Source organism: Pseudomonas sp. N2-3-1-14, assembly GCF_041228395.1.
Lineage (GTDB): Bacteria > Pseudomonadota > Gammaproteobacteria > Pseudomonadales > Pseudomonadaceae > Aquipseudomonas.
Map to the genome: position 1 here is coordinate 2,792,448 of NZ_CP166199.1, position 115,343 is coordinate 2,907,790.

89 protein-coding genes and 4 pseudogenes (2 of these 93 cut by a window edge) are annotated in these 115,343 nt (G+C 61.3%); 44 read left to right on the forward strand and 49 right to left on the reverse strand.

The features are described from left to right. On the forward strand, positions 1–750 hold the 3' portion of the coding sequence (locus AB5I78_RS12970) for a serine/threonine-protein kinase (RefSeq protein ID WP_369302340.1). 93 nt of this gene lie to the left of the window's left edge; only the last 750 of its 843 coding nucleotides appear in the window; its start codon lies beyond the left edge, outside the window; its stop codon occupies positions 748–750. Between the two features lie 8 nt (positions 751–758). On the opposite strand, the gene AB5I78_RS12975 is transcribed toward AB5I78_RS12970, so the two are convergent. The 3 genes and pseudogenes from AB5I78_RS12975 to AB5I78_RS12985 form a co-directional block, all read right to left on the reverse strand. Beyond that, positions 759–1,088 carry a DUF6388 family protein gene (locus AB5I78_RS12975; RefSeq protein WP_106577839.1) on the reverse strand — a complete coding sequence of 110 codons (330 nt, stop codon included), beginning with the start codon at positions 1,086–1,088 and terminating at the stop codon, positions 759–761. Between the two features lie 51 nt (positions 1,089–1,139). Continuing rightward, positions 1,140–1,379, reverse strand: a complete 240-nt coding sequence (locus tag AB5I78_RS12980; protein WP_369302339.1) for a hypothetical protein — start codon at positions 1,377–1,379, stop codon at positions 1,140–1,142. Between the two features lie 121 nt (positions 1,380–1,500). After that, positions 1,501–1,956: pseudogene (locus AB5I78_RS12985) on the reverse strand (6-aminohexanoate hydrolase); the annotation flags it as partial. A gap of 458 nt (positions 1,957–2,414) precedes the next feature. Between AB5I78_RS12985 and AB5I78_RS12990 the strand changes: the two are divergent. Further along, positions 2,415–4,487: a PTS sugar transporter subunit IIC/EAL domain-containing protein gene (locus AB5I78_RS12990; RefSeq protein WP_369302337.1), complete on the forward strand. Its 2,073-nt coding sequence runs from the start codon at positions 2,415–2,417 to the stop codon at positions 4,485–4,487. Here AB5I78_RS12990 and AB5I78_RS12995 read toward each other — a convergent pair. Genes AB5I78_RS12995 through AB5I78_RS13005 form a run of 3 tightly spaced genes read right to left on the reverse strand, consistent with a single transcriptional unit; the run spans position 4,484 to position 7,770 of the window. Continuing rightward, entirely contained in the window at positions 4,484–5,332 is an 849-nt protein-coding gene (locus tag AB5I78_RS12995; protein ID WP_242197269.1) for a metal-dependent hydrolase, read from the reverse strand. The genes AB5I78_RS12990 and AB5I78_RS12995 overlap by 4 nt on opposite strands. Positions 5,333–5,347: 15 nt before the next feature. Further along, positions 5,348–6,238: an SDR family oxidoreductase gene (locus AB5I78_RS13000; protein ID WP_145164432.1), complete on the reverse strand. Its 891-nt coding sequence runs from the start codon at positions 6,236–6,238 to the stop codon at positions 5,348–5,350. Then, a complete protein-coding gene (locus tag AB5I78_RS13005) occupies positions 6,235–7,770 on the reverse strand; it encodes a flavin-containing monooxygenase (RefSeq protein WP_369302336.1) in 1,536 nt (511 codons plus the stop codon). The genes AB5I78_RS13000 and AB5I78_RS13005 overlap by 4 nt, the downstream gene beginning before the upstream one ends. Positions 7,771–8,045: 275 nt before the next feature. On the opposite strand from AB5I78_RS13005, the gene AB5I78_RS13010 reads away from it, so the two are divergent. The 11 genes and pseudogenes from AB5I78_RS13010 (at position 8,046) to AB5I78_RS13060 (ending at position 22,240) form a co-directional block, all read left to right on the forward strand. Further along, positions 8,046–9,044: an alpha/beta fold hydrolase gene (locus AB5I78_RS13010; RefSeq protein WP_369302335.1), complete on the forward strand. Its 999-nt coding sequence runs from the start codon at positions 8,046–8,048 to the stop codon at positions 9,042–9,044. Between the two features lie 723 nt (positions 9,045–9,767). Continuing rightward, a pseudogene (locus AB5I78_RS13015) lies at positions 9,768–10,582 on the forward strand (alkane 1-monooxygenase). Positions 10,583–10,716: 134 nt separating this feature from the next. Continuing rightward, positions 10,717–11,210, forward strand: a pseudogene (praA, locus tag AB5I78_RS13020) (alkane oxidation protein activator PraA). A gap of 134 nt (positions 11,211–11,344) precedes the next feature. Continuing rightward, the gene (gene praB / locus AB5I78_RS13025) at positions 11,345–11,830 is read left to right on the forward strand and encodes an alkane oxidation protein activator PraB (RefSeq protein ID WP_145164422.1); all 486 of its coding nucleotides are present in this window, start codon (positions 11,345–11,347) and stop codon (positions 11,828–11,830) included. Between the two features lie 271 nt (positions 11,831–12,101). Continuing rightward, positions 12,102–12,449 (forward strand): hypothetical protein, encoded by a 348-nt coding sequence (locus tag AB5I78_RS13030; RefSeq protein WP_370004616.1) that lies wholly within the window; start codon positions 12,102–12,104, stop codon positions 12,447–12,449. Positions 12,450–12,565: 116 nt separating this feature from the next. Beyond that, positions 12,566–14,018: pseudogene (locus AB5I78_RS13035) on the forward strand (outer membrane protein transport protein). A 280-nt stretch (positions 14,019–14,298) separates the two neighbouring features. Beyond that, on the forward strand, positions 14,299–16,824 hold the full coding sequence (locus AB5I78_RS13040; RefSeq protein WP_369302332.1) for an acyl-CoA dehydrogenase: 2,526 nt from the start codon (positions 14,299–14,301) through the stop codon (positions 16,822–16,824). Positions 16,825–16,973: 149 nt separating this feature from the next. Beyond that, positions 16,974–18,317: a 3-oxoacyl-ACP reductase gene (locus tag AB5I78_RS13045; protein ID WP_369302331.1), complete on the forward strand. Its 1,344-nt coding sequence runs from the start codon at positions 16,974–16,976 to the stop codon at positions 18,315–18,317. A 3-nt stretch (positions 18,318–18,320) separates the two neighbouring features. Then, positions 18,321–19,211, forward strand: coding sequence for a MaoC family dehydratase (locus AB5I78_RS13050; protein WP_369302330.1), 891 nt, complete (start codon positions 18,321–18,323; stop codon positions 19,209–19,211). Continuing rightward, positions 19,208–20,506, forward strand: coding sequence for an acetyl-CoA C-acetyltransferase (locus AB5I78_RS13055; RefSeq protein WP_369302329.1), 1,299 nt, complete (start codon positions 19,208–19,210; stop codon positions 20,504–20,506). The genes AB5I78_RS13050 and AB5I78_RS13055 overlap by 4 nt, the downstream gene beginning before the upstream one ends. Before the next feature lie 30 nt (positions 20,507–20,536). Beyond that, the gene (locus tag AB5I78_RS13060) at positions 20,537–22,240 is read left to right on the forward strand and encodes an AMP-binding protein (RefSeq protein WP_369302328.1); all 1,704 of its coding nucleotides are present in this window, start codon (positions 20,537–20,539) and stop codon (positions 22,238–22,240) included. 1,339 nt (positions 22,241–23,579) lie between these two features. On the opposite strand, the gene AB5I78_RS13065 is transcribed toward AB5I78_RS13060, so the two are convergent. The 5 genes from AB5I78_RS13065 to AB5I78_RS13085 all read right to left on the reverse strand — a co-directional run bounded on the left by AB5I78_RS13065 (position 23,580) and on the right by AB5I78_RS13085 (position 28,759). After that, entirely contained in the window at positions 23,580–24,557 is a 978-nt protein-coding gene (locus AB5I78_RS13065; RefSeq protein ID WP_369302327.1) for an NAD(P)-dependent oxidoreductase, read from the reverse strand. Then, entirely contained in the window at positions 24,554–25,852 is a 1,299-nt protein-coding gene (locus AB5I78_RS13070; protein WP_106577856.1) for an MFS transporter, read from the reverse strand. The genes AB5I78_RS13065 and AB5I78_RS13070 overlap by 4 nt, the downstream gene beginning before the upstream one ends. 45 nt (positions 25,853–25,897) lie before the next feature. Next, complete coding sequence (locus AB5I78_RS13075) at positions 25,898–26,839, reverse strand: sugar kinase (RefSeq protein WP_262206573.1); 942 nt, start codon at positions 26,837–26,839, stop codon at positions 25,898–25,900. After that, entirely contained in the window at positions 26,832–27,614 is a 783-nt protein-coding gene (locus AB5I78_RS13080; protein WP_369302326.1) for a sugar phosphate isomerase/epimerase family protein, read from the reverse strand. Before AB5I78_RS13080 ends, AB5I78_RS13075 begins: the two co-directional genes overlap by 8 nt. 86 nt (positions 27,615–27,700) lie before the next feature. Continuing rightward, positions 27,701–28,759, reverse strand: coding sequence for a LacI family DNA-binding transcriptional regulator (locus AB5I78_RS13085; RefSeq protein WP_347341001.1), 1,059 nt, complete (start codon positions 28,757–28,759; stop codon positions 27,701–27,703). Positions 28,760–29,031: 272 nt separating this feature from the next. On the opposite strand from AB5I78_RS13085, the gene AB5I78_RS13090 reads away from it, so the two are divergent. From AB5I78_RS13090 to AB5I78_RS13100, 3 genes are all read left to right on the forward strand, one after another. Beyond that, a complete protein-coding gene (locus AB5I78_RS13090) occupies positions 29,032–30,993 on the forward strand; it encodes a hypothetical protein (protein WP_369302325.1) in 1,962 nt (653 codons plus the stop codon). 132 nt (positions 30,994–31,125) lie between these two features. Further along, the gene (locus AB5I78_RS13095) at positions 31,126–33,201 is read left to right on the forward strand and encodes a hypothetical protein (protein ID WP_369302324.1); all 2,076 of its coding nucleotides are present in this window, start codon (positions 31,126–31,128) and stop codon (positions 33,199–33,201) included. Positions 33,202–33,453: 252 nt separating this feature from the next. Continuing rightward, positions 33,454–35,736 carry an autotransporter outer membrane beta-barrel domain-containing protein gene (locus AB5I78_RS13100; RefSeq protein WP_369302323.1) on the forward strand — a complete coding sequence of 761 codons (2,283 nt, stop codon included), beginning with the start codon at positions 33,454–33,456 and terminating at the stop codon, positions 35,734–35,736. 72 nt (positions 35,737–35,808) lie between these two features. Here the strand turns inward: AB5I78_RS13100 and AB5I78_RS13105 are convergent, their stop codons facing one another. The 3 genes from AB5I78_RS13105 to AB5I78_RS13115 are packed head-to-tail and all read right to left on the reverse strand — an operon-like array spanning position 35,809 to position 40,768. Beyond that, positions 35,809–36,450, reverse strand: coding sequence for a DUF1345 domain-containing protein (locus tag AB5I78_RS13105; protein ID WP_106577860.1), 642 nt, complete (start codon positions 36,448–36,450; stop codon positions 35,809–35,811). Positions 36,451–36,502: 52 nt separating this feature from the next. Next, positions 36,503–39,592, reverse strand: coding sequence for a multidrug efflux RND transporter permease subunit (locus AB5I78_RS13110; RefSeq protein WP_369302322.1), 3,090 nt, complete (start codon positions 39,590–39,592; stop codon positions 36,503–36,505). Between the two features lie 18 nt (positions 39,593–39,610). Then, positions 39,611–40,768 (reverse strand): efflux RND transporter periplasmic adaptor subunit, encoded by a 1,158-nt coding sequence (locus AB5I78_RS13115; protein WP_369302321.1) that lies wholly within the window; start codon positions 40,766–40,768, stop codon positions 39,611–39,613. A gap of 288 nt (positions 40,769–41,056) precedes the next feature. Here AB5I78_RS13115 and AB5I78_RS13120 point away from each other — a divergent pair, with 288 nt between their 5' ends. Both AB5I78_RS13120 and AB5I78_RS13125 read left to right on the forward strand, forming a co-directional pair. Beyond that, a complete protein-coding gene (locus AB5I78_RS13120) occupies positions 41,057–41,758 on the forward strand; it encodes a response regulator transcription factor (protein ID WP_145165677.1) in 702 nt (233 codons plus the stop codon). A 3-nt stretch (positions 41,759–41,761) separates the two neighbouring features. Continuing rightward, complete coding sequence (locus AB5I78_RS13125) at positions 41,762–43,063, forward strand: ATP-binding protein (protein ID WP_369302320.1); 1,302 nt, start codon at positions 41,762–41,764, stop codon at positions 43,061–43,063. Here the strand turns inward: AB5I78_RS13125 and AB5I78_RS13130 are convergent, their stop codons facing one another. The 3 genes from AB5I78_RS13130 to AB5I78_RS13140 all read right to left on the reverse strand — a co-directional run bounded on the left by AB5I78_RS13130 (position 43,064) and on the right by AB5I78_RS13140 (position 44,964). Beyond that, a complete protein-coding gene (locus AB5I78_RS13130; protein ID WP_242197205.1) occupies positions 43,064–43,750 on the reverse strand; it encodes an anti-sigma factor domain-containing protein in 687 nt (228 codons plus the stop codon). Further along, positions 43,747–44,274: a sigma-70 family RNA polymerase sigma factor gene (locus AB5I78_RS13135; protein WP_369302377.1), complete on the reverse strand. Its 528-nt coding sequence runs from the start codon at positions 44,272–44,274 to the stop codon at positions 43,747–43,749. Before AB5I78_RS13135 ends, AB5I78_RS13130 begins: the two co-directional genes overlap by 4 nt. 168 nt (positions 44,275–44,442) lie before the next feature. Further along, positions 44,443–44,964, reverse strand: coding sequence for a DUF3455 domain-containing protein (locus AB5I78_RS13140; RefSeq protein WP_369302318.1), 522 nt, complete (start codon positions 44,962–44,964; stop codon positions 44,443–44,445). 137 nt (positions 44,965–45,101) lie between these two features. On the opposite strand from AB5I78_RS13140, the gene AB5I78_RS13145 reads away from it, so the two are divergent. Beyond that, positions 45,102–45,881: a methyltransferase domain-containing protein gene (locus AB5I78_RS13145; protein ID WP_369302317.1), complete on the forward strand. Its 780-nt coding sequence runs from the start codon at positions 45,102–45,104 to the stop codon at positions 45,879–45,881. Positions 45,882–45,962: 81 nt separating this feature from the next. Next, a complete protein-coding gene (locus AB5I78_RS13150; protein ID WP_145165672.1) occupies positions 45,963–46,748 on the forward strand; it encodes a sulfite exporter TauE/SafE family protein in 786 nt (261 codons plus the stop codon). Positions 46,749–47,507: 759 nt separating this feature from the next. On the opposite strand, the gene AB5I78_RS13155 is transcribed toward AB5I78_RS13150, so the two are convergent. Then, the gene (locus AB5I78_RS13155) at positions 47,508–48,746 is read right to left on the reverse strand and encodes an acyl-CoA dehydrogenase family protein (RefSeq protein ID WP_145165671.1); all 1,239 of its coding nucleotides are present in this window, start codon (positions 48,744–48,746) and stop codon (positions 47,508–47,510) included. A 265-nt stretch (positions 48,747–49,011) separates the two neighbouring features. On the opposite strand from AB5I78_RS13155, the gene sfnG reads away from it, so the two are divergent. Further along, positions 49,012–50,097, forward strand: a complete 1,086-nt coding sequence (gene sfnG / locus AB5I78_RS13160) for a dimethylsulfone monooxygenase SfnG (protein ID WP_242197192.1) — start codon at positions 49,012–49,014, stop codon at positions 50,095–50,097. Here the strand turns inward: sfnG and AB5I78_RS13165 are convergent. Further along, entirely contained in the window at positions 50,081–51,181 is a 1,101-nt protein-coding gene (locus AB5I78_RS13165) for a peptidase C39 family protein (RefSeq protein WP_369302316.1), read from the reverse strand. The genes sfnG and AB5I78_RS13165 overlap by 17 nt on opposite strands. Before the next feature lie 94 nt (positions 51,182–51,275). Here AB5I78_RS13165 and AB5I78_RS13170 point away from each other — a divergent pair, with 94 nt between their 5' ends. Both AB5I78_RS13170 and AB5I78_RS13175 read left to right on the forward strand, forming a co-directional pair. Continuing rightward, on the forward strand, positions 51,276–52,862 hold the full coding sequence (locus AB5I78_RS13170; protein ID WP_145165668.1) for a RimK family protein: 1,587 nt from the start codon (positions 51,276–51,278) through the stop codon (positions 52,860–52,862). A gap of 6 nt (positions 52,863–52,868) precedes the next feature. Then, positions 52,869–53,807, forward strand: a complete 939-nt coding sequence (locus AB5I78_RS13175) for a magnesium transporter CorA family protein (protein WP_369302315.1) — start codon at positions 52,869–52,871, stop codon at positions 53,805–53,807. 496 nt (positions 53,808–54,303) lie between these two features. Here the strand turns inward: AB5I78_RS13175 and map are convergent, their stop codons facing one another. Continuing rightward, positions 54,304–55,059, reverse strand: coding sequence for a type I methionyl aminopeptidase (gene map, locus AB5I78_RS13180; RefSeq protein ID WP_369302314.1), 756 nt, complete (start codon positions 55,057–55,059; stop codon positions 54,304–54,306). Then, positions 55,059–55,259, reverse strand: coding sequence for a ParD-like family protein (locus AB5I78_RS13185; RefSeq protein ID WP_003190946.1), 201 nt, complete (start codon positions 55,257–55,259; stop codon positions 55,059–55,061). Before AB5I78_RS13185 ends, map begins: the two co-directional genes overlap by 1 nt. 271 nt (positions 55,260–55,530) lie before the next feature. Here AB5I78_RS13185 and ilvA point away from each other — a divergent pair, with 271 nt between their 5' ends. Next, a complete protein-coding gene (gene ilvA, locus AB5I78_RS13190; RefSeq protein ID WP_369302313.1) occupies positions 55,531–56,553 on the forward strand; it encodes a threonine ammonia-lyase, biosynthetic in 1,023 nt (340 codons plus the stop codon). 220 nt (positions 56,554–56,773) lie between these two features. Further along, entirely contained in the window at positions 56,774–57,037 is a 264-nt protein-coding gene (locus AB5I78_RS13195) for a DUF1652 domain-containing protein (protein WP_145165664.1), read from the forward strand. Between the two features lie 90 nt (positions 57,038–57,127). Here AB5I78_RS13195 and AB5I78_RS13200 read toward each other — a convergent pair whose 3' ends face one another. The 10 genes from AB5I78_RS13200 to AB5I78_RS13245 all read right to left on the reverse strand — a co-directional run bounded on the left by AB5I78_RS13200 (position 57,128) and on the right by AB5I78_RS13245 (position 68,542). Then, positions 57,128–57,397 carry a DUF2790 domain-containing protein gene (locus tag AB5I78_RS13200; RefSeq protein ID WP_145165663.1) on the reverse strand — a complete coding sequence of 90 codons (270 nt, stop codon included), beginning with the start codon at positions 57,395–57,397 and terminating at the stop codon, positions 57,128–57,130. A gap of 221 nt (positions 57,398–57,618) precedes the next feature. Beyond that, positions 57,619–58,557 (reverse strand): carbohydrate kinase, encoded by a 939-nt coding sequence (locus AB5I78_RS13205; RefSeq protein WP_369302312.1) that lies wholly within the window; start codon positions 58,555–58,557, stop codon positions 57,619–57,621. Between the two features lie 12 nt (positions 58,558–58,569). Next, positions 58,570–60,051, reverse strand: a complete 1,482-nt coding sequence (gene xylB, locus AB5I78_RS13210) for a xylulokinase (RefSeq protein ID WP_369302311.1) — start codon at positions 60,049–60,051, stop codon at positions 58,570–58,572. A gap of 138 nt (positions 60,052–60,189) precedes the next feature. Then, positions 60,190–61,671: a mannitol dehydrogenase family protein gene (locus AB5I78_RS13215; protein WP_145165660.1), complete on the reverse strand. Its 1,482-nt coding sequence runs from the start codon at positions 61,669–61,671 to the stop codon at positions 60,190–60,192. A 16-nt stretch (positions 61,672–61,687) separates the two neighbouring features. Continuing rightward, on the reverse strand, positions 61,688–62,791 hold the full coding sequence (locus tag AB5I78_RS13220) for an ABC transporter ATP-binding protein (protein ID WP_145165659.1): 1,104 nt from the start codon (positions 62,789–62,791) through the stop codon (positions 61,688–61,690). Positions 62,792–62,830: 39 nt separating this feature from the next. Then, entirely contained in the window at positions 62,831–63,661 is an 831-nt protein-coding gene (locus AB5I78_RS13225) for a carbohydrate ABC transporter permease (protein ID WP_016968929.1), read from the reverse strand. 10 nt (positions 63,662–63,671) lie between these two features. Further along, positions 63,672–64,598, reverse strand: coding sequence for a carbohydrate ABC transporter permease (locus AB5I78_RS13230; protein ID WP_106577881.1), 927 nt, complete (start codon positions 64,596–64,598; stop codon positions 63,672–63,674). Between the two features lie 175 nt (positions 64,599–64,773). Continuing rightward, on the reverse strand, positions 64,774–66,057 hold the full coding sequence (locus AB5I78_RS13235) for a sugar ABC transporter substrate-binding protein (protein WP_370004756.1): 1,284 nt from the start codon (positions 66,055–66,057) through the stop codon (positions 64,774–64,776). A gap of 217 nt (positions 66,058–66,274) precedes the next feature. Continuing rightward, positions 66,275–67,180 (reverse strand): AraC family transcriptional regulator, encoded by a 906-nt coding sequence (locus tag AB5I78_RS13240; protein ID WP_106577883.1) that lies wholly within the window; start codon positions 67,178–67,180, stop codon positions 66,275–66,277. Positions 67,181–67,252: 72 nt separating this feature from the next. Next, a complete protein-coding gene (locus AB5I78_RS13245; protein WP_369302309.1) occupies positions 67,253–68,542 on the reverse strand; it encodes a glycosyltransferase in 1,290 nt (429 codons plus the stop codon). A 171-nt stretch (positions 68,543–68,713) separates the two neighbouring features. On the opposite strand from AB5I78_RS13245, the gene tpx reads away from it, so the two are divergent. The 7 genes from tpx to AB5I78_RS13280 all read left to right on the forward strand — a co-directional run bounded on the left by tpx (position 68,714) and on the right by AB5I78_RS13280 (position 81,553). Then, positions 68,714–69,214, forward strand: coding sequence for a thiol peroxidase (tpx, locus tag AB5I78_RS13250; RefSeq protein ID WP_369302308.1), 501 nt, complete (start codon positions 68,714–68,716; stop codon positions 69,212–69,214). Positions 69,215–69,443: 229 nt separating this feature from the next. Further along, the gene (locus AB5I78_RS13255) at positions 69,444–70,748 is read left to right on the forward strand and encodes an MdtA/MuxA family multidrug efflux RND transporter periplasmic adaptor subunit (protein ID WP_145165656.1); all 1,305 of its coding nucleotides are present in this window, start codon (positions 69,444–69,446) and stop codon (positions 70,746–70,748) included. Beyond that, positions 70,745–73,846, forward strand: coding sequence for an MdtB/MuxB family multidrug efflux RND transporter permease subunit (locus AB5I78_RS13260; protein WP_145165655.1), 3,102 nt, complete (start codon positions 70,745–70,747; stop codon positions 73,844–73,846). Before AB5I78_RS13255 ends, AB5I78_RS13260 begins: the two co-directional genes overlap by 4 nt. Continuing rightward, the gene (locus tag AB5I78_RS13265; RefSeq protein ID WP_145165654.1) at positions 73,843–76,950 is read left to right on the forward strand and encodes an efflux RND transporter permease subunit; all 3,108 of its coding nucleotides are present in this window, start codon (positions 73,843–73,845) and stop codon (positions 76,948–76,950) included. The genes AB5I78_RS13260 and AB5I78_RS13265 overlap by 4 nt, the downstream gene beginning before the upstream one ends. Next, positions 76,947–78,416, forward strand: coding sequence for an efflux transporter outer membrane subunit (locus AB5I78_RS13270; protein ID WP_369302307.1), 1,470 nt, complete (start codon positions 76,947–76,949; stop codon positions 78,414–78,416). The genes AB5I78_RS13265 and AB5I78_RS13270 overlap by 4 nt, the downstream gene beginning before the upstream one ends. Positions 78,417–78,655: 239 nt before the next feature. Beyond that, a complete protein-coding gene (locus tag AB5I78_RS13275; protein WP_369302306.1) occupies positions 78,656–80,752 on the forward strand; it encodes a putative bifunctional diguanylate cyclase/phosphodiesterase in 2,097 nt (698 codons plus the stop codon). A 54-nt stretch (positions 80,753–80,806) separates the two neighbouring features. Then, positions 80,807–81,553 carry an SDR family oxidoreductase gene (locus AB5I78_RS13280; protein WP_106577891.1) on the forward strand — a complete coding sequence of 249 codons (747 nt, stop codon included), beginning with the start codon at positions 80,807–80,809 and terminating at the stop codon, positions 81,551–81,553. A 57-nt stretch (positions 81,554–81,610) separates the two neighbouring features. Here the strand turns inward: AB5I78_RS13280 and AB5I78_RS13285 are convergent, their stop codons facing one another. From AB5I78_RS13285 to AB5I78_RS13305, 5 genes are all read right to left on the reverse strand, one after another. Further along, the gene (locus tag AB5I78_RS13285) at positions 81,611–82,306 is read right to left on the reverse strand and encodes a tetratricopeptide repeat protein (RefSeq protein ID WP_262206423.1); all 696 of its coding nucleotides are present in this window, start codon (positions 82,304–82,306) and stop codon (positions 81,611–81,613) included. A 6-nt stretch (positions 82,307–82,312) separates the two neighbouring features. Continuing rightward, positions 82,313–82,969, reverse strand: a complete 657-nt coding sequence (locus AB5I78_RS13290) for a hypothetical protein (protein WP_369302305.1) — start codon at positions 82,967–82,969, stop codon at positions 82,313–82,315. A 103-nt stretch (positions 82,970–83,072) separates the two neighbouring features. Continuing rightward, positions 83,073–84,482, reverse strand: a complete 1,410-nt coding sequence (mapR, locus tag AB5I78_RS13295) for a GntR family transcriptional regulator MpaR (protein ID WP_369302304.1) — start codon at positions 84,480–84,482, stop codon at positions 83,073–83,075. 72 nt (positions 84,483–84,554) lie between these two features. Beyond that, positions 84,555–85,964: a cytochrome c oxidase accessory protein CcoG gene (ccoG, locus tag AB5I78_RS13300; protein WP_369302303.1), complete on the reverse strand. Its 1,410-nt coding sequence runs from the start codon at positions 85,962–85,964 to the stop codon at positions 84,555–84,557. Between the two features lie 184 nt (positions 85,965–86,148). Next, on the reverse strand, positions 86,149–86,388 hold the full coding sequence (locus tag AB5I78_RS13305; protein WP_242197143.1) for a DUF3203 family protein: 240 nt from the start codon (positions 86,386–86,388) through the stop codon (positions 86,149–86,151). Positions 86,389–86,511: 123 nt separating this feature from the next. On the opposite strand from AB5I78_RS13305, the gene AB5I78_RS13310 reads away from it, so the two are divergent. After that, the gene (locus tag AB5I78_RS13310) at positions 86,512–87,027 is read left to right on the forward strand and encodes an MgtC/SapB family protein (protein ID WP_262206426.1); all 516 of its coding nucleotides are present in this window, start codon (positions 86,512–86,514) and stop codon (positions 87,025–87,027) included. Here the strand turns inward: AB5I78_RS13310 and AB5I78_RS13315 are convergent. Both AB5I78_RS13315 and AB5I78_RS13320 read right to left on the reverse strand, forming a co-directional pair. Continuing rightward, on the reverse strand, positions 87,016–88,032 hold the full coding sequence (locus AB5I78_RS13315; RefSeq protein WP_369302302.1) for a M10 family metallopeptidase C-terminal domain-containing protein: 1,017 nt from the start codon (positions 88,030–88,032) through the stop codon (positions 87,016–87,018). The genes AB5I78_RS13310 and AB5I78_RS13315 overlap by 12 nt on opposite strands. Before the next feature lie 233 nt (positions 88,033–88,265). Continuing rightward, positions 88,266–88,424: a hypothetical protein gene (locus AB5I78_RS13320; RefSeq protein ID WP_178119749.1), complete on the reverse strand. Its 159-nt coding sequence runs from the start codon at positions 88,422–88,424 to the stop codon at positions 88,266–88,268. Positions 88,425–88,628: 204 nt separating this feature from the next. Between AB5I78_RS13320 and AB5I78_RS13325 the strand changes: the two genes are divergently transcribed. The 4 genes from AB5I78_RS13325 to AB5I78_RS13340 all read left to right on the forward strand — a co-directional run bounded on the left by AB5I78_RS13325 (position 88,629) and on the right by AB5I78_RS13340 (position 97,507). Next, entirely contained in the window at positions 88,629–90,617 is a 1,989-nt protein-coding gene (locus AB5I78_RS13325; RefSeq protein ID WP_369302301.1) for an alpha-1,4-glucan--maltose-1-phosphate maltosyltransferase, read from the forward strand. A 90-nt stretch (positions 90,618–90,707) separates the two neighbouring features. After that, positions 90,708–94,055, forward strand: coding sequence for a maltose alpha-D-glucosyltransferase (gene treS, locus AB5I78_RS13330; protein WP_369302300.1), 3,348 nt, complete (start codon positions 90,708–90,710; stop codon positions 94,053–94,055). Continuing rightward, positions 94,052–96,289: a 1,4-alpha-glucan branching protein GlgB gene (gene glgB, locus AB5I78_RS13335; protein WP_369302299.1), complete on the forward strand. Its 2,238-nt coding sequence runs from the start codon at positions 94,052–94,054 to the stop codon at positions 96,287–96,289. The genes treS and glgB overlap by 4 nt, the downstream gene beginning before the upstream one ends. Positions 96,290–96,379: 90 nt before the next feature. After that, complete coding sequence (locus AB5I78_RS13340; RefSeq protein ID WP_369302298.1) at positions 96,380–97,507, forward strand: diguanylate cyclase; 1,128 nt, start codon at positions 96,380–96,382, stop codon at positions 97,505–97,507. A 3-nt stretch (positions 97,508–97,510) separates the two neighbouring features. On the opposite strand, the gene AB5I78_RS13345 is transcribed toward AB5I78_RS13340, so the two are convergent. Both AB5I78_RS13345 and AB5I78_RS13350 read right to left on the reverse strand, forming a co-directional pair. Beyond that, on the reverse strand, positions 97,511–99,697 hold the full coding sequence (locus tag AB5I78_RS13345; RefSeq protein ID WP_369302297.1) for a response regulator: 2,187 nt from the start codon (positions 99,695–99,697) through the stop codon (positions 97,511–97,513). 172 nt (positions 99,698–99,869) lie between these two features. After that, the gene (locus AB5I78_RS13350; protein ID WP_145165639.1) at positions 99,870–100,721 is read right to left on the reverse strand and encodes a CAP domain-containing protein; all 852 of its coding nucleotides are present in this window, start codon (positions 100,719–100,721) and stop codon (positions 99,870–99,872) included. Positions 100,722–100,999: 278 nt separating this feature from the next. On the opposite strand from AB5I78_RS13350, the gene AB5I78_RS13355 reads away from it, so the two are divergent. Both AB5I78_RS13355 and AB5I78_RS13360 read left to right on the forward strand, forming a co-directional pair. Beyond that, positions 101,000–101,164: a hypothetical protein gene (locus AB5I78_RS13355; RefSeq protein ID WP_370004634.1), complete on the forward strand. Its 165-nt coding sequence runs from the start codon at positions 101,000–101,002 to the stop codon at positions 101,162–101,164. 56 nt (positions 101,165–101,220) lie between these two features. Beyond that, positions 101,221–101,892: a GNAT family N-acetyltransferase gene (locus tag AB5I78_RS13360; protein WP_369302296.1), complete on the forward strand. Its 672-nt coding sequence runs from the start codon at positions 101,221–101,223 to the stop codon at positions 101,890–101,892. 63 nt (positions 101,893–101,955) lie between these two features. Here AB5I78_RS13360 and AB5I78_RS13365 read toward each other — a convergent pair whose 3' ends face one another. Then, positions 101,956–102,333, reverse strand: a complete 378-nt coding sequence (locus tag AB5I78_RS13365; RefSeq protein ID WP_369302295.1) for a hypothetical protein — start codon at positions 102,331–102,333, stop codon at positions 101,956–101,958. Positions 102,334–102,445: 112 nt separating this feature from the next. After that, the gene (locus tag AB5I78_RS13370; RefSeq protein ID WP_369302294.1) at positions 102,446–103,048 is read right to left on the reverse strand and encodes a TetR/AcrR family transcriptional regulator; all 603 of its coding nucleotides are present in this window, start codon (positions 103,046–103,048) and stop codon (positions 102,446–102,448) included. Between the two features lie 81 nt (positions 103,049–103,129). On the opposite strand from AB5I78_RS13370, the gene AB5I78_RS13375 reads away from it, so the two are divergent. Beyond that, on the forward strand, positions 103,130–103,729 hold the full coding sequence (locus AB5I78_RS13375) for an NAD(P)H-dependent oxidoreductase (RefSeq protein WP_369302293.1): 600 nt from the start codon (positions 103,130–103,132) through the stop codon (positions 103,727–103,729). Position 103,730: 1 nt separating this feature from the next. Here the strand turns inward: AB5I78_RS13375 and AB5I78_RS13380 are convergent, their stop codons facing one another. Together AB5I78_RS13380 and aroA are read right to left on the reverse strand one after the other, a co-directional pair. Beyond that, complete coding sequence (locus AB5I78_RS13380; protein ID WP_145165634.1) at positions 103,731–104,120, reverse strand: hypothetical protein; 390 nt, start codon at positions 104,118–104,120, stop codon at positions 103,731–103,733. Positions 104,121–104,152: 32 nt separating this feature from the next. After that, entirely contained in the window at positions 104,153–105,409 is a 1,257-nt protein-coding gene (gene aroA / locus AB5I78_RS13385; RefSeq protein ID WP_369302292.1) for a 3-phosphoshikimate 1-carboxyvinyltransferase, read from the reverse strand. A gap of 329 nt (positions 105,410–105,738) precedes the next feature. Here aroA and AB5I78_RS13390 point away from each other — a divergent pair, with 329 nt between their 5' ends. Continuing rightward, on the forward strand, positions 105,739–106,368 hold the full coding sequence (locus AB5I78_RS13390) for a lytic polysaccharide monooxygenase auxiliary activity family 9 protein (protein ID WP_369302291.1): 630 nt from the start codon (positions 105,739–105,741) through the stop codon (positions 106,366–106,368). A gap of 7 nt (positions 106,369–106,375) precedes the next feature. On the opposite strand, the gene AB5I78_RS13395 is transcribed toward AB5I78_RS13390, so the two are convergent. Next, complete coding sequence (locus tag AB5I78_RS13395; RefSeq protein ID WP_369302290.1) at positions 106,376–106,930, reverse strand: UPF0149 family protein; 555 nt, start codon at positions 106,928–106,930, stop codon at positions 106,376–106,378. Positions 106,931–106,990: 60 nt separating this feature from the next. Beyond that, on the reverse strand, positions 106,991–108,259 hold the full coding sequence (locus AB5I78_RS13400; protein ID WP_369302289.1) for a chloride channel protein: 1,269 nt from the start codon (positions 108,257–108,259) through the stop codon (positions 106,991–106,993). A 192-nt stretch (positions 108,260–108,451) separates the two neighbouring features. Between AB5I78_RS13400 and AB5I78_RS13405 the strand changes: the two genes are divergently transcribed. Together AB5I78_RS13405 and nudC are read left to right on the forward strand one after the other, a co-directional pair. Further along, complete coding sequence (locus AB5I78_RS13405) at positions 108,452–109,264, forward strand: crotonase/enoyl-CoA hydratase family protein (RefSeq protein ID WP_369302288.1); 813 nt, start codon at positions 108,452–108,454, stop codon at positions 109,262–109,264. Positions 109,265–109,269: 5 nt separating this feature from the next. Beyond that, complete coding sequence (gene nudC / locus AB5I78_RS13410; protein WP_145165628.1) at positions 109,270–110,103, forward strand: NAD(+) diphosphatase; 834 nt, start codon at positions 109,270–109,272, stop codon at positions 110,101–110,103. Here the strand turns inward: nudC and AB5I78_RS13415 are convergent. The 3 genes from AB5I78_RS13415 to AB5I78_RS13425 form a co-directional block, all read right to left on the reverse strand. Further along, positions 110,071–110,850, reverse strand: coding sequence for a TSUP family transporter (locus tag AB5I78_RS13415; RefSeq protein WP_119741946.1), 780 nt, complete (start codon positions 110,848–110,850; stop codon positions 110,071–110,073). The genes nudC and AB5I78_RS13415 overlap by 33 nt on opposite strands. Before the next feature lie 194 nt (positions 110,851–111,044). After that, a complete protein-coding gene (pcsA, locus tag AB5I78_RS13420; protein ID WP_145165627.1) occupies positions 111,045–111,761 on the reverse strand; it encodes a phosphatidylcholine synthase in 717 nt (238 codons plus the stop codon). 149 nt (positions 111,762–111,910) lie between these two features. Next, entirely contained in the window at positions 111,911–112,825 is a 915-nt protein-coding gene (locus tag AB5I78_RS13425; RefSeq protein ID WP_369302287.1) for a class I SAM-dependent methyltransferase, read from the reverse strand. A 191-nt stretch (positions 112,826–113,016) separates the two neighbouring features. Here AB5I78_RS13425 and mdeB point away from each other — a divergent pair, with 191 nt between their 5' ends. After that, positions 113,017–115,343, forward strand: the 5' portion of a protein-coding gene (gene mdeB / locus AB5I78_RS13430; RefSeq protein WP_369302286.1) for an alpha-ketoglutarate dehydrogenase. Its footprint extends 352 nt past the window's final position; 2,327 of the gene's 2,679 nt are visible here — the first part of the coding sequence; its start codon is at positions 113,017–113,019; its stop codon lies off the right edge, out of view.

Genomic DNA, 115,343 nt, shown 5'->3' on the forward strand with positions numbered 1-115,343 from the left:
GCTCGTGACTTGTTGCACGAGCAATTTGGTGCGTCCTGCTCCAGCGTGGCAATCAAGCTTTTGGGCGAGACTTTGTCTCAGTGCCCGGACGCGCATGTGCTGCTCTACAGCGAGTTTGCCCTGACCCGCAGCCTGCGCCACAACGGTGTGGTGCGGGCATTTTCCTTCGAGGTTGATACAACCAGCCAGGCCGCGTTTTTCACGATGGAGTTGATGCACGGCATCACGCTTGACCGGCTGCTGCCCGAGTGCCCCGCTGGGTTGCCCTGGCGAGAACTGCAACCGATGGTCCTACAGCTTTTGGATGCACTGGTTTACATCCATCAGCAAAACGTCCTGCACGGCGATATCAAACCCGCCAATGTCATGGTCAGCGAAGAAGGTGTGCGGTTGTTCGATTTCGGCCTGGGCCATCAGCAAGTGCCGGAGGCGGTGGGCTTGCCGAGTTTGAATCGCGACCGTTTCAACGCGTGGACACCCGCGTATGTCGCCCCGGAATTACTCGCCGGCGGGGCGCTGAGCACCGCCGCCGACCTGTATGGCGTGGCTTGCGTCGTGTACGAGCTGGCCCATGGGCAACGCCTGGGTGGACGTCAGCCCATGCACGCGTTGGTTCGGCCTCGGCAACTGCCCAAGCGCTGCTGGCCCGCCTTGCGCTCGGCCCTGGCGGTTGACCCTGAACGCCGAGTGCTGAGCGTCGCCGAGTTACGCGAGGCGATAGCCAGCCACCCTCGACGCGGGTGGCTGTAACCCAAGGCTCAATGGGCCAGGCCATGCAGTTGGCAATAGTCGGCCCAACTCAACCCGGCCATTTGTGCGACTTCCTTGTGCACTTCAAGACGCTGGGCTTCGAAGGCCTCGGGTGAATCGGCCGTCAACTTGAGTGTCAGCTCCCAGGCAAACAGGTTCTGTCGTTCAGCTTCGGCTTCGAAGGCTTCATGCAGGCGTTCGGCGCGATACTGCTCCAGGGTTTCGCGCTTGGCCTGAGCGGCCAGCGGGTTCAGGGTGTCCAGTTGCGTGGCCACCTCCGGATGTTCGGTCAAGAATCTGTCCAGGGCGCGCTGGTGGTTATCGCCGGGTTGGGACAAGGTAAAACTCCTGAGGGCTCGGGCGCCGGTAGCGGGCCTGTGGTGAGGTGTTCAGCGTTGCAGGTATTTGCGTAAGCGGCGGCTTATGCGATTTCGTATCGGCTCAAGCAAGAAAAATAACAGGTAGGCACCCAGCATCACTGCCAGGTCCAAGTCCAGCCAGGTTTCTTCGACGGGCCCGGTGAGGTGTTCGATGGCATTTCTGGCCATGAACAGCAAGGTGACGCCCACGACCCACAGCAGGGCGTTGAACATCAGTGGACGCAGGTTGTGGGACAGCTTGTATTGCATCTTGAACAGTTCTCCTTGATGTCGGGCTCTTTTTCCTACGGGAGCCAAAACACGCCGATAGTACATTTTGAGGGGGGCTCATGACTTGGCGCAGATCATGTTGCCCGATGATGGATGGTGCTCAGGTGCCCGGCTTTTCGAGCAGGTAGCGTGCCAGGGCCGCATAGGCCGGCAAGGTGACACCATCGTTCGCGGCATTGGCCGCAACCGGATGGGAGGCAAAGCGCACAATCACCATCTCGGCCGCGGGGTGGATGTAGATACTCTGGCCGTGGACGCCGCGGGCCATATAGGCGCCATCGGGGTTGTGAGTGACCCACCACATGGCACGATAACTCCATCCCTTGAGTTGACTATAGCCTGCCTTGGCAAAAGCCTCTTTATCGCCGCCCTGGCGAATATCCTTGACCACGCTTTCAGGCACGATCTGCTGGCCATTGAAGCGGCCGCCATTGCGCAGCATTTCACCGAAACGGGCCATGTCCTGCAGCCCGGCGTTCAAGCCGCTACCGGCAAACGGTGTGCCGATGGAGTCCACGGTGAAATAGGCGTCCTGTTCACTGCCCAGCCGGCTCCAGTTCGCCACGCTCCAGCGCATGGCGGGGAAGCGAAAATAGCTGCCATCGTTAAAACGCACGGTGCGGTCCGGCGGCGGTAGGGCGCCGACCATCCATTTGAGGCGAGCAGGACCGCTGGCCTGGGCGTCAGGAAAATCTGTAACGCTGGCGTAGACGGCGGCGCTTGAAAAACCCAGTAATACAAAGGTCAGCGGCAGGATTGGTAGCATCGGCAGGCACCTTGATGGCGTATAAAGCACGGGGAGCAAGGCCTGGGCTCGAGTCCGTTCGAGAATTAAGCTGCAAAGGATGGGCTAACTCACCCTGACCAACAAGGATCAGGGGGGTTAAATTAATTCTGAATAATTGCGCGTGTCACGGCAAAAGCCTTTCGCTCCCGGTCTCTGGCCGTGTAGCGTTGCAGGGGATTTCGAGGCTGCCGACCACAGGCAGAGGGCGATGGGCAGGGGGACGGGTCATGGCGCAAACGCTGTTCAAACTTTTCCTCACCCAGCGCCTTGCGGCCTTGGCCAGCACGGAATCGTTACGGGCCATCCGTGAAGGCCTGTTATGGATTTTGCCGTGTTTGCTGGTGTCGGCCGGTTTCCTGATTCTTTCCGAGTGCGCCAAGGCGCTGGGGTTTGATCCGCAGGTGGTGGCCTTTTTGTCTGGGCTGCATAACCAGATCAGCTCGGTGATCCCGCTGTTGGTGGCAGCCTCCATTGGTTACATGCTGGCGATCCAGTATCGCCTGCCGCAATTGCCGGTAGCGTTCCTGTGCCTGGCGCATGTGGTGGTCGCCACGTTCGTCTTGCGCGATTACCCGCGGGCGTCGGCGACGTTTGTACTGTTTATCGCCATCGCCTCGCCGTTGCTGAATGTACCGGCGGTGGCCTGGCTGCATCGCTTTCGCTGGACGCGTCTGGTCAACGAAGACCTGGTGGGCCATAACCTGCGGGGCACCATCAACATGGTGGTGCCGGGGACTATCACTGCGCTGTCGCTGGTGGCGATGTTGTCGTTGCTGTTGCAGATACCTTCCGTGGCGCAGCTGCAAGGGCCGCAGGTGCTCGATGCGCTGCAATCGCCCTACGGCAGCGGCTTGTTTGTGACCCTGATGAATTCTCTGCTGTGGTTTTTTGGCATTCACGGCGCGTATGCCCTGCAGCCGTTGTTCGATGTGCTGGACCAGGCGGTGCTGCTCAATGGCGCCGCGCTGGCGGCGGGTGAGCCGATCAAATACGCGCTCAATAGCGGCCTGCTGGGGTGTTTCGCGTTTATCGGTGGGTCGGGCGGTGCACTGTGCCTGTTGCTGGCGATCCTGCTGTTTTCCAGGAGCCAGTCCATGCGTCTGCTGGCGATGGCCAGTCTGCCGTTGTCGTTATTCAATGTCAGCGAGGTGCTGCTGTTCGGCTTGCCGATCATTCTCAATCCGCGCTTGTTCATTCCTTTTTTACTGGTGCCGGCGTTCAACGCCATGCTGGCGCTGACGGCGGTACACCTGGGCTGGGTGTCACCGGCGGTGGCCAGCGTGCCGTTTACTGCACCGGTGCTGCTCAACGCCTACCTCAGTACCCACGGCGACCTGGCGGCCGTGGTGCTGCAAGTGGCGCTACTGGGCATCGGCACGCTGGTGTATGCGCCTTATGTGCGCGCCATTCATCGCCAGTCCAGTGGCGGCAGCACCGTGTACCTCAAGTCGCTGGACATGACCTTTCGCGGCCTGGAGGAGAAGGGCCGGCTGCTGGAACTGGACCCGGTGCTGGCATCCCACAAGGTGCTGGCGCGCCAGGCCGTCGAGCTGAGCCGTATCCAGCAGATCAGCGACTATGAGTTCTACCTCGAATTCCAGCCTCAGGTCTCGACGCGCACTGGGTTGTGCACTGGCTGCGAAGCACTGATGCGCGCCCGCGACAGCCAGGGCACAGTGCACTCACCATGGGAGTTTCTGCAGTGGCTGGCGCAGGCGCGGTTGATGCCGGACGTGGATGTCTGGGTGGCCTCCCAGGCCGTGCGCCAGTACCAGCAGTGGAAGAAAATCGGCTTTGCCCTGCCGATGACCATCAATATCTCCAGTACCACCCTGACGAATGCGGCCTATGGCGAGCGCCTGGTGGGCATTCTCGCCCAGGCCCATGGGCAAGTGTCGGTGGAGATCACCGAAGATGCGTTGGTGCGCGATGTCCCGGCCACACGCCAGACGATCCAGAAATTGCAGGCGATCGGCGCCAAGGTCTACATCGACGACTTCGGCACCGGGTTTTCCGCGTTGAGCTATCTGCACCAGTTTCCGGTGGACTTCATCAAAATCGACCGCAGCTTTGTGGTGGCCCAGCACGACCCCCAAGGCGCCCGTGTGCTGACCGGCATGCTGCGTTTTTGCGAGGCGCTGAACCTGGGGGTGGTGGTCGAAGGCGTAGAGACCGCCGAGCAATTGGCCTTCCTCAATACCGGCACCGAGCTGTTCGTTCAGGGCTGGTATTTCAGCAAGGCGCTGCCCGGCGATCAGCTGGAGCGCTTTGTGCGCGAGCGTGCGGCCACTCGGGATTAAGCTGGCGTGGCGGCGAATTCACGCTGCGTCTGCTCGATTTCTTCGACCAGCTTGTCGATTTGCGCCAGCCGCGCGCGGTTGTCGTGGTCCCAGGGGTGAAAACTCGGTTTGAAGTAGTGCAGCCATGGCCGCAGCATGCGCGGGAACACGCCCTTGGGCCCGTAGAGAAACTTGAGCATGCGCCAGAAGCCCTTCACGTGCCCACCCGCTTTGCGGTCGGCAATCAGCAGGCGCAGGTGGAAATCCATCACCACCAGCCAGAACAACACCGTGGTGGTCAGCATGGTGCCGGTGCGCAGCAGGTAGCGCCCGGGCCCGGGCTTGATCACGGTGTTCCACACATCGAACGCCACGGCTTTGTGTTCGGTTTCTTCGAGGGCGTGCCAGTACCACATTTGCTGGTAGCCCTTGAGTGACTCGCCAAAGCGCGTGGGGTCGCTCAGCAGGATTTCCGCGAGCATTGCCGTGTAGTGCTCGAGGGCGATGGTCACCGCCAGGTTGAACGACGGTGGCAGGTGTTTCTTTTGCAGGTCGAGGATGAATTTGAGGCGCCGGTCCAGGGTGTGCGCCGGTAGGCCGGCAGCTTGCATCAGGTCGTTATAGGCCACGTGCTCGCGGCTGTGCATGGCTTCCTGGCCGATGAACCCCTGGATTTCCTTTTTCAACTCCGGATCGTCGATGCGCTGGCGGTAGTGGCGCACGCTGTCCATGAAAAACAGTTCGCCCTGGGGAAACAACAGCGACAGTGCGTTGAAGAAGTGCGTGATGAACGGGCCTTGTTCATGCCAGTTCTTGATGCGCTCGGCAGGCAACGCAAAACGGATATCGCGACGGATGGGCAGCATCGTGGGTACTCCTGTTCAGAGACGAGGTTCGTCGTTGGTTTCAAACACCTGCGTGCGCTGTTTGGGCGCCATGCGCTTGCTGGCAAACACCACCAGAGCTTGATAAGCGGCAGGCAGGCAACGGGCGAGCAGGTCGAGGAAATACGCGTCGCGGCCGATCAGCACGCGGCGTTTGTTGTGGCGCACGCCCTGCAGGATGACCTTGGCGGCCTGGTCGGCGTCGGTGATGAAGAGCTTTTCGAAGTCGGCGCGGGCCTGTTGCTCGTTGTGGATCAGAAAACCGGTCATGTTCGCGTCGATGCGGCTGCTGCGGCAGATATCCGTACGGATTCCCCCGGGGTGTACACAGGTGGCGGACACCCCGCAGCGTTGCAGATCGAGTTCCTGGCGCAGCGATTCGGTAAAGCCGCGCACCGCAAACTTGCTCGCGTTGTAGCCGCTCATGCCGGGCTGGGCAAACAGGCCGAACACGCTGGAGGTGTTGACCACGTGTCCGTCGCCGCTGGCCTTGAGGTGCGGCAAAAATGCCTTGGTGCCGTGCACCACGCCCCAGAAGTTGATGCCGATGATCCACTCCAGGTCTGCGTAGTCGACGCCTTCGACGGTGCTCGACAGCGCCACGCCGGCATTGTTGAAAATCAGGTTGACCTGGCCGTGGTCGGCCACGCAGCGGGCGGCCCAGTCGTGCATGGCCTGGCGATCGGACACATCCAGCACGTGGGTGGTAATCGTCACCGGGGACAGCGTCGAGGTCTTGATCAGCGCCAAGGTCTGTTCCAAGCCCTGGCTGTTCTTGTCCGCGAGCGCCAGGTGGCAGCCTTCGCGTGCCAGCGCCAGGGCCAATGCGCGACCCATGCCGGACGCCGCGCCAGTGATTGCCGCCACGCGGCCGTTGAATGACTTCATGACAGGCTGCCTTCTGCGGTGGAGTGGGGCGCCGAAACCGGGCGGGGTGTCGAGGCGGGCAACGGCTCGGCGACGTAGTCCTTGAGCGCGAAGTGCCGCGTGTCACGTTTGAACCGCCAGGTTGAACCGGGCCACAACGTGGTGTTTTTGCCGGTGCGCGGGTCGAGGTACCAGCTCTGGCAGCCGCCGGTGTTCCAGATGGTGCGCTTGAGCCGGGCTTGCAGCTGCTGGTTATAGGCCAGCTCCACGGTGGGTTTGACCTCGACCGTGGCGATGCGCTGGCGCTGCATTTGCGTAATGGCATCCAGGATGTAGGTGACCTGGGCCTCGATCATCAGAATCATCGAGTTATGCCCAAGGCCGGTGTTCGGCCCAACAATCAAAAACAGGTTTGGATAACCCGGCACGGTGGTGCCCTTGTACGCGTGGGCGCCGTCGCGCCAGGCGTCCATCAGGTCGATGCCGTCGCGACCGATGATGCAATCGCGGGGCAGCGGGTCGGTGGCCTGGAAACCGGTGCCGAAGATCAGGCAATCGGCCGGGTGCTTGATGCCATCGGCCGTGATCACGCCGTCCGCTTCGATGCGCAGCACCGTGTCGCTGACCACCTCGACGTTGCTGCGCGACAGCGCCGGGTAGTAGTCATTGGAGATCAGCACGCGCTTACAGCCGATGGTGTAGTCCGGGGTGAGGGTCTTGCGCAGGGAAGGGCGCGCCACTTGTTTGCGCAGGTGGCGCAGGGCGATTTTCTGCACCATTTTCATCAACCGCGGGTGCAGGGCAAACCCCACCACGCGGCCTTCCAGCGCCCAGTAGAAGGCGCCGCGTACCAGGCGTTGGGTGAAGGGCAGGTGCTTGAAGGCCCAGCGCTCGACGCGCGAAATTTCGCGGTCGGGCTTGGGCATGATCCAGGGCGGCGTGCGCTGGAACAGGTCCAGATGCGCCACCTGCGGCGCGATCTGCGGGACGAACTGGATGGCACTGGCGCCGGTGCCGATCACCGCCACGCGCTTGCCCTTCAATGAATATTCGTGGTCCCACTGCTGGGAGTGGAAGCGCTTGCCCTTGAAGCTGTCCAGCCCCGCAATATCCGGCAGCGCCGGGCGCGACAACCCGCCCATGCCAGACACCAGCACCCGCGCGCTGACCTTGCGGCCATCGCTGAAGCTCAGTTGCCAGCGTTGTTGCTGTTCATCGAACACCGCGCGTTCAAGGCCCATGTTGAAGCGCAGGTAGGGCGTCAGCTTGAAACGCTGCGCGCAGTGTTCAAGGTAGGCGCGGATCTCCGCCTGCGGTGCGAACTGCCGCGTCCAGTTGGGGTTGGGCGCAAACGAAAACGAATACACATGCGACTGCACATCGCAGGCGCAGCCTGGGTAATGGTTATCGCGCCAGGTGCCGCCGAGCGTCTCGGCCTGTTCGGCGATAAAGAAGTCGGTGATCCCGGCTTCCTTGAGTTTGATCGCCATGCACAGGCCGGCAAAACCGGAACCGATGATGGCGATGTCGATTGAATCGCTGTGGGCATTCATGGCTTGTCCCTCGTGGGCATCGATGTGCTCCTGTTTTTGTTGTGTCTTTTAGATAGAACACCATTGCAAAGAAAAATTGAATTAATTATTTTAAAAAAGATTTTAAATAATCTACCTGAAAATTTCGCCTACGCTAGGACCTTGTTCCGCATGTGCGACTTGTCCGACGGACGAGCACGGTATGCATGAAGTTTAGGTCCAGGGTGTGGACGATGGCTGAGGCCTTGATCAATACCGGTCAGGTCGCCAGCGGCAGGGAAGCAGAGGACCGAGCTATGGCTGTTGAATGGGTTGTCGCTGCGGGCGTGTTAGGGGTGGCGAGTGCGCTGTTGTGGGGCTTCAGTGCCTGGATGACGCGGCGTATAGAAGCCACTGTTCCGATCAACGGGCGCTTCGTCGAGGTCGACGGCGAGCGCTTTCATTATGTCGAGGAGGGCGCAGGCCCACCGCTGGTGATGATTCACGGGCTGATGGGCAGCAGTCGCAACCTGACCTATGCCTTGTCCGCCCAACTGCGTGAGCGTTTTCGCGTGATCACGCTGGACCGTCCGGGTTCGGGCTATTCCACCCGGCAAACGGGTACTGCGGCAGACCTGCCGGCCCAGGCTCGGCAAATCGCGGCCTTTATCAAAACCCTGGACCTGGATAAACCGCTGGTGCTGGGGCATTCCCTGGGCGGGGCGATTTCGCTGGCGCTGGCGCTTGACCATCCACACGCGGTGTCCGGGCTGATCCTGGTGGCGCCGCTGACGCATCCCCAGCGTATGTTGCCGCCGGTGTTCCTGTCCCTGGCGGTGCGCCCGGCCTGGTTGCGACGGTGGATGTCACACACACTGACCGTGCCCGTCGGCCTGCTGACCAGAGGCACGGTGGTGAAGGGCGTGTTCGCCCCAGATGCCGCGCCGTCAGACTTCGCCACGCGTGGCGGCGGGCTGCTGGGTATGCGTCCGGACAACTTCTACGCCGCCTCCACCGAGATCAATACGGTTAACGACCATTTGCCCGACATGGTCAAGCGCTACCCGCAACTGACCCTGCCAATCGGCCTGATCTATGGCGCGCGCGACAACGTGCTGGACTTTCACAAGCACGGCCAGGCCCTGGCAAGCAAAGTGCCCGGGCTGAAGATGCAGGTGGTGGAGGGGCGTGGCCATATGCTGCCAATTACCGCCACAGAGCGCGTGGCTGCGCTGGTGGAGCAGGTGGCCAGGCGCGTTCGCCCACCGCAAAGCGCTGCTGTGCTGCACCCGCCATTTGCCTTGGCGAGCAAATAATGGTGTTACCCGACTCGCGGCACAACGGCGTCGATGCCTGCTTTAGACACCTGACCAAACGGCTGAAAAAGAGACTGGCCAGTCACGTCAAAAAGCCTTCGAGAAACTAGTTGACGACCTAACGATTCCGCGCTATTTATTTAAAAAAATTATTTCAATGTCTAATTTGAAACAATTTTTGAAGTGCCTAAGAGCGAATAAAATAATGAAAAAAACGCCTTTTATCGCATCTCCAAGCTGTCTCGTCCGGAGGCTGCCATGAACCAGACTCTGGTCACTTCCACCGCCTGGACCGACGGCAAACGTCATTTGTGGTGGCTGGGCATCATGCCCCTGGCGACCCCATTGCTCTCCGGCGCCCTGGCCATCACCACAGGCGTACAGCAATTGTGGTGGGTCGGCGTGCTGGTGATCTTCGGCTTGATCCCACTGATCGACGGCCTGCTCGGCGAAGACGTCAGCAACCCGCCAGAATCCGCCGTCAGCAACCTTGAATCGCAAAGCTACTACCGCTGGATCGTCTACACCGGCGTGCTGTTCGTGATCACCTCAGTGGTAGTGACCGGCTGGCTGGCCGCCGGTGGCATCGACTGGATCATTAACGGCGGCCTGCTCAATGCCACTGCAAGCCTTGATCCGTCGAGCTGGCTGGCGAAGACCGCAGCGTTTATTACCGCGCGCACCGAGTTGCACGGTGAGATCACCTGGTTCACCTACCTGGGCATGGCGCTGTCCACTGGCGCCGCCACCGGCATTGCAATCAACACCGCGCATGAGCTGGGGCACAAGCCCAAGCCGCTGGAAGTGTTCCTGGCCAAGGTCACCCTGGCGCCGACCTTCTACGGGCACTTCTACACCGAACACAACCGTGGCCATCACGTACGCGTGGCCACACCGGAAGACCCGGCCAGCTCACGTCTGGGGAGAGTTTCTGGGCGTTCCTGCCGCGCTCGGTGTGGTTCAGCGCGGTGTCGGCCTGGAACCTGGAACGCGAACGCCTGCGCAAACTCGGCCTGCCGGCACTGCACTGGAAGAACGCCGTTCTCGGCGCGTGGATGTACAGCGTGGTGTTGTGGGGCGTGATGATTGCCTGGCTCGGCGCGGCCGTGATTCCCTTCCTGATCATTCAGGGCATCTACGGGTTCTCGTTGCTGGAAGTGGTGAACTACGTCGAGCACTACGGGCTTAAACGCCAGAAGTTGCCCAACGGTCGCTATGAACGTTGCTCGCCGCGGCACTCGTGGAACAGTAACCGTATTGTCACCAATATCTTTTTGTTTCAACTGCAACGGCATTCCGATCACCATGCCAACCCCACCCGTAGTTATCAGTCATTGCGCCACTTTGATGAGTCGCCGCAACTTCCTTATGGTTACGCGAGCATGATTGTCTGGGCCTATGTGCCGTACTTGTGGCGACGTCGCATGGACCATCGCGTGTTGAATCATTACGGCGGCGATATCACCTTGACCAATCTTCAACCGTCACAACGTTTGAAGTACCTGGAGAAGTACAGCAACAGCGCCAAGCCGTTTTGAGGTGAAGTAACACAGCAGTGGGTGAACTCGGGATCTGTGTATCGCGCAGGTTTTTATCGCCCAAGGTTTATCAGTTTGATGGCAAGAAAATTGTTTGACCCTACAACAATAACTTCAAGGGAAGGACGTACATAATGCACAGCCCTGCCACGTTCACCGCGCATATCATACTGGCCGCACTGGGCCTGATTGTTTACCACCAGGCCCAGGCCGCACGCATCGAGCCGGCCGGCAGCGCCTTTACTGCCCAGGCCCGATCAGCTTTTCCAAGGGTGCGCTGATCAGCGCCGATTGCACCATCAAGGTGGCCGGCAAGGTCGCGGCCGATGGTTCATCGGTGAATGTCGATAAAGTTGAATTCGACGGCGGCCTTAAATGCAGCCGCGTCGAGGCAATCAACTTGCCCTGGGTGTTAGTTGCCAAAGACACCAAAAGCGGCTCCATGTCAAAGATTAGCGTCGATGTTCACGCCTTCGGCCTGGGCGGCAAGTGCGGGCCTTCTACGGCCGATGGCACGTGGGACAACGCCACCCGAAAGTTGGAAGCCACCAATGTTCCGATTGGCGAAGACTGCAAGATAAAAACGGTGTCGATCACGATGCCGCCGACCTTCAAAGTGGTCGAATAAACCGATTAATAAGATGCAGCGGTAATTGAATTGAGATTTGGCTGGAAAGGGAAGTTCTGCAGTTTCACCGTGACCTCTCGATCATGGCCATTACCCCTGGCGAAATGACTCGCCATAACATGTGAGGAAAAACAATGAAAAGCTTGAAAACCCTCGTTTGTGCAACTTCTTTTGCTCTGTGCTTTGGCGCCGCTTCGATGGCCAGTGCGGCGTCCATCACCCCGGATGGTCCGTTCACGACCAACCCCGGCACCATCGTTGTGAAGTCGCCCTCGTCGTTCGGTGCGGCCGTAACCTGCGGCATCACCTTTACCGGCAACGTCAGCGGTGGCGTGGCGTCCATCAACGGTGCTTCGCTGACCGGCGGCGGTCTCTGCGCCTTGCCGACGCTGACCAACCTGCCTTGGGTGCTGACCGCTGCAACCGGCACCACCGGTACCGTGACCAACGTCGGCTACAAGATCACCTCGCTGCCTTCCACCAACTGCGGTCCTACCCCTATCGCTGTGGCGTGGACTGCGGCCAGCAAAACCCTGTCGGCCAGCAATCAATCGCTGAGTGGCAACTGCACCGTGGTGTCCCTGAGTGTTGTGGCGCCAACGCTGACGGTTAACCCGTAAGCGCGCAACTGCGTAAAGGGCTGATCACCCGTTGAAAGGCCGGTGCCTCGCGTGAGGCGCCGGCTGCGGGAAAACCACCGGCGGAGCCGGTTGGGTACGGTACTTATTGTCTGGGGAACATGACAATGCAAAGCCTTAAGAAAACGGCCCTCCTGGGTTCGATGTTATTCACCCTGGGCGCTGTCTCGTCCACTGCAGGCGCAGCCACCTTTGCCCAGGCGGCGCTGCATTTACCGCCTCGGGCTCAATCGCCACCGCGGTAAAGCTGCTGGTGTTTACCCCGGTTCCATGCACGATGACACTCAGTGGCCAAGTCGCGGCGGACGGCTCAAGCGCATCGATCACCGGTGCCACGTTCACCGGTAATGCGCTGTGTGGTATTTCCGGCCCGTTGAATTTGCCTTGGACACTGGTGCCGACCAATGCCACCACCGCAACGCTTTCTGGCTTTACCGAAAAGTTTCCGTATGACAGCTGCCTGACGCCAAGTGTGCTGATCACACAATGGAGTGCCGCCGACGGCACGTTCAGCATTGCCGGCCCACACACGGTGAACGCCACCTGCAGGGTCACGGCCTTCAACTTCAAACCTTCACCTGCCCTCACGATTAATCCTTGAAAACATCAACGCTTTAGCGCGTGGGCGCGCACAACGTGAAACACGATCCCTGATCGAACGAACAGAAAGACGAGACGGCTGGGCCGGCTCAGAGTGATAACAATAAGGAGTGCCTCATGAATAATAAAAAACAACAGGTGCAGGCTTTACTGGGGTTGGCGTTGATGGGCGGGCTGATGGTAGCCGTGCCTGTGCAAGCCGGCGGTTTTTCCACGCCGACGTATGGCGCACCGGGCTGGGGGCGAGCGTTCGGCGGGGGTTCCTTGTTCAAGAATGACCCGAGTTCGGCGTTCAACAACCCGGCGGCAATGGCTTTTGTTGACCATAACGTTGCGCAAATGACCGTCGATTACGCGCGGATCAAGATCAAGTACAAAGGCCAGGCCAATGACTACCAGGGCAACCCGGTATCCAATACACCGTTTAACCCCGATGGTACTTTCGACCCCGCGCAGGCCGTGCTGAATAACAATGACGGCGGCCAGGGCGGGTTCACTGCATGGCTCCCCACCGGGTTCATGGTGATGCCGCTGGGTGATCGGTTTTCATTCGGTCTGGCCCAAGTCGTACCGCAGGGCATGCGCACCACCTGGGATGAAGGCTCAAAGTTTCGTGACTTTGCAGTGGACACCAAGATCGAGACCGTAGGGTTGACCGGGTCCTTGTCGTTCAAGGTGCGCGATGACCTTTCCATCGGTGCCGGGATGATCGTTCAGCACAGTAAAGGCTTCGTCAGCCAGAATATCGATTTGCTCGCCGCCGCTGCCAACTCCAAGTCTGAATTGGGCGGCATTCCGTTCCCGGCTGGCCTGGGTACGTCGCTGATTCGGGTCAAAGTCGATAATACGTCGGTGGGTTGGTTCACGGGGGTGGTCTGGAAACCCACCGAGCAAGACAGCCTCGGCCTCAATTACCACGCCAAAATCAAGAACAAGATGGAGGGCAAGTACAATATTCGCGCCGACGCCTTCTCCTATCAGCTGATGACGGCCCCGAGCCCGTTCGGCGGTACCGGGACTATCCGGAAGTGGCCTATCCGGGCTGAAATTGATGCCCGACGGCGCCAATGCCAGTACTCAACTGGACATCCCGGCAACGGCGGGCCTGGACTGGGTGCACCAGTTCAATGACCGCCTGACCATGGGTGTGAGTGCGGTGTGGACCCAATGGTCATCCTTCAAGGACCTGACCCTCAAGTCCGACGGCAACACGATCGTGTCCATCCCCTACAACTACCGCGACTCCTGGATGTACTCCATTGGTGGCGATTTCAAAGCGACCGATGAGCTGACATTGCGTGCCGGTGTGGCGTCCGACCAGACGCCGACCCGCAACTCTACACGCGACCCGCGGATTCCGGACGGTGACCGGTACTTCCTGTCGCTGGGCGCAGGTTACGACGTCAAGGCGATTCCAGGCTTGACGCTGGATCTGGCGTATTCCCATCAGTTCGTGCAGGAGGTCAATCTCAAGACCAAGAACGTGGACCGATTGGGCGCCGCGAGCCTGGACGGTAAGGCCGAATCGTCCGGTGACGTAGTGGCTGTTTCGGCAACCTATGCCTTTTAAGTCCGTCACGCAGCGCTGAGGATAAGGGCGGCGAGCGCATCTTGGCGCCCTTGTTCAAAGGCTCTAGAGCGGGGGTTCGCCCTCGCAACGTGTGCAGCACCGCATTTTCTGATTCAACAGGCTGACGTGCTCAGCCTGGTTTTTTTTGCCAAGGCATTAAATAAAAATTTCAAAACAAAATTTGAATTTGTCTTTTCAAGTTTGTAGTGTGGCTTTACGCCGCCGCTCATTTCGAGCGGCCTGCGCATTGCCCATGCCCTGATTAGGTAGAGGTATCCCCATGGTTATCTGGTTATTAGTGGGTGTCGCAGCAGCGATTGCCCTGGCGTATCGACAAGCCGCCGCTGTGCTGTGGCTGGGCGTTGGCTTGATCTGGCTGGCGCTTGGTTACCTGTTCAACGTGGTCGCTGGTGTGGGCACCAGCGTTGCGGCGCTGCTGGTGGTAGTGCCCGCGCTGCTGCTGACGATCAAACCCTTGCGTCGCACGCTGTTGACCAGCAAGGCATTGAGTTTGTTTCGTACGATCATGCCGGCCATGTCTGACACCGAACGCGCCGCCATCGAATCCGGCACCGTGTGGTGGGACGCCGAGCTGTTCAGCGGCAAACCCAATTGGGATCGCCTGCTCAACGCTGCGCCGGCCAGCCTCAGCGCCGAAGAACAAGCCTTCCTCGACAACGAGGTCGAAACCCTCTGCGACATCGCCAACGACTGGGAAACCACCCAGATCTGGCAGGACATGTCCCCCGAAGGCTGGCAGTACACCAAGGACGCCGGGTTCCTGGGCATGATCATTCCCAAGCAATACGGCGGCAAAGGCTTCTCCCACTACGCGCATTCCCAGGTGGTGATGAAGCTGTCGACACGCTGCTCGGCGGCGGCGATTTCGGTGATGGTCCCCAATTCCCTGGGCCCGGCTGAATTGCTACTGCATTACGGCACCGATGCCCAACGCAATTACTACTTGCCGCGCCTGGCGCGGGGCGAAGACATCCCGTGCTTTGCCCTGACCAGCCCGTATGCGGGCTCTGATGCCGGCGCAATTCCAGACCTGGGCATCGTCTGCAAAGGCCTGCACGAGGGCGAGCAAGTGCTGGGTTTCAAAGTGACCTGGGATAAGCGCTACATCACCCTCGGCCCCATCGCGACGGTGCTGGGCCTGGCGTTTCGCGCCGAAGACCCGGAGGGTTTGCTGGGCAAGGCGGGCTCGCTGGGCATCACCTGCGCGTTGATCCCAACGTCTCACCCAGGCGTCAACAGCGGTCGTCGTCACTGGCCTCTGAACGCGGTATTCCAGAACGGTCCCACCACCGGCAAGGATGTGTTCATTCCCCTGGAATGGGTGATCGGCGGCCGCGAACAGGTCGGTAACGGCTGGCGCATGCTGATGGAATGCCTGGCAGCCGGGCGGGCGATTTCTCTGCCCTCGGCCAACGTCGGCCTGGGCAAAGTCGCGGTACGCGGCACCAGCGCCTACGCGGCGATGCGCAAGCAGTTCGGCCTGCCCATCGGCAAGTTCGAAGGCGTGCAGGCGCCGCTGGCGCGCATGGCCGGGCATTTGTATGCCTGCGATGCGGTGCGCAAGGTCTCGGTGGCGTCGCTGGATGCCGGCGAAAAACCTTCGGTGATCTCGGCCATTGCCAAGTACCACGTCACCGAGCGCGCGCGGATCATCGTCAACGACGGCATGGACATCGTCGCCGGCAAAGGCATCTGCATGGGCCCCAACAATTTCCTGGCCCGTGCTTACCAGCAAAGCCCGATTGCGATCACCGTGGAGGGTGCGAACATCATGACCCGCTGCCTGATCATCTTTGGCCAGGGGCTGATTCGCTGCCATCCGTACGTATTCCGCGAAATGGAAGCCGCGCGTAACCCGGACCGGCGCCAGGCACTGGAAGCCTTCGACCGCGCGATGTTCGGCCATGTGAGCTTTGTCGTCGCCAATGCCGTACGCGCCGGGGTGCATGCGCTGACGGGTGGGCGGCTGCTTTCTGCACCGGCCAAGACCGAGCCTGCGCTGGCGTCCTACTACCGCCAGGCCAATCGGCTGTCGGTGGTGCTGGCGTTGATCTCGGATGTGTCCATGGGTGTGCTCGGGGGTGCACTCAAGCGCAAGGAAAGTATCACCGGGCGTCTGGGCGATATTCTGTCGCAGTTGTACATCCTGTCCTGCGTGCTCAAGCGCTTTGAGGACGACGGCCGGCCCCAGGCCGACCTGCCGCTGGTGCACTGGGCCGCCCAGGATGCGCTGTTACGTGCGCATGAAGCGCTGGCCGAAGTGCTCGATAACTACCCCTCGAATGCCGCTGCGGCAGTGGTGCGTGGCTTGAGTTTTCCGTTCGGTATTCCCCTGCGCAAACCGTCGGATCGCTTGCTGGCCCAAGTCGCCGAGGTGGTGCAGACGCCAGGCGAAACCCGCGACCGCCTGTTGGCCAATTCCTACATCCCGCGCCCGGAAATCGACAAGCTGGCCTACGGCGAATTGGGCTTGCGCCTGTTGCCGCAGGTGGAGCTGATCGACGCTCGCCTCAAGTCGGCCGTCAAGCAAGGCCTGATCGAACCGATGCCGATTTCCGCCACCGCGTTCAGCGGCTGGCGCGTCAAGGCGCGGGCGCTGGACCTGATCAGCGACGAGGAAGACACCTTGCTCGGCCGCTATGTGGAATACGCCGACCACGGCATCCAGGTCGATGATTTCCCGCAGGACTTTGGTTTGCTCGAGGCGTTGCAGCAGCGCAAACAAGCGTTGGAGCCGAGCGCCAAACGTCGCACACCCCAAAGCGAAAACGCCTCGGTCAACTAGGAGAAACACGATCAAGGTGGGAGCGGGCTTGCCTGCGATGGCAGCGCCTCGGTGCCTGTGAACGACCGAGTCGTCTGCAGCCCAGGCAAGCCCGCTCCCACCGGCATCGGGTTTATAAAGCCAGTGTGTGTTGTGAGTGAATGCTTACTATGAGTGACAGCTACCTTTCCTTCGTCAACTCCGCCTGGGGCCGGCGCCTCGCCCGGGCCATCGGCCTGCCGCAGCCGTTGCCGTTGCAGCGCCATCGCAGCGGCCAGCAGGGCTTGGTCAACCCGGTCATCGTCGCCGGGGCAGGGCGGTTATCCACGCAGGTACAACAGATTTTTGCCGCCACCGACACCGTCGCGGCTACGCCGGCGACGCTCCGGGCGCCGTCCACGGTCAAGGTGCAAGGCGCGGTGTTCGATGCCACGGCGGTGCTCGATTTGCAGCAGCTCGACGAGCTCTATGTCTTCTTTCACGCCAATGCCAAGCGCCTCAGTCAGCATGGCCGCGTGGTGGTGCTCGGCACTGCGCCCGAACATTGTCGGGATTTGCCCCAGGCCATCGCCCAACGCGCCCTCGAAGGCCTGGTGCGCTCACTGGCCAAGGAGCTGCGTCGGGCGATCACCGTGCAATTGATCTATGTCGCGCCGGGCGCCGAAGACGCCCTGGACAGCAGCCTGCGGTTTTTTCTGTCGCGCCCTTCGGCCTATGTGTCCGGGCAGGTCGTGCGCCTGCAAAAACCGGTGGATGGCGAGGTTGCCGTCAACTGGGATAAGCCCTTTGTTGGGCGCCGCGCATTGGTCACTGGCGCCTCGCGTGGGATTGGTCTGGCCATCGCCCAAGTGCTGGCCCGCGACGGCGCCCACGTGGTGTGTGTGGACGTGCCCCAAGCCCATGCAGCGCTGCAGCAGGCCGCCGCCAGTGTCAACGGTTCGGCCTTGCCGCTGGACATCACCGCAGCCGACGCGGCCGCGCTGTTGCAGGCACATGTCGAACAGTACGGCGCTTTCGATGTGGTGGTGCACAACGCCGGCATCACCCGTGACAAGACCATTGCCAAAATGACCGAGGCGGCCTGGCGCAGTGTGCTGGCGGTCAACCTGGAAGCACCGTTGCAGTTGAGCAATGCGTTGCTGCACCACCAGGGGTTGAACCCGGGCGGGCGAATTGTGTGCGTGTCGTCGATCTCTGGCATTGCCGGCAACCTGGGGCAGAGCAATTACGCCACCTCCAAGGCCGGTGTGATTGGCTTGGTGCACGGCCTGGCACCGTTGGCGGCAGCGCAGCAGGTCACGGTCAACGCCGTTGCGCCCGGTTTTATCGAGACACAGATGACCGCCAGGATTCCACTGATGATCCGCGAGGCGGGGCGGCGCATGAACTCGATGTCCCAAGGCGGTCAACCAATTGATGTGGCCGAGACCATTGCCTGGCTGGCGCACCCGGCGTCCGGCGGGGTCAACGGCCAAGTCGTACGCGTGTGCGGCCAAAGCCTGCTGGGAGCCTGAGCCATGGACTACGTGACGCAAATCATCGACCCGCCACCGTCGCGCACCCAACTGTTGCTCGATGGCGTGCGCGCGCTGCGCAAACCCAAGCTTGAGGGTGCGCCGTTGCTGCCCAGGGAATGCCTGGTGCGTTCGGCGGTGGCCCTGTCGGCCAGCGCTATCGCCGCGTATGGCCACGCCTGTGGTTTCCGGCGCGAGCAGGGCGTGCCGCTGTCCTATCCGCACGTGCTGGCGTTCCCTTTGCACCTGATGCTGCTGACACGGCCGAGCTTTCCGTATCCGGCCAGCGGCATGGTGCACCTGGCCAATCGGATTCATCAGCACCAGCGTTTGCACGAAGGCCAGGCGTTACGCCTGGAAGTAGGTTGCGAGCGCTGGGTGGCGCACCCCAAAGGCCAGGCGCTGATTATCGCCACGCGGGCCTACGGCGCCGACGCGCTGGTGTGGCAGAGCGACAGCCTGTACCTGCGCCGTGACGTGAAAGACCCGGTCGGCGAACCGTGGGAAGACGTGCTGACGTTGCAGGAAGACGGGCTGTTGCGCAGCCAGCGCTGGGCAGTGCCGGCCGACCTGGGCCGACGTTTTGCCAAGGTATCGGGGGACTTCAACCCGATTCACACCTCGGTGATCGGCGCCAAAATCTTTGGCTTTCGCCGCGCCATCGCCCACGGCATGTGGACCCTGGGCCGCGCGCTCGCCGCTCAGCAACCGCCGGGCGGCCTGGAACACGCCCAGGCGCATTGCGACTTCAAACTGCCGATCTTCCTGCCCGGCCAGGTCACCCTGTGGAATCGCCCCGTGACCGGCCCGCGCCGTGAGTTCGAAGTGCGCAATGCGGCGGGCGATAAACCGCATATGCGTGGGCTTTTTGTCTGGAATGAGAACCGTCAATGAGTGACTACAGTTTTAACCCGGCCCCGACTCGCCGCGTGGCGATTATCGGCGGCAACCGTATCCCGTTTGCCCGCTCCAACAGCGTGTATGCCCACGACAGCAATCAGGACTTGCTGGTTGCCGCCCTGCAAGGACTGGTTGACCGCTACAACCTGCACGGCCAGCGCCTGGGCGAGTTTGCCGCGGGGGCGGTGATCAAGCATTCGCGCGATTTCAACCTGGCGCGCGAGTCGCTGCTGTCGACCACATTGTCGCCCCAGACCCCTGCGTACGACGTGCAACAAGCCTGCGGCACGGGCCTTGAAGCGGCGTTGCTGGTGGCGAATAAAATCGCCCTGGGCCAGATCGACGTCGGCATTGCCGGCGGTAGCGACACCACCTCGGACGCGCCCATCGGCATCAACGAATCCCTGCGCCACACCTTGCTCGCGGCCAACCGCGCCAAGGGCATGGGCGATAAGCTCAAGGCGTTGCTGAAGGTGCGCCCATCGATGTTGTTCAAGCCGTTGCTGCCGCGCAATGGCGAGCCACGCACCGGCCTGTCGATGGGTGAGCACTGTGAAGAAATGGCCAAGCGCTGGCAGATCAAGCGGCTGGCCCAGGATGAGTTGACCCTGACCAGCCACCAGCGCCTGGACGCCGCTTACGCCCGTGGTTTTTTCGACGATCTGATCAGCCCTTATCGCGGCCTTGCGCGCGACAACAACCTGCGGGCTGACACCAGCCTTGCGAAACTCGCCGGGCTATCCCCAGCCTACGACCGTCAGAACGGTACGCTCACGGCGGGCAATTCCACGCCGCTGACCGATGGCGCTTCGGTGGTGCTGTTGGCCAGTGAGGCCTGGGCTGCCGAACACGGCTTGCCGGTGCTGGCCTACCTGCGTACCGGCGAAACAGCGGCGGTGAATTTTGTCGACGGCACCGAAGGCCTGTTGATGGCCCCGGCCTATGCCGTTCCACGCATGCTCAAGCGTGAAGGCCTGAGCTTTGCCGACTTTGACTTCTTCGAGATCCACGAAGCGTTTGCCGCCCAGGTGCTGTGCACGCTCAAGGCCTGGGAAGACGCCGATTACTGCCGTGAGCGCCTGGGCCTGGACGCACCGCTGGGCGCCATCGACCGCAGCAAAATGAACGTCAACGGTGGTTCGCTTGGCTGTGGCCACCCGTTCGCCGCGACCGGTGGCCGGCAGTTGGCGGCACTGGCCAAAACCATCCATGACAATGGTGGCGGGCGCGGCTTGATTTCGATCTGCGCGGCGGGCGGGCTGGGTGTTACGGCCATCGTCGAAAAGTAGCGCGATAAAAACAACAACAAGGAGACTGCCATGAACGCTGTAAGCCTGGAACGTACCGAACGGATCTGGTTGAACGCTTACCTGCCCGGCGTGCCGGCGGACATCGAGGCCGGTATCGAGGAGTACCCGTCGCTGCGCGAGGTGTTCCTTGAACACCTGGAGAAGTTTCGCGAGCGCGTCGCCTACGTCAGCATCGGCACCGAAATGACCTATGCCGACTGGCGGGTGCAAGGCATCGCGTTTGCCGCGTGGCTGCAGGGTCAGGGCGTGAAGAAGGGCGACCGCGTGGCCTTGATGATGCCCAACTGCTTGCAGTACCCGATCTGCCTGTTGGGCACCATCCTGGCCGGTGCGGTGGTGGTCAACGTCAACCCGCTGTACACCTCCCATGAGCTCAAGCATCTGCTCAAGGACAGCGGCGCCGAAACCGTGGTGATTTTCGAAAACTTCGCCCACACCCTGGAAAAGGTCGTGGCCGGCAGCAGCGTCAAGCGCGTGGTGGTGGCGGCCATTGGCGACTTGCTGGGCACCTTCAAGGGCGCGGCGATGAATTTCATCCTGCGCCGTGTGCAAAAGCAGGTGCCCGGTTTTAACCTGCCCGGCGCGGTGCGCTTCAATCGGGTGCTGAAACAGGGGCGGGCGCTGAATCACTTCCCGGTGGCCATGAACCTCGACGACCTGGCCTTTTTGCAATACACCGGCGGCACCACCGGGGACGCCAAGGGTGTGATGCTCAGCCACCGCAATATCATCGCCAACCTGTTGCAGGCCAAGGCCTGGGTCGGCGACCAACTGGACCAGGACCAGCAGGAAACCAACGTCACCTTGCTGCCGCTGTACCACATCTTTTCGCTGACGGTGAACTGCCTGATGTTCATGTGCCTGGGCGGGCGCAACATCCTGATCGCCAACCCGCGTGATGTGAAACGCGTGCAGATGATCCTGCGCAAGGAGCGCTTCAACGGCATTGCCGGGGTCAACACGCTGTTTAATGGCTTGCTCGAAAACAAAGCGTTCTGCGCCCGCGACTTTTCCGCCTTGCGCCTGGTGATCGCCGGCGGCATGGCCACGCACACGGCGGTGGCCAAGCGCTGGAAAGAAGTCACCGGGCTGCCGATCATCGAGGGCTATGGCCTTACCGAGTGCTCGCCGGTGGTGAGCATCAGCCCGATCAATATCGCCCGCATGCGCGAGATGGAGTTCACCGGCAGCATTGGCGTGCCGCTGCCCTCGACTTGGGTGCGTTTTATCCGCGAGGACGGTGAACTGGCCGACACCGGTGAGCAAGGCGAACTGCAAGTGCGCGGGCCGCAGGTGATGCAGGGTTACTGGAAGCGCCCCAAGGAAACCGCCGAGATGCTGGATGCCGAGGGCTGGCTGTCGACCGGTGATATCGGCGTGATGGACGAGCGCGGCTACATCCGCCTGGTGGACCGCAAGAAAGACATGATTCTGGTCTCGGGCTTCAATGTGTACCCGAATGAAATCGAAGACGTGGTGGCCATGCACCCGGGCGTGGGTGAGGTGGCGGCGGTTGGTGTGGAAGATGGCGTCACTGGCGAAAGGGTGAAGATCATCGTAGTGCGCAAGGACCCCAACCTCACGCAGGAGCAGATCCTCGCCCATTGCCGCGAATACCTGACGGGGTACAAAGTGCCGCGGTATGTGGAGTTCCGCACCGCCGAGCTGCCCAAGACCACCGTCGGCAAAGTGCTGCGCCGGGCCTTGCGCTGATTCGAAGGTAACGACGGCCCCAATGTGGGAGCGGGCTTGCCCGCGAATGCAGTGTGTCAGTTTGCACATTTGGCACTGACCCACCGCTTTCGCGAGCAAGCCCGCTCCCACAGCGATTGGGTTTACACCGCAAGCTACGTTGGATGAACACGGTCAATGTGGGAGCGGGCTTGCCCGCGAATGCAGTGTGTCGGATTGCACATGCGGCACTGACCCAACGCTTTCGCGAGCAAGCCCGCTCCCACAGAGATTGGGTTTACACAGCAAGCTACGTTGGATGAACACAGTCAATGTGGGAGCGGGCTTGCCCGCGAATGCAGTGTGCCGGATTGCACATGTGGCACTGACCCACCGCCATCGCGGGCAAGCCCGGCTCCCACAGAGATTGGGTTTACACAGCAAGCTACGTTGGATGAACACGGTCAATGTGGGAGCGGGCTTGCCCGCGAATGCAGTGTGCCGGATTGCACATGCGGCACTGACCCACCGCCATCGCGGGCAAGCCCGGCTCCCACAGAGATTGGGTTTACACAGCAAGCTACGTTGGATGAACACGGTCAATGTGGGAGCGGGCTTGCCCGCGAATGCAGTGTGTCAGATTGCACATACGGCACTGACCCAATGCCATCGCGAGCAAGCCCGCTCCCACAGAGATTGGGTTTACACAGCAAGCTATGTTGGATGAACACAGTCAATGTGGGAGCGGGCTTGCCCGCGAATGCAGTGTGTCGGATTGCACATGCGGCACTGACCCACCGCCATCGCGGGCAAGCCCGCTCCCACAGAGATTGGGTTTACACAGCAAGCTACGTTGGATGAACACGGTCAATGTGGGAGCGGGCTTGCCCGCGAATGCAGTGTGTTGATTGCACATGCGGCACTGACCCAACGCCATCGCGAGCAAGCCCGCTCCCACAGCGATTGGGTTTACACCGCAAGCTAGGTTGGATGAACACGGTCAATGTGGGAGCGGGCTTGCCCGCGAATGCAGTGTGTCAGATTGCACATGTGGCACTGACCCACCGCCATCGCGAGCAAGCCCGCTCCCACAGCGATTGGGTTTACACAGCAAGCTAGGTTGGATGAACACGGTCAATGTGGGAGCGGGCTTGCCCGCGAATGCAGTGTGTCGGATTGCACATGCGGCACTGACCCAACGCCATCGCGGGCATGCCCGCTCCCACCTTTTAAAGTGCAGTGCACCAGGTAGCGGGTGTACTCGGTCACATGTGGGAGCTGGCTTGCCTGCGAAGGCATCCACTGGGTACGCCTGATGTACCGAGGGGTCTGCATCGCAGGCAAGCCAGCTCCCACTTTGGGTCTGTGCAAGGCTCAGGAATCAGTGTTTCCAGGCGGCCGGGTTCACCAGGTTTTTCGGGCGGTCGCCGGCCAGCGCCGCCAGCAGGTTGTCCACCGCACATTTAGCCATCGCTTCGCGTGTTTCATGGGTCGCCGAGCCGATGTGCGGCGTGGCCACCACATTGTTCAAGCGCAACAGGGGCGAATCGTGGTTCAACGGCTCACGCTCAAACACATCCAAACCCGCTGCTCGAATCGTGCGTTGCTGCAGCGCCTGAACCAGCGCCGCCTCGTCCACCACTTTGCCGCGCGAGATGTTGATAAAGATCGTCTCCGGGCCCATCAGTGCAAACTCTTCAGCGCCGATCAGCTTCTCGGTTTCGGCAGTCAGCGGCAAGGTCAGGCAGACAAAGTCAGCTTCCTTGAGCAAATCCACCAGGCCGCGGTACTGCGCGCCAAAGCGTTCTTCCACCAGCGGCTTGGGCGAGTGGCTGTGGTAGATCACCGGCATGCCAAAACCAAAGTGCCCGCGTTGGGCCAAGGCTTCGCCGATGCGGCCCATGCCGATGATGCCGAGGGTTTTGCCATGCACGTCGGTGCCGAAATGGGACGGGCCGATGTTCTTGCTCCATTGGCCGGCCCGCACCATGTCGGCCAGCTCCACCACCCGGCGCGCGGTGGCCAGGATCAGCGCAAAACCGGTATCGGCAGTGGTTTCGGTGAGCACGTCCGGCGTGTTGCTGAGCAGGATGCCGCGTTGGGTCAGGTAGTCGATGTCGTAGTTGTCGACACCCACCGAGACACTGGCCACCGCTTCAAGGTGTGGCGCCAGGTCGAGCAGCTTGGCGTCCAGGCGCAGGCTGGCACCCAGCAGGCCCTGGGCGCGGGGCAAGGCCTCGCGCAGCTTGGCCAGGCCGGGTTCGTCGAGGGCTTCGATCAGCGTGACGTCGGCCTGCTCATGCAGGCGGGCCATCAAGGGCGCAGAGAGTTTCTTGTATAAAACGACAGACTTTTTCATCGGGTTTTCACCTTCAATCCAAGGGTCGGCATCGGCGCGCGTTCACGGTCGCTGGCGCCGGGCTTGAGGAAAATAGTCAACACCACCGACAGCATCAGCGCACCGCTCATCAGCAGGTACGAAGCGCCAGGCGAACCGGTGGTGCTGTTGAGGTAACCCACCAGGTACGAACCGCCGAACGAGCCCAGCGCGCCCATGCTGTTGATCAGCGCCATGGCGCCGCCAGCGACGTTGGCCGGCAGGATCTCCGGCACGATGGCAAAGAACGGCCCGTAGGGCGCATACATGCAGGCGCCGGCGATGACCAGCAGGCTGTAGGACCACCAGAAGTGTTCAGCGCCCAACGCGTAGGAGGCGTAGAACGCAATGGAGGCAATCAGCAGCGGTGGCCACACAAAGCGTTTACGTTTTTGCAGTTTGTCCGAGCCCCAGGACACCGCGAGCATGCCGATCACCGCCGCCAGGTAAGGCAACGCCGACAGCCAGCCGGCTTCGACCATGTCCATTTGCAGGCCGGCCTTGAGGATCGACGGCAGCCACAGCACAAAGCCGTAAACGCCGATGCTCCAGCAGAAAAACTGCAGCGCCAGGATGATCACTTTGGGCGAGCGGAAGGCCTCGGCGTAGTTCTTCACCGCCTTGATCCCGACTTGCTCGGCGGCCAGCGCGCTTTCCAGGTCTTTTTTGTGCTGCTCACTCAGCCACTTGGCGTCGGCGGGTTTTTCATCCGCCAGCTTCCACCAGATAAACGCCCAGATCACCGCCGGTATGCCTTCGATGATAAACATCCAGCGCCAGCTGAAGTGCTGCACCAGATAGCCCGACACCACTGACATCCACAGCATGGTCACCGGGTTGCCGAGGATCAGGAAGGTATTGGCGCGCGAGCGTTCGGCCCGCGTGAACCAGTGGCACAGGTACACCAGCATCGCCGGCATCACGGCGGCTTCGACCACCCCGAGCATGAAGCGAATGGCGATCAGCATGTAGGCGTTGGACACCACGCCGGTCAGGGTGGCAAGGCCGCCCCAGAGGATCAGGCTGACAAAAATCAGCTTTTTAACGCTGCGCTTTTGCGCGTAGATCGCCCCCGGCACCTGGAAGAAAAAGTAGCCGAGGAAGAACAGCGCGCCCAGCAGCGAGGACATGCCGGGGGTGATCATCAGGTCTTCGGCCATCCCGGAGGCGGCGGCGAAGCCGTAGTTGGCGCGGTCCAGGTACGCCAGGCTGTAGGTGATAAACACGATAGGCATGATGTACCACCAGCGGCGGGTGGCGAGTTTCAAGGTATCCATGGAGTTGCTCCTGAGCTTGTTGTAGTTGTGGCAACAGGGTGTAAGTCATGCAACGGATCGAGTGGGTAACTCCGCACGGGTGGGCAAACCTTCCATGTCGCCGCGGCTCTGCACGGCGCGGCTGCCGATCCAGTTGCCGCGCTGTACCGCTTCGGGGAAGCTGAGGTTTTCCAACAGGGCGCTGATCATGCCGACGGCAAAACCATCGCCGGCGCCGACGGTGTCGACGACTTTTTCCACCGGCACGGCGGCAACGAAGCCCTGGTCCATCTGGGTGCGGTAATAGGCGCCGTCCGGCCCAAGCTTGATGGCCACGGCCTCGGCGCCCTGGTCGAGGTAGAACGCGGCGATGTCGGCCGGGTCTTCAAAGCCTGTGAGCAAGCGACCTTCGCTCAAACCCGGCAAGACCCAATCCGCCATGGCGGCAAGGGCGTTGATTTCGGCGATCATCTGCGCCTGGCTGGCCCATAACGATGGGCGCAGGTTGGGGTCGAACGACACGCTGTGCCCGGCTTTGCGCATCTGTGTCATCAGCTCGCGGGACAGCTCACGGGTGGCCTCGGACAACGCCGGCGGAATGCCGGTGGCGTGCAGGTGACGCGCCTGCAGCAGCGTGGGGCTGATGGCGGCGATGGACAGGTGGCTGGCCGCCGAGCCTTTGCGGAAGTATTCCACTTGAGGGTCTGCGCCGGCCTCTTCGCGGGACTTGAACTGAAAGCCGGTGGGGTGCAAGGGATCGACCGCCACATGCCGACAATCCAGGCCTTCCTTTTTCAGGGTGTCGACCACAAAACGCCCGAGGGAATCATTCCCCACCCGGCTCAGCCAGGCCACATTGAACCCCAGGCGCGACAGGCCAATGGCGACGTTGCTGTCGGCCCCGGCAATGCGTTTGTGGAACTGAGCCACCTGGGCCAGATCGCCGGTCTGCTCGGCGACAAACATCGCCATGGTTTCACCAAACGACAGGATATCGATCTCAGACATGGGCATTCTCCGCACGCGGTTGGCCAAGGACGGTGAGGGCGGCGACCTGTTGCGCGGTGACCTCGATCAGGTCATCACCCTGCAACGGGAATTCCACGGCCCGGGTAATACCTTGGGTCATATGCTTGAGCAGTTGTTCCCACAGATGCAGGTCGGTGGCGCCGGGCGGCAGGGCCACCAGCTTGCCGTCCTGGCGCCGGGCCACGGCCTTGCAGTGCAGGTAATCCACGTGACGACCGAGCAAACGTGCCGCGGTGAGGGCGGACTGGTCTTGCCATTGCCAGTTGCCGATGTCGAACGTCATCTTGACGGGCAGGCCCAGGCGCTCGACCTCGGTGAAGAACCGCTGCATTGGCTCGATCCGTCCGCCGTGCAGGGTCTGGTCGTTTTCCACCAGCAGTTGCACCGGGTGCCGGTTGAGCAGGGCGTGCAGACTTTGCAGGTCGTTGGTGTCGGTGAAGTAGCCGAGGGAGACTTTCAGCCAGCGCGCGCCGAATGCCTGGGCGCGTTCCAGGGTGTCATTCAGCTCGGGGTTGGGCTGGGCGCGGCCGGCGACCCACAGTTCCAGCGGTGAGGAGTACACCGATTCCAGGCCATGCGCGGCCGCAGCCTGGGCCAGTGTGGTCGGGTGTTCGGTGGTCAGCAGTTCTTCACGCCATTCGATGCGTTGGGCGCCGGCAGCGCTCAGCACGTCGACAAAACTCAGTTGGCCCTGTTGGCGAACGAGCTCGGCGCCGTAGCTGGAAAGGCTGATGGAGACGGGGTATTTGTGCATTGTTGTTTACCTCTGAAACCGGTTTCATTTTTATACGCAAAACAGTGTGGGAGCGGGCTTGCCGGCGATGGCGGTGTGTCAGGCGACTACGGCTTCGCCTGGTAAACCGTCATCGCAGGCAAGCCAGCTCCCACAAGGGATTGTGTGGAACCACGGATGATTAATTCCGGCAAAAAATCCAGGGTGCGCGTCGGCGCGTCATCGCCGCGCAGGCGTTTGAGCAGGCAGTCGAAGGCACTGGCGCCGATCGCTTCAGTAGGCTGGGCGAGGGCGGTAATGCCATTGCCCACCAGCGGGTACCAGTCCAGATCATCCAGGGCGATCAGGCCGACATCTTCAAACAGCCGGCAGCCTGAAGCCTTGAGCGCACGGGTACAGGCCAGCGCGGCAATACCGTTGGCGCAGAACAGCGCTTTCGGGCCGGGCGTGGCAAGGAAGGCTTGCAAGCGGCTTTGCAGCGCGTCGTCCAGTTCCAGTACCGCGCCGGTCAGCCCTGGGCGGCTGGCGATCTCGGCCTTGAAACTGGCCTGGCGCTCCAGGCGTGAGCTGGTGCCATCGGCGGCTTCGCTGACCAGCAACACGTCACGATAACCCTGCTGTTGCAAATGTTCGACGGCGATGCGCACCGCTGCGGCGTTGTCCAGCCCCACCAGGTCGCTGTGCAATGGCTCGACCTTGCGGTCCACCAGCACCAGCGGCATTTCCTGCTGCAGTTGCAGCAGTTGGTCAAGGTGATGGCCGAGGGTGTTCACGATCAGCCCTTCGATGTTGTACGAGCGCAGGGCTGCCAAATGCTGGCGCTCCTGCTCGTCATCGCGGTCGGTGTTGCACACCACCAGGCTGTAGCCGTGCTTGCGGCAGGCGGTTTCGACGCCATGCATCACGGCAATGGAATAGGGGTTGCGGATATCGGCCACCAGCATGCCGATCAAGCGTGTGCGCCCACGTTTCAAACCACGGGCCATCTGGTTGGGGCGGTAGCCAAGTTCGCTGATGGCCTGTTCGATACGCTGCGCGATGGCGTCGGAGAGCAGGGCGCGGTCATCACCGATAAAGCGCGACACGCTGGCTTTGGACACACCGGCGCGCTCGGCAACGTCAAGCATGGTCACGCGGCTGCGCTGGGCGGCGGAAAATGGAGTCACGATTACGGGCCTTTCTTATTGGAGTTAGCCGTTTCACCGCCTGAGACAGGCTCTGAAACCGGTTTCATAAAATGCCAGGCGGCGCCTTTCGTCAAGGAATATTTAGAAATAGACGCGTGCACAACGCTGAAAAAAAACGACGAGTGGATGGGCCTACCTGTTAGTTCTGACAGTATCCGTGCGCAGGCTTTAGGCGTTTAATTTTTCCATGGCAGGCGCGAAGACCTTGCTCTCGTGACTCGCCGTGCTGAAACTTTTCCTGAGGCCGGAACATGTCAACTATCCGAAAGCCCTACACGCGTTCCCGGCCTTTAACCAAACTGGCTGTCATTGGCGACGGCTTGGATCCCGTTACGGTCCCAGGTGTTGTGACCGCCGACGGCAGAGGGGTTGTGCCGCTGCAACTGCTGCTCAGCCCGTTGAAGGTGCAGATCCCCGCCTGGGAGCCGATGCCAACGCCTGCTGTCCCGGGTGACCCGGCAGATCCGGTGCATACGTGTGAACTTTGGTGGGAGAGCGATGATGGCATCAGGCTTCTCGACCGGTTCCTGATCGGGCCGCCACCACCGGATATTCCGGCGTTTTTTGAGCGTGAAATCAGCATGCTCAACCTGCGCAGCCGCACTCGAATTGCACGCCTTTACTACACCGTCCGCAACGTCGGCGGGCAGAGCACCAGTTTGCCAGTGACGATCACGATCGACCTGGAACCGCCAAAATTGATCGCCCCGACGGACATGGCACGCTTTGTCGTGCCGCCAGAGCCGGCGATCAACGCCCAGTATTTGACCGACAATCAGCCCACGGCTTTTTACATTCCGGTCTACAACATCGGGGCGCCCAATGACCGTATTGAATTCTTTTTATCCAATTCGCCCGCGCCGCCGTTGAAGCTGGCGGACGGCGGCTCGCTGGTAAATTTCAGCACCACGCCCCCCACGGCAACCTTGAACTCAGATGCGTTTCGCGACCTGAACAATGGCCCTGGGTACCTGTTCTATCGAATTTATGACGAGGCCGGCAATTTCAGCACGTTGAGCAGCGGGCTGCCTTTTGTGCTGTCCCTGGGGCTGCCCGCGCCGAGCATTCGTCCTCCGATCTACAACGATGAGTTGATCAAGCGCAATGACGCTCGCGTGGATGAAGGCGGCGGGGTGTTCGTGCGCATAGACAGCTACCCGGGCTGGTCCGCCGCTGCCAGGCATGAAGTGATTGTGTATTGGGATGACCGGCCAACCACGCGCCGCCTGGTGACGCAATTGCCGTTCGACGTGGACATCCCCTGGACGGTACTCAGGGGGCCGAGTCCGGTTCTGGCGGCACAGACCGTAGCGGTGCGCTACGAAATCTACGGGCTCAACCCTTTGCCGACGTCGTCCAAGTCGCTTTCCGTCAATGTGAACCTGACGATCGCCGGCCAAGATCACGCCAATGCACCGGCATTGCTGAACCCGACGTTGGCGCCGGTAGAAATTGTGGGCCGCACAGGCACCAACACACTGGTTGATGCGGACCGAGGTTACCCCGTGCGCGTGCGAGTGCGGCTGTTTGATACGCCCCGTGTGGGGGACTCGATGAGCCTGTACTGGAATGGGGTGGGCCCGGTGGCCACCTATGCTGTGAGCGCCGCTGATAGTGCCGGTAGCTGGGTGTTTTTCAGCGACGTGCCGTGGTCCGTGATCAGTGGCGGCACTGGCGCGGTGTACGCGGTGCATTACACCACCACGAACGGCTTTAACGAACAACGCTCCCCCGTTACCAATGTGAATACCCAGCTTGTCCCACTGCCTGCACCGCTTATACAGCACACGCTGACCAATGGTTACTTGACCTGCAGTGCGCAAACCAACCCGGTTAACGGCGTGCCCTGGTCAATGTTGAAAGATGGCGTGCGATGGTTAATAACGCCCAACCCCGCGTTACGGGTGGGCGACATGATCAAGTTTGTGTGGCAAGGCTTCAATGAGAATAACTGGAGCACATTAAATACAAGCGTTGTCGTCACTCGGTCACTGTTATGGGAGCCCGCACATACAGTCGCCGGTGCAGTTATTGTTCTGGATTCGTTTGATATGACGCTGCTGCCGGTGCGCAAGTACGGATCGGCGACCGGCAGTTATGAAGTATGGCGTGAGGGTGTGAAAGTTGGCGAGTCACTCCCGGGGCGAGTCAGGGTTGATTTGACCTACGGTACAGGGCGGTATTGTTCTGCGAATGGAATCGTGTCGGGTTGAATCATCGGTGTGTGTCATGTGTGCATTAGGTATTTGGCTTTTTACGGTAAGGCTTCGTGGTGGATAAACAAAGTTTATTCACTTGGCGAAGCGCATTTTGGTCTTAGCGGTTTAACTGTCCGGAGCAAGATAATGGAACTTACAAACAGACAAATCATAGATGCTTTTGTACCTAGGGCGCCCTCCGATTACACGCCCGAAAGATTTCAACTTGGCGTGTTTGCTGACCAAGTGATTGGATACACGGGGTTGCTGACGCGTGCGGCTTCAAAAGGACAGTCCACCAATTTGAATATTCCCCTGTGGGACGGCGCAAGTACCGACCCTGCGGCGATGGATGTATTAACTGTCGAGATTGCTCCGTACCTGGATCTGAGTGGTTTGGATGTAGAGGCCGAAGATGCCTATTTCGGCTCCAGCAGCACCCGGTTTCAACGCCGATTGACAAGTCAACCCGATCCAGTGCCGGTGGCAATACCGCAAGCCTATCGTCCCCCTGGTGTGTATTTGGTCAGGTACCGGGTGCTCATCGCCGACTCGGGCGTCGATAACTTTTCAGTCCCGCAGCTGCTGGTCGTCGACGAGACGTCTCCCTACGACCGCCCCCGCGTCAATCCGCCGGAACCCTCGCTGCCGGTGGGCTTGGTCGGGCCTCTGGACCTTGCCTATATTCAGAGTCAGCCAAACCAGACGGCGCTGTTTCCGATTCCCTATGATGCGCAAAACGGGTTATCCGATGGCGATTACGTCGAAATGTTTTTCGGCTCTTCGGATAAGCCTTACGCGTTTGCGCCGCCTAACCCGGAAACAAAATTCCGGATTGATCCGGCTGTGCCCCTGACGCTTCCGTTGCCGGCGAGTGTTGTCGCGGCTGAACGCAGGGGCAACTTCAGTATGCGCTACCGCCTGTTTGACGTGGCCGGCAACCCCTCCGAGCTCTCGTACAGCCTGGATCTGGCAGACCTGGCACAGGCGCCATTGCCCACCGAATTTTCTGCGCCAACGGTTGAACTGGCAGTGCCCGGCGATGGCCTGATTGACCGTGCTGATGTGGTGTCGGGAGGCGGCGTGCGAGTGCTGGTTCCCAGCTACACGAATGCGCTGCGCCCTACAGATGAAATCGTCGTTACGCTGAGCTCAGCGTTCGCCTCAATTCCGGTCACGGTGGCGCTGGGCACTACTGCATTCCCGGTGCCGGCTCTGTTCACGGCGGCCAATGTGGATACGCTGTACGGGCCTCAAACACCCGGCAAGAACCGGGTGCCTGTAACGGCTTCGTACGTCGTGCGTCGCGGCGCAACCACCTATCCGACGCCGCCTTTGGAAACACCGTTCGATCTTGACCTGTCTATCGTTGGGCCTGTGGGGCCGGTGATCGTGGGGCCTGGGAACTTGAATCCCAACCTGTCGCCAGTGGTGGTCCAGGCGATGCGCGCCGGGGGCACATTCGGGCCTGATAACCATCTGGAGGCTGATGACGTAAATCTGGCAGCAAGGGCTCGAATTCCATTGTGGACGACGCCCGCATTGCCCGCCGACTCACTGCCGTTCACGGTGACCTTGAATTATGGTGGCCGTCTGCAAGCGCAGAATGTCGTGACCCTGCCTGCCAGTGGGTTCGTGGATTTCACCATTCCCTTCAGTGATATCAGAGCGTTGGGCGGCCCTACGCAGTTGGCGTCTTACACCATCACGTCGGCGGCCAGTGCAAACCCGAGTGTGTCGGTCAATACAACGGTGATCGTCGACTCTGTCATTTTGCGAATGGAAGCGCCGAGAGTCCTTAATAATACCGGTACGCTGAACTGCGACACGCTGAGGCCGATTAACAGCGGCAGATTGGTCATTCATATTCCAGGCTCGGATTATTTGAGCGCGGGGCAACTTATAAACGTGACGTTCGTCGGGTTCCAGAATAATACCCAGACACCACCGTCCGTGGTCACCGAGTCTCGAACTTTTACAGTGCCCGACGCCTCGGCTGCCAGTATTGGATGGGACCTTACATTTGACGTAAGTTCTACGGTCTTGTTTAACCCGATCAACGCCAACCGCTCGTTGTTGACCCAAGGTTCGGCAACAGTAACCTTTGATACTCAATATCTGGGGCAAACAGTGCCTTCGCTTCCCGCCAATTATCGTGTGCGGGGTTTCCGTCCAGGCACGGGAAGTTCCAACTATTGTGCCGGCGGCGTGGTGCCTGCTTAGTATTTAAATACAGGGGTAGTTACCAAAGAGGGGCGGCATCCTCTTTGGTACTCCCAACTTTGTATTGATTCCTTTAAAGGCGCAGAGGGCGCCATAGCCCCACAGCAGCTGTTGATTTTTATCAGATTGATTGGGAGAAATCCTACAGATTTTAAGCGAGTGCTCGTCAATCATGGCGCCGCTTAATGGGCTGGGTCCCACCAGATTTGGAACCCGCCCTATTGTTTCGTGCAGGAACTAGAGGTTCATTATATGTCGGCAGTATTTAACTTCAAACCAACACCCTTGAGCCTTGCGTTGTCAGCCCCGGCCGTCACGTTAATGTTCCTGGTGGCTCCCACTGCGCACGCGCAAACCCAAGTCATTTTGCCCAATACGTCGATATCGGCCGCTACGCCGCTTGATAACTATGTGCTGTCTGGCGGATCAAGCTTGATTGCGCACGGTGCGACGACCCGGCAGATTCAAATGGTTAACGCCGGTTTGACGCTGGAGCCGGGCAGCAAAACGTTAGATATCGAAGCCCGACTGCAATCGAAAGTGGTCGTTGATAACTCCCAGGTGACGGCGCGCCCCACGATCACCCAGGCCATTTCGGTCGCGGGTAACAGCAGTGCATTAATCACCAATAACAGTACGGTCACCAATGCCACGGGTTGGGGGGTGAGTGTCACCCGAACGACAGGCGGCACGGATGGTTCATCCCTCACGGTAAAAGACAGCAGTGTTATCGGTGCAACTCGCGGTATTTCCGCCGCCGGCTACGGCACGGTGAACCTGGACAATGCCCGCGTCGACGCTACGGCTGCGACAGGTATAGGTTTGGTACTGCTTAATGCCGACGCTGTGGCGCGCAATAACAGCCTTATTACTGGCGGGGTGAACGGCGTCAATATGCGCATGGAGGGGGATCTGACGCGGACCAACTCCTTGATCCTGGATAATTCCGTGGTCCAGGGCAAAAGCGGCTCAGCCATCCTGGTCAATCCGCCGCTCACCAACAGCACCAAGGCTGATATCCAGGTTCTCAACGGTTCGAACCTGCTCAGCGGTAATGGTGTGCTGCTTCAAGTGGACAATAACTCCAGCGCCAACCTGTTCGTCGACAACAGCCAGTTGACCGGCGACGTGGTCATTGGCGCGGGCAGCACGGGCATGGTGCAACTCAACAACAATGCCTCGCTCACTGGCCAGTTGCGCAATGTCGAGCAACTCGACGTCAACAGCAATGCCCAGTGGGTGCTGGTGGGTGACAGCCAGGTCAATACCCTGAAAATGGGCGGCGGCAACGTAGTCTTTGGCGCCCCGGGCCAATTCTTCCAACTGAACACCAATAACCTGACCGGTAACGGCACGTTCAAAATGCACACCAACTTCAACACCGGCGAGACCGACCTGTTGAATGTCAATGGCAACGCCGAAGGCAATCACCAACTGTTGATTGGCGCCAGTGGCTCGGAGTTGGCCACCGGTGAGGCCATCAAAGTGGTACACACCGAAAGCGGCGGCGCCAGGTTCGGGCTGGTGGGCGATACCGTCGATGTCGGCGCTTTCGAATATGGGCTCAAGCAGGAAGGCACCGACTGGTACCTGGACACCGAGAAAAAGGGCACCAGTACCAGCGCCAAAGCCGTGCTGGCATTGGCCAACGCTGCACCTGCGGTACTGGTGGGTGAGTCGAGCATATTGCGCACCCGCATGGGCGAAGTCCGCTTTGGCCAGGGCAAGAGCCAGGGCCTGTGGATGCGCGGCTACGGCAACAAGATTGACGTGGCGGCCAACAGCAACGGCGTGGGCTACTCACAGAACCAGACCGGCCTGACCATTGGTGCCGATACGGCGCTGGATGCGGGTGATGGCCAGTGGACGCTGGGGGTCATGGGCGGTTACAGCAACTCAACCCTGGGCCTGAGCCGTGGCAGCAGCGGTATGGTCAACAGCTACTACCTGGGTACCTATGCAACCTGGCTGGATGAAGAAAGCGGCGTGTACGTCGACCTGGTGGGCAAGGTCAACAAACTCAAAGGCCAAAGCCAGGTCAACATGAGCGACGGCCAACGTGCCAAAGGCAAATACACGCAAGACGCGGTGAGCGCATCTGCCGAGGTGGGCAGAAACATCAAGCTCGATGATGAGGGCCTGTATGTTGAACCGTTTGCCCAGTTGTCCATCGCCGCCATTGGCGGCGCCAACTACACCATGGACAACGGCCTGAAGGCAAAGAGCGATCGTGCCACGTCAGCCATCGGCAAAGTAGGTGTCACCCTGGGCAAAAATGTCCAGCTGGACAGCGGCAGCATTCTGCAGCCGTACCTGCGCACGGCGGCGGCGCGTGATTTCAGTCCGGACAACCGGGTGTACATCAACGATCAGAGGTTTAATAACAACCTTTCGGGCGCGAGCGTCGAGGTCGCGGGCGGCATGGCTGTTTCGTTGTCGAAAAACCTTAGCCTGCATGCCGAAGTCAGTCACAGCAAAGGCAAGGCGTACGACATGCCTTGGGGCGCAACTGCAGGGTTGCAGTACGCCTTCTAAAGTACGTGTGCACGTGGATAGGGGAAGCCTTGGCTTCCCCTTTTTTTCGCCCGTCTGATCAGCGCGCTGGGCCTAACTGAACAAGCCTGCGGCAATGTTGATCGAAAAACCCAGAATCGCTGTATTGAACAAAAAACCGATCAACGACTGGCCCAGCACAACTTTGCGCAGACCGCGCGTGGCCACGCCCACATCGGCTGTTTGCACCGCCACGCCGATGGTGAACGAGAAGTACAGGAAGTCCCAATAGTTGGGGTTGCGCAAGCCTTCGGCAAAACGCAATGCCGGCTCCTCGCCCTCCCAAGTGTAGAAAAGGCGCGCGTAGTGCACGCTGAAAATCACCCCGGTCAACAACCATGAGCCGACCACGGTCATGCCGGTAAAGCCGTAATGCAGCAGGCGCGCTGTGCTGTCGAGGTCTTTGCTGCCCACCAGGTTCACCGTGATGGTCGCAAGGCTGGCAATTGCCGCGATGCACACCATGAACAACACCAGCCCGGCGTTTTCGTCTTCAATCTCGGCGATGCGTTTTACGTCGTCGGCGCGAGCACGGGTCGCCAGCCATAGCATCAGCAGCAGGTAGGTCCAGACGCCGGCGTTCCAGCCGATGAGGATTTTGCTGATCAGCGTATCGGCAGGCGCCAGAATGCCCACGGCAAGGCCGAGTACGGCGGCGGATGAAAGGCGAGGGTGGGTGCGGGCGAGGAAGGCCATAGGTGCTCACAACAAGAGAGGTTGTGAGCACCATAGCGCATTTTCGGACGGGTTATGGACGCTTGCGCACCCACTTCATGACGACCACAAAGAACACCGGCACAAACACCACCGCCAGTGTTGCGGTGATCATCCCGCCGATCACCCCGGTGCCAATGGCTTGCTGGCTGGCGGAGCTGGCGCCGGTGGCAATCGCCAGGGGCACCACGCCGAGGATAAACGCCAGCGACGTCATGATGATCGGCCGCAAACGCAGGCGCGCCGCTTTCAAGGTGGCGTCGATCAGGTCCTCGCCTTGCTCATACAAATCCTTGGCGAATTCGATGATCAGGATCGCGTTCTTCGCCGACAAGCCGATGATGGTGATCAAGCCGACCTTGAAAAACACATCGTTAGGCATGCCGCGCAAACTCACCGCCAATACCGCGCCGAGCACGCCCAGCGGCACCACCAGCAACACCGAGGTCGGGATCGACCAACTTTCATACAGCGCCGCCAGGCACAGGAACACGATCAGCAGCGACAGGCCCAACAGCAACGGCGCCTGGGAGCCGGACAAACGCTCCTGCAGCGACAAACCGGTCCATTCCTGGCCCAGCCCTGCGGGCAGTTGGCTGACCAGGCGCTGGATTTCTTCCATGGCTTCACCCGTGCTGTGCCCTGGCGCCGCTTCGCCGCTGATGGCGATGGCGGGGTAGCCGTTGTAGCGGGTCAGCTGCGCCGGGCCCTGGGTCCATTTGGCTTCGACAAATGCCGATAACGGCACCATCTTGCCGGCGTTGTTGCGCACATTGATCTTCAACAAATCCGCCACCTGGCTGCGCTGATCGCCTTCGGCCTGCACCACCACCCGTTGCATACGGCCCTGGTTGGGGAAGTCGTTGATGTAGGCCGAGCCGATGGCTGAAGACAACACATTACCGACGTCAGCAAAGGAAACCCCCAGTGCATTGGCCTGCTTGCGGTCCACTTCCAACTGCACTTGCGGCGCCTCGGCCAGGGCGCTTTCACGCACGTTGGCCAGGATCGGGTTTTTCTCGGCGGCCGCCAGCAGCTCAGTACGCGCCGCCATCAGGGCGGCATGGCCGACACCGCCACGGTCCTGCAACCGGAACTCGAAACCACTGGAGGTGCCCAGGCCATCTACCGGCGGCGGCAGGATCGCATAGGCAATCGCATCCTTGAGCTCGCTGAACGCGGCGTTGGCGCGGTCGGCAATTGCCGCCGCCGAATCGTCGCTGCTGCGTTTGGACCAGTCCTTGAGCGTGGTGAACGCCAGCGCCGCGTTCTGCCCGGAGCCAGAGAAACTGAAGCCCATGATCATGGTGGTATCGCCCACCCCAGGCTCCTGGGCGTTATGCGCCTCGATCTGCTCGGCCACCTGCACCGTGCGGTTCTTGCTCGCACCCGGTGGCAGCTGGATGTCGGTGATGGTGTAACCCTGGTCTTCCACCGGCAGGAACGAGGAGGGCAGGCGGCTGAACATCCAGCCCAGGCCCACCAGCAGCACCAGATAGATCAGCAGGTAACGGCCGCTGCGTTTGAGGGCGTAGGCCACCCAGCCTTCATAGCGGTCGGTCAGGCGTTCAAAACGCGTATTGAACCAACCGAAAAAACCGCGCTTGGCGTGGTGTTCGCCCTTGGCAATCGGCTTGAGCAACGTGGCGCACAGGGCCGGGGTCAGGGTCAAAGCCAGGAACGCCGAGAACAGAATCGAGGTGGCCATCGACAGCGAGAACTGCTGGTAAATCACGCCCACCGAGCCCGGCATAAAGGCCATCGGCAGGAACACCGCGACCAGCACCAAGGTGATGCCGACGATGGCTCCGGTGATCTGGCCCATGGCTTTGCGCGTGGCCTCCTTGGGCGACAGACCCTCGGTGGCCATGATGCGCTCGACGTTTTCGACCACCACAATCGCATCGTCCACCAGAATGCCGATGGCCAACACCATGCCGAACATGGTCAGCACGTTGATCGAAAACCCCAGCAACAGCATGGTGGCGAACGTGCCCATCAGCGCAATCGGCACCACCAGCGTCGGGATCAGCGTGTAGCGCACGTTCTGCAGGAACAGGAACATCACCGCAAACACCAGCGCCATGGCTTCCAGCAAGGTGTAAACCACCTTGGTGATCGAGACTTTGACGAAGGGCGAGGTGTCGTACGGGATCTTGTACTCCACATTGGCCGGGAAGTAGCGCGACAGCTCGTCCATCTTCGCCCGCACCAGCGTTGCGGTGCTCAGCGCGTTGGCACCTGGCGACAGCTGCACACTGACGGCGGTGGACGGCTTGCCGTTCAGGCGCGTGGAAAACTGATATTCCTGGCTGCCGATTTCCACCCGCGCCACATCGCCGATGCGCACGGTGGAGCCGTCCGGGTTGGCCTTGAGCACGATGTCGGCGAACTCCGCCGGCGTCGACAGCTGGCCTTTGACCAGAATGGCGGCGGTGATTTCCTGGGTGCTGGTGCCCGGCAAATCACCGATGCTGCCCGCCGAGACCTGCGCATTCTGTGCGCTGATCGCGGCGTTGACGTCGGCGGGCGTAAGGTTGAAGCCAATCAGTTTCTGCGGGTCGATCCAGATACGCATCGCACGCTCGGCGCCATACAGCTGCGCCTTGCCCACGCCCTCGATGCGCTTGAGCTCGTTCATCACGTTGCGCGCCAGGTAATCGCTGAGCGCCACGTCATCGAGCTTGCCGTCGCTGGACGTCAGGGTCACCAGCAGCAGGAACCCGGCAGAGACTTTCTCCACCTGCAACCCTTGCTGGGTAACGGCTTGCGGCAAGCGCGGCTCTACCGCCTTCAGACGGTTTTGCACATCGACCTGGGCCATTTCCGGGTCGGTGCCCGGCTGGAACGTCGCGGTGATGGTCGCCGAGCCCAGGCTGCTTTGGGACTCGAAATACAGCAGGTGATCGGCGCCATTGAGCTCCTGCTCGATCAGGCTGACCACACTTTCGTCCAGGGTCTGGGCCGAGGCGCCCGGGTACACCGCGTAGATTTCCACCTTCGGCGGCGCGACGTTGGGGTACTGGGCCACCGGCAGCTGCGGGATCGCAAGCGCGCCGGCCAGCAAGATAAACAGGGCGACCACCCAGGCGAAGATCGGGCGGTCAATAAAGAACTGCGGCATTGTCAGGTATTCCTTTGCTTAGCGGACCGAGGCCTGGGCATTCGGCGCAGGGCTGTCGTCCACTTCGACTTTTTCACCGGGGCGTGCGTGTTGCAGGCCTTCGACGATGATGCGGTCACCGGGCTTGAGTCCGTTGCTGACGATCCAGCGATCCTCGATCACCGCGCCAAGCTCCACCGGTTGCTGGCTGACGACCTGTTCGGCGTCCAGCAAGAGCACCATCGGGATGCCGGCGCTGTCGCGGGTAATGGCGCGTTGCGGCACGCTGATGCCTTGTTTGTCCACCGCCTGTTCCAGGCGCACGCGTACAAAGCTGCCGGGCAACAGGTCGAGGTCCGGGTTGGGGAATTCGCTGCGCAGGATGATCTGCCCGGTGCCGGGGTCGACGCTGATTTCGGCAAACAGCAATTTGCCTGGCAGCGGGTACAGGCTGCCGTCGTCCTCGATCAGCGTGGCCTTGGCCTGGTCCTGGCCGACCTGCTTCAAGCTGCCGGCACGGAAGGCGCGGCGCAGGTCGTTCAACTCGCGGGTGGACTGGGTCAGGTCGGCGTGGATCGGGTCCAGTTGCTGGATGATCGCCAGCGGCGTGGCTTCGTTTTGCCCGACCAGCGCGCCCTCGGTGACCAACGCGCGGCCGATGCGCCCGGAGATCGGCGCGGTCACGGTGGCGTAGCCCAGGTTGAGTTTGGCGCGCTCGACGGCGGCTTTGTTGGCGGCGACTTCGGCATTGGTCTGGCGCACGGCGGCGCGGGCATTGTCGTAATCCTGGCCGCTGATGGCGTTGCCTTCGACCAACTGGCTGTAGCGCTGCTCCTGCAGACGCGCCTGGAACGCGTTGGCCTGCGCCTTGCTCAGGTTGGCCTGGGCGCTGTCCAGGTCGGCTTTGAACGGGGCCGGGTCGATGCGAAACAGCACGTCGCCCTGTTTCACGTCGTGACCTTCCTTGAACACGCGCTGCATGACCACACCGGCCACCCGCGCGCGCACTTCGGCAATACGCGGCGCGGCGATCCGCCCGCTCAGTTCACTGGTGATCGACAAGGGCTTGGCCTGCAGGGTCTCGATGCGCACTTTGGCCAGGGGCATTTGCGGCGCCTCGTCCGCCGACTGGCCACATGCGCTCAGGGCGAGCGCCAGGGCCAGCAGGCAAAACGGCGCAAACAGATTCTTCGACATGCTCATATCCCAATATTGACTGGCGCATCCTAAAGACACCTGCGCCGTGGTGCTGTGAAGCTGTGTAGCTCGTCTGTGAAGAAATGTAAGGTGCGACCCATAGTCGCCTGAGGGCGTATATCCTTGCACAATCCTGCAAACAGCAAAGATCACATGTGGGAGGGGGCTTGCCCCTAATGGCGGTGGATCAGCCAATAAATCTATCCACTGAACCACCGCTTTCGCGAGCAAGCCCGCTCCCACATTGGGTTTCTGTACACCTGATGAACTGCATTATTTGGAAACACCATGCCCAACATCCTCCTGGTGGAAGACGACGCCGCACTCTCCGAGCTGATTGCCAGCTACCTGGAGCGCAATGGCTACCATGTCAGCGTGCTCAGCCGTGGCGACCACGTACGCGAACGCGCGCGCCTCAACCCGCCGGACCTGGTGATCCTCGACCTGATGTTGCCTGGCCTCGATGGCCTGCAGGTGTGCCGCTTGCTGCGCGCAGACTCGGCAGGCTTGCCGATCCTGATGCTCACTGCGCGCGACGACAGTCACGACCAGGTGCTGGGCCTGGAAATGGGCGCCGACGACTATGTCACCAAACCCTGCGAGCCGCGCGTGCTGCTCGCCCGTGTACGCACCTTGCTGCGCCGCAGCAGCCTGTCCGAACCCCAGGCGGCCAACGACCAGATCGTCATGGGCAACCTGTGCATCGACCTGTCGGAGCGCACCGTGAGCTGGCGCGAGCAGGCCGTGGAGCTCTCCAGCGGTGAATACAACCTGCTGGTGGTGCTGGCCCGGCACGCCGGTGAAGTGCTCAGCCGCGACCAGATCCTGCAGCGCCTGCGTGGTATCGAGTTCAACGGCACCGACCGCTCGGTGGACGTGGCCATCTCCAAGCTGCGCCGCAAGTTCGACGATCACGCGGGCGAGGCGCGCAAGATCAAGACCGTGTGGGGCAAGGGGTACCTGTTCAGCCGTTCCGAGTGGGAATGCTGATCCATGTTTCGTGTCCTGCTGCGCCTCTACCTGATCACCATCATCACCTTCAGTGCGGCAATCTTCCTGATTCCGCGGTTGGTGATCCAGCTGTTCGAACACCGTTACATGGACTACAACGTCGAGCAGACCCGTGGCATGCAGACGCTCATCGTCAAACAATACCTGCGCGTGCCGGTTGAGCGCTGGTCCCAGGTGACCGAGCAGTTGGGCCGCGACTTTGCGCCGCTGAAAGTCAAACTGCTGTTGCGCCAGGACGCCAGCTACACGCCCGCCGAAGAAAAGCTGCTGGAGCAGGGCAAGCCGGTGATCCGCCTTGGCGAATGGGGCTGGATGGAAGAAATCAGTTCGCCGGTCAACCAGCAGTTTGCGGTCAAGCTGACGATTCCCCCCGACCCGATGGACATGAACCTGCTGTACTGGTCGATGAACGTGCTGATCGGCGCCGCGCTGCTGGCATGCCTGCTGTTCTGGCTGCGTCCGCACTGGCGTGACCTGGAGCGCCTGAAAAGCACCGCCGCACAACTGGGCAAGGGCAACCTGGGCGAGCGCACGCAGATTCCGCCCAGTTCCAACATTGGCAGCCTGGCGTCGGTGTTCGACACCATGGCCGACGATATCGAGCGCCTGCTCAATCAACAGCGCGATCTGCTCAATGCGGTCTCCCATGAACTGCGCACGCCGCTGACCCGCCTGGATTTCGGCCTGGCGCTGGCGTTGTCCGAAGACTTGCCCCAAGCCAGCCGCGAGCGCCTGCAAAGCCTGGTGGCGCACATTCGTGAGCTGGACGAGCTGGTGCTGGAATTGCTGTCCTACAGCCGTCTGCAAAACCCGGCGCAACTGCCGGAGCGAGTGGACGTGGTGCTCGACGAGTTTGTCGACAGCGTGCTGGGCAGCGTCGATGACGAACTGGAAAACCCCGAGATTGTCATCGACGTGGCGCTCGATTGCGCGGTGGAGCGCTTCCGCCTCGACCCGCGCCTCACCGCCCGCGCGCTGCAAAACTTGTTGCGCAATGCCACGCGCTACTGCGACAAGCGCATTCAGGTGGGCGTCAAAGTGTGTGCCAAGGGTTGTGAGATCTGGGTGGATGACGATGGCATCGGCATTCCGCTAGACCAGCGTGAGCGGATCTTCGAACCTTTCTATCGCCTGGACCGCAGCCGCGACCGTGCCACCGGAGGCTTCGGCCTCGGCCTGGCCATCAGCCGGCGTGCGATGGAGGCCCAGGGCGGCACGTTGACGGCCCAGGCGTCACCCTTGGGCGGGGCACGGTTCCGGCTGTGGTTGCCCAGCGTCGGCTGATCAGAGCACCTTGACGGCGCGGCCGATCGCCTGGATCGGCCCGGTGGGTTTGCCGGTCGGCGAGCCATTCGGATCTTCCAGGGTCAGCTCGAACAATTGGTTGGGCGCCAGTGGCGGCAGTTTGTCCAGCGGCACCGACAGCGTCTGCCCTGGCTTGACCAACCCCAGCGACACCGGGCCTTGCCAGCCATCCGCCTTGGTCCAGAACTGCAGCGCCTTGTCGGCAGGCACTTGCATCACACCCAATGGAATCAACTGGATCTGCTGAGTATTGCTGGCCTGGATCACCCAACCCGGAGCCTGGCTTTGCGGCGCCACCAATACCACCACAAAAGTGGGTTCAGCAGCGGGCGGGCGGGTCAGCAGCAGCGTCGCCAGTACCCACGTCGCCATCAGCCCCGCACCGGCCAAACCGCGCCATAGTGCCAGCAGGTTCCACCACGATGTGTGCAGGTCGGCGCGGGTGTCGGCAGGCGTGACGGTGCGCTCGATGCGCCGCCACAGCTGGGCAGAAGGGGGCACCGGTTCGGCCAATGCGGTCAGCGGCAAAAGGCGCTGCTCCCATGCGTCCACCGCCGCGCGCAACTCGGCATCCTCGGACAAGCGCTGCTCAACCTCGGCGCGTTGCGCGGCGGGCAGGGTGCCCAGCACGTATTCGCCAGCCAGTTCGTCCAGAGGGTTGCTCATGCCATGCACTCCCGCAGCGCAGCGAGGCTGCGTTTGATCCAGGCTTTGACGGTCCCCAGCGGGGTGTCCAGTTTCTGTGCGATTTGGCTGTGGGAATAGCCGTCGACGTAGGCATGCAGGATGCACGCGCGACGGGCCGGGTCGAGCTGCTCCAGGCAGGCGTGGACCTGCCCCGAGCGCGAAGCGAATTCAAAGGTGTCGGTTGTGGCGATGTGCTCGTGCGCGTCGCCCAGGGGGGCTTCGCGGTAGTGATTGCGCACGGCGTTGAGCGCCAGGTGCCGGGTCACGCTGAACACCCAGCCGCGCGCCGAGCCGCGGTTGGGGTCGAAACTGCCGGCGCCCCGCCAGATCCTGATAAACGCGTCATGCACGATGTCTTCGGCCAGGGATTTGTCCCTGGCAATGCGAAAAGCCACGCCGAGCAAACGGCTGCTGTCCTGCTCATAGAGCTGGCGCAAGGCGCGTTGATCCCCACGGGCGCAGGCCAGCAGACAGGTTTCGTAATCAAAATCGGCGTCAGGCAAGGCCACGTGTTTCCACCATTGTCATAACAATCGCCACCGCACTGCAGGGCGCCGGCATGCCGGCGAAAAAGGGCACGGGCGCAGCGTAAACCCAGGTGCCCTGCGTCATCGTTGACGACCCTCGCCGGCAAGCCGGCCCTTACAAGGGCAGCGTAGCCGAGTTTGTTCTCAGTTGGCCGCCCAGAAGATGTAGTCGGCCTGGTACTTCACCACTGCCTGCGTGCCTTTGTTGGCAGCGCTGCACTCGGTGCTCGGCGCCACGCCACCCTTGAGCGCCACGCGCTGGATATAACTCACACCGCTCATTGCGCCTTTGCCTTCGGCCGGGTTGGCCTTGACCAATTGGTACGGCAGGTTGCCCGCACTGGACGGCGCCACGGCCAACTGCGTGCCGGTGATTTTCGAACCGTCCTGGGCTTGCCATGTAGCCGGTGGGCCGAAATAGGTGCCCACTGGCTTGCCGCTGCGGTCGTTCAACACCGCCTTGGGGCCGACAAACGTCCACTCGGTCTGGCCGGGAGCGTTAGCTTTGTCGCGGCATTCGTAGGTGATTTCGCCGACGCCTGTGGTCTCCAGCGCCACCTTGTGCCCATCCGGCACCTTGATGCTGTCGGGCAGGCCGGTCTGGGCGAAAGCTGTTGGCGCGGCGGCCAGCAGGGCGGTCAGGCAGAACAGTGCTTTAGCGTTCATCGGTGTTTCTCCATTGAGTAAAACAGCGGGGTCACTGTAAGCACTACCCAGGCCGCGCTCGATTGGATGCAGTGATTAGAAAATAAATACGCAAGGGCGCACACTGTGCCCCCGCTTTACCCGAGGAGAGATTGGCAATGACTGGTGTTCACACGTCTGCTCAACAGGGTTTCTCTGCCCAGGCCGTCACTTACGCCCAAGGCCGGCCCGACTATCCACGACAACTCACCGGCTGGCTCACTGATGCGCTGCACATCGATGCGCAATCGACGGTAATCGACCTGGGCGCCGGTACCGGCAAGTTCACCCGTTTGCTCAGCACCCTGGCGCCAACGCTGGTGGCGGTCGAACCGGTCGAAGCGATGGGCGCGCAGCTCAATAAACTGTTACCCGATGTGCGCCTGGTCAATGGCACCGCCGAATCCATTCCCCTGGAAACCGCCGTCGCCGATGCGGTGGTCTGTGCGCAGGCGTTCCATTGGTTTTCTACCGAAGCCGCGCTGGCAGAAATCCACCGCGTGCTCAAACCCGATGGGCGCCTGGGGCTGGTGTGGAATGTGCGCGATGAATCGGTGGATTGGGTCGCCGCCATCACCGACATCGTCACCCCCTATGAGGGCGACACGCCGCGCTTTCATACAGGCCGCTGGCGCGAAGCCTTCACCGGCGAGTATTTTTCCGCACCCGAAATGACCTGTTTTGCCTATCAGCATGTCGGCAGCCCTCAGGAGGTGATCATGGATCGCTTCCTGTCGGTGAGCTTTATCGCGGCGCTGCCCGCCGCCCAGAAAGCCCGCGTGACCGCGCAATTGCAGGCACTGATCGACACGCACCCTGCCTTGCGGGGGCGTGACACTGTGGCGTTTCCGTATCAGACGCAGGCCTACGTCTGTCAACGGCTGACACAAAAGGCATAAAGTCAGATCATATTGATATAAGTCGTTATAAGAAAAATCGCTATCCTGCGGCCAGAAATTTATAAGGCCGCGGGTAGCTGTATGGATGTGGGTAACTTTGGTTTTGTCATCGCCGGCCTGGTGGTTGGTTTTATCGTCGGCATGACCGGTGTCGGTGGTGGGTCTTTGATGACCCCGATCCTGTTGTGGTTCGGCATCAACCCGGCGACCGCCGTGGGCACTGACTTGTTGTACGCGGCCATCACCAAATCAGGTGGCGTGCTGGTGCACAGCAAGAACAAGAATATCGACTGGACCATCACGGGTTGGCTGACCTTGGGCAGTGTGCCTGCGGTGCTGCTGACCCTGTGGTTCCTTGCCAGTCTGCATACCGACCCCAGCGCCATGAACGCGGTGATCAAGCAGGCGCTTGGTGTGGTGTTGCTGCTGACGGCGCTGGCGATTCTGTTCAAGAAAAGCCTGCTGGCTTTTGCACAGCGGCATGCGGGTGATGACTATCACATGAGCTCGCGCAACTTGAACCTGTTGACGGTGGTGACCGGTGCGATCCTTGGCACCATGGTTGCCCTGACGTCCATCGGCGCGGGTGCGCTTGGGACCGTGGCGCTGTTTATTCTGTACCCGTTTCTGGCGACGCGTCGGCTGGTGGGTACCGAGATTGCCCATGCTGTGCCGCTGACGTTGGTCGCGGGCCTGGGGCACGCGAGCATGGGGAATATGGATTGGCATTTGCTGGGCTTTTTGCTGATGGGGTCGTTGCCGGGGATTTACCTGGGGAGTCACATGACCGGTAAGGTTCCTGATGGTGTGTTGCGGCCTTGTCTGGCGGTTATGTTGATGACTATTGGCTATAAGTTGGCGTTCTGATGTTTTCAGGTTTCTGAGTGGGGTGAGTACATATCCGTTGCTGCGGTAACGGCGGCTGGCGGTTCCGCTCTTACAGCGGGTCACTTTTGGCAAAATCACAGCAACACACCTCTATCTGATGCACAGACACCCAAATGTGGGAGCGGGCTTGCCCGCGAATGCGGTGGTTCAGTCAGCCCATGTGTCACTGGCACACCGCCTTCGCGAGCAAGCCAGCTCCCACCTTCGACCGAGTACAACCGACACCCACCTACCTGACGCACAGAGATCCAAATGTGGGAGCGGGCTTGCCCGCGAATGCGGTGGTTCAGTCAGCTCATGTGTCACTGGCAGGCCGCCTTCGCGAGCAAGCCCGCTCCCACAAGTTGACCGATTGAAGATGCCAGCACCTCACTGCTTGGCTTTTCTGTGGGAGCTGGCTTGCCTGCGATGCAGACAACTCGGTCCATCAGGCCCACCGGGTTGATGCCATCGCAGGCAAGCCAGCTCCCACATTTGATTGAGTTCAGCTTCAAGGATCAGGTTGGCTGTCAGGCCGCCTCGGCGGTGCTTTTGATCTAAACACAGGTCGGCTACCAGGCCGCCGTGCTCTGCTTTTGATCTCAGGCACACCGAAGCGTGAGCGAGGTGCCGAGTGGTGGGGCAAGAGCCCTTTGGTTACTTTGGGGCTTTTCCAGAGTGACCCGCCGTAAGGGCGGAACCTATCTCAGCCATCATCCAACCAACGGATATACCCCCAACCCTGAGCGATCAAAAAGCCTACCCCTTGGCCGGTCCATTCCCGATTTGCCACACAAACGGCGGCTCAGTGCCGTTAATCACCCAGTCCCCCACAATCCGCGCCTTGTAGATCACCGGATTATGCGACGACACCGTCCGCGCATTGCGCCAGTGGCGATCAAGCGCTTTACCCTGGCGCACATCCGACGCCCCCAGCGCATTGAACAACTCCGTGGTGGCCCGCTGCACCAGCGCCGACACCACCACCTGCGCCGTCGCCGATTCAATCTCGGCCGCCACATTCGCCTCCCGCTCGGCCACCTCATCCCCGGCAAACCGCGCCAGGTACGCCTGTTGCGCCGGCACTGCCGCCTTTAACGCACTGGCCTCGGCGGCATACACCAGCGCCGCCACTTCACCTACCACTTGTTGAACCTGCGCATCCTGGCTGACATGCGCGGCATTGCCATGGCTGTAAATGCGTTTGCGACTGCGCACCTGATGAGCCACGTCGCTAAGTGCCGCACGACCAATCCCGGCCAGGCTCGCCAGCAACACCAGCTGATAAAACGCGGTCTGGTACTTGAACCGGGTGGCAAAGTCGATAACGTTTTCCGCGTCCACCACAGCATCGGTAAAACGGCTGGTGCCACTGCCCGTGGTGCGCTGGCCAAAGCCGTCCCAGTCATCGCTTTGCACCACGCCAGGCTGACGCGTGCGGGTGGCGGCGATCACATCGGCGCCGGTATCGCTGCGCTGGGCGTACACGTCGATCCAGTCGGAGAAAAGGCTGCCGGTGCTGTAGAACTTTTCACCGTTGAGTTTCCATTTATCGCCGTCGGGGCTCACCTGAGTGACCACCTCGCCGATGGCCACGTTGCCGATTTCGGTCCAGGCGCAGCCGACGATGTCGCCCTCGACAAAGCGCTTGAACCACAGGTCGCGGCCAGCGCTGGGTGGCGCATTCAGACGGTCCTCGGCGAAGGCGAAATGCCCGCGCAACGCCTGGGGCACATTCGAATCGGCAGCGGCCAGCTCGATCAGCAACTCGAACAACTGCGGCAGCGACGCGCCACCGCCGCCGTATTCCACCGGAACTCGCACGGCGCCAAAGCCGGCCTGCTTGAGCCATTGGATCGGTTCATAGGGCAGGGCGCGGGTCTGTTCGCGCGCTACCGCACCTGCGGCAATGCGCTGGAAGATCGGCCGAAAACGCGCGGCCAACGTGGGGTAATCGACACCTGTGGACAGCGGGTTGATGACGTGTTGTTCGCTCATGGGGGGCAGCTCCTTGGCAGTATCAGTCCTTGGGTGATTGCACAGTTCGTGCCGATGGCTGCAGCCCGTGTTTGCAGGGGATGAAAGCCATCCACTGTTGCTCCGGCAACAGCAGATCGACAAATCGGTGTAATCCATGACATTGGCGGCTCAGCCCTGCGAGATGGGGATTTTTACCGCGACGCCCATGGCCAGGGCGTTTGCACCGGCCTGGCACGCTTGCTGCTCTAGCCCTGGAACATCCCTTCGTGCGAGGTACTGCCAGATGAGTCAGCAAGCCGTGAAATTTGCCTATTGGGTGCCCAACGTCAGCGGTGGGTTGGTGGTCAGCAAGATCGAGCAACGCACCCATTGGGGCATCGACTACAACCGCAAACTGGCGCAGTTGGCCGAAGCGGCCGGTTTTGAATACGGCCTCACGCAAATTCGCTTCACCGCCGGCTACGGCGCGGAAAACCAGCATGAATCCGTAGCCTTCAGCCATGCGCTGCTGGCGGCGACCACCACGCTCAAGGTGATCGCGGCCATCTTGCCCGGCCCGTGGCAGCCGGCCTTAGCGGCCAAGCAACTGGCGACGATCGACCAACTGACCAATGGCCGCATCGCGGTGAACATCGTCAGTGGCTGGTTCAAGGGCGAGTTCCAGGCCATCGGCGAACCCTGGCTGGAGCACGATGAGCGTTACCGCCGTTCCGAGGAGTTTATCCGCGCGTTGAAAGGCATCTGGACCCAGGACGACTTCACCTTCAAGGGCGACTTCTACCGCTTCAACAATTACACCCTCAAGCCCAAGCCCCTGGGCCAACCGGAAGTGTTCCAGGGCGGCAGCTCGCGCGCGGCGCGGGACATGGCGGCGCGCGTGTCGGACTGGTATTTCACCAACGGCAACACCCCGCAAGGCATCAAGGCTCAGGTCGATGACATTCGCGCCAAGGCGGCGGCGAATAACCATTCGGTCAAAGTCGGTGTAAACGCCTTTGTGATCGCCCGCGACACCGAAGAAGAAGCCCGCGCCGTTCTTGCCGAGATCATCGACAAAGCCGACCCGGAGGCGGTGAATGCCTTTGGTGACGCGGCCAAGCAGGCCGGCAAAGCTTCACCGGAAGGCGAGGGCAACTGGGCCAAATCCAGTTTCGAAGACCTGGTGCAGTACAACGACGGCTTCAAGACCAACCTGATCGGCACGCCGCAGCAGATTGCCGAGCGCATCGTTGCGCTCAAGGCCGTGGGTGTGGACCTGGTGCTGGCGGGCTTCCTGCACTTCCAGGAGGAAGTCGAGTACTTCGGCAAACGCGTGTTGCCGCTGGTACGTGAGCTGGAAGCCAAGGCCGGTATCAAGCAAGTGGCTTGAACAGCACCACCGCCGCGCGCAACTTGTTGTTGCCAAAGCGGCACATGCGTTCGAACTCCCCATGACTGACCGGCAAGTGCTGGCAGTCCAGGGGCTGGCGGTGCTGGCTGTGGTCTACATCCGGGTCGTGCAGGTAGACGAAGTCGTCGTCGCAATCGGTGACCATCACCCAGTGTGGCGACTTGGAGCGGGTGAGGCGGTAGCTGCTGATCAACACCAGCGGCTGCCCGCCATCGCGCAGTACCTGCGGCAAATCCAACGCGCCGCCGAACACCTGCTCGACGTCGCTGCCGGCCAGTTCTTCTTCGAACGCCTCGTGCACCAGGCGCATGACGTCCTTTTTATGCTGGTCGCGCACGCCGTCCAGAAACAGCGGGCCGCGCACATTCACCTGCATGCGTACGCGAAAGCCCCGACGCCACGCCGCCAGGGCCAAGCCTTGCGGGCTGCAGCCGCCGTGACCGGCGGTCATGAACACGGTGGTGGCTTCACGCCAGATTTGCAGCTCTTCGCGCCGGCCGGCCACGCGCGTCGGCACCAGTGCGCCCATGGCCATCAGCAGGCACGCGGCGCCACAGGTGAAGTCGGTGGTTTGCTGGTAATACGGCCCGTTTTGCGGGCGCGCGTCCTGGTGCTGGACGATGCGTTTTTCCAGGCGCAGGGCCGGTGCATGGTCTTTGTAATAGTCATTGATCAGCGCGAAGCGCCGGTAGCCATTGCGCTCGTACAGGGCGAGGGCGCCGGGGTTGTCGGTGCGCACTTCTAGGCGCAGGTAGGCGCAATCATGCGCCACGGCGCAGGCTTCGATGCGCGAAAGCAGCTGCTTGCCCAGGCCCATGCCGCGTGCGTGTTCGGCGATGGCGATGGAGTACAGGCGCGCCAGTGAGGTGCCGCGATGGAACAGCACCAAGGCGTAACCGAGCAAAACGCCATCATTTTCGGCGACGAGCAACTGGCCATGAGCGCGGCTGATCATCCACTGGAAACTGCGCGGCGAGAGCCGGTCGGTGGTGAAACAGTGCTGTTCCAGTGCCACCAATTCGGGCACGTCAGCGGGGGTTGCAACGCGAAAGGAAAGAGCCATATGACCGCCGTAAAAGTTGCGTAACGAAACGGGACTTCTCTAAAAGATCGTGCTTAATAGAAAAGGTCGAGTTCTCTAAAGCGGATCAAATATTATGTCGGCGGTACAAAGTCATTGGCGTGAAGTATCCGAGCAAACTGTCGCGGCGACAATAACTTCCACGGGTTATTTTTCTCCTCCCCTTAAAGGCTCCAGTCAAGTCGTGATTATTGTCGAACGCAAGGAAGATTGGGCCTCCTACTTTCCCAGCGAAGACATCGTCACCGCGCAGGAATACCTTGAGCAAACCCGCGAGAGCGAGACGGGCAAGCGCGTGCAGGTGATCAACCTGTGCCGCAGCTATAAATACCTGGGGCATGGTTATTACTGCTCGCTGTTGGCCGAGGCGCGCGGGCACAAGGTGATTCCGTCGGTGCGCACCATCAGTGAACTGACGAAAAAGTCGCTGTATGGCCTGTCGCTGGATGACCTGGATAAAACCCTCGATAAAGCCTTGAGTCATCACCTCTACAGCAATACCGAAGGCTTTACCCTGACACTTTACTTTGGTCGGACCAATATAGAGCCGTTGCAGGAGTTGGCCCGTCAGTTGTTTGAAACCTTCCCGTGCCCGATTCTGTTAGTTGAGTTTCGCAAGAATAACGGCTGGCACATCGAAGGGGTCAAATCCGGCGTGTTGCACAAGTTGCGTGATGACCAGGAAGACCAGTTTGCCCACGCCCTGGACAACTTCAGCCGCAAGATCTGGCGCCAACCGCGTTCACGCAGGCTGGCCCGCTACGACCTGGCCATCCTGCACGACCCGCAGGAGCAATTGCCGCCCTCCAATGCCCGCGCCCTGGAAAACTTCGTGCGGGTCGGCAAGGGCCTGGGCATCGATGTGGAACTGATCGAGCGCAAGGATTACTCGCGCCTCGCCGAGTACGACGCCTTGCTGATCCGCGAGACCACCAGCGTCGATAATCACACCTACCGCTTCGCCAAAAAGGCCGAGAGCGAAGGCTTGGTGGTGATGGATGACCCGGCGTCGATCCTGCGCTGCACCAACAAGGTGTACCTCACCGACCTGCTCAACAGCCACCAACTGGGCATGCCGGCCACCGAGATTCTGTACAAGGAGCGACCGGAAGATTTCGAGCGGGTGGGCGAGCGCCTGGGCTTCCCGCTGGTGTTGAAGATCCCCGACGGCTGTTTCTCGCGCGGTGTGATCAAGGTGGAAAGCCAGGAGGCCTTGCTCAAGGCCACCGCTGAATTGTTCGAGCATTCGGTGCTGTTGCTGGCCCAGGAATTTTTCTACACCGAGTACGACTGGCGCATCGGTGTACTCAACCGCAAGCCGATCTTTGCCTGCCAGTACTTCATGTCCAAGGGCCATTGGCAGATCTACAACCACAAGGCTATCGGCCAGGACATCAACGGCGAATGCCGCACCCTGGCGGTCCACGAAGCGCCCAAGGCGGTGGTGGAGCTGGCGGTGAAGACCGCCAACCTGATCGGCGACGGCCTTTACGGTGTTGACCTCAAGCAGTCCGGCGACAAGGTGGTGGTGATCGAGGTCAACGACAACCCCAACATGGACGCCGGTATCGAAGACGCCTACCTGCAAGACGACCTGTACGCGCTGGTGCTGGAGGAGTTCGTGCGGCGCCTGGAGTTGAAGCGCCAGGGCCAGGTGTGGTGACGCGCGATGATCCAGCGCTTTGAATTGACCGGTGGAAAGTTGTGCGGCGCGGGAAGTGATGATGCGCCGATCATGTTGTTCAACAACCCGGACCTGGCCGAACGTGAATGGCTGCGCGACCACCACAAGCTGGATGAACATGCGCTGGCCTCGGCCCTTGACCCGGATGAAGTGTCACGCATCGAATTTCACCCCGACAACCTGTTCCTGATCTGGAAACGCCCGGAAAACTACTCCGGCGGCGGCAACCTGGTGTTTGAGGTGTCGTCGTGCGGCTTGTTGTTTTCGCAGGATCGCCTGCTGGTGATTGCCACCGATGAAACCCCGCTGTCGGGGCTCGGCGCGCGCCGGCCGCTGCACACGTCGTTGGATGTGCTGCTTGATTTGTTGCTCAACAACATCCACCACTACCTGGGCCACCTCAAGGTGATCAAGCTGGTTGCGCGCGAATTGCAGCAACAGTTCAACGCGTCGATGAGCAACCATCACCTGATGCAGATGTTCAGCCTCAGCGAAAGCCTGATCTATTACATCAATGCGCTGCACAGCAACGGCGCGGTGCTGTCGCGGCTGCGTAATCACGCTGAAAAAGAGCATTTCAGTGCCGAGATCCTGGGGTTGATCGACGACCTGATCATCGAAAACCATCAGTGCTACAAGCAGGCGGAGATCTATTCCAATGTGTTTTCCGGATTGATCGACGCGCGTGGCAACCTGATGAACAACAGCATGAACAACCTACTGCGCAAGTTGACCCTGATTAACGTGGTGTTCCTGCCGCTTAACCTGATTGCCAGTGTGGGTGGCATGTCGGAATTCAGCATGATGACGGCGGGTACGCCGTGGTGGGTGTCGTACCCGCTGCTGATGGCCGCGATGGCGTTGGGGGCCGGCTTGATGGTGCTTGGGCTCAAGCGAATCGCGGGCGGGGCAAGTGTGGTGTGAGTACCTAGCCGTTGCTGCGGTAAGGCCCGCTTGGTAATGCGCTGGGGGCCTGCGTTCCACAGCGCATCACCCTGATGTCATCCGATCCAAAAATGTGGGAGCGGGCTTGCTCGCGAAGGCAGTGTGTCAGCACACATGAGTTGACTGACCCACCGCATTCGCGGGCAAGCCCGCTCCCACAATTTGACCGAGTTCACCTACCAGCACCGCGGTGCTTGGCTTTTCTGTGGGAGCTGGCCGAGTACACACGACACCCATCTACCTGATGCACAGAGACCCAACTGTGGGAGCGGGCTTGCCCGCGAAGGCGGTGGTTCAGTCAGCCCATGTGTCACTGGCACACCGCTTTCGCGGGCAATCCAGCTCCCACATTAGAGTGGGTTCAGCTTCCAAAATCAGGCCGCCTCGGCTTTGCTTGTGATCTAACCACTCAACTGCCGTCACCCCAAAAATGGGCATGCCCCAGCACCAGCCGCCACACCCACATCTACACGCCTCAGTCCGTTACCTGCAAGGTAAGCACCTCAAACCCGTTGGCCGTCACCGCCACGGTATGCTCCCACTGCGCCGACAGGCTGTTGTCCTTGGTCACCACCGTCCAGCCATCTTTCAAGTCGCGCACCTTGGCGCTGCCCTGGTTCAGCATCGGCTCGATGGTAAACACCATGCCTTCACGCAGTTCCAGGCCGGTGCCGGGGCGGCCGAAGTGGAGGATTTGCGGTTCTTCATGCATCTGGCGGCCGATGCCGTGGCCGCAGTATTCGCGCACCACGCTGTAGCCGTTGGCCTGCGCATGGCTCTGGATCGCATGGCCGATATCACCCAGGCGCGCGCCCGGTCTGACTTGGCGAATGCCGGCCCACATGGCTTCAAAGGTCTGTTCCACCAGGCGCCGCGCCTTGGGCGCCACGGTGCCGATCATGTACATCTTGCTGGCGTCAGCGATAAAGCCGCCTTTTTCCAGGGTGATGTCGATGTTGATGATGTCGCCGTCCTTGAGAATATCCTTGGCGCTGGGCATGCCATGGCACACCACCTCGTTGATCGAGGTGTTGATGCAGAAGGGATAGTCATATTGCCCCAGGCTTGCCGGGCGGGCTTTGAGGTCGTTACGAATGAACGCCTCGACGGCGCTGTCCAGCTCCAGGGTGGAGCGGCCGGCGGCGACAAATCCGTCAAGCATGTCGAAAACCTGGGCCAGCAGGCGTCCGGATTCACGCATCACTGCCAGTTGGGCGGCGGTCTTGATCATCAGCTGCGCCCCCGGATCAGGTCGGGCTTGTCCAGCAACAGCTTGTTGATCAGCTCGTTGTAGGGCAGGTGTGGGTTGAGTTCGGCGAGCAGGCCGATCTTGATCCAGAACTCGGCTTGGGCGTTGATGGAGCGGTCCATAGCAGCGCTGGCCAGGCGAAGTTGTTCGTGCAATTGGTCGGTGATTTTGACGATGCCCATGACATTCACTGTTTGGAATTGATATACAAAGCGTATGCGTTTCGTATGCTGGCCGTAAACCCCTGCCGGAGAATGGGTGGTTGGGCATTGACGTGGCCGGTGAGTGGCGGTTAATTTCGTGACATGACATTTCAAGCCTTCCGCAGCCAGCCAAGCATTATTACCGCCATTCCTCATTTGGCGGGATAGCACACGGCTGCACCCAAACCCGCCCTGGAGGCGGGTTTTGTTTTTCCGTCTCAGGGCCCTGTAAAAACGCCAGGAGACACCCATGAGCATGTGCCCCGTCCCCCACACCGCTGATACGGCATTGCTTGAACACTATGTGAAAAAGATTCTGGCCGCCCCGGTATATGACCTGGCAGTGCGCACGCCCCTGCAAGCGGCACCCGCGCTCTCGGCATTGCTGGGCAATCAGGTGTTGCTCAAGCGCGAAGACCTGCAGCCGACTTTTTCTTTCAAAATTCGCGGGGCGTACAACAAATTGGTGCAGCTCACGCAGGCGCAAAAGGCGCGGGGCGTGGTGACGGCGTCGGCGGGCAACCACGCCCAAGGTGTAGCGCTGGCGGCGCGCGAATTGGGGATCAAGGCAAGCATTGTGATGCCGTGCACTACGCCTGAGCTGAAGGTGCTCGGCGTTCGCTCCCGAGGCGCCGAGGCGGTGCTGCACGGTGAGAGCTTCCCGTTTGCCCTGGCGCATGCCCTGCAATTGGCCGAGACCTCGGGTTGCACCTTTGTCTCGCCGTTCGATGACCCGGACGTGATCGCCGGCCAGGGCACCGTGGCGATGGAAATTCTGCGCCAGCAACAGGGCGCGCTGGACGCGATCTTCGTGCCGGTGGGCGGCGGCGGTCTGATCGCGGGGATCGCGGCGTACGTCAAATACCTGCGGCCCCAAGTGCGCATCGTCGGTGTCGAGCCTGAGGGGTCCAGCTGCCTGTTGGCGGCGCTGCGCGCGGGCGAGCGCGTGGTGTTGCCCAGCGTGGACGGGTTTGCCGACGGCACGGCTGTGGCGCAGATCGGCGCTTATGGTTTTGAAATCTGCCGCGACTGGGTGGACGAAGTCATTACTGTCAGCAACGACCAGTTGTGCAGCGCGATCAAGTTGATCTATGACGATACGCGTTCCATCACCGAGCCGTCCGGGGCACTGGCGGTAGCAGGCATCCGCAAGTACGTGACGCAAAACGCGCTGCGTGGGCAAACCTTGGTGGCAGTGAACTCCGGGGCAAATATCAACTTTGATAGTTTGCGACATGTTGCAGAAAGAGTCGCAGCGCAGGGTTCAAATTAGTGCATAACCGTTTAATCAACGCTGTTCGCCGAGAATTTGCACGCAGTTCCAAGACTTATATAACCGCGCGTGCCGCTTATGAGGAAAAGTTACAACGAGAATGGATTTTGCCGAGTACGCTGATGATTGTAAGCGTCTTCCAGGGTCGGTAAGACGTGGCAGACACGCATCTGCCGGACATAACAATCTGTTGGCAGTCTCATGAAAGGAGAGGTTGGCCATGCTTTCGGAATTAGAACTTCGCAGTATTATTGAAGGAAGTTTCCTGCCTAAACGGTGCGAATGCACCAAAGCCGAAGATGCTTCGTTGACGATCAAAGTCTATGACGACCGTGACCGCGACCGAGTGGATTTGGAAGTAAAAGGTATAAACGCTGACAAACTCGACAGCAGTCGAGCCATTTGCAACCTGATCAGCGGGTTGCGTGAAGACCTCAAGCATACCCATTCGCCCGCTCTGCAAAGAGTGGGAGGGCGCGGCTAGTAATCAGGCGTTGTGCGAGGTTGAGTCACTGGGGAACTGCGGGCCTGGTAGAGGCCAGGCCCAATACGGTTCTGTCGCCAGTGTAAGGAATCAATTCTGGAAATCGCAGGCTTCGGACATTTTCCGGTAGCCGACGTCTTCGACTTTGCCCGCGGTGTCGACAAACTTGATATCGGCGTTGATGACTTTGCAAACGTTGGTGTCGGTTTCATGCATCGCAATCACCGTTTTAACGTTCATGGGCATGCCGTACTGGTAGGGCACCGGTTTGGTCGCTGTGGCTTGGGTGTCTGCCTGGGCCAGGCCCGAGACGGTTGCCAGCGCCAATGCGCCGCCAAGCATCAAAGTGCGCAGTTTCATGGTAGTTCTCCGCAAGTGGGTACACCTTCACTCTCGGCTCGCGGGATTAACCATCGATTAATTTTGCCTTGGCTGACAAAACCTTCATCTTTTTTACCAACGCACAGTGTTGGCCGACATACAGCCCAACGCGTTGGATGTACCCGTCGCGGTCAGCAGGCTCTACTCGCCCTGACGCTGATTGCAAGCCACGAAAATACGTGGCCTGCAGTCATGGGCAATCAGCCCAGCTGAGCGCGGTACGGCAAGTCCGGCCCGGTCTTGCTGCACGTCAGGGCGGCGGCGCGAATGGCGAAGTCGAGCATGCTGTCGATCTGCTCGCGCGACAGCTGTTGCAAGCCCTCTACCGAATCAAGCTGCTGCTCGGTCAGCCAGGCAATCAACGCCGCCTGGAAGGTGTCACCGGCACCCACGGTGTCGGCGATCACCACCTTGACCGCTGGTGCAGACCAACTGCCGTGCTGGCGACTGAACACCGTTGCGCCGTCGCCGCCTCGGGTCAGAAACACCAGTTGGCAACGGTGCTGCAACCAGCCTTGCAGCACGCTTTCCGGTGACTGGTCGGGGTAGAGCAGGTGCAAGTCTTCGTCGCTGACTTTGATCAGGTCGGCATGCTTGACCAACTCGCCCACGCGATCACGCCACAGTTGGATATCCGGCTGCGGGTTGAGCCGCACGTTGGGGTCCAGGCTGATCAGGCGTTTGCCGCTTTCGCGCTTGACCAGGTTCAGCAGCGTGTCGCCGATGGGTTGCACCACCAGCGAAAACGAACCGATGTGCAGCCCACGAATTTCATGGCCCAGGGTGGGCAAATGCACCACCCGCAGCTGGCGGTCGGCGCAGCCTTCGCCGCGAAAGCTGTATTGCGGTGAGCCATTGGCGCCCACAGCCACCATCGCCAGCGTGGTCGGCGCGGGAAATTCCACCAGAAATTGCTCACTCACGCCCTCGTCCTTGAGCACTTGCAGCAAGCGCTGGCCGAGAAAATCATTGGACAACCCGCCGAACAACGCGGAGTCGATGCCCAGACGGCGCAAGCCCACGGCCACGTTGAACGGCGAGCCGCCGGCAATCGCCTTGTAATTGACCTTGGACGCCTGACCGCTGGCATCCTCCTCGCTGAAAAAATCAAACAGCGCTTCGCCACACACCAGATACATAGTCGTTCGCTCTTAAAGGGTTGCCACGAGTTGTTGATAGCGCTCGTAAGCGTGTTGGTAGGCAGTGACACTGGCCGCCACCGGCAGCGTGCGGCTGGCCGGGTCGACGCTGACGCATTTGTCGCACAAGCTGGCCAGGGACTCGCCGGACTGGCTCCACGCCGCCTGGATCGCCGCGCCCAGGGCGGCGGCTTCGCTTTGTTCGGTGCAGACGACTTCGGTGTTCATGATATCGGCGACCATCTGACGCCACACCGGGCTTTTTGAACCGCCGCCGATCAGGCGGATGCGCAGGCTTTGCAGGCCGGTCTGGCGCAGCAGGTCCAGGCCATAACGCAGCCCAAAGGTGGTGCCCTCGACCACCGCACGGCACAGGTTGGCGCGCGTCAGGTTGGTCATGGTCAAGCCGTGCACGCTGCCGGTGGCGTGGGGCAGGGCGGGCACACGTTCGCCGTTGAGAAAGGGCAGCATGCTGACGCCGTCGGCGCCAATCGGTGCCTGGGCGACCAAGGCGTTGAAGGCGGCCAGGTCGAGGTCGAACAATTCGCGTATCACGCCGGTGGCGTTGGTCAGGTTCATCGTGCAAATCAACGGCAGCCAACCGCCGCTGGAGGAGCAGAAGGTCGCCACCGACGCTTGTGGGCTCACAGTCGGCTGATCGGCAAATGCATACACGGTGCCCGACGAACCCAGGCTCATGGTGATCACGCCGGGCGCGATGTTGCCGGTGCCGATGGCGCCCATCATGTTGTCGCCGCCGCCGCTGGAGACGCGGGCGTTGGGGTTGATGCCCAGGCGTTCGGCGATGGCGGGCAGGATCGTGCCCACGCTTTGATTCGCCTCGATCAGTTCAGGCAGGGCAGCGTGCAGGCGGCCGCTGGGGTCGATGTGCTGAAGCAGCGCCACGTCCCATTCGCGCGTGCGCACGTTGAAATAGCCGGTGCCCGACGCATCGCCGAATTCCGCGACGGCGCGGCCGGTGAGCCAGAAGTTGAGGTAATCGTGAGGCAGCAAGATATGCGCGATGCGTGCGAACACGTCCGGGTGCTGCTCGCGGGTCCACAGCAGTTTGGACACGGTGTAACCCGGTGCAATCGCCACGCCGAGGCGTTCCAGGGAGCCGCTTTCGCCACCCAGGTGTTGCAGCAGGCGGTCGTTTTCCGGTGCGGTTTCGGTGTCGCACCAGAGTTTGGCCGGGCGCAGCACCTGGCCCTGGTCATCCAGCAGCACCAGGCCGTGCTGCTGGCCGGAAACGCCGATGCCGAGGATGTCCTGGCCGTCTACGCCGGCCTGCTGCAAGGCGCGGTGCGTGGCTTCGGTAAAGGCGTCCAGCCATTCCTGGGTATGTTGTTCGCGCCGGCCATTGGCGCCGCTGATCAGCGTGTGGCTGGCGGCGCCCAGGCCCAGTACCTTGCCGCTTGTGGCGTCGAGGACGATAGCTTTGGTGCCTTGGGTGCCGCAGTCGATGCCAAGGTAAAGGTTTTGCTGGGTCATGGTGGAGTGCTCAGCAGTGTTGTTGTTTTGGATTGAAAACCCGATCAACGGTGGGAGGGGTTTGCCCCCGAAAGCAGTGGGTCAGTGAAGGGCATTTGACTGATATACCGCCATCGGGGCAAGCCCCCTCCCGCAGGGTTAAGCCGGTTTCTTCAGGAGGTGCTGCAGGGTTGCGGTAACGCCGTTATCGCGAAGGCTTGCATAGCACCGCTCAAACGCTGCCACAAACTCGGGAGAGTTGGGAATAGCCTTGCCAAAAATCTCCTCCACACCCAGCAACCGCTGGCTGATCAACGCATCATCGCTCACCAGTCCCTGACAGAACGCCGCGCGCGGATCAGGGATTTTGTAGCTCACGCCATTCTCATCGACGCCCTTCAAGTACAGCGCCCAGGCCGCGACCACCAGCGCCGCGCGCTCGGTCTCACGCCCATCGGCAATCAAGCGATTGATGGTCGGCACGGTGAACTTGGGAAACTTCGACGACCCGTCCGAACACACCCGCTCCAACTGGTCGGCAATCGCCTGATTGGAGAAGCGATCCACCAGAGTCTGCTTGTACTCGGTCAGGTCGATGCCCGGCACCGGCGCGAGGTTGGGTGTGACGTCCAGGTCCATATAGGCGCGCATATAAGCCACAAACACCGGGTCGTTCATGGTCTCGTGCACAAACCGGTAACCCTTGAGAAAACCCAGGTAAGTCAGGGCCAGGTGGCTACCGTTGAGCAGGCCGATCTTCATCTCTTCGTAGGGCGTGACGTCATCGGTGAACTGCACGCCGACCTTTTCCCAGGCCGGGCGTCCATTGACGAACTTGTCTTCCAGCACCCATTGCACAAACGGCTCGCACACCACCGGCCAGGCATCGTCGATGCCATGGTCGTCATGCAGCTGCAAACGGTGGGCGGTGCTGGTCATCGGCGTGATGCGGTCGACCATCGCGTTCGGGAAGCTCACGTTGGCCTTGATCCACGCGTGCAGCTCGGCGTTGTGCAGGGCGGCGAAGGCCAGCAGCGCTTTGCGTGTGACGGCGCCGTTGTGCGGCAGGTTATCGCAGGACATCACCGTAAACGCCGGCACACCGGCCGCGCGACGTTGAGTAAGCGCCGCGCAGATAAAGCCGAACACGGTTTTCGGCGATTCGGGGTGCGCCAGGTCATGCTGGATCTGCGGCAGGTGGGCCATGAACTCGCCGTTGCTGTCGTCGATGCAGTAGCCGCCTTCGGTGATGGTCAACGAAACGATGCGAATCTGCGGGTCGGCCAGCTTGTCGATCAACGCCTGGGCGCCGTCTTCGGCCAGCAGCATGTCGCTGATCGAGCCGATCACGCGCACTTCGGTGTCGTCGGTATCGCCCAGTTCATACAGGGTGAACAGGTAATCCTGGCCAGCCAGGTCGTCGCGAGCCTTGCGGTCTTCGGCGCGCAGGCCGACCCCGCAGATGCTCCAGTCGAGGCCCTCGCCTGTGTTCATCAATGCGTCGGTGTAATACGCCTGGTGCGCGCGGTGGAAGCCGCCGACGCCGATATGCGCGATGCCCTGCGTGGTGCTGGCAATCGCATAGGCCGGGATTTTCACGTGCGGCGCCAGTTGGGTCAGGTTCTGTTTATTCAGTTTCATCACAAATCTCGCGAAATCAGGCGGCAGCGCGCAGTGGGCGGGCCACGGCCACGCCGTCGGTGTCGAACAGATGGCAGTGCGCCGGGTCCAGGTGCAGGTGCAGGGTCTCGCCGTACTGGCTGGCCATGTCACCACGAATGCGCATGGTCAGCGGCTCGCCGTTGGCGGTGATCACGTGGCAGAAGGTGTCGCTGCCCAGGCGTTCGCCAACGTCGGCGGTGACGGTCAGCGTGGTTTGGCCGGGCGAGGCGATTTCCAGGTGCTCCGGACGAATGCCCAAGGTCACCGCGCTGCCGACGCTCAGGGTGGCGCCGCTCAATGGCAGGCTGATGGTGGTGCCGGCGTCCAGTTGCACGTCGCAGCCCTGGCCTTCGACGCGGGTGACTTTGCCCTTGAGAAAGCCCATTTTCGGCGTGCCCAGAAAGCCTGCCACAAACAGGTTGGCCGGCTGGTGGTACAGCTCCAGTGGTGAGCCGACTTGTTCAATGCGGCCGCTGTTGAGCACCACCACTTTGTCGGCCAGGGTCATGGCTTCGACCTGGTCGTGCGTCACGTAAATCATGGTCGCCTGCAGCTCTTTATGCAGGCGCGCGAGTTCCAGGCGCATCTGCACGCGCAGGGCGGCGTCGAGGTTGGACAGCGGTTCATCGAACAGGAAGATCTTCGGGTTACGCACAATCGCGCGGCCGATGGCCACACGCTGGCGCTGGCCGCCGGACAACTGTTTGGGCTTGCGCTCCAGCAGCGGGCCGAGCTCAAGGATGCGCGCCGCTTCGCTGACCTTGCTTTCCACCAGCTTCTTGTCGACGCCGGCCAGGTCCAGGGCAAACGACATGTTCTTGCGCACGCTCATGTGCGGGTACAGCGCGTAGGTCTGAAACACCATTGCCAGGTCGCGCTTGGCCGGGGTGACTTCGGTGATGTCGCGGCCATCGAGCTCGATGGTGCCTTCGGTGACTTCTTCAAGGCCCGCGATCAGGCGCAGCAGGGTGGATTTACCGCAGCCCGAGGGGCCGACAAAGACCACGAATTCCTTGTCGTTCACTTCCAGGTCGATGCCCTTGATGATGGAAAAGCCTTCGAAGCCTTTTTGCAGATTCTTGATTTTCAGGTTGGCCATGGGATGGGCCTCCGCTTTGAATTTTTTATTGAAAGACCGTTATTTCACGGCGCCGAAGGACAAACCGCGCACCAGCTGTTTCTGGCTGATCCAGCCGAAAATCAGGATCGGCGCGCAGGCCAGGGTCGACACGGCCGACAATTTGGCCCAGAACAAGCCTTCGGGGCTGGAGTAAGAGGCGATCAGCGCGGTCAGCGGCGCAGCATTCGAGGAGGTCAGGTTCAACGACCAGAACGCCTCGTTCCAGCACAGGATCAGCGACAGCAACACCGTGGAAGCCAGGCCACCCTTGGCAATCGGCAGCAGCACGCGGACCATTTCCTGCCACAGCGTGGCGCCATCCAGGCGGGCGGCTTCGAGGATGTCCTTGGGGATGTCTTTGAAGTAGGTGTAAACCATCCATACCACAATCGGCAGGTTGATCAGGGTGTAGATGATGATCAGCGCAATGCGCGTATCCAGCAGGCCAAAGCTCTTGGCCAGCAGGTAGATCGGCATCAGCACGCCCACCGGCGGCAGCATCTTGGTGGACAGCATCCACAGCAGCGTGCCCTTGGTGCGCTGGGTTTCGTAGAACGCCATGGAGTAGGCGGCCGGTACCGAAATCAGCAGGCACAAGGCCGTGGCGCTGAACGAAATCACCACGGAGTTCCAGGCGTAGGCGAAGTAGTTGCTGCGCTCGTTGATGTGCAGGTAGTTCTCCAGCGTCGGCGTGAAGATGAACTGCGGCGGGGTGGCGAACGCGTCGATTTCGGTCTTGAAGCTGGTCAGCACCATCCAGAAGATCGGGAAGAAAATCAGGATCGCGATGGCCCAGGCCAGGGTGCCGAGCAACAGGCTTTGCAGGCGGCGGGATTGTTGAAGCGTCATGGCGCGGCCCTCAAGGCTTGTCAGTCAGGTTTTTGCCGATCATCCGCACCAGGATGATCGCCGCAATATTGGCGATGACCACGGCAATCAAGCCGCCGGCCGAGGCCATGCCCACGTCGAACTGCACCAGCGCCTGGTTGTAGATCAGGTAGGCGAGGTTGGTCGAGGCGTACCCCGGACCACCGTTGGTGGTGGTGAAGATTTCGGCAAACACCGAGAGCAAAAAGATCGTTTCGATCATCACCACCACGGCAATCGGGCGCGCCAGGTGGGGCAGGGTCAGGTGCCAGAAGATCGCGATGGCGCCGGCACCGTCCAGGCGTGCGGCTTCCTTTTGTTCCTGGTCCAGGGACTGCATGGCGGTCATCAGCAGCAGGATGGCGAAGGGCAGCCATTGCCACGACACAATGATGATGATCGACAGCAACGGGTAGTGCGCCAGCCAGTCCACGGGCTCGGCGCCGAACAGCTTCCACACCGCGGCGAGAATCCCCGACACCGGGTGAAAAATCAGGTTCTTCCAGATCAGCGCACCGACGGTGGGCATGATGAAAAACGGCGAAATCAACATCACCCGCACCACGCCGCGGCCGAAAAACTCACTGGCCTCAAGCAGGGCGCTGATCAACACGCCGAACACCACGCTGATCAACAGCACGCTGCCCACCAGCAGCAAGGTATTGGTGGCGCCGGGCAGAAAGCCCGAGTCGGTGATGAAGTACGTGAAGTTTTCCAGGCCCACGAATTGGTTTTCGCCGGGGTAGAGCAGGTTGTAGCGGATCAGCGAAAAGTACAGGGTCATGCCCAGCGGCACGATCATCCACAGCAGCAGCAAGGCCACCGAGGGGCTGACGAGGAACCAGCCGGGGTTGGCCAGTCGGCTTTTGCGCGGCTTTTCAGGCGCGGCGGTTTGCACTTTGGCAGTGGTGGTATTCATAGGGTCAGAACCAGTCAAGTACGTGCAGAGCGAGAGTCGAAGCGCGGTCAGTGTGGGAGCTGGCTTGCCTGCGATGGCATCAACTCGGTTTAAACAGAAAGACCGAGGTGTCTGTATCGCAGGCAAGCCAGCTCTCACATAAAGCAGTTCCCACATTTACAGGGGGATGCCTGCTTTACTTGGGATAACCCGCCCGCTTCATTTCACGCTCGGTGGTGGTCTGCGCGGCGGCCAAGGCTTGATCCACCGTTTGCTGACCGGTCAGCGCGCCCGAGAAGAACTTGCCGACCTGGGTACCAATGGCCTGGAACTCAGGAATGGTCACCAACTGGATACCGATATACGGCACCGGCTTGAGGGTCGGTTTGGTCGGGTCGGCGACTTTCAGCGATTCCAGCGTTACCTTGGCGAACGGTGCGGCCTTCATGTATTCGTCGCTGTAGGTCGACTTGCGCGTGCCTGGCGGTACGTTGGCAATGCCGTCGGTCTTGGCCACGAGCTGGCTGTATTCCTTGGACGTTGCCCAACTGGTGAAGACCTTGGCAGCGTCCTTGGCTTTGGAGCTGGTGGGGATCGCCAGGCTCCAGGAGTACAGCCACGACGTGCCCTTGTCGGTCGTCTCGTGCGGGGCGAAGGTGAAGCCCACGTGGTCGGAGACCTTGCTCTGAGTCTTGTCGGTGACAAACGAGCCGGCCACGCTGGCATCGACCCAGATCGCGCATTTGCCGCTGTTGAACAGCGCCAGGTTTTCGTTGAAACCGTTGCTGGAAGCGCCCGGCGGGCCGGATTTCTTCATGTTGTCGACGTAGAAGTTCAGCGCGTCCTTCCACTCGGGGCCGTTGAATTCGGGTTGCCACTTCTCATCGAACCAGCGCGCGCCGTAGCCGTTGGCCAGGGTCGTGATCAGCGCCATGTTCTCACCCCAACCGGCTTTGCCGCGCAGGCACAGGCCGTACTGCTCTTTGGTCTTGTCGGTGAGTTTGGCCGCGAATTCGCCGATCTGGGTCCAGGTCGGGTGCTCAGGCATGCTCAGCCCGGCGTCCTTGAACAGGTCGGTGCGGTAGTAGGTGATCGAGCTTTCGGCGTAGAACGGCAGGGCGTAAAGCGAGCCCTTGACGGACAAACCGTCGCGCACCGAAGGGAAAACATCATCGAGGTCGTAGGATGCCGGCAGATCTTTCATCGGCTCCAGCCAGCCCTTGGCGCCCCAGAGTGCGGCTTCGTACATGCCGATGGTCAGCACGTCGAACTGTCCGCCCTGGGTGGCGATGTCGGTGGTCAGGCGTTGGCGCAGCACGTTTTCTTCGAGCACCACCCAGTTCAACTTGATGTCCGGATGCTCGGTCTCGAAGGTCTTCGAGAGTTTTTGCATGCGGATCATGTCGCTGTTGTTGACGGTGGCAATGGTCAGGGTTTGCGCGCCAAAACTGACGGCGCTGAGGGTCATGCATACAGTCATGCAAGAACAGGCAAGCAGCGTTTTTGCTGTGAACTTCATCGCGCACTCCATTTCTGCGCCCAGGGGCTACAGAAGGACAGTTATTGTTGTTGTGTCTTCCCACGAACAGTCAGGAAGAGTGTGCGTTGATTACAGCCTTCAAATGGGGTTATGACAAATCCTTGGGCGCACTTGGACTGATACTTTTTTGCACTCATCACTTCGCTTGCTGAACCAGTTAAGCCAGGTTCTGTTCCGTCAGCCGCTGCACCGCCAGGCGCCGGTAGTGGGAGGGCGTCATGCCTTTGAGCTGCTGAAAGCGCCGGTTGAAGTTGGAGATGTTGTTGAAACCCGACTCGAAGCACACGTCGGTCACGGCTTTATCGCCGTCTGCCAGCAATTCGCAGGACTTGCTGATGCGCAGCCGGTTGACGAACTCGATAAAGGTGCGTCCCGTGGCCTGTTTGAATACGCGGGAAAAATACGTAGGCTTCATGCCCAGGTATTCCGCGACTTCCTCCAGCGATAATTCGCGGGCGTAGTGGGCGAAAATGTAGTCCACCGCGCGGTTGGTGCGGTCGATGCTGTGCTCGTCCGCCAGTTGCGGGGTGGTCACGCCAGACAACAATTGGTAGTGCTCACACGCGCTCAGCACTTCCAGCAGGATAAAGAAATGCCCCAGGCGCGCCATGCCCTGGGCGTCTTCGATGCGCTGCATCAACGTCATGGCCTGGGCGATGGTTTTTTTGCAGCGGAACTCGATGCCGTACTGCGCACGTTCCAGCAACGGCGCCAGGCTCTTGAGCTCGGTAAAGATCTGACTGCCGCCCTCAAACAGCTCGTCGGTGAAGTTGACCAGCATGTCGCGCTTGGGCACGACCTCGTCTTCCTCCACCTGGCTGATCCAGTTGTGGGGCAGGTTGGGGCCGGTGAGGAACAGGCTTTCCGGATAAAAATTGCCGATGTAGTCGCCGATAAACACCTTACCGGAGCTGGCGACAATCAAGTGCAGCTCGTATTCCTTGTGGAAATGCCAGCGCACCAGCGGGCACGGGAAGCCGTGTTGGCGATAGATGATGGACAGACCGTTGTGATCGTCCATCAGCTCGTAGGAAGGGTCGGTGATTCGCGTTGCTCGGGTCATGCTGCCGTCGCTTTATTGTGGTTGCTGCCAAGGATAATGCCCCCTTGCGCGCGACCTCGCCAGCCTCGGTGTTTACACGCTGCGGTTTTTGGCCTCGATCCACTGGGACATGTACTGCGTACTTTTATGCGCATGGTGGCGCAGCATGCTGCCGGTGAAGTTGTCCCGGCGATGGGCCGCGAGCTGGAGGCGGCACTGCTCCAGGCATTGCACCAGCGCCGGGCCGTGCAGGGCCTGGTCGTAGCGGCGGGCAAGCAGGCGGCGGCCATCCTCCTGGGCCTGGGTCCACCGTTCGCGGTCCTGGTACAGCGCCACGGCGGCCGCTGCCAGGGCTGGCGCGCTTTGTTCGATCGCACCCGGCCACGGTTGCTCATCACCCATGCCTTCGGCGCCGATGGGCGTGGTGACATTCGGCGTGCCGCAGAGCATTGCGTCCATCAGCTTGCCCTTGATCCCGGCGCCGAAGCGCAGCGGTGCCAGGCAGATACGCGCGGCGCCCATGACTTGCAGGGCGTCTTCGGCCCAGTTCATCACATGAAAGCCCTGCGCCGGGTTGTGCAATGCCGTGGCCTTGGGCGGGGTGTAGGAACCGTAGATATGTAACTGCGCGCCTGGCAATTGCTGACGGATCAGCGGCCACAGGCTGCTCTTCATCCACAACACCGCATCCCAGTTGGGCGCATGGCGAAAGTTGCCAATGCTCAGGAAGTGCGCGCGGTCCTCGAACGGTGCGAAGGGTTCGGTCGGCGGTTCCAGCATCAACGGGCACCCGTGGAGCAGGGCGGCGGGCACCTTGAACTGCTCGGTGAGCAGGCGGATTTCCACGTCGGAGATCACCAGGCTGATATCACAGCGGTAAATCGCTGCGATCTCGCGCTTGGCCAAATCGGTGTCGGCCATCCGCCGGAATTCTTCCTTTAACGCTGGATTGAACAGCGCGCTGAAGTCATCGCTCTCGGGTTGGGCATTGAGGTGGTCCTTGAAACGCTGGTGGCGGGCGTCACGCAAGCTTTGCAAGTCGGACGTTTCCAGCACGCGCAGGGCGTCGGGGCAGCATTTCTCCACGCGCCAGCCGAATTGCTCTTCCATCATGAAACGGTCGAACACCACAATATCCGGGGCCAATTCGCGAATAAAATCATCGAAACTGCTGTTATTGAGTTCGATGGCGCATTCGGTGATACCCAGCGCCGGCAAGTCGGCCTTGTGTTCGCCCACGGTTGCCGGGCTGCTGAACGTGATGTCCCAGCCCTGGTCCAGGAAGCTCTGCAATATCTGCATCATGTGCCCGCCGGCGGCCGAGGAGCGTGGTTCCGGCCAGACATAACCAATGACCAGGACTTTGGTGGCGGGCTGATTCATCAACAACGAATTCCTTGAAGGGCGGGCGAAAAGCGCGCAATTAAACCATAGCCGTTGTTAATCGGGCGCCCGCGTGACAATTTACGCCCGGCCATAGGTAGCTTCGCCCGTTTGTGGTTAACTTCTGCGTCTCGAATTCGTTTCAATAAACCCAGCATAAGGATTCTCTTCATGGCTCAAGTCACCCATCGTGGTAACCCAATCAAGGTTGAAGGCGAGCTGCCGCAAACCGGTACCCAGGCCCCCGATTTCATCCTGACTGCCGGCGACCTGTCGGACGCAACCCTGGCCACCTTCGCCGGCAAGCGCAAAGTACTGAACATCTTCCCAAGTGTTGACACCCCAACCTGCGCCACTTCGGTACGCAAGTTCAACGCCCAGGCCAACGACCTGAACAACGCCGTGGTGCTGTGCATTTCCAGCGACCTGCCGTTTGCCCAGGCCCGTTTCTGCGGCACTGAAGGCCTGGAAAACGTGAAGAACCTGTCGGATTTCCGCGACCCGGGCTTCGCCGTTGACTACGGTGTGTCGATTGTCGAAGGCGCGCTGCGCGGCCTGACCGCCCGTTCCGTTGTGGTACTGGACGAAAACAACAACGTGCTGCACAGCGAGTTGGTCAGCGAAATCGGCCAAGAGCCGAACTACGAAGCCGCCCTGGCTGTTTTGAAGTAACTGTTTCAGCGCATTACTGTCTTTTCGCAGTAACACGCTTGATAGATGATTGCGGCCTGGCCTAGTCCAGGCCGTTTTCATTTAGAGTCAGCGGCTTAGCTAAATAGCCCATAAACTAAGGCCAGAAGTTAAAAGTTGTAATCCAAGGTAAATAGCCGGTAAAGGCGCTTTTCTTAATGCGCCTCAGTGCTTATCTTTCAGCCTCCCAAAGTAGAAGCTCTCGCGCCCAATGGTTGATCACTCCATGCAATCCTCCCCCCGCAACTCCCGCCGCTGGCTGTTCGGCCTGCTCGTGCTGCTGGTTATCGCCGTCCTGTGCTGGAAATTCTGGCCCGGCAGCCATAAGGATGCCGGCGAGAAAAAACCGGCCGGGCATGCCGGCAAGTCGGGGATGATGCGCCCGGGCTTCGGCGGTTCCACCGGCCCGATTCCCGTGCGCGTGGCGCCGGCGGTGCTGGGTGAGTTCCCGGTGTACTACAAGGCCTTGGGCACGGTCACCGCGCTCAATACCATTAACGTACGCAGCCGGGTGGGCGGTGAGCTGGTGAAGATTGCCTTTGAAGAAGGGCAGATGGTCAAGGCCGGCGACCTGCTGGCGGAAATCGACCCGCGCAGCTACCAGAATGCCTTGCTGCAGGCCCAGGGCACGCTGTTGCAGAACCAGGCGCAGTTGAAAAACGCCCAGGTTGACGTCCAGCGTTACCGCGACCTGTATGCCCAGGACAGTATCGCCAAGCAGACCCTGGACACCGCCGAAGCGCTGGTCCTGCAATATCAGGGCACAGTCAAGACCAACCAGGGCGCGGTGGACGACGCCAAGCTCAACCTCGAATTCACCAAGATCCGCGCGCCTATCGGTGGCCGTGTGGGCTTGCGTCAGGTCGACGTGGGCAACCTGGTGGCAGCCAACGACACGACCTTCCTGGCGGTGATCACCCAGACGCAGCCGATCAGCGTGGTCTTCACTCTGCCGGAAAACACCCTGGACACCGTCCTCGCCCGTTACCACGCCGGCAACAAGCTGCCGGTGGAAGCCTGGGACCGTGGCGACGCCAAAAAACAGGCCGTGGGTGTGCTGCAAAGCCTGGACAACCAGATCGACGTGACCACCGGTACCCTGAAATTCAAGGGCCGTTTCGATAACAAGGACCAGGCACTGTTCCCCAACCAGTTCGTCAACGTGCATCTGCTCGCCGACACCTTGCACAACGTGGTGCTGGCGCCGTCTGCCGCGATTCAGTTTGGCAACAACGGCACCTTCGTCTACAAGCTCGACGGCGACAAGAAGGTCAAGGTCCAGCCACTGGTGGTCGGCGATACCGATGGCGACAACACCGTGATCAAGGAAGGCCTGGCGGCCGGCGACCGTGTGGTGATGGAAGGCACCGACCGCTTGAAGGATGGCAGCGAAATCGAAGTGGTCAACGACAGCAGCGAGGTGCCGACCACCCCGACCGAGCACCTGCAAGGCAAGCCTGCGGCAAAAGGGGAGACCGGCGCTAACGCCGGCAAGGCGCAAAAGGTCGGTTCATGAACCTGTCGCGGCTGTTTATCCTTCGCCCGGTTGCCACCACGCTGAGCATGCTGGCCATTGTCCTGGCCGGCATTATTTCCTATCGCTTGCTGCCGGTATCGGCCTTGCCCCAGGTGGATTACCCGACCATCCGGGTGATGACCCTGTACCCCGGCGCCAGCCCCGATGTGATGACCAGCGCGGTCACCGCGCCGCTTGAGCGCCAGTTCGGGCAAATGCCCGGCCTGACCCAAATGGCGTCCACCAGCTCGGGCGGTGCGTCGGTGCTGACCTTGCGTTTCAACCTCGACATCAATATGGATGTCGCCGAGCAACAGGTGCAGGCCGCGATCAACGCCGCGACCAACCTGCTGCCCAAGGATTTGCCGGCACCGCCGGTGTACAACAAGGTCAACCCTGCGGACACCCCGGTGCTGACCCTGGCGATTACTTCCAAGACCATGCTGCTGCCCAAGCTCAACGACTTGGTGGATACGCGCATGGCGCAAAAAATTGCCCAGATCAGTGGCGTCGGCATGGTCAGCATCGCCGGCGGCCAACGCCAGGCCGTGCGCATCAAGGTCAACCCCGAGGCCCTGGCCGCCAATGGCTTGAATCTGTCGGACGTGCGCACGCTGATCGCCGCGTCCAACGTCAACCAGCCCAAAGGCAACTTCGACGGCCCGACGCGGGTGTCGATGCTGGACGCCAACGACCAGTTGGTTTCGCCCCAGCAATACGCCGAATTGATCCTGGCCTACAACAATGGCGCGCCGCTGCGCCTCAAGGATGTGGCACAGATCGTCGACGGCGCCGAAAACGAGCGCCTTGCCGCCTGGGCCAACGAAAACCAGGCCGTGCTGCTGAATATCCAGCGCCAGCCGGGCGCCAACGTGATTGAGGTCGTCGACCGTATCAAGGCGTTGCTGCCGAGCATCACCGACAACCTGCCGGCAGGCCTGGACGTGACGGTGCTCACCGACCGTACCCAGACCATCCGCGCCTCGGTCACCGATGTGCAACACGAATTGCTGATCGCCATTGCGCTAGTAGTGATGGTGACGTTTCTGTTTTTGCGTCGTGTCAGCGCCACGATCATTCCGTCCATCGCCGTTCCGCTGTCGCTGATCGGCACCTTTGGCGTGATGTACCTGGCGGGCTTCTCCGTCAACAACCTCACGCTGATGGCCCTGACCATCGCCACTGGCTTTGTGGTCGACGATGCCATCGTGATGCTGGAAAACATCTCGCGCTATATCGAGGAGGGCGAGACGCCGCTCAATGCTGCGCTCAAGGGCGCCAAGCAGATCGGCTTCACCCTGATTTCCCTGACCCTGTCGCTGATCGCGGTGTTGATCCCGCTGTTGTTCATGGCTGACGTGGTGGGGCGGCTGTTCCGCGAGTTCGCGATCACCCTGGCGGTGGCGATCCTGATTTCCCTGGTGGTCTCGCTGACCCTGACGCCGATGATGTGCGCGCGGCTGCTCAAGCGCGAACCCAAGGAAGAAGAACAGGGCCGTTTCTACAAGGCCAGCGGCGCCTGGATCGACTGGCTGATCGAAGCCTACGGGCGCAAGTTGCAGTGGGTGCTCAGGCACCAGCCGCTGACCTTGCTGGTGGCCATCGCCACCCTGGGCCTGACGGTGGTGCTGTACCTGGTGGTGCCCAAGGGCTTCTTCCCGGTGCAGGACACCGGGGTTATCCAGGGTATTTCCGAAGCGCCACAGTCGATTTCGTTTGCCGCGATGAGCCAGCGCCAGCAGGAGCTGGCCAAGGTGATCCTGGCTGATCCAGCGGTGGAAAGCCTGTCGTCCTATATCGGTGTGGATGGCGATAACGCCACCCTCAATAGCGGGCGCCTGCTGATCAACCTCAAGGCGCACGGCCAGCGCGACTTGAGTGCGGCCCAGGTGATCACACGGCTGCAGCCGGAAATCGACAAGCTGGTGGGCATTCGCCTGTTCATGCAGCCGGTGCAGGACCTGACGATCGAAGACCGCGTCAGCCGCACCCAGTACCAGTTCAGCATGTCGTCACCCGATGCCGACCTGCTCGCGCTGTGGAGCGACAAGCTGGTACACGCCCTCAGCCAGTTGCCGGAACTCACGGATGTGGCCAGCGACCTGCAGGACAAAGGCCTGCAGGTGTTCCTGGTGATCGACCGCGACGCCGCCTCGCGCCTGGGCGTCAGTGTATCGACCATCACCGACGCACTGTACGACGCCTTCGGCCAGCGGCAGATTTCCACCATCTACACCCAGGCCAGCCAGTACCGGGTGGTGTTGCAGGCCCAATCCGGTGAAACCCTCGGCCCGGCGGCGCTCAACCAGATCCATGTGAAAACCACCGACGGCGGCCAGGTGCGCCTGTCGAGCCTGGCCCACGTGGAGCAGCGTCAGGCGCAGTTGGCGATCGCGCATATCGGCCAGTTCCCGGCGGTGATGATGTCGTTCAACCTGGCCCCCGGCGTCGCGCTGGGCAAAGGCGTGGAGCTGATCAACCAGACCCAGAAAGACATTGGCATGCCAGTGGGTGTGCAGACCCAGTTCCAGGGCGCGGCGCAGGCGTTTGAGGCGTCGCTGTCGAGCACCTTGCTGCTGATCCTGGCGGCGGTGGTCACCATGTACATCGTGCTGGGCGTGCTCTATGAGAGCTACATCCACCCGATCACCATCCTCTCGACCTTGCCGTCGGCAGCGGTGGGGGCCTTGCTGGCGTTGCTGCTCAGTGGCAATGACCTGGGCATGATCGCGATCATCGGCATCATCCTGCTGATCGGTATCGTGAAAAAGAACGCAATCATGATGATCGACTTCGCGCTCGACGCCGAACGCAACCAGGGCCTGGACCCGCAGACCGCGATCTACCAGGCGGCGCTGCTGCGTTTCCGGCCGATCCTGATGACCACCCTGGCCGCCCTGTTTGGTGCAGTGCCGTTGATGCTGGCCACCGGCTCTGGCGCCGAGTTGCGCCAGCCCCTGGGCCTGGTGATGGTCGGCGGCTTGCTGGTGAGCCAGGTATTGACCCTGTTCACCACGCCGGTGATCTACCTGTACTTCGACCGCCTTGGCCGCCGCTGGCGCAAAGAGCCGCAAAGCCTGGAGCCGGTTGAGTCATGAACCTGTCCGGACCGTTCATTCGCCGGCCGGTAGCGACCATGCTGCTGAGCCTGGCGATCATGTTGCTCGGCGGCGTCAGCTTCAACTTGCTGCCGGTGTCGCCGCTGCCGCAGATCGACTTCCCGGTGATCGTGGTCTCGGCCAGTTTGCCCGGGGCCAGCCCCGAGGTGATGGCGTCCACCGTGGCCACGCCGCTGGAGCGCTCGTTCGGCGCGATTGCCGGCATCACCACCATGAGCAGTTCGTCGAGCCAGGGCTCGACGCGGGTAATCCTCGCCTTTGACTCCGACCGTGATATCAACGGCGCGGCGCGTGAAGTGCAGGCGGCCATCAACGCCTCGCGCAACCTGCTGCCCAGCGGCATGCGCAGCATGCCGACCTACAAGAAGATCAACCCGTCCCAGGCGCCGATCATGGTGCTGTCGCTGACCTCCGACGTGCTGCAAAAGGGCGAGTTGTACGACCTGGCCTCGACCATTCTTTCGCAAAGCCTGTCGCAGGTGCCGGGCGTGGGTGAAGTGCAGATCGGTGGCAGCTCGCTGCCGGCGGTGCGCATCGAGCTGGAACCCAAGGCCCTCGACCAGTACGGCGTGGCCCTGGACGACGTGCGCAACACCATCGCCAATGCCAACCAGCGCCGGCCCAAGGGCTCGCTGGAAGACAGTGAGCGCAACTGGCAGATCCAGGCCAACGACCAGCTGGAAAAGGCCAAGGATTATGAGCCGCTGCTGATTCGCTACCAGAACGGCGCGGCCCTGCGCCTGGGCGACGTGGCAAAAATCAGCGACGGCGTGGAAGACCGCTACAACAGCGGCTTTTTCAACAATGACTCGGCGGTGCTGCTGGTGATCAACCGCCAGTCCGGCGCCAACATCATCGAGACGGTCCGGCAGATCAAGGCCCAGCTGCCGGCGTTGCAGGCGGTGTTGCCGTCCAGCGTCAAGCTCAACCTGGCCATGGACCGTTCCCCGGTGATCACCGCGACCCTGCATGAAGCCGAGATGACCTTGCTGATTGCCGTGGCCCTGGTGGTGCTGGTGGTGTACCTGTTCCTGGGTAATTTCCGTGCGTCGTTGATCCCGACCCTGGCGGTGCCGGTGTCGTTGGTGGGCACCTTTGCGGTGATGTACCTGTTCGGCTTCTCGCTGAACAACTTCTCGCTGATGGCGCTGATTCTGGCCACGGGCCTGGTGGTGGACGATGCCATCGTGGTGCTGGAGAACATTTCCCGGCACATCGACGATGGTGTGCCGCCGATGAAGGCGGCGTATCTGGGCGCGCAGGAAGTCGGCTTTACCTTGCTGTCGATGAACGTGTCGCTGGTGGCGGTGTTCCTGTCCATCCTGTTTATGGGCGGTATCGTCACCAACCTGTTTCGTGAGTTCTCCATCACCTTGTCGGCGGCGATCATCGTCTCGCTGATCGTGTCGCTGACCTTGACCCCGATGCTCTGCGCGCGTTGGCTCAAACCGCACATCAAAGGGCATATGAGCGGCTTGCAGCGCTGGAGCCACAGGATCAACGAGCGCATGGTGGCGGTGTATGCCACCAGCCTGGACTGGGTACTGCGCCACCGACGCCTGACCCTGCTGAGCCTGTTGCTCACCGTGGGCGTGAACATCGCGCTGTACGTGGTGGTGCCGAAAACCTTCATGCCGCAACAGGACACCGGTCAGTTGATCGGCTTTGTGCGCGGCGACGACGGGCTGTCGTTCAATGTGATGCAGCCGAAGATGGAGACCTTCCGTAAGGCGGTGCTCAAGGACCCGGCAGTGCTCAGCGTGGCCGGCTTTATCGGCGGCAACAACGGCACCAACAACGCGGTGATGCTGGTGCGCCTCAAGCCTATCGCCGAGCGCAAGATCTCGGCCCAGGCGGTGATCGAGCGTATTCGCAAGGAAGTACCGCTGGTGCCGGGCGGGCGCTTGTTCCTGATGGCCGACCAGGACCTGCAGTTTGGCGGCAGTCGCGACCAGACCAGCGCGCAGTATTCCTACATCCTGCAAAGCGGTGACCTGGCCGCGTTGCGCCTGTGGTACCCGAAAGTGGTCGCCGCGTTGCGCGAGCTGCCGGAGCTGACCGCCATCGACGCCCGTGAAGGCCGTGGCGCGGCGCAGGTGACGCTGGTGGTCGACCGCGACCAGGCCAAGCGCCTGGGCATCGACATGAGCATGGTCACGGCGGTGTTGAACAACGCCTACAGCCAACGGCAGATTTCCACCATCTATGACAGCCTCAACCAGTACCAGGTGGTGATGGAGGTCAACCCGAAATACGCCCAGGACCCGATCACCCTGAACCAGATGCAGGTGATCACCTCCACCGGCGCGCGGGTGCCGCTATCGACCATTGCCCACTACGAAAACAGCCTGGCCGACGACCGGGTCAGCCATGAAGGCCAGTTCGCCTCGGAAAACATCGCGTTTGATATGTCGCCCGGGGTCACGGTGGAGCAGGGCACGGCCGCCATCGAGCGCGCGATTGCCAAGGTGGGCTTGCCCGAAGACGTGATCGCCAAGATGGCCGGCACCGCCGACGCGTTTGCCGCGACCCAGAAGGGCCAGCCGTTCATGATCCTCGGCGCGCTGGTGGCGGTTTACCTGGTGCTGGGCATTCTGTATGAAAGCTACATTCACCCGCTGACCATCCTCTCGACCTTGCCGTCGGCCGGTGTCGGCGCGTTGCTCTCGATCTACCTGCTGGGCGGCGAGTTCAGCCTGATCTCACTGCTGGGCTTGTTCCTGTTGATCGGGGTGGTGAAGAAGAACGCGATCCTGATGATCGACCTGGCCCTGCAACTGGAGCGCCATGACGGCATGAGCCCGGTGGAATCGATCCGCAGCGCGTGCCTGTTGCGCCTGCGCCCGATCCTGATGACCACGCTGGCCGCCATTCTCGGCGCCTTGCCGTTGCTGCTCGGCTCCGGCGACGGCGCGGAAATGCGCCAGCCGCTGGGCCTGACGATTATTGGCGGCCTGGTGTTCAGCCAGATCCTGACCCTTTACACCACCCCGGTGGTTTACCTCTATCTTGACCGCGCGCGCCACCGCTTCAACGCCTGGCGCGGCGTGCGTACCGATGCTGCCTTGGACACTGCGCTATGACCGATTCAACCTTGACCCAATTGGCCATGAGCATGCCCCGTGGTTTGCGCGTTGCCAGCCTGCTGCTGTGCGGCGCGTTGCTCAGCGCCTGCGCCATCGGGCCTGACTACAAACGTCCGGATGTCATCGAGCCGGTGCAATTCAAAGAAGCCCAGGGCTGGAGCCAGGCCACGCCCAGCGACTCGCTGGCGCGGGGCGCCTGGTGGGAGCTGTACGGCGACCGCCAGTTGAACGACCTGGTGACGCGCCTGAACAACGCCAACCAGACCGTGGCCCAGGCCGAAGCGCGTTTCCGTCAGGCCCAGGCCCAGGTGCGCAGCGCGCGCGGCGCGTTCTTTCCAACGGTGGACCTCAGTGTCGGAAAAACCCGCGCCAGCCAGGGCACCGGCAGCAGTAACGCCAGCCTGAGCAGTTCCAGCAGCGGTATCCGCGACACCCTCAACGCGCAACTGGGCGTGAGTTGGGAAGCGGATGTGTGGGGCAAATTGCGCCGCGGCCTGGAAGCCAATGAAGCCACGGCCGAGGCCAGCTCGGCGGACCTGGCGGCGATGCGCTTGAGCCAGCAATCGGAGCTGGTGCAAGACTACTTGCAACTGCGTGTCATGGATGAACAGACGCGGTTGTTGCAGGCCACGTTGGACACTTATCAGCGTTCGCTGCAAATGACCGAAAACCAATACCGCGCCGGTGTTTCCGGCAAGGACGCGATCGCTCAGGCGCAAACTCAGCTCAAGACCACCCAGGCCAGCCTGATCGACTTGATCTGGCAGCGGGCCCAGTTGGAAAACGCCATTGCGGTATTGATCGGCGAGGCACCGGCCAACTTCAACCTGGCGGTGAGCAACGATATTCCAGCCTTGCCGCAGATTCCCGTGAGCCTGCCGTCGCAACTGTTGGAGCGCCGTCCGGACATTGCTTCGGCTGAGCGCGCGGTGATCGCGGCGAACGCAAATATCGGTGTGGCCAAGGCGGCTTATTATCCGGATTTGACCTTGAGTCTGGCCGGCGGCTATTCCAGCAGCACCTACGCCGACTGGATCAGCTTGCCGAACCGCTTCTGGTCGGTGGGGCCGAAGTTGGCGATGACGTTGTTCGACGGTGGGCAGCGTTCGGCGGAGGTTGATCGCAGCGTGGCCTCGTATGACGAGACGGTCGCCAAGTATCGCCAGACGGTGCTGGATGGTTTTCGCGAGGTTGAAAACTACATGGTGCAGTTGAAGGTGCTGGAGGATGAGGCGGTTGTCAGCAATGAAGCGCTGGAAGCTGCGCGCGAATCGCTGCGATTGACGCAGAATCAGTACAAGGCCGGGTTGATTGCGTATCTGGATGTCGTCACGGTGCAGGCCACGGCCCTTAGCAATGAGCGGACCGTGCTGACGTTGTTGCAGACGCGGTTGGTGGCGAGTGTGCAGTTGATCGCGGCGCTGGGCGGTGGGTGGGATGGGCAGGTGGCGTTCAAGGAGTGATTGAGCCGCTGTCCGTTGCTGCCCTCTAGAGCCGGGAGGGGGCAAGCCCCTCCCGAAGTCGTCGATCCAGACGCCACTTCAAGCCCCGACCACCGCAACGTTAAGCCAGTAGATTGACGTCAAAACGCCACTAATTGCCCCATGGTAATTAATCAACGCGCCCATAATTATTCTCGCTACAATCGCCCGCTTTGCCACTTGGCACGGGCGCTCCAGGCCCGTCAGTTCTGAGACATTCCATGCTGATCGGTAGCTATTCCCCCTCCTTGGTCGTGATTTCCTTGTTCGTCGCGATCCTGGCGTCCTACACCGCGCTGGACCTCGCCGGCCGTCTCGCGACCGCCAGGGGCCGCGCCGTGTACGTGTGGATGACGGGCGGCGCATTGGCGATGGGCGTAGGCGTGTGGTCCATGCACTTTATCGGCATGTTGGCCTTGCGTTTGCCGTTTGCCCTCGGGTTTGACCTGGGCATCACCGCGCTGTCCCTGCTGATCGCCGTGTTGTCCAGCGGCTTTGCCTTATGGCTGGTCAGCCAGCCACGCCTGCCGGCCTGGCAACTGGCGTTCGGTGCGCTGATCATGGGCGCGGGCATCAGCAGCATGCACTACACCGGCATGGCCGCGATGCGCATGACGCCGGGCATCGACTACGACCCGACCCTGTTCGGCGCTTCATTGTTGATCGCGGTCATCGCGTCCGGCGCTGCGCTGTGGATCGCTTTCAACCTGCGTCGCAACACGCCTTACGTACGCCTGGCACGCGGCGGCGCAGCCGTGGTGATGGGCATCGCAATCGTGGGCATGCACTACACCGGCATGGCCGCCGCGCGCTTTGATGACAACAGCTTCTGCGGCGCCGCCCTGACGGGCCTGAGCGGCAAGGGCCTGGACAACCTGGTGCTGGTGACCACGCTGGCCGTGTTGATCATCGCGCTGCTGACTTCGTTGCTTGACGCTCGCCTTGAAGCGCGCACTGCCGTACTCGCCGATTCCCTGACCCTGGCCAACCAGGAACTGACGCACCTGGCCCTGCACGACATGCTCACCGGCCTGCCCAATCGCACCTTGCTCGCCGACCGTATTCAGCAAGCCATTCAGGCGGTGAAGGAGCAGGGCGGTTGCTTTGCCCTGATGTTTATCGACCTGGACGGGTTCAAACCGGTCAACGATGCGTTTGGTCATCACATGGGTGACCAGTTGTTGCGCGAGGTGGGCCTGCGCTTGCGCGAGGACCTGCGCAGCCATGACACCTTGGCCCGCATCGGCGGGGATGAGTTTGTGTTGCTGGTTCAATTGACGCAGCCGGACGACGCCGTGGGCCTCGCCGAACGTCAGGTCGGGCTGATCAACCGTGCCTTCAAGGTTGCCGAGCATGAACTGAAAATCTCCGCCAGCATCGGTATCGCGCTGTTTCCGGGCAACGGCAATAATCCGCAAGAGCTGTTGATGAACGCCGACGCTGCCATGTACCACGCCAAGGGCATGGGCAAGAACGGTTACAGCTTCTTTGATGCGTCGATGAACACCGACGCACGCAAGCAGTTGCAGTTATTGCAGGACCTGCGCAACGCCCTCGAGCACGAGCAATTTCGTTTGTATTACCAGCCCAAGATCGATGCGTTGAGCGGCATCCCGGTCGGCGCCGAAGCCTTGCTGCGCTGGGAGCATCCGCAGCAGGGTCTGTTGTTGCCTGCGACGTTTATCGACCTGGCGGAAAAGACCGGGTTGATTATTCCTATCGGCGAGTGGGTGTTGAACGAAGCCTGTCGTCAGATGCGGCTGTGGTATGCGCTGGGCTATGAAGACTGGCGCATTGCGGTGAACCTGTCGGCCTTGCAGTTTTGCCATGCCGGGCTGGTCAAGAGTGTGGCCGCAGCCCTTGACCGTCACCAGTTGCCGGCCAATAGCCTGACCCTGGAAATCACCGAAACCACCGCCATGAGTGACGCCGACGCGAGCATGACGGTGTTGCAGCAGTTGTCGGACATGGGCGTCGACCTGTCCATCGATGACTTCGGCACCGGCTATTCGAGCCTGATGTACCTCAAGCGCCTGCCCGCCAATGAGCTGAAGATCGATCGCGGGTTTGTCCGCGACCTGGAACACGACAGCGACGATGCTGCCATCGTTTCCGCCATCGTCGCCCTCGGCCAGGCCCTGGGGCTGCGGATTGTCGCCGAAGGCGTGGAGACTGATGTGCAGCAGAGTTTCCTCACCCGCCTGGGGTGCAACTCGCTGCAAGGCTATCTGTTGGGGCATCCCTTGCCGGCTGACGGTTTCATGGCCGACATCCAGCGTGGCGAAGAGGCGGGAGCGCCTGACAAAAGCCGTGCGTGACGAGTATTCTTGGCCCCAACCCTAACCATCAGGTTGAGTCAGGAGACCGCACGCATGGACAAAGTCGTCATCATCACTGGGGGCAGCCGGGGCATCGGCGCCGAGACGGCATTACTGGCCGCTCGAGAGGGCTACCGCATCTGCATCAACTATCAGTCCGACGAAAACGCCGCCCACAGCGTGCTCGAACAGGTTCGCGCCCTTGGCGCCCAGGCGATTGCAGTGCGTGCGGATGTCAGCATCGAAGATGAAGTGGTCGCGCTGTTCAGTCGCGTGGATGCCGAGCTGGGCCGCGTCACCGCGCTGGTGAACAACGCCGGCACCGTGGGGCATAAGTCGCGGGTCGACGAGATGTCCGAATTCCGCATCCTCAAGATCATGAAAACCAACGTGCTCGGGCCGATCCTGTGCGCCAAGCATGCGGTGCTGCGCATGTCGCCAAGGCATGGCGGGCAGGGTGGCAGTATCGTCAACGTGTCGTCAGTGGCGGCGCGCCTGGGTTCGCCGGGTGAATACGTCGACTATGCCGCCTCCAAGGGAGCACTGGACACCTTCACGCTGGGGCTGTCGAAAGAAGTTGCCGGTGAAGGGATTCGCGTCAACGCCGTGCGGCCCGGCTATATCTTTACCGACTTCCACGCCCTGAGTGGCGACCCGGACCGGGTCAGCAAACTGGAGTCCGGCATTCCGATGGCCCGTGGCGGGCGCCCGGACGAAGTGGCCGAGGCGATTATCTGGTTGCTGTCGGACAAGGCCTCGTACACCACTGGCACCTTCCTGGACCTGGGCGGCGGTCGCTGATTACCGCTGTTGACCGGCTGTTGAGTGAGGCACCCAAGGGGCGCCTCACTGCGACGCTCAGGGCAGCTTGATCTGATACGCCGCCAACTGCGCCTTGTGTTGCGCCTCCACCGTGCTTGGGTCGACGCGTTTGGCGAACTGGGTCAAGTCGCGACGGGCGTTTTCCTTATCGCCCAGCCGGTCATAGGCCAGCGCTCGCTGGTAGTAGGCCCACGCGTAGTCAGGCTGTTTGATCAGTCCGGCGCTGTAGGCTTCGGCGGCTTCGCGGTACTGGCCGAGATCGTAGAGCGCCAGGCCCAAATGATAGAACGTCGGCATGTTGAACCCGGCGCCTTTGCCATTCTCGCCCAGGCCGGCATCCAGATTGGACTGCACCAGTTCGAGGGCTTTTTGCGGGTTGCCATTGAGGCGGTACAGGTAGCTCAGTTCCAGGGTCGCGCGCGGTTCGGGGTGCGGGTTGGTGGCGATGGATTTCTCGCGCGCGCTGATGGCTTGCGGATACTGCTTGAGGTTTGTGTAGGCCACTGACTGCAGCAGGTACACGGTGCTCTTGATTTTGGGCGGCAGGGTGTTCTTCGTCAGGCACAGCTCTGACTCTTGAATCACCTGCTGATTTTGCTCGGCTCTCATGGCCTTGCTGGTGTTGACGCAATGCTGCAGGTTGAGTTCGGCGGGGGTTGGCTGGTGCGCGCAACCGGTGACGACTGCGGCAACGGCCAGCAGGGCGAAACCACGAATAGAGGCGTTAGGCATGCTTGGTCAGTCCAGCAGATTGGCGTTGAGGTCGGGGCGATAGACTTGCAGCAGGGCAGGCGTGACGGTGCCTTGCAAGGAGCAGAAGATCTTCGTACGGCCCTCGGTCGGCCCTTTTTCCAGGCTCAGCGTACGCTCTACAAAGCCGAAGGGCGTGGCCACGCCCGGCCCCGCCAAGCCTTCGGTGCGCCATTGGCCGATCGGGTCGCCCACCCGGCGAATATCGGCGCGGCTGACGTTGCCGCGTTCTGCTACCAGGCGTGCGTGGTCGGCGATCAAGGGCTTGAGGCGCTCGGCAACATCGCTCACCGAACCTTCGGCGACGAATCCCCAGAACAGCAAATTGCCGACATTGGGCAGCGACATGGCTTCATTGTGATACCCCACAAGGCGCACGCCGTTGACCACCAGCGGTTGCTCAAAGGCCTGGTAGCGACCGCCTTCCTGCAGTGGGTTCATGACCACTGGAGCGCTGACGTTGGCTTGTTTGGCCACGCGCAGGGTGCCGGCGGGCAGGGAGGCGGTGTTGAGGGTTTCGAAAAAGAGTGCGTCACAGCGGGAGAAATCGCTGAACAGCTGATCGGGGGTGGCGGCAGTGGTTTGGCCCTGGGCCTGGCTGGCAAGCGCCAGCAAGCAAAGGGCGGATAACAGTGGGCGAAGCATCGGCGTCATCCATGAGCGTTGAGGGGCGGCGAGTGTAACAAGGCCCAAACGTCTTCGCTAACAGGATGAGCGTTGCCCGGCGGTCAGGCTCCGGCGAGCCTGTTCAAAACGAGCGCACGATCCGCCCCAGCGTTTCCATCGCTTTCTCCGACGCCTCGGTCCATGGGCTGCCGTAATTCAAGCGAATGCAATTTCTGAAGCGCTGGGTCGCCGAGAAAATCGGTCCCGGCGCAATGCTGATGCCTTGGGCCAGGGCCATCTGGAACAGCTTCAGCGAATCGGTTTGCTCCGGCAGTTCGAGCCACAAAAAATACCCGCCAGCCGGCTGGCTGACCCGTGTCTGGGCCGGGAAATAGCGGGCGATAGCCGCCAGCATTGCGCTTTGCTGTTCTTCCAGGGCATAGCGCAACTTGCGCAAATGGCGGTCATAGCCACCGTGCTGCAGGTAGTCGGCAATCGCCGCCTGCGCCGGCATTGAAGGGCACAACGAGGTCATCAGCTTCAAGCGCTCGACCTTCTGCGCATAGCGCCCGGCGGCCACCCAGCCAACGCGGTAACCCGGGGCCAGGCTTTTGGCGAAGGAACCGCAGTGCATCACCAGGCCTTCGGTGTCGAAGGCTTTGGCCGGTTTGGGCGCGTGCTGCCCGTAATACAACTCGGCGTACACGTCGTCTTCAATCAGCGGCACCTGGTGACTGCGCAGCAGTTCCACCAACGCCTGCTTTTTGGCTTCCGGCAGGGTTGCGCCCATCGGGTTCTGGAAGCTGGTCATGGTCCAGCAGGCTTTGATCGGGTAGCGCTCGAGGCTTTGCGCCAAGGCGTTGAGGTCAATGCCATCGCGTGGGTGCACCGGAATCTCCACGGCCTTGAGCTTCAGACGTTCCAGCACTTGCAGGCAGGCATAAAACGCCGGCGCTTCGATGGCGACCAGATCGCCCGGCTCGGTCACGGCCTGCAGGCACAGGTTCAGGGCCTCAAGCGCGCCGTTGGTGATCAGCAGCTCTTCCATCGGCAGCATCAGGCCACCGACCATGTAACGCAGGGCAATTTGCCTGCGCAGCTGCGGGTTGCCCGGTGACATGTCGGTCACGACCAGGCGTGGGTCCATTTCGCGGCTGGCACTGGCCAGCGAACGTGCCAGGCGCGGCAAAGGGAACAGCATCGGGCTGGGAAAGGCCGAACCGAAGGGCACGGTGTTGGGGTCTTTGATGGAGTCCAGTACCGAAAACACCAGTTCACTTACATCGACTTCGGTGGATTCGTGCACATGCTCACTCACCACCGGCTCGGAAAACGGGCTCGGTGCGTGGGCGTTGACGAAGTAACCGGAACGCGGCCGCGCGCGGATCAGCCCACGGCGTTCGAGCAGGTAATACGCCTGGAACACCGTGGACGGGCTGACGCCGTAGGTCTGGCTCGCATAGCGCACCGACGGCACGCGCTGGCCGGGCCCGAGCACGCCGGAGCGGATCAGTTCTGCGATGTCATCGGCGAATTTTTCGTAGCGTTTCATGAAGGCCTTAAAAACAGTTTTCTCATTATGAACATAGGCAAACGTTGGCTGCGGGCCTGTGTCGGTTAGACCTCAGCGGTTCATCGGCGCTACAAAGCGGCTGTCGGCCGCACTGTAGATCCAGGGCTCATCCACGTCCGTCACCTTGAACCGCAGGGTCTGTGAACTGCTCGCCGGCTTGTCGGCCAACAACGCCACCGACACCGGCACATCGCTGATTTCCCCCGGCGCCAGGCTGAGCTCGGTCTTGCCTTGCAGCACGAAACCCTCAGCGTCCACCAACGCCAGGCGATAGTCCTGGCGCTGCTGGGTTTTGTTGATGACCTTGAGGCTGTAAATATTTTCGATCAAGCCCTGGCTGTTTTCGCGGAACATGCCGCGGTCCTTGGTGACGTCGAGCGATACCATCGGCCGTCCTACCAAGGCCACCACCAGTGCGGCGATCATCACCAGCAGCACGGCACTGTAGCCGATCAGTCGCGGCCGGAGCAGGTGGGTTTTGCCGCCCTGCAGTTGGTGCTCGGAGGTATAGCTCACCAGCCCGCGGGCATAGCCCATTTTGTCCATGATCGAATCGCAGGCGTCAATGCAGGCCGCGCAGCCGATGCACTCCATCTGCAAGCCGTCGCGAATATCAATGCCGGTGGGGCACACCTGCACGCACAGCTGGCAGTCGATGCAGTCGCCCAGGCCGACGTCGGCGGGCGTCACGTCTCGTTTGCGCGGGCCGCGGTGTTCTCCACGCGCCGCATCGTAAGAAATGGTCAGGGTGTCCTTGTCGAACATCACGCTCTGGAAGCGCGCATAGGGGCACATGTGCATGCACACCGCCTCACGCAGCCAGCCGGCATTGATGTACGTGGCCGCGGTGAAAAACAGCACCCAGAACAGGCTGACGCCGCCCATTTGCCACGTCAGCAGTTCCAAGGCCAGGGGCCGGATGGGCGTGAAGTATCCGACAAACGTCAGCCCGGTCAACACGCTGATGCCTAGCCACAAGGTGTGTTTGGCCGAGCGCCGCGCCAGCTTGTTCAGGCTCCACGGCGCCGCGTGCAGCTTGATACGCTGGTTGCGTTCGCCTTCGGTGACCTTTTCACACCACATGAACAGCCAGGTAAACGAGCTTTGCGGGCAGGTGTAGCCGCACCACACCCGGCCTGCGAACACGGTGATGGCAAACAGGCCGAAGGCGCAGATGATCAGCAGCGCCGACAACAGGATGAAGTCCTGGGGCCAGAAGGTTGCGCCGAAGATGTGGAATTTGCTCTCGGCCAAGTCCCACAGCACGGCTTGGCGCCCACCCCAGTTCAGCCATACGGTGCCGAAAAAAGCCAGGAACAGCACCGCGGCGCCGGCTACGCGCAAGGTGCGAAACAAGCCGGTGAAGCTGCGAGTATGGATCAGGGTGTCGCTGGATTTGGCCTTCACCTTCTTTGGGTGTATGGGCTCAAAGGTTTCCACGGTTGGGATTTTTTCGCTCATGGTCGTTCGCTCATCAGCCTCCATCAGGCGGATGAACTATGGACGCCGCTCTGTGTGCATAACAGACTCAGCTAGGGCGATAAAAAGCGGATCAGATGGGGTTTTTCAGCAAGACCGCGGCCAGATGCTGCACTCCATGGCGCCAGGAGTGCAGCGGCAATAAACGCACATTGATACAGATCAATCAAATCACCGAATCACTGTCGGTCGCCTTCAAGTGTTTGCGTCCATCCACGGCACCGGCGACGGTCAGGGCATCGGCTTCGGCCTCGGTGATGTAGACCCTGTCATTATCCAGCGTCACAAAAGACATGGCCTTGAGGCTGTCGGTGCTGACCGTTACCTCGGATGCAGGCAGGCTGCGCTCCTGGCCGTTTTCATCGACCTTGAAGTAGCACGTCTGGTTATCGATACGTACAGGCATGGTGATCTCCTTTTCCATTGGCGGGTGATCATTAGGGTTCACCCGATTGCCCGGCGTTCCAGGCAACTGACTGGCGGTCGCCGTTGTCCATGCTTAACCCATAATCACAAAGGACCGCTTTCCATGGATGCCTGGTGGAGCGAAGTGTGGCAAACCCTGCAAGCCGAATTTGCCGACATCGGCGATGCGAAACAACTCACCCAGATCACCGTGCGCTTGCTGATCGCCGCGCTCCTGGGCGGCATTCTCGGGTTCGAACGGGAACAAAAGGGCAAGGCGGCGGGTGTGCGCACCCACATGCTGGTGGCGTTGGGCGCCGCGCTGTTTGTATTGGTGCCGCAGACGTCCGGTAGCCAGGCGGATGCGATGAGCCGGGTGCTGCAAGGCGTGATTGCCGGGATCGGATTTCTCGGCGCCGGCACCATTCTCAAAGGCAAGGAAGATGAGCAGGGCCAGCACGTCAAAGGCCTGACCACCGCTGCCGGCCTGTGGATGACGGCGGCAATCGGGGTTGCCGCCGGCATGGGCCGCGAATCGACAGCGGTGCTCAGTACCTTGCTGGCCTTGGCGGTATTCAGCGTGATGCCCCGGATCGTGAGGGCGTTCGAGAGTGATGATGACCGCCGATCAGGTGAGTAGATCGTTTTCCTTCACCTGGCCAAATATCTTCGCAACCAGCGCAGGCTCCCCGTGGTTGCCGGAAATCACCAGCACGCTGGCATTGTGTGCACGCGAGTATTTCAGCTGCACCTCACCACTGGCGCCGGATAACTGGTTGACCCAGTGCAGCGGTTTATTCAGTTGCCGGCGAATGCCGGTGACGTCCAGCTTGTCCCGGTCGGTGACGAAGTTTCTGATTTCACATGGGTGGTCGAGCGTGGACTCAAGCGTGTGAGTGAAACTGTAGGTTTTGGGGTGGTTTTTGCAGTCGGACTCGTAGTGATCCCGTCGCTGCCAATCCTCAAGATGCGCATATTGCAACGGCTCGGTCACCTTCCGGACCTGAGTGGCAATGTCGCAGAGGTGTTTACCCTTGGCCTCCAGGCTGCGCATGGAGTCCTGAATGCTGATCAGGGGCGCGTGCTCCTGGCGGGAGAACGCGCGAACCATATCAAAGCGACTGCCCGGCGAGGCTTTCATCAAACTGGCTTTCAACGCGAACAGCGCCGCCTCCACGTAATTGCGATAGGCGCCGACCTGCTCGGTTTCGATGGGGTTCAAGACCGCGTCGATCGAATCTTTGTTGAGTTGGGTTTCGATCCTGGCAAGGATCTTGAAACAGGACGTTGCGTTGGGGCCGCTCAACAGGCACTTGAGGTTGTCTGGGGTCAATAGCCGGTCGATCGTGTTGAAGTTGGCTGTTGACTCTCTGGACCCAGGGTCGCGCATCAGGCGCTCAACGGTTTTGCGGTCCAACTGGTCGCAGAGCTGCTTGAGCTGTTTTTCCAGGGCAGCCTGGTCGGCGGCGGTGGGTGGGGCTCCATCTGCACGCATCGGCTCGCGGGTGGTGCTTGGTGCCGACCGCAGCAACGCGTCCAGCGCTTGAGCAGACACGCTTACGGGTGAGGGTGAAATGGGGTGGGCGTGAAGATGGCCTGGGGTGACTTCGGCGCGGGCGCGCGACGGCTGATGGATGGTCGACATGATAAATCCTCAAAAACAAATCGGACGAGCGCTGGGGCCAGGGGCTTGGATATGGAATCAGCGCAAAATCAGTATGAGAACGACCACGTCAGTTGGGGTTAGGGCTTTGCCTTTTAAGTGAGTGGGAATTTTCTGCGTCAACGCCCGCTCGCGAGTCACGGTTCAGCGGCCAGTGCTGCGCCGGCAGTACCAGGCTGACCCGGCGAGCGGATGCTGAATCTGCAACATCTGCGTCACAGAATGACCGGTGGCTCGCTCGTTGGCGGTTCCTGCACCGGCGGTGGGTCGTTTTCAGGGGGTTCCTGTTCGGGAATCGGCTTCGGCTCAGCGGGCGGTAACGTTGGGTCGTCGATGTTCGGATCAGGTGTTTCAGCCGGAATCGGGATATTCATCGGTGTGGCCTCCTTTGTGCTTTGCTCTACCGGTGGACATCCGCCTGGGGGAATTGATTCCCCGCCCAATGGCGACATATCCACCTGAACTTTTCACCTGACGCCAGGCTCGGACCTATTACGGCCTTGCTCAGGGAGAGCGTTGCCCTATCAGAATTCGGATCAAGCAAAGAGCGTCCATAGGGCGTAAGGGGAAGATGCTCGATGACTGCTGAAACACTGGCTCCAGACGATTCCATTTTGCCGCTATCCCAGGCGTTGTTATTGCCGAGGATCGCTATCGAAAGTACCGCGCCTGTAATTGACGGCGGCGAATTTGCCGTGAAAGCCGTGGTCGGCCAGCGCATCAATGTCACCAGCAAGGTCTTTGCTGATGGCCATGACAAGCTTGCCGTACTGATCCGCTGGCGCCCGTTGCAGGACGAAAGCTGGCACAGCGTGGTGATGGCCGACGTCGGCAACAATGGCTGGGAAGGCGCGTTCACCATGACGCAGCAAGGCCCCCACGAATATTGCATCGAAACCTGGATCGATACCTTTGCCAGCTTTTGTTATGAGCTGCGCAAGAAACACGAGGCCGGCGTGCCGGTCAGTCTTGAACTGCAGGAAGGCCGCAGCCTGGTGTTGCAGGCCGCCGAGCGCAGCGACAACGAGCTGCGCGATCGCCTGATGCTGCTGCACCACGAACTGTCGGGCTTGCTGGAAACCGAGCAGGTCGCGCAGTTTCTGCACGAAGACAGTGCACATCTGATGACCCAGGCCGACCACCGCGCCTATTTAAGCGTCAGCCCGGTCTACCCAGTTGATGTGGAGCGCACAGCGGCGCAGTTTGCCAGCTGGTACGAGTTGTTTCCGCGCTCGATCACCGACGATCCTGCCCGCCACGGCACGTTCAACGACGTTCACTCGCGCCTGTCGATGATCCATGACATGGGCTTTGATGTGCTGTACTTCCCGCCGATCCATCCCATCGGGCGCAGTCATCGCAAAGGCAAGAACAACTCCCTGACCGCCGGCCCCGATGATCCCGGCAGCCCGTACGCGATTGGCAGCGAGGAGGGCGGCCATGAAGCCATCCACCCGCAACTGGGCAGTCGCGATGACTTCCGCCGGTTGGTCAAGGCCGCCGCCGACCACGACCTGGAAATCGCTCTGGATTTTGCCATCCAGTGCTCCCAGGACCACCCGTGGCTCAAGCAGCACCCGGGCTGGTTCAACTGGCGCCCGGACGGCACGATTAAATACGCCGAGAACCCGCCGAAGAAATATCAGGACATCGTCAACGTCGACTTCTATGCCGCCGATGCGATCCCGAGCTTGTGGACTGAATTGCGCGACGTCGTGCTGGGCTGGGTGGAAGAGGGTGTGAAGACCTTTCGGGTCGACAACCCTCACACCAAGCCGCTGCCCTTCTGGCAATGGCTGATCAGTGACGTGCGCGGCAAACACCCGGACGTGATCTTCCTCGCCGAAGCATTCACCACGCCTGCAATGATGGCGCGCCTGGGCAAGGTCGGTTATTCGCAGAGTTACACCTACTTTACCTGGCGCAATACCAAAGCCGAGTTGAGCGAGTACTTTGCACAGTTGAACGAATCGCCTTGGCGCGAGTGCTACCGACCGAATTTCTTCGTCAACACGCCGGACATCAACCCCGGCTTCCTGCACGAATCCGGGCGACCGGGCTTCTTGATCCGCGCCGCACTGGCCACCATGGGTTCGGGTCTGTGGGGCATGTATTCAGGGTTTGAGTTGTGCGAAGCCGCACCGGTGCCGGGCAAGGAGGAGTATCTGGATTCGGAGAAGTACGAGATCCGTCCGCGTGATTTCACCGCGCCCGGCAACATCATTGCCGAGATCGCGCAGCTCAATCGTATCCGCCGGCAGAACCCCGCGTTGCAGACGCACTTGGGGTTGAAGCTCTACAACGCCTGGAACGACAACATCCTGTACTTCGGCAAACGCAGTGAAGACGGCAGCAATTTCATTCTCGTCGCGGTGAACCTTGACCCGTTCAATGCCCAGGAAGCGCATTTCGAGTTGCCGCTGTGGGAACTGGGCTTGCCGGATGATGCCCAGACCCAAGGCGAAGACTTGATGAACGGGCATCGCTGGACCTGGTACGGCAAGACTCAGTGGATGCGGCTGGAGCCGCACATGCCGTTTGGAATTTGGAGAATCACCACCTCCTGAAACCAGCCAGTCACCTGCGGGCGCCGCTACACGGCGCCTTTAGGGAGCGCGCTCCACCAGTTGGTTTTTCAGCATTTTCAGGAGTTACCAATGGCGAAGAAACCCAAGGCTGCCACCTTTATCAAAGACCCGCTCTGGTACAAGGATGCGGTGATTTATCAGGTTCACGTCAAATCCTATTTCGACTCCAACAACGATGGCATCGGTGACTTTCCCGGGCTGATCGCCAAGCTCGATTACATCGCCGACCTGGGCGTAAACACCATCTGGCTGTTGCCGTTCTACCCCTCGCCACGCCGTGACGACGGCTATGACATCGCCGAGTACCGTGGCGTGCACAGCGACTACGGGACCATGGCCGATGCCAAGCGGTTTATTGCCGAAGCCCACCAACGCGGCCTGCGGGTCATCACCGAACTGGTGATCAACCACACCTCCGACCAGCATCCCTGGTTCCAGCGTGCGCGCAAGGCCAAGCCAGGTTCAGCCGCGCGCGACTTCTATGTGTGGTCCGATGACGACCAGAAATACGACGGCACCCGCATCATCTTTCTCGACACCGAAAAATCCAACTGGACCTGGGATCCGGTCGCCGGCCAGTACTTCTGGCACCGGTTCTATTCTCACCAGCCAGACCTTAACTTCGACAACCCGCAGGTGATGAAGGCGGTGCTGTCGGTGATGCGTTATTGGCTGGACATGGGCATCGATGGCCTGCGCCTGGACGCCATTCCGTACCTGATCGAACGCGACGGTACCAATAACGAAAACCTCCCGGAAACCCACGACGTCCTCAAGCAGATCCGTGCCGAGATCGACGCGCATTACCCCGACCGCATGCTGCTCGCCGAAGCCAACCAATGGCCGGAAGACACGCAGCTGTACTTCGGTGACAAAAAGGGTGACGACGGCGATGAATGCCACATGGCGTTCCACTTCCCGCTGATGCCGCGCATGTACATGGCGCTGGCCCAGGAAGATCGCTTCCCGATCACCGATATTTTGCGCCAGACCCCGGAGATTCCCGCCAATTGCCAGTGGGCGATCTTCCTGCGCAACCACGATGAATTGACCCTGGAAATGGTCACCGACAAAGAACGTGACTACCTGTGGAATTACTACGCCGCCGACCGTCGCGCGCGGATCAACCTGGGTATTCGTCGACGCCTGGCGCCGCTGATGGAGCGTGATCGCCGCCGTGTCGAACTGCTCAATAGCCTGCTGCTGTCGATGCCGGGCACGCCGACCCTGTATTACGGCGATGAGATCGGCATGGGCGATAACATTTATCTGGGCGACCGCGACGGCGTGCGTACGCCGATGCAGTGGTCCATCGACCGTAACGGCGGCTTTTCCCGCGCCGACCCGGCGAGCCTGGTGCTGCCGCCGATCATGGACCCGCTTTACGGCTACCAGTCGGTCAACGTCGAAACCCAGGCTCAGGACCCGCACTCGTTGCTGAACTGGACCCGGCGCATGCTCGCGGTGCGCAAGCAGTCCAAGGCCTTTGGCCGTGGCAGCTTGAAAATGCTCTCGCCGAGCAACCGCCGCATCCTGGCCTACACCCGTGAATTCACCGGCGAAGACGGCCGCACGGAAATCATCCTGTGCGTGGCCAACGTGTCACGCAGTGCCCAGGCCGCCGAACTGGACCTGTCGGCGTTCGCCGGCATGGTGCCGGTGGAGATGCTCGGCGGGAATGCCTTCCCGCCGATTGGCCAGCTCAATTTCCTGCTGACCCTGGCGCCTTACGGTTTCTACTGGTTTGTACTGGCGGCGGAAAACCAGATGCCGAGCTGGCATGTGGAACCGGCGCAAAGCATCCCGGACTTCACCACACTGGTATTGAAAAAACGCATGGAAGAACTGCTCGAAGAACCGTGCCGCAGCACCCTGGAACAAACCTCGCTGCCCGCCTGGCTGCCCAAGCGGCGCTGGTTTGCCGGCAAGGACACCGCCATCGACAGCGTGCACATTGCTTACGGCGTGCGCTTTGGCGACCCGCAGCACCCGGTGCTGCTCAGCGAAATCGAGGTGAGCAGCGCTGGCCGGGTCAGCCGCTATCAGCTCCCGTTCGGCTTTCTCGGCGAAGACCAGCTCACCAGTGCGCTGCCCCAGCAATTGGCGCTCGCCCGTGTACGCCGTGCGCGTCAGGTCGGTTTGGTGACCGACGCCTTCAGCCTTGAGCACTTTATTCGTGCGGTGATCCATGGCCTGCAAGCCGGCACCGTGCTGAACACCGGCGAAGGTGATTTGCGCTTTGAGGCCACGCCGCATCTGGCCAAACTGCAACTGGGCGACGAGCCGCAGGTGCGCTACCTGGCTGCCGAACAGTCCAACAGTTCGGTGGTGGTAGGCGAAAGCCTGGTGCTCAAGCTCATCCGCAAAGTCAGCGCCGGCGTGCACCCGGAGCTGGAAATGAGCGCTTACCTGACCGAAGCCGGTTACCCCAATATCTCGCCGTTGCTGGGCTCGATGGTGCGTCGTGACGGTGAAGGGCAAGACAACCTGCTGATGATTGCCCAGGGCTACCTCAGCAACCAGGGCGATGCATGGGCCTGGACGCAAAACAGCCTGGAGCGGGCGATTCGCGATGAATTGGCCGAAGCCATGTCCGAACAGGAACAGCACTACAACGCCCTCGGCGAACTGCAAGACTTTGCCGGTTTGCTCGGCCAGCGCCTGGGTGAAATGCACGCGGTCTTGGCGGCAAAAACCACCAACAAAGACTTCAAGCCCGAAGTCACGAGCGTCAAGGACACCCAGGCCTGGGCCAAGGATGTGGGCGCGCAGATCGACCGCGCGCTGCACTTGCTCAAGCTTCATCAAAGTCAATTGAACCCTGCCGATCAGGCGTTGGTCAGTGAATTGCTGACGCAGAAAAAAGCCATCGGCACGCACGTTCAGGCCCTGGCGAAAGCCACGGCCGGCGGGTTGCGGATCCGGGTTCATGGTGACTTGCACCTGGGCCAGGTACTGGTGGTCAAGGGCGATGCTTACTTGATCGACTTTGAAGGCGAGCCGGCGCGGCCGCTGCATGAGCGGCGCGGCAAGCACAGCCCCTATAAAGATGTCAGTGGCGTGCTGCGCTCGTTCGATTACGCCGCCGCCATGGCCTTGAATGTGCAAGGTGTGGATCACTCGCCCGAAGCGGACATTGCCCGCAAGCGTGTGACCGACCGGTACTTGAGTGAAGCACGTCAGGCATTTACCCAGGCTTATCATCAGGCGACGTCTACACTGGCGCATGACTGGCAGGATGCCAAGGGCCAGAGCGCTGCGCTGACGTTGTTCAGCCTGGAAAAGGCCGCGTATGAAGTGGCCTACGAAGCGGAAAATCGCCCGACCTGGTTGCCGGTGCCGTTGCAAGGTTTGCACGGTCTGCTCAGCGGGCTAACACCTATATCGAAAAATGCACGCGGTGGGGAGACGTCATGAGCTTTACAAATAAAGAACCGCTGCAACCGAAACTGACTGCAATGCCGGCGTCCAAGGACGTCGAAGCACTGGTACGCGCCGAACACCATGACCCGTTCTCGATTCTCGGGCCACATGATGACGAGCACGGCGGCCAGTTCATCCGCGCGTTTCTGCCCGAAGCCCTGAGTGTTCAGGTGCTGGCGCGAGACAGCGGTGAGACGCTCGGCAACCTGGACGCCAGCCCGGTGCCAGGTTTGTTTATCGGCCACTTCAAGACACGCCAGAGCTACCTGCTGAAAATCCAGTGGGCCGGCGGCGAGCAGATCACAGAAGACCCTTACAGTTTCAGCCAGTTGCTGCTCGGTGAAATGGACTTGTACCTGTTTGCCGAAGGCAATCACCGTGACCTGAGCAGTTGCCTCGGCGCGCAAGTGACCAGCGTCGATGGCGTGCAGGGTGTGCGCTTTGCCGTGTGGGCGCCGAACGCCCGGCGCGTGTCGGTGGTGGGTGATTTCAATATCTGGGATGGCCGCCGCCATCCGATGCGGTTGCGTCATCCCTCGGGCGTCTGGGAAATCTTCATCCCGCGCCTGCAACCGGGTGCGGCCTACAAGTACGAGATTCTCGGTGCCCACGGCATCCTGCCGCTTAAGGCCGACCCGATGGCGCTGGCGACCCAGCTGCCGCCCGACACCGCCTCGAAAGTCGCTGCGCCGCTGCAGGTGGACTGGCAGGACCATGAGTGGATGCAGTCGCGCGCCGACAAGCAGAAACCCTCGGCGCCGCTGTCGATTTATGAGCTGCATGTCGGCTCCTGGCAATGCGAGCTCGACGAGGCCGGTGAAGTCTCCCGCCAGTACGGTTGGCGCGAGCTGGCCGAGCGCTTGGTGCCGTATTTGCAGCAGTTGGGCTTCACCCACGTTGAGCTGATGCCGATCATGGAGCACCCGTTCGGTGGTTCCTGGGGTTATCAAGCGTTGTCGCAGTTTGCTCCGAGCGCGCGCTTTGGCTCGCCGGAAGATTTCGGCTTCTTCGTCAACGCCCTCCATCAGGCCAATATTGGTGTGATCCTCGACTGGGTACCGGCGCATTTCCCCACCGACACCCACGGTTTGGCCCAGTTCGACGGCACCGCGCTGTACGAGTACGCCAACCCGCTGGAAGGCTTCCATCAGGATTGGGACACGCTGATCTACAACCTGGGCCGCACTGAAGTGCACGGGTTTATGCTGGCCTCGGCGTTGCACTGGCTCAAACACTTCCATATCGACGGCCTGCGCGTGGATGCCGTGGCGTCGATGCTGTATCGCGATTATTCGCGCAAAGCCGGCGAGTGGGTGCCTAACCGCCATGGCGGCCGCGAGAACCTGGAAGCCATCGACTTCCTGCGTCATTTGAACGACGTGGTGGCGCTGGAAGCACCGGGCGCACTGGTGATCGCCGAAGAATCCACCGCGTGGCCGGGTGTGAGCCAAAGCACCCAGCAGGGCGGGTTGGGCTTCAACTACAAGTGGAACATGGGCTGGATGCACGATTCGCTGCATTACATCCAGCAGGATCCGGTGTACCGCGCCCATCATCACAACGAGCTGAGTTTTGGCCTGGTGTATGCCTGGTCCGAGCGCTTTATCCTGCCGATCTCCCACGATGAAGTGGTGCACGGCAAGCATTCGCTGATCGACAAGATGCCCGGTGACCGCTGGCAGAAGTTTGCCAACCTGCGCGCATACCTGAGTTTCATGTGGATGCACCCCGGCAAGAAGCTGCTGTTCATGGGCTGCGAGTTCGGGCAGTGGCGCGAATGGAACCACGACCAGCAACTGGATTGGTACCTGCTGCAATACCCTGAACACCAGGGCGTGCAGAAACTGGTTGGCGACTTGAACCGCCTGTACCGTGAGGAACCGGCGCTGCATGAGCAGGATGATGCGCCCCAAGGCTTCCAGTGGCTGATCGGCGACGATGCGATCAACAGCGTCTATGCCTGGCTGCGCTGGAGCAAGGACGGCAAGCCGGTGCTGGTCGTCGCTAACTTCACCCCGGTGCCGCGTGAAGCCTACGCCGTTGGCGTGCCGTTTGCCGGGCGCTGGAGCGAGGTGATCAACAGCGATGCAGACATGTACGCCGGTTCCAACTACGGCAACGGTGGGGAAGTCTTCACACAGGAGGAACCACGTCATGGGCAGCCGGTGTCACTGTCGTTGAATGTGCCGCCATTGGGTGTGCTGATTCTGCGGCCGGAAACGCTTTAAGGGCGCCAAGGTGCCGGATTCTGTTGTCCGCAGTACTGGCAGGGTGCCACAATGGCGCCCTAGTCGCGGCAGTCGAAGCAGGCGTATTGAATGAACGGCCTAGAGCATGGGCAAGACCAGGATGGTTTGATAGAAGAACTGGTGCGAACCGACCGTTTGCATCTGCTGTTTCGTCAGTCCTTCGCTGCCATTTTCGGCAGTTACCTGGCCGCCGTCATGCTCTGCTGGTTGTGCTGGGACCGCTTTGACCACACCGTCATGCTGGTCTGGTTATCGGTGCTGGCAGTGACCTCGCTGCTGCGGGTGCAGATGTTCATGCAATGGTTTCGCTGCCCGAACAGCGAACGTACCCCCGACCGCTGGGAGCGCCGTTACTGGGTGACGTTGATGCTATCCGCGGGTGTGTGGGGCATTGGCGCCCTGGCGGTGATGCCCACCGACGACCGCGTCTCCCAGGTGCTGGTCATGTTGTTCACCGTGGGCATGTCGGTCAGCGCCGTCTCGTGTTATTCCGCTTACCGTTACATGACGCTGGGCTCCATGGCCCTGGTGCTGTTCCCCTGCACGCTGTGGCTGCTGTTCCAGCCCTCGTCGATGCAAGTGGGCGTGGGCGTGGCGGTGCTGGTGTTCTCGACCTTCGCGGCAAGCGCCACGCGTAAATTGGCGGATGCCCTGGAAAAAGCCTTTCGCCTGACCCGGCAGATGGAACGTGCGCACACGATTTCGACGCGCGCCGCCCAGACCGACGAACTCACTGGATTGATGAACCGCCGCGCATTCTTCGAACATGCCCAAGTGCTGTACGCGCAATGTCGCCATAACCAGCAGCCGTTGTGCGCGCTGATGATGGACATGGATCACTTCAAAGCCATCAATGACACCTACGGTCACCAGGCCGGCGACCAGGTCTTGCGCCAGATTGGCGGAGTGATCAGCGCATCGTTTCGCCAGGCTGATGTGTACGGGCGCCTCGGCGGCGAGGAGTTTGCGGTGTTGTTGCCCAATACCTCGCTGGAAACCGCACGGGACATCGCCGAGCAACTGATCAAGGCCATCTCCGGCCTCGCTGCCGAACCGGTGCAGGGCCTGACCGCCAGCCTCGGTGTGGCGACGACCCGCAGCCTCGATCAGGACCTGCACAGTCTGATGAACACCGCCGACCAGGCGCTGTATCGCGCCAAGGCCATGGGCCGTAACCAGGTGGCGATCGCGGAGTAGGCGTCAGGCGCGCTGCATCGACTTGGCCAGCACGCGTGCCACCTGGTCGGCGGAGTAGGGCTTGGCCAGGAACTCGACCCCTTCGTACCCACTGTCGGCCAATTCTTCGCTGTAGCCGGAGGTCAGCACCACCGGCAGGTCCGGCCGACGCTGGCGCAGCAGTCTGGTCATCGCCACGCCGGTCATGCCCGGCATCACCACGTCGGAGAAAATCGCGTCGAAGGCCATCACATCGGCACCGGCTAACGCGAGTGCCTGTTCGGCGTCGGTGGCCCAGGTGGTCTGGTAACCGAGGTCCTGCAGGATCTGATTGGCAAAGCGGCCCACTTCGAGGTTGTCTTCGACGATCAGAATATGCCGCTGCGCGGTGTCGTGGACCAGCGAGCCGTCCTCCTGGGGCAGGCTGGCCTGCACCGTCTCGGCTTCTGCTTCGGGCAAGTACAGGGTAAACACGCTGCCTTGCCCCAGGGTGCTGGACACGTCGACGTTACCGCTCGATTGCTTGGCGAACCCGAACACCTGCGACAAGCCAAGGCCCGTGCCTTTGCCCACCGCCTTGGTGGTAAAGAACGGCTCGAAAATGCGCTCGACAGTGTCCTCGGCAATGCCGCTGCCGGTGTCGGCCAGCGCAATCGCCACAAACGGCTGCTGTACTTGCACATCGCCACGGATCAGTGGCAACGCTGCCACCGTGGCGACGCGCAGTGTCAGGGTGCCGCGGCCGTCCATGGCATCGCGGGCATTGAGCGCGATATTGATCAGCGCGGTTTCAAACTGGCTCGGGTCAACGCGCACATAGCATGGCAGGCGGGGCAGTTCGATCTGCACAGTGATACGCGCGCCGGTCACGCTTTCAAGCATCTCACCGATGTTCTTGACCCGCTCGCACACATCGAAGACTTCCGGGTTCAACGGCTGGCGGCGGGCGAAGGCGAGCAACTGGCTGGTGAGCTTGCTGGCGCGCTCGACGGTGTCTGAAACCGCGCTCATGTAGCGTGTGCGTCGCTCTTCAGACAGGCCCGGCTGGCGCAGAAAATCCACCGAGGAGCGAATGATCGTCAGCAGGTTGTTGAAGTCATGGGCCACGCCGCCGGTCAACTGGCCGATCGCCTCGAGCTTTTGCGACTGGTGCAACGCCGCTTCAGCCTGGGTCAATGCGGCGGTGCGTTCTTCTACGCGTTGTTCCAGGGTGGCATTCAGTTCGGTGATCGCCGCTAGGCCGTCGCGTACGGCGGCATCGGCGCGCACACGTTCTATGTGTGCCCAGGAACGCTCGGTGACTTCACCCACCAGCGCCAGGTCGTACGGTGACCACAGGCGCGCGAATTTATGGTGCACGGCCATCAGTGCCGTCAGGCGCCCATCCTTGATCAACGGAAAACACACCGTCGCCGTCACGCCCAGCGACTGGTAGGCGGCGGCTTCCTCGTGGCTGAACTCCACGCGGTTGTCATTCACCACAAACGGCTCGCCTGCACGCAGGCACCTTACGGCCTGCTCGCCGAAATCCGCCAGGCTGTAACGCCCGACAATACTCGGCGAGCCCGGTGCGGCCCAGTTGTCGCGGATGGTGAAGCTGTCTTCGTCGGCTTCCATGTCGGCGTAGGCGCAGATGGACACCTGCATGTGCTCGGCGAGCAGGCGCGTGGTGAGGGTCATGATGGCTTCGGCGTCGGTGGCGTTGGCCACCGCGCTGCCAATCGCATCCAATACGGCCAGGCGACGGCTGAGGAATACCGTTGCGGTGGTTTCGGTGACGGTATTGAGCATGCCCACGACCGCGCCCAGCGGGTCGCGCACAGGGCTGTAGCAAAACGTGAAATACGATTGCTCCGGGCCGTTGCCACGTTCAATCACCAGCGGGTAATTCTCGACATAGGTCGCGTGCCCTTCAAAGGCCGCGTGGGCGATGGGGCTTACTTCATCCCAGACTTCGCGCCAGGTTTCACTGAAAGGACGGCCCAACGAGTAGGGTTTATCGCCAAGAATGGGGACAAACGCATCGTTGTAGAGCGTGATCAAGTGTGGCCCCCAACTGATGGACTGGGGGAAGCTTGAGGCAAAGCACAGCGCGACCGTTGTTTTGAGTACGTCGGGCCAGTGTTCCAGCGGACCCAATGGTGTACTCGCCCAATCATGCTGACGCACGCGTTCGGCCATGTCGCTGCTGCCTTGCAGCCAATTCATCATTGGGAGAACACCTTGTTTGCCAGAGTCTTCAGCGCGCCTGAACATTCATGGCGCCCAGCTACAGACACAGTTGATCGTCAGCAGTTCAGCGCAATTATCGGCTAGATGGCACCTTGATTTCCTACGCGTTTGAACAGGCTTGCTTCGGCCGGGTTGGGCGCTTGCCCAACCGCTATTGCGTGCCGAACAAACCGGTCCAGTAAATGCCCGCATCACTCTTAGGGTCCATCGCATAAGCGGCGCCCAACTCGCGAAATTGCGGGTTCATCAGGTTGGCGCAATGCCCTGGGCTGGCGAGCCAGCCATCCACCACCTTGCGCGGCGTGTCGAGGCCGGCGGCGATGTTCTCGCCGATATTTTTCGCGATATAGCCTGCCAGTTCGGCGCGATCACCCGGGGTGCGGCCGTCGTGGTCCAGGTGGTCGAAGAAGTTGCCGTTGGCCATATTGCGCGTGTGGCTGTTGGCGGCGCTGGCCAGGTCGTCGTTCCAAGACAATGGCGTGGTCGCGGCAAATGCCTGGGTACCGCACTGGCGCGGCTGTTCACGGGCGGCGTTGATCAGGTTGAGCAGCTGCCGGCCTTCGGTCTGCCAATCACCCAAACCGCTGGAAAGCAGCGGGCGGGCAAGCACAATGCGCCAGTCCTCGCCGCTGTTGCTCACGCCGATGTCGACAAATTGCGGGTCCAGCACCACGCGGCAGAAACTTTCCCGCACCGCCTTCATGGCCGCCTGGGCATCCTTGGGCCCCGACAGGCTGATGGCTTGCACGTTGACCATCGGGTACGCAGCCCGCGCGAGCGCTTGCTGCAAATCGCCGACATTGGTGGCCGGCAGCACCAGCCGCGTGTCGCTGGCCAGCGGTGGCAGTTCCTGTGAACCCTGGTCACCGCAGCGCTGCACCTGGCTGCGGTACTGGTTGATCTGTTGCACCAACTGACTTTCTTCATTCGCCATCGCGCTGGCGCAGAACGCCAGACTGGCGGCCAGCGTCGTAAGACCCATCATCAATGACAGAACGCGCATGGACGTTACCCTTGAGCTTGAAAGTGCCCATGATGCGCGATGTAACCCGGTCTGGCGCAACGCCTTTTTTGTTTTTTTGCCTCAACGGGTGTTCTGCGGGCCGTTCACGGCGCTGTGGCGGCGCCAGGCAAAGCGGCTTGCAAGGATGATCAAGACCAGTGCCACGGCAAAGGTCACGTGCAGGCCATTAGCCACGGTTTGCGCGGTTGCATGGGTGACATCGGGGCTGGCCCAGGCAAATACTGCGCCCAGGCCCGAGGTGCCGACTGATCGCCTGCGTGCCCAAACGCTACACCGCCCACCAGCGCGATGGGCTGTACAGCGTTGCGCTGCCGCTGACGCTTGCGTCGTTTACCGTGGCCATGCTCTGGCACCCGCGGCTGGATGCCGACCTGGCCCACCGCTGGTTGCGCGGTTGTTTGCGCGAGGTGTGCGGGCAATGAACCGGTCGCAGCAGGTACAATCGCCGCTGCCTTGACGCGAAACCCCAGGAATTTGCATGTTCAGCCTTACCCGCTACACCGCGCCGTGCCCCGAGCCGATCAACAGCCAGATCCTGCAGATGGTGGTGGATAACCTCACCGACATCAGCAGCGTCGCGCTGCCGCCCAGCAACCTGCTCTACAACATTTACCAGTACACCACCGGCTTTGAGGTGCACCTGTACCTGCAAGCGCTGGATGGCTCGAAGGGCATCGCTGTTGAACTGGTGGTGGCGATGGATGAGGACACGCTGGTCGGCTTTTGCCTCTATCTGCCGGTGAAAGACGACCCGCAAGCCTGCGGTATCGCGTTCATGGCGGTGCAGGCGGGTAGGCGCCGCCAGGGTGTGGCGCGCGCAATGATGCAGGACGTGCTGGCGCGTTATCCCCACGCCGAGTTGGCGTGTGCCGTAGAAAAGGTCCCGGCGTTCACGGCCATGGGCTTTCAGGTACGCGGTGCGCGCGACACGCAGGTGCTGATGAACACGCGCGATTACGGCACTGACGGCCTGATGGGCGTGCTCGACGTGGCGGCGATCTATCGCTCGCTGGAGGTGCGGCAGATTCATACCTACCTGCTGCAAAAACACGGCAAGCGCGCGATGGTGGATGCGGAAAAACAGCGCGACCGGCATCTCGATCAGCTGGCGCGCAAGGTTCAGCTATATGTGAATGAGCACTTGGCGTGAAACGGCCAACCGGTGGCGAAAGCGCTTTCCCTTGCCACCGGTACGCTGTATTGGCCTCAAACCTTACGGCTTGGCCAGGTTCCAGTTACCGCCAACGCCGTCACCGGTGATGTCGCCCGGCTTGCTGTCCTTGACCCAGGTGTACAGCGCCTGGCCTTTGTAGGCCCATTGTTTGCAGCCGTCGTCGCGGGTGATCACGCTGTAGCCGTCGGCGCCTTTCGCCGCGGCCTGGGCAGTGAACGCGGGCCAGTTGGCCAGGCACTGGCCGTTGCACGCCGATTTGCCGGCGCTGTCTTTGGCGAAGGTGTAAAGGGTCATCCCCTGGCTGTCCACCAGCACTTTGCCCTTGGTGCTGTCGGCCACCTTGGCCGGGGCGGCGAACGCCGTGGAAGCCGCACAGGCAATCAGGACGGCAGCAGCGAGGGAGAGTTTTTTCAGCATGACGAGCTCCTGGGGGTTTTTGGATTTGGGTACCGGCCTTGTGCTGTATTCACAAGCCGTACTCAGGTAAACACCCGTCGCGACGCTTTATTCCTGCGGCGCAAATAATGATTTACTCGCGGCTGCGATTGACCATGCCCAGGATCGTCGCGAGCAACTCCTGCTGCGCCTCATCGCGGCTGATCTCGCCGCTGGCTGCCGCCTGGGACAGCGCCTCCGCCGCGCCGAGCATTGCCCGCAAGCCGGCTTGCGACACGGTGGCGCCGGGTGCAAACGGCGCCAGGGCGTCGCGGCACTTGTCGAGAAAGATCGCCTCGTATTTGCGCTTGAGGGTTTCCAGTTCCGGCGAACTGCTCAACGCGGCAATGACCCCCGGAATTTCCCGCCCCTGCAGCAACACACAATCGACATAGCACGCGGCGATCACCTGCGCGCGGTCATCGAGTGTCTCGCCACTGCTGTCGAGGGCTTCGGCAAACAGCTGGTTCTGGCGCCCGTCGAAATCTTCGTACAGCGCGGCGAGCAAGCCTGCGCGGGTGACGAAGTGGTCATAGACCACCGGCTTGGTGACGCCCGCCAGTTCCGCGAGACGGCCCAGGGTCAGCGCTTCGGTGCCTTCCTCGCGCACCAGTTGCCAGGCCACATCGAGCAGTTGGCGCAGACGATCTTCGCGCGCAAGGCGCCGGCGTGGGGCAGGGGATTCAGTGCTTGACATGCTTATATACCAAAAGTAACTTGATGGAGTAACTTACTAAAAGTAGTTTAGCCCAGCCTAAACGCAAAGGGAGTCAATGTCATGCATGCTCTGATCGTTATTGCTCATCACGACCCGCAATCGCTCACCCACAGCCTCGCCGCGCAAGTGGCGGCAGGGCTCACCGAGGCCGGCCACACGTTCGAGATCGCCGACCTCGCCGCCGAAGGTTTCGACCCGCGCTACACCGCTGCCGACCACCGCGTGCACCGCAGCCGTGCCACGCCACCGGCCGACATCCTCGCTGAACAAGCACGCATCGACCGCGCCGACGCGCTGGTCATGGTGTTCCCGATCTACTGGTGGTCGCTGCCGGCCTTGCTCAAAGGCTGGGTCGACCGCGTGTTCGTCAACGGCTGGGCCATCGACTACGGTCCCGATACGCCGGTGGTGAAAAAACTGCGGCACTTGCAGGTGCACCTGCTGGCGGTCGGTGCAGCCGATGAAAGCGCATTTGATCGCCACGGCTATGCCAAGGCGATGCGCACGCAAATTGACTACGGGATTTTTGATTATTGCGGTGCTCAGGTGGTGACGTCCGAGTTGCTGCTGGAATCCGAGAGCGGGGGGGCGCAAGCGCATTTACAGGCGGCGAAGGTCGTGGGGCTGGGCCTGTTTGAGGACGAAACCGTAGCCGGGTGATTCAACCTTCGCGAAACAGGTCATGGGCATCGAGCAAGCGGTAGGCAATCTCCGGGCGTTTTTCCATGCCGCGACGAATCGCTGCAGGAATCGATTGCCGGGTCTTGCGACACATGCCCGGCAGGTCGTCGATGACGATCTGAATCCCGCGCATGCTTTTGACCTCGGTGTGCCCCGGTGCGACATGCACGCGGATGCCCAATTGCTCGTACATCCGCTGTTGCATGTGTTCGAGGTCTTGCAGGCTTTTGAGGTCTTCGAGGCGCTCGAGCAGGCGTTTTTCTTCCTGGCGTGTCAGGTGAAGAATGCGCAGGTCGGCGTCGGGCGCTTGCAGCAGTTGCTCACGCTCGCACACGCAGGCGCCGGGTGGGCAGGGCGGGCGAATCGTCATGTGCATTCCCTCCCCATTCCGACGCCGCTGCTTCAGTAGCTCAGTGCGACCCCAAGACTGCCCAAGGCCTTCCAGTACTCAGGATAGGTCTTGGCCACGCAGTCCGGGTCTTGAATACGGATCCCCGAAACTTTCAACCCGGCAAGCGCAAAGCACATGGCGATGCGGTGGTCGGCGTGGGTGTCGATCAGCGCGTTGCACGTGGTGCCGGCCAATGCAGGGTCGCTGGCGACCAGCAGGTCATCGCCTTCGATGGTGGCCAGGCCGGGGCGAATTTCGTTTAGGCCATCGTGCAGCGCCTGCACCCGGTCACATTCCTTTACGCGCAGGTTGGCCAGTTCAGTGAAGCGCACCGGGGTGTTATTGAAAGCGGCCAAGACTGCCAGGGTCGGGATAGCGTCCTGCATCTGCGAGCCGACCACGTTGGCCTGCATGTTCGGGAACTGGGCGATCAGAGCCTGGGCCTTGGCGTCCGGCTGAGTGAAGTCCTGCGCCGCCACGCCGATGTCGATGCGCCCGCCGGTCAACACTTCAGCGGCCCACAGGTACGTTGCAGCGGAGGCATCGGGTTCGATCAGGTAGTCATGGGCGGTGTAGCCGGTGGGGGCGACGCGCCAGGTGGTGTCGTCGACCACTTCGACCTGTGCGCCAAAGGCACGCATGCAGTCCAGGGTCAGGTCCACGTAGCCACGGGCGCCGATGTCCTTGCCGGTCAGTGCCACTTCAATCGGCGCTTCGCCGCAGGCGGCAAGCATGAGCAAGGCCGACACGTACTGGCTGGATAAACCGCCGTCGATTTCAAAGCGTTTGGCCTGGACCTTGCCCACGCCGTGCACGGTCACCGGCGGGCAACCCGTGGGGCTGTCGACGCGGATGCCGTTCTGGCCAAGGGTGGCCAGCAGCGGGCCGATCGGGCGTTTTTGCATGTAGTCGTCGCCGTCCAATACCACGGTGCCTTCGACCGTTGCCACGGCTGCCGTGAGAAAACGCATCGCGGTGCCGGCATTGCCGAGGAACAACGGCTGCGCGGGCAATTGCAGTTTGCCGGAGCCGGTGACCACGAAGGTGGTGTCATCCGGCTCATCGATGGTCACGCCCATCTGGCGCAGGGCCACCGACATGTGGCGGGTGTCATCGCTTTTCAGCGCACCGCTCAAACGGCTGGTGCCCTTGGCCAGCGCCGCCAGCAACAGGGCGCGGTTGGTAATGGATTTGGAGCCGGGAGGAGCGACCTTGCCGTTCAGGGGGAAATTGGGCGGTGTAACGGTCACGGTTTTCTGCGAACTCAAGGTACAAGGCTCCTGATCAAGGCAAGGTGGTGTGGAGTGGCCGACGGGCGGACCCGAATAATCAGCCAAACACGCCACGCTTGTCGAGCAGGGATCGTTGTACGGCGCGTATTACGGCGTGATCCACTTGCGGACAGGGCGTGTAGCCTTGCTGCCCTTAGCCGGGTAGGACAAGCAACCCTCGCGGTGCAGGACAACAGCCTTTACTCCGCGAAACGGCGTCGCTGTACGAATGTTCCGAAAGAAGCATCGACTGGACAATAAAACCCACCGCGGTAAGTTCGAGGCACGCCCCATGACGGGGCACTTTCAATCAAGGAGTGAATGAAATGAACAAACCTCAGACGCAACTCAGACACGGCCGTGTCGTGACCCCCGCCAGCCGAGGCTCGGTGGCCGTGGAACGTGGGCTGCTGGGCAACTGGCAGGTCAACGAAATGGAAGGCGGCAAGAACTTCCCGGCACTCACCGCCGGGCCTTTCCCTGCGCCTTATCAAACCGATGATCAAAGCGTCACGCCGCCGGCCGACGGGCACATCCTGAGCGGCGGCAAAACCGACGAGCGCGATTGCCTCAACTTCACCGACGAGGAAATGAGCAAAAAGCTCAACACCCCGTTCACTTGGCCATTGCTCAATGTCGAGGCCGGCCAGGTGTTCAAGGTGCAGTGGGAATACACCGCTGCCCACGTCACCCGGGGTTATCGCTGGCTCATCACCAAGGATGCCTGGGACCCCAAGCAGCGCATCAGCCGCGCCCAGCTTGAGGCAAAGCCATTCTTTGAAGACTTCTACACCCAGGTGCCGTATTACCAGCACGCCGATGAGATGAAAGCCAAGGTCGAACACCAGGTGACCTTGCCCAAGGGCAAAAAGGGTCGCCACGTGGTGGTGTTGATGTGGATCGTGGCCAACACCGGCAACGCCTTCTATCAGGCGTTTGACCTGGACTTCAAATAAGCCCGGCTCAGCGTTTGCTCAACCAGTAATCATGTAGCGCCCGCGCAGCCGGTTCGATTGCGCTGACCCGCTGTTGATGGGCGTTTACATCCAGGTCCGCCGGCAATTCGAAGTTGTCCTGCTCGGCGCACCAGGAAATTTTCTCCAGTTGCCCGGCCAGTTCGGCGGGCAATTCGGGCCAGTGGCCGATCGCGGCGCCACGGATATAGCCAAAGCACCATTCCTCCGCCAGGGTGACGACGTGGCCCTGATGCTCCGTGTCATCAAAGCGAGCCTTGAAGGCTTGCGCGTCGGTTGCCAGCTGCGCGGCCAGGGTATTCATATGGCGCACGCACAGTTCGAGAAAACGTTGGGCCTCTTCCACACTTTCCCAGTCCGGGTTCTGCCCACCCCAGATCGCCGGAAACCACTCAGCGACGTCCACTTGCGCCGGGCTTGAGACCAGCGCAGTGAAGTAGCCGTCGAGTTCGGCCAGGTTCAGCACCGAGTGATCGTCGCCGTACTTGAGCAGGGTTTCTTCGATGAATTCGAAATCGGCGGGGGCGAGGGGTTGGGCGTGCATGGCAATTCCTTTGAGCGTCGAGCGCCGCTTTGGGGCGGCTTAAAGCGCGAAGGATGGCGCTTAGGCGGGCTTTTTTCCAGCGTTTTCCCAGCGCGCAAGCAGTTTGCTCACGCACAGCGAGCCGACCACCGCCAGGATGATCGGCACCAGAAAGTCATGGTCGATCCGGGTAAATTCCGCCACCAGCACAATTGCCGTCAGCGGCATGCTCATGCTCGCCGCCAGGAACGCCGCTGCGCCGATGATCGCAAACGCGCCCAGTGGCACGCCGGGCCACGCCAGGCTCCAGGCGCCGCCAAGGATGATCGCCAGCAGCGCGCCATTGGCCAGGGCCGGGGTCAGCAGCCCGCCTTCGGCCCCTGCGCGCAGGCTGCTGGCCGTGATCAGCACTTTGACCAGCAGCAGGATGGCGGCCAGGCCGATTGTCAGTTCATTGTCGAAACCCAGTTGCGCCGGGCCCTTGCCGTTGCCGAGGATCTGCGGCAGCAGCATGGCCAGCCCACCGATGAGGGTGAAGTTGAGCAACGCCAGCACCGGCAAACGCCAGCCGCGCGCGGCGTTTGCCCTGGCGGCACCGGTAAAGCGGCTGAAACCGTAGGCCGCCACGCCAAACACCGGGCCACACGCCACGGCCCAGGCGATCAACGTCGGGCTCAGCAGAAAATGCGGCACCACGTATTGCGACTCTGCGCCAAGGCCGATCCACGCCACCGAAGCCCCAATCGCCGACGTTGCCAACGCAATCACCGCCGCTGGCCAGCTGAATGCGCCGACCAGCACTTCCAGCACAAACACCGCGCCGCCCAACGGCACGTTGTACACCGCCGCCAGGCCCGCACCCGCGCCGCAGGCGACGATCAGCCGATGCATCGACGGTTCCAGTCGCGCCCGTTGCGCTAACCATGTGGCCGCCAGCGCACCGACTTCACGCGGCGCCACTTCACGCCCCAGCGGCGAGCCGAGGGCCACGGTGATGATTTGCAGGATGGCGTGGGCGAGGGTGGTCTTGGGCGGCATGATCGGCATCTTTTCGCCAACCGCCTGCTTGATGCTCACCAGCGGGCGGCCGTAGCGATAAATCGTCCACCAGCCCACACCCGCAACCAGGCCGCACATGACCAACACCAGTAACCGACGCTGCGGCGCAGCTGCGGTTACGCCCAAAAGAAAGGTTTCATGGCTGATCAGGCTGTCGAGGCTGTAGCCGTACGCCAGGTGCTGAATGGCGTGCAGCAGCAACGCCAGGAGCATCCCGCCAAGCCCGGCGCCAATGCCAGTCAGCACGACCACCAGGGCCAGAATCAACGATGAGCGAAACGTGGTCGGCATAGATGGCTCCAGGAAATGGCCCAGATTGTATAGCCGATAAAGTCGCGTCCCTGGGTGAAATGTATCGGCAGGCCATGAACCGCGGCCCCACAACATTTCATTACGTTTGCCAGTCCCGTTTTTGGCCGATGCGCCGCCGCGCTCCCTTGTTATAGTTCGGCCCTTATCACTCGCCAGTCAGGGATCACTGCCATGTCCGAATACCAAGCTTTCGTCGTCGAGCTCAGCGGCAACGTCGCCCATGTGCAGATCAACCGCCCGGAAAAGATCAACGCGATGAACGCGGCGTTCTGGACCGAAATCATCGACATTTTTCAATGGATCGAAGACACCGACGCCGTGCGCGCCGTGGTACTCAGCGGCGCCGGCAAGCATTTTTCTTCCGGCATCGACCTGATGCTGCTGGCCTCGGTGGCCAACGAGTTCGGCAAGGACGTGGGCCGCAATGCGCGCTTGTTGCGCCGCAAGATCCTCGAGCTGCAAGCCTCGTTCAACGCCGTCGACAATTGCCGAAAACCGGTGCTGGCGGCGATCCACGGCTACTGCATCGGCGGCGCCATCGACTTGATCAGTGCCTGCGACATGCGCTACGCCGCCGAAGACGCGCAGTTCTCGATCAAGGAAATCGACATCGGCATGGCCGCCGACGTGGGCACCCTGCAGCGCCTGCCGCGCATTGTCGGCGACGGCATGCTGCGTGAACTGGCTTACACCGGCCGCCAGTTCGGGGCTGAGGAAGCGCGCAGCATCGGCCTGGTCAATCGCGTGTATGCGGACCATGCAAGCCTGTTGGCCGGCGTGATGGACATTGCCCAGCAAATTGCCGCCAAGTCGCCGATTGCCGTGACCGGCACCAAGGCGATGATCAGCTACATGCGTGACCATACGGTCAATGATGGTCTGGAATACGTTGCCACCTGGAACTCGGCTATGTTGCAATCCAACGACCTGCGCGTGGCCATCGCGGCCCATATGAGTAAGCAGAAACCCGAATTCGTGGATTGACTGACATGACCCCAGGCTGGATTACCACAACGCTGCTGGACAATGACGCCCCCGGTGGCTGGGCCGTTGCCCGCAGCCGTGAAGGCTTTTTGCATGACACCAATGGCCCGCTGTTTGCGCGCGAATGGCTCAAGCGCCAGGACCTGTCGGTGTTCGCCGAACACGGCATCGGCCACCTCGACGGTGAGCCGGTGTACCTGCTGGAACTGAACTCGGCAAGTGACGTGCCGGGCTGCAGCTGGCAGGGTTTGCGCGCTTTCATGCTGCAGGGCGACCACACGCTGTACAAAGTGCTCGGCTACGCGGCGCAGATCGGCACCTGGGCGCGCGAGCACCGGTTTTGCGGCAGCTGCGGCCAGGCCATGGTCCAGGTGCCGCGTGAGCGTGCGATGCATTGCCCGGCATGCGACCTGCGCAGCTACCCGCGCATTTCGCCGAGCATGATCGTGTTGGTGACCCGGGGCGACGAGATACTGCTGGCGCGTTCGCCGCGTTTTGTCACGGGCGTCTACAGCACCTTGGCCGGGTTCGCCGAGCCGGGTGAGTCGGCCGAAGACTGCCTGATCCGCGAGGTGCGCGAGGAAGTGCAGGTGGAGGTCAAGAATATCCAGTACATGGGCAGCCAATGCTGGCCGTTCCCGCATTCGATGATGCTCGGCTTCCATGCCGAATATGCCGGTGGCGATATCGTGCCCCAAGCCGACGAGATCGAGGACGCGCAATGGTTCAACATCCACGACCTGCCGCCGTTGCCGGCGTCACGGTCGATTGCGCGTTACCTGATCGACCTCTACCTGGCCCGTCGTTTAGGCCACGCTGAACCAGTGTTGCCAGGCTAGGCGCACGGTCAGGCCGAGGACCACGGTGATAAACACCGGGCGAATGAATTTGGCGCCGCCGCTGATCGCGCTGCGTGCGCCAAAGAACGCGCCGCACATTACCGAGAAGCCCATCGCCAGGCCGACGATCCAGTCCACCGAGCCGTTGAAGATGAACACCGACAGCGCCGCCGCGTTGCTGACGAAGTTCATGCTGCGCGCTACGCCGCTGGCCTTCACCAGGTCGATGGGGTGCAGCAGCATCGTGCTGACCGTCCAGAACGCGCCGGTGCCGGGGCCGGCCACGCCGTCGTAGAAGCCCAGGCCGAAGCCCTGGGTGGATTGCCATTTTTTCTTGATCGGCGCGTCGGCATCCAGCGGCGCCTTGGGCGTGCCGCCAAACAGCAGGTACACACCGCAGCCGAATACGATTACCGGGAGCATTTTGTTCAGGGTTTCGGCGGGCAGGTAGTGCGCGACCACCGCGCCGGCGAGGGCGCCGATCAGCGTGCCGACGATGGCATGCACCCACTGGCGCGGGTGAAAGAGTTTGCGCCGGTAGAAGGTAAAGCTGGCCGTGGCCGAGCCGAAGGTGGAACTGAGTTTATTGGTGCCCAGCACCAGGTGGGGCGGCATGCCGGCGGTCAGCAGGGCCGGCGTGGTGAGCAGCCCGCCGCCGCCGGCGATGGCATCGATGAAGCCGGCGATAAAGGCCACGATGGCCAGGATGGCGAGGGTGGTGAGGTCTACGCTGAGTTCGAAGGGCATGGGCAGGGCTTATTCTTGGCAGGGCGCAGCAAAGGGGCTGCGCCAAAGGTCGCCATCTTACCTGCCGGATGTACACAGATCCAAATGTGGCAGCGGGCTTGCCTGCGATAGCGGTGGGGCAGGCCCAACTGCTGTAACTGACCCGGCGCCATCGCAGGCAAGCCAGCTCCCACCTTTAAAGCGTGCCCGTCTTGCTATTTATGGGTTCCCAGCCACTCCAGCGCTGTGCGCCACACACAAATGCCGAGGAAATACGCCGACATCAGCGACCACAACCCGAACGTCCATGGGTTGGTATTCGGGTAGTCCACCACCATCAAAAAGCTGCACAACAACCAGATTGTGGTGACGGCAATGTTGATCGGCATAAAGCGCTTGACCCGGAACGGATGCAAAAACTTCATCGGCGTCACGGTCAGCAGCGCCAGGCCAATCACCGTCAGCAAGGTGACCCAGGCGTCCGGCTGAATGATGTACACGCACAGGGCAACCACGTTCCAGGCGGCGGGAAAGCCGACAAAGTAGTTGTCCTTGCTCTTCATGTTCACATTGCAAAAGCAGAACAGCGACGACACCAGAATCACCGACACCGTAAACAGGTGAGTGAAGTCCGGCAGGTCGATATAGCGGTAGATGAACAGCGCCGGAATAAACACATACGTCAGGTAATCAATCACCAGGTCCAGCACCGAGCCATCGAAGCTTGGCAGTACCGTGCTGACATTCACTCGTCGGGCCAGGGAGCCGTCAACGCCATCGACTACCAGTGCCAGGCCCAGCCAGAGCAGGCAAGCCTTGGGTGAGTTTTCCAGCAGCGCAAGCGTGGCCAAAAAGGCCAGCACCACGCCAGTGGCGGTAAAGCCGTGGGCGCCCCAGGCTTTGAGTCTGGCTACATGCAGGGTCGATATCACGGGCGGTTCTCCAAAAGGTCAAACAGGGCAGCCGACAACGTAACGCCGTCGAGTCTGGCCGGGGAATGCAGGTATCGACCGGGAAGGGGGGTATAAGGTTCACCACCCCGGTGTACCACTTAGCGTAGCAAGCGCAGGACGTTTCAGCATCAACCCTGACGGAACACCAGCGCCTTCAAGCCACTTTGGGGGTCGATATCCGGAAATTCAGGCGGGTTTTGCAGCCGCTCCACAAAGCGCAGGCCCGGTGCTTCGCGGCTGACGCCGTCGATCAGGAAGTCTTCGCCAAACGCCGGGTCGTTCATGCACGCCAGTACGCTGCCCTGTGGCGTGAGCAAATCCGGCAGCCGGCGCAGCACGCGCTGGTAGTCCTTGGTCAGCAGGAAACTACCTTTCTGGAAGGACGGCGGATCGATGATGACCAAGTCATAAGGCCCGCTGTGGGTGACCTTGGCCCAGGACTTGAACAGGTCATGGCCCAGAAACGTAACGTTGCTCAGGTCGTGACCGTTCAGGCGATGGTTGTCGCGGCCACGGCTGAGGGCGCCACGGGCCATGTCGAGGTTGACCACATGGTCGGCGCCGCCTTCGATGGCCGCGACCGAAAACCCGCAGGTATACGCGAACAAATTGAGTACGCGCTGGCCCTTGGCCTGCTCACGCACCCAGTGACGGCCATAACGCATGTCGAGGAACAGCCCGCTGTTCTGTTTTTTTCCCAGATCGATCAAGTAACGCAGGCCGTCTTCGGTAATGGTCAGCTCATCAACAGCGTCGCCCACCAGCCATTCGGTGGTGCTTTGCGGCAGGTAGCGGTGTTGCAGGGCGACGGTATAGGCGCTGAGCTGTTCTTTGAGCATCTGTTTCAACGCTTCCAGCTGTTCGGCCTCCGGCGCTTTGAACAGCGACACCAGAATCACCCCTTGCAACCAGTCCACCGTCAGTTGTTCCAGGCCCGGCCAGCAGCGGCCACGGCCGTGGAACAGTCGCCGGGTCTCGGCGGGCGGGCTGGCCAGGGCGGTGAGCAGGTGGGCGTGCAGGGTGGCGAGTGCGTCTGGGGTCATCGGTCAGCGTCGGTCATTGAGCGGGCGGCATTTTAAACACAGTTGCAGTGTTACGTGTGGCTTGAGCACAACGTGCTGGAAAAAAGCAGATTGGCAGTGATTCATGCTCAAAATGCTCGAACCTGCGCCTGATAACAGGCAAAAAATCCTTTAGCACCAGCATAAACTGGAAAAAAAGCCCGGAGGTGCGCATGAATGGTTTCGCCAGTGCAGTCAATCACACGGCGTTGGATCAAGTAGAGCTGGACGAGTGGCGTGACGCACTGGCCTCGCTTGTGGCCAACGCCGGTCCCGAACGAGCGCGGCAGGTCCTCGACCTGCTGGCCCGCGAAGGCAGCGCCCCGCACGTCGACTGGAAACCCCGCCACGGCACGCCGTACATCAACAGCATCAGCGTTGCGCAGCAGCCGGCGTTTCCCGGTGACCTCGCCACCGAAGAGCGCCTGGCCTCGCTGGTGCGTTGGAACGCGCTGGCCATGGTGGTGCGCGCCAATCAGGCGTACGGCGAACTGGGTGGCCATATCGCCAGCTACGCCAGTGCCGCCGATTTGTTCGAAGTCGGCTTCAACCACTTTTTCCGCGCCCGCAACGAAGACTTTGGCGGCGACCTGGTGTTCTACCAGCCGCATTCCGCGCCGGGCATTTATGCGCGTGCCTATCTGGAAGGCCGCTTGAGCGAAGACGACCTCGCACACTACCGCCAGGAGATCGGCGGGCAACAAGCGGGCGCACGGGGTCTCTCCAGCTACCCGCACCCGTGGTTGATGCCGGACTTCTGGCAGTTCCCCACCGGTTCCATGGGGATCGGCCCGATCAGCTCGATTTTCCAGGCGCGTTTCATGCGCTACCTGCAGCATCGTGGGCTGCTCGACACCACCGACCGTCACGTCTGGGGTGTGTTCGGCGACGGCGAAATGGACGAACCGGAAAGCATGTCGGCCCTGACCCTGGCCGCCCGCGAAGGCTTGGACAACCTGACCTGGGTGGTCAACTGCAACCTGCAACGCCTTGACGGCCCAGTGCGCGGCAATGGGCGCATCGTCGACGAACTGGAGGCGTTATTTGCCGGGGCCGGCTGGAATGTGATCAAGCTGGTCTGGGGTTCAGACTGGGACGCCTTGCTCGCCAAGGACAGCGACGGCTTGCTGGTGAGCACGCTGTCGCAGACCGTCGACGGGCAATTCCAGACCTTCGCCGCCAAAGACGGCGCCTACAACCGTGAGCACTTTTTCGGCCAGAGCGAGTCACTGGCCAAGTTGGTCGAGGGCATGAGCGACGAACAGATCGACCGCCTCAAGCGTGGCGGCCACGACATGGTCAAGATCCACGCTGCCTACCACGCCGCGCGCCGGGTCAAAGGCCAGCCGACGGTGATCCTGGCGCAGACCAAAAAGGGTTTCGGCATGGGCGAAGCCGGGCAGGGCAGGATGACCACGCACCAGCAGAAGAAGCTGGATCGGCAAGCGCTGATTGCCTTCCGTAATCGCTTCCAGTTGCCGCTGACCGACGAGCAGACCGAATCGCTGAGCTTCTTCAAGCCGGCCGACGACAGCCTCGAATTGCGCTACCTGCATCAACGCCGCCAGGCGCTGGGCGGTTACGTACCGAGCCGCAGCCAGGTCGCAGCGCCGGTGGCGGTGCCGCCAGTGACGGGTTACGCCGGTTTCGCCACGGCGGCTGACGGCAAGGAAATGTCCACCACCATGGCCTTCGTGCGCATGCTCACCAACTTGCTCAAGGACAAGGCCCTCGGCCCGCGCATCGTGCCGATCGTGGCGGATGAGGCGCGCACCTTCGGCATGGCCAACCTGTTCAAGCAGATCGGCATCTATTCCAGCGTCGGCCAGCGCTACGAGCCCGAAGACATCGGCTCGATCCTCAGCTACCGCGAGGCCACCGACGGGCAGATCCTCGAGGAGGGCATCAGCGAGGCCAGTGCCATCAGCTCGTGGGTGGCAGCGGCCACCAGTTACTCAGTGCACGGCCTGCGCATGTTGCCGTTCTACATCTATTACTCGATGTTCGGCTTCCAGCGCGTCGGCGACCTGATCTGGGCCGCCGCCGACCAGCGCGCCCGCGGCTTCCTGCTTGGCGCCACGGCCGGGCGCACCACCCTGGGCGGCGAAGGGTTGCAGCACCAGGACGGCAGCAGCCACCTCAGCGCCGCCAGTGTGGCTAATTGCCGCGCCTACGACCCGGCGTTTGCCGGCGAGTTTGCGGTGATCCTCGACCACGGCATGCGCCAGATGCTCGAGCACGATGTGGACGAGTTCTACTACGTAACGCTGATGAACGAAAACTACCCGCAGCCGAGCCTGCCGCAGGGCGTGGAGTCGGCGATCATCAAAGGCATGTACCGCTTGCAAGGTGCGCCAGATGCTCAAGTGCGCTTGCTGGGTTCGGGCACGCTGCTGCGCGAGGCCCAGGCTGCCGCGCAGTTACTGGCCGAGGATTGGCAGGTGGCGAGCGAGGTGTTCAGCGTCACCAGTTACAGTGAGCTGGCGCGGGATGCGCGGGA

What these genes read in the sequence shown, in the direction of transcription:
- AB5I78_RS12980 (WP_369302339.1), bottom strand. Translation starts at nt 1,379, where the DNA reads ATGCAATACAAGCTGTCCCACAACCTGCGTCCACTGATGTTCAACGCC.
- AB5I78_RS12990 (WP_369302337.1), top strand. Translation starts at nt 2,415, where the DNA reads ATGGCGCAAACGCTGTTCAAACTTTTCCTCACCCAGCGCCTTGCGGCC.
- AB5I78_RS12995 (WP_242197269.1), bottom strand. Translation starts at nt 5,332, where the DNA reads ATGCTGCCCATCCGTCGCGATATCCGTTTTGCGTTGCCTGCCGAGCGC.
- AB5I78_RS13000 (WP_145164432.1), bottom strand. Translation starts at nt 6,238, where the DNA reads ATGAAGTCATTCAACGGCCGCGTGGCGGCAATCACTGGCGCGGCGTCC.
- AB5I78_RS13005 (WP_369302336.1), bottom strand. Translation starts at nt 7,770, where the DNA reads ATGAATGCCCACAGCGATTCAATCGACATCGCCATCATCGGTTCCGGT.
- AB5I78_RS13010 (WP_369302335.1), top strand. Translation starts at nt 8,046, where the DNA reads ATGGCTGTTGAATGGGTTGTCGCTGCGGGCGTGTTAGGGGTGGCGAGT.
- praB (WP_145164422.1), top strand. Translation starts at nt 11,345, where the DNA reads ATGAAAAGCTTGAAAACCCTCGTTTGTGCAACTTCTTTTGCTCTGTGC.
- AB5I78_RS13040 (WP_369302332.1), top strand. Translation starts at nt 14,299, where the DNA reads ATGGTTATCTGGTTATTAGTGGGTGTCGCAGCAGCGATTGCCCTGGCG.
- AB5I78_RS13045 (WP_369302331.1), top strand. Translation starts at nt 16,974, where the DNA reads ATGAGTGACAGCTACCTTTCCTTCGTCAACTCCGCCTGGGGCCGGCGC.
- AB5I78_RS13050 (WP_369302330.1), top strand. Translation starts at nt 18,321, where the DNA reads ATGGACTACGTGACGCAAATCATCGACCCGCCACCGTCGCGCACCCAA.
- AB5I78_RS13055 (WP_369302329.1), top strand. Translation starts at nt 19,208, where the DNA reads ATGAGTGACTACAGTTTTAACCCGGCCCCGACTCGCCGCGTGGCGATT.
- AB5I78_RS13060 (WP_369302328.1), top strand. Translation starts at nt 20,537, where the DNA reads ATGAACGCTGTAAGCCTGGAACGTACCGAACGGATCTGGTTGAACGCT.
- AB5I78_RS13065 (WP_369302327.1), bottom strand. Translation starts at nt 24,557, where the DNA reads ATGAAAAAGTCTGTCGTTTTATACAAGAAACTCTCTGCGCCCTTGATG.
- AB5I78_RS13070 (WP_106577856.1), bottom strand. Translation starts at nt 25,852, where the DNA reads ATGGATACCTTGAAACTCGCCACCCGCCGCTGGTGGTACATCATGCCT.
- AB5I78_RS13075 (WP_262206573.1), bottom strand. Translation starts at nt 26,839, where the DNA reads ATGTCTGAGATCGATATCCTGTCGTTTGGTGAAACCATGGCGATGTTT.
- AB5I78_RS13080 (WP_369302326.1), bottom strand. Translation starts at nt 27,614, where the DNA reads ATGCACAAATACCCCGTCTCCATCAGCCTTTCCAGCTACGGCGCCGAG.
- AB5I78_RS13090 (WP_369302325.1), top strand. Translation starts at nt 29,032, where the DNA reads ATGTCAACTATCCGAAAGCCCTACACGCGTTCCCGGCCTTTAACCAAA.
- AB5I78_RS13095 (WP_369302324.1), top strand. Translation starts at nt 31,126, where the DNA reads ATGGAACTTACAAACAGACAAATCATAGATGCTTTTGTACCTAGGGCG.
- AB5I78_RS13100 (WP_369302323.1), top strand. Translation starts at nt 33,454, where the DNA reads ATGTCGGCAGTATTTAACTTCAAACCAACACCCTTGAGCCTTGCGTTG.
- AB5I78_RS13105 (WP_106577860.1), bottom strand. Translation starts at nt 36,450, where the DNA reads ATGGCCTTCCTCGCCCGCACCCACCCTCGCCTTTCATCCGCCGCCGTA.
- AB5I78_RS13110 (WP_369302322.1), bottom strand. Translation starts at nt 39,592, where the DNA reads ATGCCGCAGTTCTTTATTGACCGCCCGATCTTCGCCTGGGTGGTCGCC.
- AB5I78_RS13115 (WP_369302321.1), bottom strand. Translation starts at nt 40,768, where the DNA reads ATGTCGAAGAATCTGTTTGCGCCGTTTTGCCTGCTGGCCCTGGCGCTC.
- AB5I78_RS13120 (WP_145165677.1), top strand. Translation starts at nt 41,057, where the DNA reads ATGCCCAACATCCTCCTGGTGGAAGACGACGCCGCACTCTCCGAGCTG.
- AB5I78_RS13125 (WP_369302320.1), top strand. Translation starts at nt 41,762, where the DNA reads ATGTTTCGTGTCCTGCTGCGCCTCTACCTGATCACCATCATCACCTTC.
- AB5I78_RS13130 (WP_242197205.1), bottom strand. Translation starts at nt 43,750, where the DNA reads ATGAGCAACCCTCTGGACGAACTGGCTGGCGAATACGTGCTGGGCACC.
- AB5I78_RS13140 (WP_369302318.1), bottom strand. Translation starts at nt 44,964, where the DNA reads ATGAACGCTAAAGCACTGTTCTGCCTGACCGCCCTGCTGGCCGCCGCG.
- AB5I78_RS13145 (WP_369302317.1), top strand. Translation starts at nt 45,102, where the DNA reads ATGACTGGTGTTCACACGTCTGCTCAACAGGGTTTCTCTGCCCAGGCC.
- AB5I78_RS13150 (WP_145165672.1), top strand. Translation starts at nt 45,963, where the DNA reads ATGGATGTGGGTAACTTTGGTTTTGTCATCGCCGGCCTGGTGGTTGGT.
- AB5I78_RS13155 (WP_145165671.1), bottom strand. Translation starts at nt 48,746, where the DNA reads ATGAGCGAACAACACGTCATCAACCCGCTGTCCACAGGTGTCGATTAC.
- sfnG (WP_242197192.1), top strand. Translation starts at nt 49,012, where the DNA reads ATGAGTCAGCAAGCCGTGAAATTTGCCTATTGGGTGCCCAACGTCAGC.
- AB5I78_RS13165 (WP_369302316.1), bottom strand. Translation starts at nt 51,181, where the DNA reads ATGGCTCTTTCCTTTCGCGTTGCAACCCCCGCTGACGTGCCCGAATTG.
- AB5I78_RS13170 (WP_145165668.1), top strand. Translation starts at nt 51,276, where the DNA reads ATGTCGGCGGTACAAAGTCATTGGCGTGAAGTATCCGAGCAAACTGTC.
- AB5I78_RS13175 (WP_369302315.1), top strand. Translation starts at nt 52,869, where the DNA reads ATGATCCAGCGCTTTGAATTGACCGGTGGAAAGTTGTGCGGCGCGGGA.
- map (WP_369302314.1), bottom strand. Translation starts at nt 55,059, where the DNA reads ATGATCAAGACCGCCGCCCAACTGGCAGTGATGCGTGAATCCGGACGC.
- AB5I78_RS13185 (WP_003190946.1), bottom strand. Translation starts at nt 55,259, where the DNA reads ATGGGCATCGTCAAAATCACCGACCAATTGCACGAACAACTTCGCCTG.
- ilvA (WP_369302313.1), top strand. Translation starts at nt 55,531, where the DNA reads ATGAGCATGTGCCCCGTCCCCCACACCGCTGATACGGCATTGCTTGAA.
- AB5I78_RS13195 (WP_145165664.1), top strand. Translation starts at nt 56,774, where the DNA reads ATGCTTTCGGAATTAGAACTTCGCAGTATTATTGAAGGAAGTTTCCTG.
- AB5I78_RS13200 (WP_145165663.1), bottom strand. Translation starts at nt 57,397, where the DNA reads ATGAAACTGCGCACTTTGATGCTTGGCGGCGCATTGGCGCTGGCAACC.
- AB5I78_RS13205 (WP_369302312.1), bottom strand. Translation starts at nt 58,557, where the DNA reads ATGTATCTGGTGTGTGGCGAAGCGCTGTTTGATTTTTTCAGCGAGGAG.
- xylB (WP_369302311.1), bottom strand. Translation starts at nt 60,051, where the DNA reads ATGACCCAGCAAAACCTTTACCTTGGCATCGACTGCGGCACCCAAGGC.
- AB5I78_RS13215 (WP_145165660.1), bottom strand. Translation starts at nt 61,671, where the DNA reads ATGAAACTGAATAAACAGAACCTGACCCAACTGGCGCCGCACGTGAAA.
- AB5I78_RS13220 (WP_145165659.1), bottom strand. Translation starts at nt 62,791, where the DNA reads ATGGCCAACCTGAAAATCAAGAATCTGCAAAAAGGCTTCGAAGGCTTT.
- AB5I78_RS13225 (WP_016968929.1), bottom strand. Translation starts at nt 63,661, where the DNA reads ATGACGCTTCAACAATCCCGCCGCCTGCAAAGCCTGTTGCTCGGCACC.
- AB5I78_RS13230 (WP_106577881.1), bottom strand. Translation starts at nt 64,598, where the DNA reads ATGAATACCACCACTGCCAAAGTGCAAACCGCCGCGCCTGAAAAGCCG.
- AB5I78_RS13235 (WP_370004756.1), bottom strand. Translation starts at nt 66,057, where the DNA reads ATGACTGTATGCATGACCCTCAGCGCCGTCAGTTTTGGCGCGCAAACC.
- AB5I78_RS13240 (WP_106577883.1), bottom strand. Translation starts at nt 67,180, where the DNA reads ATGACCCGAGCAACGCGAATCACCGACCCTTCCTACGAGCTGATGGAC.
- AB5I78_RS13245 (WP_369302309.1), bottom strand. Translation starts at nt 68,542, where the DNA reads ATGAATCAGCCCGCCACCAAAGTCCTGGTCATTGGTTATGTCTGGCCG.
- tpx (WP_369302308.1), top strand. Translation starts at nt 68,714, where the DNA reads ATGGCTCAAGTCACCCATCGTGGTAACCCAATCAAGGTTGAAGGCGAG.
- AB5I78_RS13255 (WP_145165656.1), top strand. Translation starts at nt 69,444, where the DNA reads ATGGTTGATCACTCCATGCAATCCTCCCCCCGCAACTCCCGCCGCTGG.
- AB5I78_RS13260 (WP_145165655.1), top strand. Translation starts at nt 70,745, where the DNA reads ATGAACCTGTCGCGGCTGTTTATCCTTCGCCCGGTTGCCACCACGCTG.
- AB5I78_RS13265 (WP_145165654.1), top strand. Translation starts at nt 73,843, where the DNA reads ATGAACCTGTCCGGACCGTTCATTCGCCGGCCGGTAGCGACCATGCTG.
- AB5I78_RS13270 (WP_369302307.1), top strand. Translation starts at nt 76,947, where the DNA reads ATGACCGATTCAACCTTGACCCAATTGGCCATGAGCATGCCCCGTGGT.
- AB5I78_RS13275 (WP_369302306.1), top strand. Translation starts at nt 78,656, where the DNA reads ATGCTGATCGGTAGCTATTCCCCCTCCTTGGTCGTGATTTCCTTGTTC.
- AB5I78_RS13280 (WP_106577891.1), top strand. Translation starts at nt 80,807, where the DNA reads ATGGACAAAGTCGTCATCATCACTGGGGGCAGCCGGGGCATCGGCGCC.
- AB5I78_RS13285 (WP_262206423.1), bottom strand. Translation starts at nt 82,306, where the DNA reads ATGCCTAACGCCTCTATTCGTGGTTTCGCCCTGCTGGCCGTTGCCGCA.
- AB5I78_RS13290 (WP_369302305.1), bottom strand. Translation starts at nt 82,969, where the DNA reads ATGCTTCGCCCACTGTTATCCGCCCTTTGCTTGCTGGCGCTTGCCAGC.
- mapR (WP_369302304.1), bottom strand. Translation starts at nt 84,482, where the DNA reads ATGAAACGCTACGAAAAATTCGCCGATGACATCGCAGAACTGATCCGC.
- ccoG (WP_369302303.1), bottom strand. Translation starts at nt 85,964, where the DNA reads ATGAGCGAAAAAATCCCAACCGTGGAAACCTTTGAGCCCATACACCCA.
- AB5I78_RS13305 (WP_242197143.1), bottom strand. Translation starts at nt 86,388, where the DNA reads ATGCCTGTACGTATCGATAACCAGACGTGCTACTTCAAGGTCGATGAA.
- AB5I78_RS13310 (WP_262206426.1), top strand. Translation starts at nt 86,512, where the DNA reads ATGGATGCCTGGTGGAGCGAAGTGTGGCAAACCCTGCAAGCCGAATTT.
- AB5I78_RS13315 (WP_369302302.1), bottom strand. Translation starts at nt 88,032, where the DNA reads ATGTCGACCATCCATCAGCCGTCGCGCGCCCGCGCCGAAGTCACCCCA.
- AB5I78_RS13320 (WP_178119749.1), bottom strand. Translation starts at nt 88,424, where the DNA reads ATGAATATCCCGATTCCGGCTGAAACACCTGATCCGAACATCGACGAC.
- AB5I78_RS13325 (WP_369302301.1), top strand. Translation starts at nt 88,629, where the DNA reads ATGACTGCTGAAACACTGGCTCCAGACGATTCCATTTTGCCGCTATCC.
- treS (WP_369302300.1), top strand. Translation starts at nt 90,708, where the DNA reads ATGGCGAAGAAACCCAAGGCTGCCACCTTTATCAAAGACCCGCTCTGG.
- glgB (WP_369302299.1), top strand. Translation starts at nt 94,052, where the DNA reads ATGAGCTTTACAAATAAAGAACCGCTGCAACCGAAACTGACTGCAATG.
- AB5I78_RS13340 (WP_369302298.1), top strand. Translation starts at nt 96,380, where the DNA reads ATGAACGGCCTAGAGCATGGGCAAGACCAGGATGGTTTGATAGAAGAA.
- AB5I78_RS13345 (WP_369302297.1), bottom strand. Translation starts at nt 99,697, where the DNA reads ATGATGAATTGGCTGCAAGGCAGCAGCGACATGGCCGAACGCGTGCGT.
- AB5I78_RS13350 (WP_145165639.1), bottom strand. Translation starts at nt 100,721, where the DNA reads ATGCGCGTTCTGTCATTGATGATGGGTCTTACGACGCTGGCCGCCAGT.
- AB5I78_RS13360 (WP_369302296.1), top strand. Translation starts at nt 101,221, where the DNA reads ATGTTCAGCCTTACCCGCTACACCGCGCCGTGCCCCGAGCCGATCAAC.
- AB5I78_RS13365 (WP_369302295.1), bottom strand. Translation starts at nt 102,333, where the DNA reads ATGCTGAAAAAACTCTCCCTCGCTGCTGCCGTCCTGATTGCCTGTGCG.
- AB5I78_RS13370 (WP_369302294.1), bottom strand. Translation starts at nt 103,048, where the DNA reads ATGTCAAGCACTGAATCCCCTGCCCCACGCCGGCGCCTTGCGCGCGAA.
- AB5I78_RS13375 (WP_369302293.1), top strand. Translation starts at nt 103,130, where the DNA reads ATGCATGCTCTGATCGTTATTGCTCATCACGACCCGCAATCGCTCACC.
- AB5I78_RS13380 (WP_145165634.1), bottom strand. Translation starts at nt 104,120, where the DNA reads ATGACGATTCGCCCGCCCTGCCCACCCGGCGCCTGCGTGTGCGAGCGT.
- AB5I78_RS13390 (WP_369302291.1), top strand. Translation starts at nt 105,739, where the DNA reads ATGAACAAACCTCAGACGCAACTCAGACACGGCCGTGTCGTGACCCCC.
- AB5I78_RS13395 (WP_369302290.1), bottom strand. Translation starts at nt 106,930, where the DNA reads ATGCACGCCCAACCCCTCGCCCCCGCCGATTTCGAATTCATCGAAGAA.
- AB5I78_RS13400 (WP_369302289.1), bottom strand. Translation starts at nt 108,259, where the DNA reads ATGCCGACCACGTTTCGCTCATCGTTGATTCTGGCCCTGGTGGTCGTG.
- AB5I78_RS13405 (WP_369302288.1), top strand. Translation starts at nt 108,452, where the DNA reads ATGTCCGAATACCAAGCTTTCGTCGTCGAGCTCAGCGGCAACGTCGCC.
- nudC (WP_145165628.1), top strand. Translation starts at nt 109,270, where the DNA reads ATGACCCCAGGCTGGATTACCACAACGCTGCTGGACAATGACGCCCCC.
- AB5I78_RS13415 (WP_119741946.1), bottom strand. Translation starts at nt 110,850, where the DNA reads ATGCCCTTCGAACTCAGCGTAGACCTCACCACCCTCGCCATCCTGGCC.
- AB5I78_RS13425 (WP_369302287.1), bottom strand. Translation starts at nt 112,825, where the DNA reads ATGACCCCAGACGCACTCGCCACCCTGCACGCCCACCTGCTCACCGCC.